Raw genomic sequence first — 115,343 nt, 5'->3', positions numbered from 1 at the left:
CATTCTGGGCCTGGTCGAGCGGCCACGCGTGCGGGCGCTGGTGCGCGCCGACCAGTTCGACCGTTTCGTGTCGATCCTCGTCTTCGTGCCGCGCGACCGTTACGACAGCGTCGTGCGCGAGAAGATTGGCTCCTATCTGAAAACCGTATTCGAAGGCCGGCTGTCGGCCTACTACCCGGCCTTTCCCGAGGGCGGGCTGGCGCGCGTGCACTTCATCATCGGCCGCTCCGGCGGCAAGACGCCGAAGGTCGAGCAAGCGACGATAGAGGCGGCGATCCGCGACATCGTGCGTACCTGGGAGGACGCCCTTTCCGATGCGGCCGAGGCCAGTGGCGGCGACCAGGCTTTGAAGGCGATCGCCGCGCGGCTGCCGGAAAGCTACCGCGATTCGTTCAGCGCGGCGGTGGCGCTGGCCGATGCCGGGCGCATTGCCAAGATCAGCGCCGGCAATCCGATCGCCATCGACTATTATCGCCATGCCGAGCAGAAGCCGCACCAGGCATCGCTGAAAATCTATCACCATGGCAGCCCGGTGGCGCTGTCGCGCCGCGTGCCGGTGCTGGAAAACATCGGCTTCCGCGTCATCAGCGAGCGCACTTTCGAGGTCGGCGACGACCAGGTCGGCACGATCAATAGTGATCGGCCCGGCTTAGTCTTTATTCATGACATGGAGCTTGAGAACAGCTACGGCCAGCCGATCGACCTGACCGATGGCGGCGCGCTGTTCGAAGATGCGTTCCTCTCCGTCTGGCGCGGCGACGTCGATAATGACGGCTATAACGGCCTCGCCCAGACCGCCGGCCTGTGGTCTGGCGAGATCACCATCCTGCGCGCCTATGGCCGTTATCTGCAGCAGGTCGGCATTCCGCAAAGCCAGGATTTCATCGCCGCCGCGCTCAACCGCTATCCCGACATAGCGCGTGGCCTGCATGCGCTGTTCATCGCCCGGCTTGGTCCGACAGCCGAGAACGAAGGCGTGGTGGCCGCAAAGCATCTCAAGGCCAAGATCAAGGATGCGTTGGAGGATGTGCCGAACATCGACGACGACACCATCATCCGGCGCTACCTCAATCTGATCGAAGCCACGCTGCGCACCAATCATTTCGTTGCCGATACGAAAGAAAAGGGCCAGTCGCTGGCGATCAAGCTGGACTCGCACGCGGTCGAGGGCTTGCCGGCGCCGCGGCCGTGGCGGGAGATCTTCGTCTACGGCTCCGAGGTCGAAGGTCTGCATCTGCGCTTCGGTCCGGTGGCGCGCGGCGGCCTGCGCTGGTCCGACCGCGCCCAGGACTACCGCACCGAGGTGCTCGGCCTGGTCAAGGCACAGCAGGTCAAGAATGCCGTCATCGTGCCGGTGGGCGCCAAGGGGGGCTTCTATCCGAAGAAGCTGCCGATGAGCGCCGGCCGCGACGCGATCTTCGAGGCCGGTACTTCGGCCTACAAGAACTTCGTCTCCAGCCTGCTGTCGATCACCGACAATATCGGCCTCGACGGCGTCATCCCGCCGGCCGGCGTTATCAGACGCGACCCGGACGATCCGTATTTCGTCGTTGCCGCCGACAAGGGCACGGCGACCTTCTCCGATACCGCTAACGCGATCTCGGAGAAGCACGGCTTCTGGCTCGACGACGCCTTCGCCAGCGGCGGCTCGGCCGGCTATGACCACAAGAAGATGGGCATCACCGCCAAGGGCGCCTGGGAAGCGGTCAAGCGGCATTTCCGCGAGATCAACCGCGACATCCAGACCTCGTCCTTCACCGTCGTTGGGGTCGGCGACATGTCAGGCGACGTGTTCGGCAACGGCATGCTTTTGTCGCCGAAAACCCGGCTGATCGCGGCCTTCGACCATCGCGACATCTTCATCGATCCCGATCCCGACATGGCAGCCTCGATGGCCGAGCGCGAGCGCATGTTCGCGCTGCCGCGTTCGAGCTGGCAGGACTACGACAAGACGAAACTGTCGGAAGGCGGCATCATCGTCTCGCGCAACCAGAAATCGATCACCTTGCCGGCGGCGGCGGCGGCGGCGATCGGCCTGGCCAAGACCACCGCCACGCCGGTCGAGATCATGACCGCCATCCTCAAGGCGCCGGTCGATCTCCTCTGGTTCGGCGGCATCGGCACGTATCTCAGGGCATCGACCGAGACCAATGCCGAGGTCGGCGACCGCGCCAACGATGCCATTCGCATCACCGCGCTCGACGTCCGGGCGAAAGTGATCGGCGAGGGCGCCAATCTCGGCGTCACGCAGCGGGCGCGCATCGAGTTCGGCATGAATGGCGGCCGCTGCAACTCCGACGCCATCGACAATTCGGGCGGCGTCAACTGCTCCGACGTCGAGGTCAACATCAAGATCGCGCTGGCTTCCGCCATGCGCAAGGGGTCGTTGACACGCCCGGCACGCAACAAGCTGCTGGCCGAGATGACCGAGGAGGTCGGCTCGCTGGTGCTGTCCAACAACTACCAGCAGACGCTGGCGCTTTCGATCGCCCGCAAGCGCGGCCTTGCCGACATCGCGCATCAGAGCCGTTTCATGACGGCGCTGGAGGCGCGCGGCCTGCTCGACCGTGCCGTCGAGACGCTGCCGTCGCCGGCAGCGCTGGCCGAGCGCGAAGCGCGTGGCGAACCGCTGACCAGAGCGGAACTCGGCGTGCTGCTCGCCTATGCCAAGATTGTGCTGTTTTCCGACATCGTCGCCAGCGACGTGCCTGATGACGCGCATTTCGACCGCGACCTGATGGGCTATTTCCCCGACCGGATGGCGAAGAAATACGCCGCCGAGATCCATGGCCACAGGCTGCGCCGCGAGATCATCACACGGGTCGTCGCCAACGATCTGGTCAATCGCGGCGGCCCATCCTTCGTCAACCGGCTGCAGGAGGCCACCGGGCGCACCGCCGGCGACGTGGTGCGGACCTTCGCGGTGGTGCGTGACGGTTTTGCCTTGCCGGCGCTCTATCGCGAGATCGACGCGCTCGACAACCAGATCGACGGCCAGGTGCAGCTCGATCTCTATCAGATGGTCAGCCGGCTGATGTATGTGACCAGCGGCTGGTATCTGAAGAACGATGCCGGCACGGCACCCCTCAGCCAGCGCATTGCCGAGTTGCAGGAAGCCCGCAAGGCGCTGGAGCCCAAGCTCGTTTCGCTGCTGCCGGCCTTTTCACGCGAGCGCATCGAGGAGAAGCGGCATGGGCTGTTCAAGGCCGGCGCGCCGGAAAGCTTGGCCGGGCAGCTGGCACTGAGCGAGGTGGCGGAACTCATCCCCGACATCGCGCTGACGGCGCGCACCGCCGGCGCCGATATCGTCGCCGCGGCCAAGGCGTTCTTCGCCGTCAGCGATGCCTTCCGCATTCCGCGTGTCGAGGATGCCGCACGCTCGATCACGCCATCGGACTACTACGATCAGCTGGCGCTTTCGCGCGCCACCGACACGATCGATGCGGCACGGCGCGGCATCGCGGTGGCGGCGCTCACCGGCCACGCCAAGACGGCCGATCTGGTGGCTGCCTGGCTGGACGCCGGCGGCGAGCGGGTGGCGCGCATCCGCGAGCGGCTGCAGGCGTTGACCGAGGGCGGCGACATCACCGTGTCGCGGCTGTCGGTGGCGTCGGGGCTGATGAGCGATCTGACGGGGATGTGAACCGTCGATGATTGCCACACGCATTGTCGGGTGCGTGTGGCGCCTTTTCCAATGTTATCGGCGCTTGGCGTTCAGCAAGCTCACCAGGAATGTTTGAGGGTGCCGACGATTTTCAGCCGGTCGCCGTAGAATTCGGTCCCGTAATAGCTGGTTGTCAGATACTTCCGGTCGAACAGGTTCGTTGCGTTCAAGGCCAACGTCACGTCCTTGGTCATCTTGTAGCTAATCGCCGCATCCACCAGTGCGTAGCCGCCAATCGAAATGGTGTTCGCGTCATCCCCGTAGGTTTGTCCGATATAGCGCACGCCACCGCCGATGGTCAGGTCGCCACGCGGTCCTTCCTCGGGAAGCGTATAGTCAACCCAGGCTGACGCCAGGTGGCGAGGAACGCGCTGCGGCCGATTGCCGGCATTCCCGCCAATGCCGTCTTCCAGGATCTCGGCATCCCAGTAGGAATAGGCAAGCGTCAGGTTCAGGTTTTCCGCGATGGCGGCCTTACCCTCGAGTTCGATGCCGCGGACGCCAACCTTGCCGATCTGCTGCTGGACAACAGGCGTGACATAGGTCGGAACATTGGTTTGGGTAAGGTCGAAGACCGCGGCTGTGAACAGGCCGTCGAAGCCGTCGGGCTTGTACTTGATGCCTGCCTCATACTGTTTGCCCTCCTGAGGCTTCAACGAGCCCGAGACCGCATACCCGTTGGCGCTTGGCGACACGAGCGGCTGGAAGCTTTCCGAATAGTTGGCGTAGACCGCGAGGTTCGGCGTGAATTTGTAGGTCAGGCCGGCGCGCTTGGTGAAGGCCGATGCGGTGTCGTCGTCCTGCGTTCCCAGATCGAGATAGTCCGCCGTCGTATGGACACGGTCCCAGCGCCCGCCCAGGGTGACGATCCAGCGGTCGTCAAACGTCAATTGCTCCTGGGCATAGACACCGACCGCCTGCTGCTTGACCCGCCAGTTCACATAGGGACCGAGGTTGATGCAGGACAGACCGCAATAGGTCGGGTTGTCGATGTCGATGGGGCCGGCGGTGCCGAAGAGGATGTTTTCGCGGGTCTTGTCGTTGGCGTAGTCGACGCCGACAAGCGTCTTGCTGGCGACCCGGTCCCAGCCCGTATCGTATTGCAACTGATTGTCGAAGGCATAGCGGTTGGACAGGCCGCCGACGGAAAATGCCGTGCGGTCCGCCGTGGGGTCAAGCGACGCGCCGTAGACCTCGGCGTAGTCGAGGCTCAAATGCGTGTAGCGGGCATTGGAGCGGAAGGTGAGATTCTCGTTGAATTCATGTTCGAACTGGTAGCCGATATCGACCTGCTCGGTGTTGAAGCGGTTGAAATCCGGCTCGCCCAGGAAGGTGCCGATGTCGATATTGGCGCCGGCGGGGGTGCCGCGTGCGCCTGTGCCATCTCGCTTGTAATAGTCAGTCAGGATGGTGAGCGAGGTTCCTTCCTCGGGCTTGATGGTCAACGCGGGTGCGATGTAAAGCCGGTCGTCGTTGGAATAATCCCATCCTTGATCGCCATCCTTGGCCAGCCCGGTAAGCCGATAGGTCCACACGCCATCGGCGTCGATCGGCCGCCAAAATCAACGCCAATCTCCTTGGTGCCGTCGCCATAGGACGTGTAAATCTCCCCCTGCTTCTGGTCCAGCGGCCGCTTGGTGATGGCGTTCACCAGTCCGCCAGGACCGTTGAGACCAAATAGCGTCGATGTCGATCCCTTCAGGACCTCCACGCGCTGGAGTCCGTAAGGTTCGAGACGGCTGGCCGTGAACCAAGCGGGGATGCGCGCCGTCAGGCCGTCGCGATAGGTACCGAGCGATGTCTGGTCGAAACCGCGGATGCGAATATAGTCGTATCGGTCATCGTTGCCGAACTCGTCGGTGAGGACGCTGGATGTGTAGGCCACGGCCTGCTGGAGGCTTTCGACATGGCGCGCCTCCAGTTCCTTTTGGGTTACAACTGAAACCGAGGCGGGAACGTCGACGATCGGCATATCGGTCTTGGTGGCGGTCGCCGTATCCTTGGCGACGATCGTTTGATCGGGCCCGCCAACGCGGTCCGACTTGCCGGTGACGACGATCGTTTCCAGTTGAGTTGCATCGTCCGGCGAAACGTCCTGGGCCCGGCCGGTCCCCACCATTCCAAAAGATGCCGCTATCAAGGCACTGCTCGCAATCAATCGCCTTGCCTGAATGCGCAGCAATGCCTGTCGACCAATCGTCATCTCTTATTCCCTGTCAGACCAATTTCGAGCAATTCGGCCGGTCACCGTTCCGGCCCTGCGCGAGCGCAATTAGTCAAAGCGGACAAAAAGAGTCAATTTAATAATCAAGAAATCCACGCCGGCGACAATCGTTGCGAAGCAGGGGGTGGAGGACGGCGCCGGACCTACGGTCCGACTTCCCCCACGAGAAAAATACGGGCTTGGTTCGCGAAGCGGACGAAAGCGAGTTGCATGGCTTTCGAACAGTGAACGCCCGGCAGCGTCAAGGGTACGGCACCGAGCTTCGTTCATTGCATGAGCGCATGAAACATGCAGACATGGCGCCCGACACGGAACCGGTGCCGAGGGATCATGATGACGGTAGAGACAGTGCAGCGTGCGTCCGGGCGCGGCATCTGGGGATGGATGCTGTTCGACTGGGCGGCGCAGCCGTTCTTCACGGTCGTGACGACCTTCATCTTCGGACCTTACTTCGTCTCGCGCATGGCGAGCGATCCGGAGACCGGCCAGGCGGCCTGGGGCTACGGCATTGCCGCGGCCGGTCTTGTCATCGCCGTGCTGTCGCCTATCCTCGGCTCGATTGCCGACCAGACCGGCCCGCGCAAGCCCTGGATCGCATTCTTTGCCGCGGTCAAGGTCACCTGCCTTTGCATGCTTTGGTTCGCGGCCCCCGGTTCGAACCTTTTCCTGGTCGTGCTGTTCTTTTCGCTGGCGTCGGTCGCGGCCGAGTTTTCGACCGTGTTCAACGATTCGATGATGCCGCGCCTGGTGCCGAAGAGCGAGATCGGCCGAATCTCCAACATGGCCTGGGGCCTTGGTTATCTCGGCGGCATGATCGCGCTGATCTTCGTCGTCGCTTGCTTGGCCGGTTCGCCGGAGACCGGCAAGACGATCATCGGCACCGACCCGCTCTTTGGGCTCGACCCGAAGCTCGGCGAGGACGCGCGCGCAACCGGGCCTTTGTCAGCCGGCTGGTACTTCCTGTTCATCCTGCCGATGTTCTTTTTCACCCCCGATGCCATCAAGGGCCTGCCGATCGGCCCTGCGGTGCGAGAGGGGTTGGCGGAGCTGAAAGTGACGCTGGGCGAGGTGCGCAAGCGCAGCGGCATCTTCCGCTTCCTTGTCGCCCGCATGATCTATCAGGACGGTGTCAATGCGGTGCTGGCGCTGGGGGGCACTTTCGCAGCAGCGATGTTCCACTGGTCGATCACCGAAATCGGTATTTTCGGCATCATTCTCAATGTCGTCGCCATCTTCGGCTGCCTGGTTGCGGCCCGTCTCGACACGGCGCTTGGCTCAAAAACCATCGTCATGATCTCGCTGGTCCTGCTCAGCATCGCCACGATCGGCATCGTCTCGACCGGACCGGGCTATACTTTGTTCGGCCTCTGGATGATGCCTGGACCGGACAGTGGCGGCCTGTTCGGCACCGCAGCGGAAAAGGCCTACATCTTCTTCGGCCTGTTGATCGGTGTGGCTTTCGGGCCGGTGCAGGCGTCGTCGCGATCCTACATGGCGCGCAGCGTCACGGCGGCAGAATCCGGCCGCTATTTCGGCATTTATGCGCTGGCCGGACGGGCGACCAGTTTCCTGGCGCCGTTCATGGTCGCGTCCGTCACCCTGGCCAGCGGCTCGGCACGGCTCGGCATGGCGGTGATCGTGCTGTTCCTCGGGATCGGCATGGCGATCCTGGTCAAGACGCCCTATCCGGCGGACCGGCCGGCGGATTGAGTTCTTTCTTCCTTCTCCCCTGTGGGGTGAGCGGCCGGTTCGCGAAGCGAATTCATCGTGCCAGTGGCACGATGAAAGGCTGGCGAACGCCGGGACGCTGCGGAGCAGCGGGGACCCGGCAGGGCGGATCGTCTACCGCCCGGCCCTTCGCAGGCTCAGGGCGTTCGAAGCTCGAAAAGCCAGGCAATTGGCTTTTTCGTTCGCTGCGCGAACCGCTTCTCACCCCGCAAGGGGAGAAGGAAGAAGTGCGTCAATGCCTGAAATGCCGGACGCCCGTAAACACCATGGCGATGCCGTGCTCGTCGGCGGCGGCGATGACGTCCTTGTCGTTCATCGAGCCACCCGGCTGGATAACGGCAGTGGCGCCGGCGGCGATCGCCGACAGCAATCCGTCGGCGAAGGGGAAGAAGGCGTCGGAGGCGACGACCGAGCCCTTGGTCAGCGGTTCGGCAAGGCCGGCGGCCTCGGCGGCGTCGAGTGCCTTGCGGGCAGCGATGCGTGAGGAGTCGACCCGGCTCATCTGGCCGGCGCCGATACCGACGGTGGCGCCGTCCCTGACGTAGACGATGGCGTTGGACTTGACGTGCTTGGCGATGCGGAAGGCGAATTTCAGGTCGGCCATTTCGACCGGCGTCGGCGCCCTCTTGGTCACCACTTTCAGTTCGAGGTCGTCGACGACAGCGTTGTCCCGGCCCTGGATGAGCAGACCGCCGGCGACGGATTTGACCGTCGTGCCCGGCGTGCGCGGATCCGGCAGCCCACCGGTGACCAGCAGGCGCAAATTCTTCTTCGCCGCGACGATGGCCGCTGCCTCGTCAGTGGCGCCGGGCGCTATGATGACTTCGGTGAAGGTTTTTACGATCTCTTCCGCCGCCTCGGCGTCGAGGGTGCGGTTGACCGCGATGATGCCGCCGAAGGCCGAAACCGGGTCGCAGGCGAGCGCCTTGGCGTAGGCGGCTTTTAGCGAGGTGCCTTCGGCAACGCCGCACGGGTTGGCGTGCTTGATGATGGCGACGGCGGCGGAACGCGCCGGATCGAACTCGCCGACCAGCTCGAAGGCGGCGTCGGTGTCGTTGATGTTGTTGTAGGACAGCTGCTTGCCCTGCAACTGACGCGCCGTGGCGACGCCCGGCCGCTTGTCGCCATCGATATAGAAGCCGGCGCTCTGATGCGGGTTCTCGCCATAGCGCATCACCTCGACCAGCCTGCCGCCAAAGGCACGCCACGTCGGGTGTTCGATCTCGAGCGCTTCGGCGAACCAGCCGGAGATCGCCGCGTCATAGCTGGCGGTGCGGGCGAAGGCCTTGGCGGCCAGCTTCTTGCGGAAATCCAGCGACAGCGAGCCGATGTTCATCTCCAGCGCGTTCAGCACCGAGGCATAGTCGCCGGGATCGGTGACGATGGCGACATAGGCGTGGTTCTTGGCCGAGGCGCGGATCATGGCCGGGCCGCCAATGTCGATGTTCTCGACGATCGATGCGTAGTCGGCGCCGGAGCGGCGGACCTCCTCGAACGGATAGAGATTGGAGACGACGAGATCGATCGGCTCGATGCCGTATTTGCGCATTGCCGCTGAATGCTCCGGATCGTCGCGCACGCCAAGCAGCGCGCCATGCACGCCGGGATGCAAGGTCTTGACGCGGCCATCCATGATCTCGGGAAAGCCGGTGAGCTCGGAGACGTCGCGCACCGGAAGGCCCGCGTCAGAGATCGCCTTTGCCGTGCCGCCGGTCGAGACCAGCTCGACGCCTGCGGCTGCCAGCGCCTTGGCGAAATCGATGAGGCCGGTTCTGTCGAAAACGGAGAGCAGGGCGCGGCGCACGGGAACCAGGTCTGGTGCGGGAATGTTCTTGGCGGCGACGGCCATGGGCTGGCGGCCTTTCACGACTGGTGTGGTGGATGCCCGCGCCCGTAGCACATGCCGCCCGGAAATCAAACCGGCGGTCAGGTAGGTCAGTTGTTTTCCGGATAACCGGCGATGCTGGTGCGGGTCAGCTGCCAGTGGACTTCGGCGATTTCCGAGGCCTTGAAGGCAAGCACGATCTGGCGGCTGCGGCGCGGGCCGCCAAGACCGGCGAAATAGATCGATTCCTCGACCTCCGGCACCACTTCGGCCGATGTGAACACCCAGGTGTCGGCCTGATCGGCGGCCAGCACCAGGCGGTCATGCTCGTCCTGCAAAAGGTTGACATCGGGATGAACGTGGAAGCGGACGGTGACGAAGTCGCGGCCATTGTTGCGGATCGCGGCACTGCCGGGGCGCTGGAAGCGGTCCCGGCCGGCCAGCACATTGCCGTTCGACGACAGCTTCAGCTCGCGCTCATGCAGGAAACCAAAGCGCGCGACATAGCCGTCATGGCGGGCGATGAAACCCTGAACGCCTTTCTGATCGGTGCGCTTGCACTGCACATGCTGCGGGCCGCCGATCAACGGCGAACCGAGCAGGTCGTTGACGCGCAACGAGTGGCTGAAGCGCGCCGACGAGGTGTCGTTGATGGTGGCGGTCGAGTGCGCGGCGGTGGCGCGCGCCAGCGGCCGGAATTCAGCCGCGCCGTAGGTGTCGATGCCGGCATTGACGATGTAGTGCTGGCGCCCGGACGACAGTTCGAAGGCAAGGCAGCTGGCATGTGCGGCATTGGACACGTCGACCGGCGGCGGCGGGCCGGTGTCGGCGATGACCGTGGTGCCGCCCATAGACAGGCGCTCATAGCCGGAATGCGGCGCATGCAGCAGCGGCGCGCCAGCGGTGTCGTCGTGGCGCAGGATGGTGGCGATGCGGTCGTGGATGGTGGCGCCCATGCCGTTGAAGCGGGCGAGGCTGCCATCCTGATGGCGGAAGAAGCGCAGCGCCGGCAGCATGCGGTCGATGGCGCCGATCAGCGCCTGCGGCGGCGTTTCCGCCTGGTTGGCATAGGTCTGGCGCAGTGGCAGAAGGTCGGCGAGGATTTCCAGGACGACCATCGGATTGCGCGAAATGTGCCCGCCATCGGCGAGGATCTGGCGGTCGAGTTCCTCGGCAAGATTGCGGGTCGCGCCACGCAGCGCCGATGCCGGCGCCGGCAGGGACAAGGCAGCGAAGGCGAGCGCGATGCGGGCCCGCAGCCTGTCCTTGCCGTCGGGCATTTCGCGCGCCATCGACCTGAGGTAGCGGATCTGCATGGCAACCGATTTCAGGAAGGCGCGGTAAAATGGGAACTCGGCGCCCTGCAATACGACCGAGGAGTGCTGCAACCAGGCGATGATGCGCTTGGCCGTCGTGCCGGGCTCCCAGGCGATGCCGGAAATATGGCTGCCATGCATGGTGATCCAATCGGAGACCAGGGCGCGGGCATTGGCAGCGGCAAGCTCGGTGCCGGCGGCGCGCATATGGCGCAGCCAGCGAAAGCCGTGCAGCGTCTTCTGCCACCCGTGATTGGGCACGTTGATCTGGAAAGGCGACTTGCCGCCGGTCTCGACCAGATGCCCCGACAGGGGATAGCGGCCGTAATAGATCTCGAGTGCGATCTGCGGGTCGGCGAGGCGCAGGTCCGGCGGTGCGATCAGCACACGTTCCGGCGTGCGGCCGGAATAGCGCCAGCGATAGACAGGCCCGGCGCGCAGGCGCCGGCGCGTTTTGCGCCAGAACTCCTTCGCGACAAGCGTCCACAGACGCGTCGTGCTGCTGGCAGCCAGTGCCAAAACCCCTCCTGATGTCCTCTACCCCGGCGCCGAGTCTACATGATTGCACGATTCGTGCGAAGGCGAATTCCACGAGCCCGGGCCGGTTCACCTGCTTCTGCCCCCGGTCCTGCCTAAAAAAGGCAGCAAATCCGGCAGTTCAAGCCCTAGCCGGCTCGCCGCATGCGAGCGGCGAAGAAGCCGTCGAGGCCTGAGCGTTCCGGCGCGCCGAGGTCCAGGTCGGCGGGCGTGGTGCGCAGCGTGCCTTGCGGCGTCAGGAATGGATCGATGCCGGCGATCTCGCCTTGCAGCAGCGGATCATTGGTGATTTCAGGCGTGCCGGCGAGAAAGGCGCGACAGAGATCCTCGCCTTCGAGCGGATCGAGCGAACAGTTGGAAAAGACGATCCTGCCGCCGGGCTTCACCAGCGTCACAGTGCGGGCGAGCAGCCTGCGCTGCAGGTCGGCCAGTTTTTCGACATCGGCAGAAGTCTTGGTCCATGGCACGTCGGGGTGCCGCCGCACCGTGCCGGTCGACGAGCAGGGCGCGTCGAGGAGAACGGCGTCGAACAATTCCTTCGGCTCGAATTTGAGCAGGTCGGCCTGGACGATCTCGGCGGACAGGCCGAGGCGCTCGAGATTCTGCGTCAGCCGCGCAAGCCGGTTTTTTGACGTGTCGACGGCGGTGACCTTCGCGCCGGCAACGATCAGCTGCGCGGTCTTGCCGCCGGGCGCGGCGCAGAGATCGGCAACCCGCAATCCCGTGACATCGCCGAACAGTCGGGCGGGCAGGCTGGCCGCGGCGTCCTGGACCCACCAGGCGCCCTCGGCAAAGCCAGGCAATTCGGTGACAGGACCGACAAGATTCTCGACCCGCACCGTGCCGGTCGGCAGGACGATGCCGCCGAGTTTTTCGGCCCAGAGTCCGGGATCGGCCTTGACCGAGAAGTCGACCGGCGCCTCAACGCGGTGCGCTTCGAGGATCTGTCTGGCCTTTTCGTTGCCGTAGGTAGTCTTCAGCCTGTCGGAAAACCATTCGGGCGCCTCGTCGGTGGCGGCAAGGGCGGCAGGCAATTCCGTTTCCTTGGCCCGTGCCAGTGTGCGCAGCACGCCATTGACGAGGCCGGAGAACCGCACCGTGCGCGGATCGGACTTGGCATGGGTCACCGCAATGTCGACGGCGGCGCTGTCGGGAATATCGAGGAACAGGATCTGTGCGGCCGCCACATGCAATATGTGCGACAGCGCCGTGGCATTGGGCGGCAGCGGCTTTTCCAGGCGCCGCGCCAAGAGCCCCGATATGGTCATGCGATAGCGCAGCGCGGTGACCAGAATGGCGCGGACAAGGCCGCGATCGCGCAAATCGAGCGCCTTGTATTGCGGGTGGCCGTTCTCGTGATCGGTCAGCCCGTCAAGCGGTGTCCTGGCATCGATGACGGCGGCCAGCAGGCGGGCCGCTGCCTTGCGCGCGGCGAGACCGGCGACGAAGTCGCCGCCGTCCCTGTGTTCCTGATCACCTGAAACCGTGCGTCGAGGTCCTCTGTCCGCCACGCTCACGACCACCGGCCCCTGGGCCCGGTCGGATTGCGACCCCATGGGTTGGATTTGGGCTTGGCGGGCTCCGCCGGCTGCTCGGGCCGTGCTGTCTGATCCCACGGGCCGGATGGCCGCAGTTCGTCCGCCTGGCGTGGCGTTGGGGCCTGGCGCGGTGCAGCCCGGGTTTCGCTGCCGGCCATGTCGCGCGCCATCGCCTGCAAGGCTGCAATGCGGTTCTCAGTGGCGGGGTGGGTGGAGAACAGGCTGTCCATGCGCTCGCCGTGAAGGGGATTGATGATGAAGAGATGCGCGGTCGCGGGATTGCGCTCGGCATCGGGGTTGCGGATGCGTTCGGCGCCGCGGGCGATCTTGTCAAGCGCCGATGCCAGCCAGAGCGGGTGTCCACAGATTTCGGCGCCACGTCGGTCGGCCTCGTATTCGCGGGTGCGGCTGACCGCCATCTGCACGACCATCGCGGCAAAGGGCGCTACGATCATCGCCGCCAGCACGCCGACAAAGCCGAACGGATTGTTGTCGCGATTGCCACTGAAAAAGAAGGCGAAATTGCCGAGCATCGAAATGGCACCGGCAAAGGTGGCGACGATCGTCATGGTCAGCGTGTCGCGGTGCTGCACATGGGCGAGTTCGTGCGCCATGACGGCTGCGACCTCTTCAGGCGTCAGCGCCTGCAACAGGCCGGTGGAGGCAGCGACCGCCGCGTTCTGCGGGTTGCGGCCGGTGGCAAAGGCGTTCGGCTGCGGATTGTCGATCAGGTAGGTCTTCGGCATGGGCAGGCCGGCCTGTTTGGCGAGCGACTGGACGATGGCGTAATATTCGGGCGCGTTCTTCTCGTCGACCTCGACGGCACGGTTCATCGACAGCACCATCTTGTCGGCATTCCAGTAGCTGAACAGATTGGTGCCGGCGGCGATCAGCAGCGCGATCATCATGCCGCCGGTTCCGCCGATCAAAAAGCCGACGCCCATGAACAGCGCGGTCATCGCGGCAAGAAGCATGGCGGTGCGAAGTGTGTTCATCGTCTGCTCCTGTCCAGGTGATAGCGAAAAGGGGTCGATCCGCTTCGTCTCATCGCTATATGATGGGAAACACCAGTTCCCGTTTCAATCCGCTGGAAATATCGCATGAACGACGAAGCCAGTAAAACCGATGCCGAGCTTGCCCATGATGTCGAGCCAAAGGCGCTGACGCCGGAAGCCAGACGTGCGCTCGCGGAAGCCGAAGCAAGGCGTGTAAAGTACCTGGAAAAGGAAGCCTCGGCGCCGAAGGAAATCGGCGGCCGCGGCGGCAAGGAGCCCGGCCGCTACGGCGACTGGGAGGTAAAGGGCCTGACCAGCGATTTCTAGACGCGGCCTAGGCGGCGTTGCGCTGCGGCTCGAGCGCGATCCAGCCACGCTCGTCGACGGTGATGCCCACCATGTCGTAGCCCGCGATCGCGGCGTGTTGCGTTGGCAAGGGGTGCTTGTGCGTGGCGCTGATGACCATGACCGCCGCGCCCGCCGCTTCGGCTGCCGCTATGCCGGCCGGGGCATCCTCGAACACGAGGCAGTCGCGCGCGTCGAAGCCGAGCCGTTCCGCGCCAAGCCGGAAGCAATCGGGCGCCGGCTTGCCGCGGGAGACATCTTCCGCTGCGACGATGACGGCCGGGACGGGGATGCCCGCGGCCTTCATGCGCAACAGCGCCAGCTCACGTGGGGCGGAGGTTACGATCGCCCAGCGTTCGGGCGGCAGCGAATCGAGAAATGCCACGGCGCCGGCGATCTGGATAATGCCTTCGAGATCGGCCGCCTCGGCCTTCAGCAGCAGATCAGCCTCGTGTGCCGGGTCGACGCCCGGCAGCGCCAGGCCGGTGATGGTCTCGATCGCGCGTACGCCATGGATCGTCGGCAGGAAGGCAGCGACGTCGAGGCCCTGGCGGCGTGCCCAATCGCTCCACACCCGTTCCGCCGAGGCGATGGAATTGATGAGCGTGCCGTCCATGTCGAAGAGGAAGGCCGCGAATTTTCTGCTTGAATACATGATTTTCCTTGAGTCCGGGGAGCGCTGGTGGGGTTGCCGAACCTAACGTCTCGACCGCGGCAGGGGAAGACACGGGTGGGCTTTTCGATCGGCCCAGGGAACCACGGTATCCTCCGGGCGTTTGGGAAGGACTGCTTCTCACAAGATCGAAGGGGGGACCAACGATGCTGATCCGGCTCGGCTATGAAATCGCCATCGAATGCGTAGCCGCCACGCCGGTGATTTCAGTGCTCGAGATCCATCGGGACAGGCAGGCTGATATCAAGCGGCAGACGCGGGTGCTGACCTCGCCCGCGGTGCCGACAAGGCTGTACCACGATCTGCATGGCAATGCCTGCCGGCGCTTCACAGCGCCCGCCGGTGGTTTTCGCATCCTGTACGACGCGGTCGTCGAGGACAGCGGCGAGACGGACGAGGTAAACACCCTGGCCAGGGAAGTGCCGGTGGCGGACCTGCCGGACGAAGTTCTCGGTTATCTCCTGGGCAGCCGCTATTGCGAGACGGATCATCTGAGCAGCCTGGCCTGGCAGCTCTTCGGCGACATTCCGTCCGGCTGGGCGCGCGTGCAGGCGATCGTCGACTATGTCCACAACCGGCTGTCGTTCGGCTATGGCTATGCGCGCTCGACCCGCACGGCGGCTCAGGCGCATGAGGAACGCGTCGGGGTCTGCCGCGACTTCGCTCATCTGGCGATCACGCTTTGCCGCTGCATGAATATTCCGGCACGCTATGTGAACGGCTATCTCGGTGATATCGGCGTGCCAGCCGATCCGGCACCGATGGACTTTTCGGCGTGGCTGGAAGTGTTCCTCGACGGCAAATGGTACACGTTCGATCCTCGCCACAACACGCCAAGAATCGGCCGCATCGTCATCGCCCGCGGCCGCGACGCCACCGACGTGCCGCTGCTGCATAGTTTCGGCGCCCACCGGCTCAGCCTGTTCAAGGTATGGACCTATGAACAGGAAGGCAATCTGTTCAACCCGCCCTACCACGGTATCGACAGGACCGTCGGCGCACAGATGCTGGCCTAAAGGTATGTCGATTCAGGTGAGGCCGGTCTGCAAATGACGGCTTTCTGAGCTTCCGGTGCTCACGGACCAAATGTCCGCTCCGCTCCGGTTCTCGAAAGCCATCATTTTCGACTTGGCCTTACCTGAATCTCAACACCCTCTTGAGGCGCGGCCAAAAGCGGCCCTGGTTTTCAAACGTGATGGCGCTTTGGTCTTTCGACGGCCGGAGGCGTTGGATCCGATCATTTCGCGCCTTGCAGTCTCGGGACAACTGGCCCGCTTCGGCACACGGACCCTGTCCCGCAACAGGACGTCATCGGGATTCCGTGATTGCTTCGTCTTGAGCATGGTAACCGGCTCGTAAACGCAGCCGCGGCCGCGCTTTTCTGTTTACCAGTCATTCACCTTTGCGGAGCTTGAAGCCGAACAAAAACAATGATTTGGCGGCAAGCGGCCGGCCTTCTGCCAGCCAGCGGCGTCATCCGGCGGGAATCCTGCATTGCCCTGTCCGCGGCGACGAGGCCGAGGCGAATGGAGGCTGTAGGATGCGGAATTACGGGGGTCTTGTTCACGCGGTCGGCGGGTTCGCCAGGGATCGCGGTGGAAATTTCGCAATCCTGTTCGGCCTCAGCGCCTCGGTCTTGGCGCTGGCTGTTGGCTTCTCGGTCAACGTATCGCAGCTCTACAATGCCAGATCGAGCCTCCAAGGCGTCGTCGACGCCGCGGTCACATCGACGGCACGCGACCTAACGACCGGCGCCATCAAGGAAGCCGATGCCAACAAATCGGTGCAGGCCTTTCTCGACGCCAACAGCCAGGCAGGCATTCTGCAGGCCGACCAGATCGTACTCGACAGGCTGATCGTCAACAGGACCGCCAAGACGGTCCAGGCTGACGCCCATGTCGATGTCGGGCTGTATTTCCCGATTTTTGGCACGGGCGACATGAAACGCGTCGCCGCCTCCACGACGGCGCTCTATTCGGACAAGACCGTCGAAGTGGCGATGATGCTCGACATAACGGGGTCGATGGCCAAGCGCGGCAAGGTCGACAAAATCGGCGATCTGAAAACAGCTGCAAAAAACGCCGTCCAGACGATGCTGCAGAAACAGGATCCGCAGAACCCCCGCATCCGCGTCGCGATTGTGCCTTACGCATCTGGCGTCAACGCCGGCAAGCTGGCGGAAAACGTCTATGCCGAAAAACAAGCCAGCACTGAGCTCCCACCCGTCGCCGGCAGTCCGCTTCTCGTCGCCAAGACGGGCAAAAATCTGCTGCCGTCGTTCAGCGACTACATCTCCATTGTCGGCGCGGCGATGCCACGCCCCGACAATTGCGCCACCGAGCGCAAAGACAAGAACGGCAACGCGGATATGAGCGCCGACGGCCCGGATACTGTTCGCACCGACGGGAACGGCAAGAAATTCTATGCCCTGGTCAACCGGGACGATCATCTCGGTGACGGGGACATGAACAGGTGTCCTGATGCGAAAGTGATCCCGCTGACCGCCGATTCCGATGCCTTGCTTGAATCGATCGAGGACTTCCGGGCCAATGGGTTTACGGCCGGCGCGATCGCCATTCAGTGGACCTATTATATGCTGTCGCCGCAATGGCGCACTGCGATCAGGAATGCCGGTCTTGGCAAGGGTGCCTCGGATGCCGATCCGAAGAAGATCGCCAAGGTCGCGATCCTGATGACCGATGGCCAGTTCAATACGGCCTTCGCCGGTGCTGGGGACAGCTACAACAGGCAGGGCAATCTTGCGCGCGGCAACGCCGAAACGCTGTGCGACAACATGAAAAACGACGGCATCGAGATTTTCACCATCGGCTTCGATCTGGACGACAAGGATATGTCGACAACCGAGCGGGACCAGGCAAAGGCGGTGCTGAAGGATTGTTCGTCGAAGGATACCTCCGGCGCCAAGAGGCATTTCTTCGACGTGTCCACCGGAGCCGAATTGGACGACGCCTTTCAGGAAATCATTCGCAACACCGAAAAGGTCGCATTGACTCAGTAGTCTGGTCCGCAAACGGAAAAGGCCGCCGCTTCTTTCGAAGCCGGCGGCCTTCCGTGTTTCCGTCCGTGGCGCGGCCCATGGCGATGACCTATCAGGTCAGCCGCCGCGCATTTCGCGCCTTAACGGGAAGACTGCTTCCCGAAAGTGCAATCCGCTGAGGCCACGTTCTGGAAAACGAAATCACTCGACATCGGATCACCTCCTTTCGATTTGTTGAACACATACTCATGATGGGGTGCATTGCAGCAAAAGACAAGGTGCAGGTCTGAAATTAACCAACGGGCGGGCCTGGTGCGGGCCGGCTTGCGATTGCCAGGCCGACCGGGCAAACTTCTGCCCCGGAGCCAGCATTCGGAGGAATCGCATGGAGGCAGCCGAAAAGGCCGCTCGCATCGTTCGGACGGTGATCGAAACATTGAAGCCGGGTTTTGCGGTCAGGCTGTGGACCGGGGAGCGGATCGGCCCCGCCACTGGTCCGGTGCTCACCATCAACGACCAGGACATCGTCTGGCAGATCGTGAAGCGACCGTCCCTGTCGACGCTGATCGAGATGTGGATTTCTAAGACGATCGACATCGAAGACGGGACGATCTTCGATTTTTATGCCCTGCCGTCGCAAGGCAAGCTCAGAACCAACCTCAAGTCGCTGCCGAAAATGGCGATCCTGCGCGACCTGCCTTCCGTGCTTTTGGCACGCAAGCAGATGGGCGCGCGGACCGATCTGTCGGGGCGCAATCCCTATGTCAGCGGTTCGAGCCAGGAGGCGATCCAGCATCACTATGACATCTCGAACGCCTTCTACCGGCTCTTTCTCGACGAGCGCATGGTCTATAGCTGCGGCTACTTCAAGGATTTCGCCAATGGCATCGACGAGGCCCAGGTCGACAAGCTCGACCACATCTGCCGCAAGCTCCGGCTGAAACCGGGCGAACGACTGCTCGACATCGGTTGCGGCTGGGGCGCCATGCTGATCCATGCGGCGAAGAACTACGGCGTCGTCGGCCACGGTGTGTCGCTGTCGCCGGCGCAGACCGAGCTGGCCCGCGAACGCATTCGCGCCGAGGGGCTGGAGGACCGCATCACCATCGAGATCAAATCCTATGCGGAACTCACCGGCAGCTTCGACAAGATCTCGTCGATCGGCATGTTCGAACATCTCGGGCTCGCCAACCATGCGACTTATTTCAAGACCATTCATCGCCTGCTGAAGCCGGGCGGCATCTATCTGCACCACGCCATCACCCGGCGCAGCAAGGGCGACATCAAGAAGACCTTGCGCAAGGGGCCGGAGTTCAAGGCGCTGCTCAAATATATCTTTCCCGGCGGCGAACTCGACACCATCGGCATGACAACAGGCAATCTCGAGGCGCATGGTTTTCTCGTCTACGATGTCGAGAACCTGCGCGAGCACTATGCCCGCACCTGCAGGCTGTGGGCGGAGCGACTCAACGAAAGGTTCGACGAGGCTATCGCCGAGGTGGGCGAGGCCAGGGCGCGGCTATGGCTGCTTTACCTGACGGGCTGTTCGATCACCTTCGAGCGCGCCTCGGCACAGATTTTCCAGACCGTCGTGACCAAGCGCGCGCGCGGTCCAAGCGGCCTGCCGCCGACACGGGCGGATCTGTATCGATAGCTTACAGGAAGCGCATCGCGTCGCCGACTTCGACGCGCGCCGGCCTGTCGACCGTGCAATAGACGCCGAGATTGTGGGCGTTGTGGCGGACCAGGTTGCGCAGGATCGCCGGATCATGGTCGAAGCCATCCTGGGCGACGATGGTGAAACCGCAGCGGCGGCAGGGTTCCGAGATGGTCAGCAGGAGATCGCCGACGGCAAGCTTGCGGCCGATCCATTCCGTTTCGGGAAACGAGCCTTCGATCGCCGCCATGTCGACAACGATGTTGGGGCGGAAGCGGCGCGGGTCGGCGACCCCTTCCGGGTGCAATGCTTTCAGGCGTGCCAGCGAAGCCGTGGTCAACAGATGAATCGGCGCCTTGCGGTAGCGCTCCGCGGTCAGCGGGCCGGCATAGTCAGGCCCGGTATTCTCGCGGCGAAACGGACGGAGCGAGGCCTCGAAGCCGAGATAGGCCGACACCGCGCGGTCGCTCTCGATGCTTGGCGCGGCCAGCCAGTCGCCCTCGGGAACGGCAATCTCGAGTTCCAGGGTCGGCGACAGCCGGGTGCGGATGCGCGGCACCTTGTGCCATTTCGCGTCGCGGTCCGGTCGTGCGATCTCGTTGTCGGACACGTCGACAAGGCCGAACAGGCGGTCGCCGTCGATGCTCTCGACGTCGACCGAGATTGTTTTCAGGCGCTCGCCGGCAAGCGAACTCGCCGGATAGCGCCAGAGTTCGCTGACAGTGCCCAGCGCGGCCTGCATCAGCTCTTCTTGTTCTGCCGGTTGGCGACCAGATCATCGACGACGGCCGGGTCGGCCAGCGTCGAGGTGTCACCCAGGGCAGAAAAATCGTCCTCGGCGATCTTGCGCAGGATGCGACGCATGATCTTGCCGGAACGCGTCTTCGGCAGGCCCGGCGCGAACTGGATCTTGTCGGGCGAAGCGATGGCGCCGATCTCCTTGCGGACATGGGCAACAAGCTCCTTGCGCAGCTCTTCGGTCGGTTCGGCACCCTTCATCAAGGTGACGTAGCTGTAGATGCCCTGGCCCTTGATGTCGTGCGGATAGCCCACGACCGCGGCCTCGGAAACCTTCTCATGGCTGACCAGCGCCGATTCGACTTCGGCCGTGCCCATGCGGTGGCCGGAAACGTTGATGACGTCGTCGACGCGGCCGGTGATCCAGTAATAGCCGTCGGCGTCGCGGCGGCAGCCGTCACCGGTGAAGTACTTGCCCTTGTAGGTCGAAAAATAGGTCTGCACGAAGCGGTCGTGATCGCCATAGACGGTGCGCATCTGGCCCGGCCAGGAATCGGTGATGCACAGATTGCCGTCGGCCGCACCTTCCAGCACCTTGCCCTCGCCGTCGACCAGCTGCGGCTTGATGCCGAAGAAAGGCCGCGTCGCCGAACCCGCCTTGAGGTCGGTCGCACCTGGCAGCGGCGTGATCAGGATGCCGCCGGTCTCGGTCTGCCACCAGGTGTCGACGATCGGCACCTTGCCGTTGCCGACGACGTTGAAATACCACTCCCAGGCTTCCGGGTTGATCGGCTCGCCGACCGAACCCAGCACGCGCAGCGACTTGCGCGACGTCTTCTTCACGTGCGCATCGCCGGCGCCCATCAGCGCGCGCAACGCCGTCGGCGCGGTGTAGAAGATATTGACCTTGTGCTTGTCGATGACTTCCCAGAAGCGCGACTGCGACGGATAGTTCGGCACGCCTTCGAACATCAGCGTGGTGGCGCCGTTGGCGAGCGGGCCGTAGACGATGTAGCTGTGGCCGGTGACCCAGCCGACATCGGCGGTGCACCAGTAGATGTCGCCGTCATGGTAGTCGAAGACATATTGGTGGGTCATCGAGACGTAGACGAGATAGCCGGCGGTGGTGTGCAGCACGCCCTTCGGCTTGCCGGTCGAACCCGACGTGTAGAGAATGAACAGCGGGTCCTCGGCCTTCATCTTCTCGGGCTTGCATTCGGCTTTCACCGTCGCGATCTCGTCGTGATACCAGACGTCGCGGCCTGAAACCCAGCCGGTCTTGCCGCCGGTGCGTCGCACGACCACCACCTTTTCGACTTTCGTTCCGGCTTTCGCGGCGATCTCGATCGCCCTGTCGGTGTTTTCCTTCAAAGGGATCGGCTTGCCGCCGCGCAGGCCTTCGTCAGCCGTGATAACGAAGGTCGACTTGCAGTCGTCGATGCGGCCGGCCAGCGCATCCGGCGAGAAACCGCCGAAGACGATCGAATGGACGGCGCCGATGCGCGTGCAGGCCAGCATCGCATAGGCGGCTTCCGGGATCATCGGCATGTAGATGGTGACACGATCGCCTTTCTTGACGCCGTGTTTCTTCATCACATTGGCGAGCCGGCAGACATGCTCGTAGAGCTCGTTATAGGTGACCTTCTTGTCGTCGTAGGGATTGTCGCCTTCCCAGATGATGGCGGTCTGGTTGCCGCGCTTCTTCAGATGCCGGTCGATGCAGTTGTAGGAAACGTTGGTCAGTCCGTCCTCGAACCATTTGATCGAGACCTTGCCGTCGAAGGAGGTGTTCTTGACCTTGCTGAACGGCTTGAACCAGTCGATGCGCTTGCCGTGCTTGCCCCAGAATTTGTCCGGGTTCTTGACGCTGTCGGCATACCATTTCAGGTAGGTGTCATTGTCGATCAGCGCGTTTTTCTTCCACGCCGGCTGGACGCGATGGACATGAACCTCGGACATTCCTGACTTTCCTCCCGAACCAATCGCCGGCTTGAAATGCCGGCGGGATCGCGGCGACACGGCCGCGAATTCGGCGGCATTATTACCAGTTCCGCCGTTACGGCAACATTAGACGTTGGATTCGCGCGGCGGGATGCCGCAGGGAGCTTCTCCAGGGCTGTCAGCACTCGAAGAGGTGCGCTGCTAACTGCATGTTTTCGCAAGCTAAAGCCGGTTCAGATGAAGAAAAAATCAATAGACGGTTAATCAGCGGCGCGCACAATCAGCCGTGGGAGGACAGGCGAATCAACCTGGGGACCGTCATGCGCGACCATGCCGAAATGGACCTGATGCTCAAAGGCTATGGCTTGACCACTGCCAAGATTCTTTATCACTTTCCCGATCACCCGCATCTGCTGCAGAGCTTCATCTGGCAGGACTACGATCTCGCGCCGAAGTTTCCGGTGCTGATCAAGTTCATCGAATTCTGGAAGGCCAAGCTGGACGGGCCGCTGCATTCGATCAGCTACACCCACCAGAAGCTGATCGCGCCGAATGAATGGCGCAAGGTGGATGGGGAGTTTGTGCTGCACTAGGGGCAAGTTTCGCAGCAACGGCTTCTTGAGGTCGGCGTTCTACGACGCCCCCCTCTGTCCTGCGGACATCTCCCCCTCAAGTGGGCAGATTGGCAGCTCCACCGACAACGCCGCCCCTTGTTACGCCTGCGATTGGCGAAAGTCGCCGCGACATCCGATCTCCCCCCTTGAGGGGGAGATGTCCGGCAGGCCAGAGGGGGGCGCTGGCCGCGAACCTTGCGCCATGACGGCCCGATGCGCTCAAACCACCGGCGGGTTCAACCGGGCAAAGCCTTCCTGCCGCCGATACGGGAAGTACGGGTAGGGCGCGGTGACTTCGCTTGCCGCGTCGAGCTGCCTTATCTGCTCCGGCGTCAAGGTCCAGCCGACGGCACCGAGGTTCTGGCGCAACTGCTCCTCGTTGCGGGCGCCGATGATGACCGACGATACGGTCGGGCGCTGCAGCAGCCAGTTGATGGCGATCTGCGGCACGGTCTTGCCGGTTTCCTCGGCCACGACATCGAGGGCATCCATCACTCGATAGAGATGCTCGTCCTCGACCGGCGGACCGAAGCTTGCCGTGTCGTGCAGCCGGCTCTGTTCCGGCAGGAGCTGGCCACGGCGGATCTTGCCGGTCAGGCGGCCCCAGCCAAGCGGGCTCCACACCAATGCACCGACACCCTGGTCGAGGCCGAGCGGCATCAGCTCCCACTCATAGTCGCGGCCGACCAGCGAATAGTAGACCTGATGGGCGACATAGCGCGGATAGCCTTGGCTGTCGGCTTGCGCCAACGACTTCATCACTTGCCATCCGGAGAAGTTGGAGACGCCGACATAGCGCAGCTTGCCGGCACGGATCAGGTTGTCCAGCGTCGACAGCACCTCCTCGATCGGCGTGCCGGCATCGAAGGCGTGTAGCTGCAAAAGGTCGATGTAGTCGGTGCCGAGGCGCCTCAGCGCATCATCCACGGATCTGATCAGCCGCGAACGTGACGAGCCGTAATCGCCCGGCCCATCGCCCATCGGCAGCGCGGTCTTGGTCGAAATCAGCACGGCATCGCGGCGGCCTTTTATCGCGTCGCCAAGCACCTGTTCAGAAGCGCCGTTCGAATAGACGTCGGCCGTGTCGAACAAATTGACACCAGCCTCCAGGCAGATGTCGATCAGCCGCCGCGCTTCCCTGGCGTCGCTGTTGCCCCAGGCGCCGAACAGCGGGCCGGAACCGCCAAAGGTTCCCGCGCCGAATGAGAGTGCGGGCACTTTCAAGCCCGATGCACCGAGACGTCGATAATCCATCTTTTTACTCCTGGTGGTATGAAGGGTGTCGGAAGGGTTTGCCGAGGGTAGTCACGAGCGGATGGAGGCAGGTGCGCCGAGCGCCGGGGTACGATCGAGACGCAGCGCCAGTCCGGCCACGCCGAGCGCCGTGAGCGGCAGCAAGGCGGCGACCCAGGTCAGGGCACCCAGGCCAAGCCCTTGGGCAATCACCGCGCCGCCAAGCCAGGCGCCTGCGGCGTTGCCGAGATTGAAAGCGGCGATGTTGAAGGACGAGGCGAGGCTCTGGCCGGCACCTTGCGCCTTGTCCAGCACCCACATCTGCAGCGGCGCCACGGTGGCAAAGGCGGCGGCACCGAGCAGGCCGACATAGATGACGGCCATCACCTGGCTGTGGATGGCGAAGGTCATCGTTGCGAGCACCAGGGCCAGCACCACCAGACTGCCCAGCACGGCCGGCACAAGCCAGCGGTCGGCGACCTTGCCGCCAAGCAAATTGCCGGCGATGAGACCGCCGCCGAAGACGAGCAGGATCGGCGACACGGCTGCTTCCTTGAAGCCGCTGATCTCGGTCAGCAACGGAGCGATATAAGTGAAGACGGCGAAGACGCCGGCATAGCCGAGCACGGTGGTGGCGAGGCCGAGCAGGACGGGGGTGCGGCGCAAAACGGCGAGATCGGCGCGCAGGTCGCTCTTTTCGGGCGCCGTCCGGCTGCGTGGCACCAGAGCCAGGATGACGGCGAAGGCGGCCACACCGACCACTGTCACGGCCCAGAAGGTCGCGCGCCAGCCGAAGGCCTGGCCGAGCCATGTGCCGAAGGGCACGCCGAGGATGTTGGCGATGGTCAGGCCGGTGAACATCAGCGCGATCGCCGAGGCTTGTCTGTTGGGCGCGACCAAGCCGGTGGCGACCACCGAGCCGACGCCGAAGAAAGTGCCGTGGGCAAAGGCGGTGATGATGCGGGCGCCCATCAGCGTCCAGTAGTCGGGCGCCAACGCGCAGGCGAGATTGCCGAGCGTGAAGATCGCCATCAGCGCCAGAAGCACGGTCTTGCGCGGCCAGTTGCCGGTGGCGATGGTCAGCAACGGCGCGCCGATGACGACGCCAAGCGCATAGCCCGAAATGAGCTGGCCGGCAGCCGAGATCGAAACGCCGAGATCCTTGCTGACATCGAGCAGCAAACCCATAATGACGAATTCGGTGACGCCGATGCCGAAGGCACCGGCGGCGAGGGCGTAGAGAGCAAGAGGCATGGCGGTTTTCCACTTCGATGCGAAGAGCGCCGTCCCGCGCCCCGACCCCTGAGATCGTGCTTCCCTGCATTGTGAACCAGACTTGCCTTGGGCATATTTTCTGTGAAATAGATTCATAAATGGCCAGGCCCGACATCAATCGCTCCGGCGAGATCGAAGTGTTCGTGCGCGTCGTCGAGGAAGGCAGTTTCTCCTCCGCGGCACGCGCGTTGCGCATGACGCCGTCGGCGGTGAGCAAGCTGATCGCGCGGCTGGAGGCCCGGCTTGGCGCGCGGCTGGTCAGCCGCTCGACGCGAAAGCTGCAACTGACGCCGGAAGGCACAGCATTCTACGAGAGCGGCCTGCGCATCCTCGCCGACATGGCGGCAGCCGAGCAGGAGGCAGCGGCGGGTGCTTCACCGCGCGGACGTGTGCGCATTAACAGCTACGTGCCCTTCGGGGTGCATCGGCTGGTCCCGCTTCTGCCTCGGTTCCTGGAACGCTACCCCGAGATTTCGGTCGATCTGGTGCTGACCGACAGCGTCGTCGACCTGATGGCGGAGCGCGCCGATGTTGCCATCCGTGCCGGGCCATTGAGTGGGTCACGGCTGGTGGCGCGCAAGCTCGGGCAAAGCCCGGTGGTCGTTGTTGCAGCACCTTCTTACCTCGATACGCACGGCATACCGCTGACGCCAGCCGATCTCGACAGGCACAACCGCATGGGCTTCGGCTTCGTCAGGCACCTCGATGGCTGGCCGTTCCTCGACGCGGAAGGCCGCGCCATCATGATTCCGATCACCGGCAACACGCTGGTCAGCGATGGTGAGGCGATGCGGCTCATGGCACTGGCGGGCGCGGGCATCGCCCGGCTGGCGCGCTGGCATGTGGCGGAAGACATAGCGGCCGGCAGACTGGTGCCGCTGTTGGAGGCATTCAATCCGGGTGACGAGGAGCCGACCCACGCCGTCTATGTCGGCCAGGGCCGGCATCTGCCGGCGCGGGTGCGCGCCTTTCTCGATTTTCTGGTCGAGAGCGTCCGGCTGACCTGACATCTCCGGAGCCACGGCTCCCGAGATGTCAGCGTGGGCTGTATTTATGCTTTCGGCGTGAACGCCGCCGGACGGCGGCCCACTGCCTGGCGCTCCAGCATCCAGCCTGGATATTCGGACGGCAGGGCGCTGACCTCGTCGAGGCGGGCGAGATCGACGGTGTCGAGCTTCACTTCAGTCGCTGCGAGGTTCTGTTCAAGCTGGTCCATGCGGCTGGCGCCGATGATGACGCTCATCACAAAGGGCTTGGCCAGGACATAGCCGAGCGCCACCGTGGCGACGCTCACATCATGTTTTTTTGCGATGTCGCGCATGACGGCAACGGCCGCCCAGGCACGGTCCTCATTGACCGGCGGGAAGTTGAAGGACGCGCGGCGGCCTTCGCCATTGCCGGGTGCGCCGGGGCCATATTTGCCGGAGAGCAGGCCACCGGCCATCGGCGACCACACCATCAGGCCGAGCTTCTCCTCATTGAGCAGCGGCACGATTTCGCGCTCGAGATCGCGGCCGGCGATCGAATAATAGGACTGCACGGTCTCGAAACGGGCGAAACCCTTGCGCTCGGCGATGCCGAGCGCCTTGGCGATGCGCCATGCCGCCCAGTTGGAGACGCCGACATAGCGGACCTTACCGCTGGCAACCAGATCGTCGAGCGCTCGCAGCGTCTCGTCGATCGGCGTCACCGTGTCGGTGCCGTGCAATTGATAGAGATCGATATGGTCGAGCTGCAGCCGCTCCAAGCTGGCATCGACCGAATCCATGATGTGGCCGCGTGACGAGCCGCGCTGGTTGGGGCCTTCACCCATGGCGCCATGCGCCTTGGTGGCGATGACCACATTCTGCCTGTTGACCTTGAGATCCCTGAGCGACTGGCCGAGCAACCGTTCGGATTCGCCAAAGGAGTAGACGTCGGCCGTATCGAAGAAATTGACGCCGGCGGCAAGCGAATGGGCAACGATCTCGTTGACGTCCTTCTGGTCGAGGCTGGCGATCAGGCCCCATTGGGCATTCTGACCGGCGGCGCCGAAGGTCATGGTGCCGAGGCACAGTTCGGAGACGAACATCCCCGTATTTCCAAGCTGGTTGTAGCGCATGGTGGCGGCTCCAGAGAGTTTGTGATGACGCAAAGCAAATAGGAACGGTACGTTTCGTTTCCAGTCCTGGAGCAACGAGCCTGTCGGATTGGCCCAAAGGCCGTTGCGTCTCAGCGAGTGCCGAAGATCGCCGAACCGACGCGGACGCTGGTGGCGCCGAAGGCGATTGCTGTTTCGTAGTCGCCGGACATGCCCATTGAGAGTTTGGCGACGTCGGCTTCCTTGCTAAGCTTCTCCAACAGCGCAAAATGCGGACCGGGGTTCTCATCGGCCGGCGGGATGCACATCAGGCCTTCGATGGCGAGGCCGTGCACGTCGCGGCAGCGGGCGACGAAGGCCACGGCGTCGCGGGGCTCGATGCCGGCCTTCTGCGGCTCGGAGCCGGTGTTGACCTGGACATAGAGTTTTGGCGCGCGGCCCTGTTTGGCGATCTCCTTGGCGAGTTCGGCGGCGATCTTCTCGCGATCGACCGTCTCGATGACGTCGAACAGTGCTACCGCTTCCCTAGCCTTGTTGGATTGCAGCGGGCCGATCAGATGCAGTTCGATGTCGGGAAATGCGTCCTTCAGATCAGGCCATTTGGCTTGCGCCTCCTGCACCCGGTTCTCGCCGAAGACGCGCTGGCCGGCTTCGATGACCGGGCCGATGTCGGCGGCGTCAAAGGTCTTTGAGACCGCGACCAGGGTCACGGCGCCGGCTTCGCGGCCGGCCTCGCGTTCGGCGGCGGCGATCTTCGCCTTGACCGCGAAAAATTGCTGAACGGCGTCACCCATATGCAAATCCTGCTGTTTTGACCGGCGTTTTTGTCAGACGCGGTACCCATATGGTTGACGGGTTTGCCAAACCATGGTGAACACCCGGACCACATTCCCTGAACTGCCGAGCCATCGCCCGCAGTTCGCGCATGCTTTTAAGTGAAAAACGTCCTATGGCAACCGAACGATACAATCCGCGCGCGTCAGAGCCCAAATGGCAGAAGGCCTGGGACGCCAAGAAGCTGTTCGAAGCGCACAATGACGATCCGCGCCCGAAATACTACGTGCTGGAGATGTTCCCCTATCCGTCGGGGCGCATCCATATCGGTCATACCCGCAATTACACGATGGGCGACGTGGTGGCGCGCTACAAGCGGGCCAAGGGCTTCAACGTGCTGCACCCGATGGGCTGGGACGCCTTCGGCATGCCGGCCGAAAACGCGGCGATGCAGAATAAGGTCCACCCCAAGGAGTGGACCTACCAGAACATCGCCACCATGCGCGAGCAGCTCAAGGTCATGGGGCTGTCGCTGGACTGGGCGCGCGAATTCGCCACCTGCGACGTCGATTACTACCACCGCCAGCAGATGCTGTTCCTCGACTTTGTCGAGAAGGGGCTGGTGACGCGCAAATCCTCCAAGGTCAACTGGGATCCGGAGGACATGACGGTGCTTGCCAACGAGCAGGTCATCGACGGGCGCGGCTGGCGCTCGGGCGCGCTGGTCGAACAGCGCGAACTGACGCAGTGGTTCTTCAGGATCACCGACTTCGCCCAGGATCTGCTGGATTCGCTCGAAGGCCTCGACGAATGGCCGGAAAAAGTGAAGCTGATGCAGCAGAACTGGATCGGCCGCTCGGAAGGCCTGCTGATCCGTTGGCCTCTGGCCGACGCCTCCGATGGCGAGCATGAGCTGGAAGTCTATACAACAAGGCCCGACACCATCTTCGGCGCTTCCTTCATGGCTGTCGCCGCCGATCATCCGTTGGCCAAGAAGGCCGCTGCGCACAATCCGGCGCTGGCGAAGTTCATCGAGGATATCAGCCACATGGGCACCTCGGTCGCGGCGCTGGAGACGGCTGAGAAGAAGGGTTTTGACACCGGCCTCCGCGTCGTCCATCCGTTTGACGACAACTGGACGCTGCCTGTCTATGTCGCCAATTTCGTGCTGATGGAATACGGCACCGGCGCCATTTTCGGCTGCCCGTCCGGCGACCAGCGCGACCTCGACTTCGCCAACAAATACGGCCTGCCGGTGATTCCGGTGGTGATGCCGGAAGGCGAGAATCCGGCGACGTTCCAGATCATCGATGAAGCCTATGTCGATGACGGCGTGATGATCAATTCGCGCTTTCTCAACGGCATGAAGCCGGATCAGGCTTTCGACGAAGTCGCCAAACTGCTGGAGCAGAAGACGATCGGCAACCGGCCGATGGCCGAGCGCAAGGTGAATTTCCGTCTGCGCGATTGGGGCATTTCGCGCCAGCGCTACTGGGGCTGCCCTATCCCGATGATCCATTGCGAGGCTTGCGGCGTGGTGCCGGTGCCGAAGGCGGACCTGCCGGTGAAGCTGCCCGACGATGTCGATTTCGACCGCCCGGGCAATCCGCTCGACCGTCATCCGACATGGCGGCATGTGAAATGTCCGCAATGCGGCAGGGATGCGCGGCGCGAAACCGACACGATGGACACGTTCGTCGATTCGTCGTGGTATTTTGCCCGCTTCACCGCGCCGTGGGCACATGAACCGACCGATCCCAAGGCGGCCAACGAATGGCTGCCGGTCGACCAGTATATTGGCGGGATCGAGCACGCGATCCTGCATCTGCTCTATTCGCGCTTCTTCACCCGCGCCATGCGCGAGGCCGGCCATGTCGATCTGGCCGAGCCGTTCAAGGGCCTGTTCACGCAAGGCATGGTGGTGCACGAAACCTATCGCGTTGGCTCGGCATCGAACGGCCGCTGGCTGGCGCCCACCGAAGTTCGGCTGGACGACGTCGACGGCAAGCGCAGCGCCATCGAGATCGCCACCGGCGAGACCGTCTCCATCGGCCCGCTGGAAAAGATGTCGAAGTCGAAGAAGAACACGGTGAGCCCGGAAGACATCACCGATGGCTACGGCGCCGATACGGCGCGCTGGTTCATGCTGTCGGATTCGCCTCCCGAGCGCGATGTCGAGTGGACCGACGATGGCGCCGCCGGTGCGCATCGCTTCATCCAGCGCATCTGGCGCCTGGTGTCGACGGCGGCCGAAACACTGGCCGGCATCAAGCCCGTGGCGGCCAGCAGCGGCGAGGCCGCGGTGGTTTCCAAGGCCGCGCACAAGATACTCAAGGCGGTCGGAGAGGATATCGAGAAGCTCGCTTTCAACCGCGCCATCGCCCGCATCTACGAACTGGCCAACGCGCTGACCACGCCGCTTAACGAGGTGGCAGAAGGCAAGGCCGATGCAGCGCTGAAAGGCGCCTGCCGGCAGGCGGTGGAGATTCTCGTGCATCTGATCGCGCCGGTCATGCCGCATCTGGCCGAGGAGTGCTGGGCAACGCTCGGCGGCACCGATCTCGTTGCCGAACGGCCTTGGCCGGTCTTCGATCCGGCGCTGGTCGTCGACAACGAAGTCACCTATCCGGTACAGGTCAACGGCAAGAAGCGGGGGGATTTGACAATTGCCCGCGACGCGGACCAAGGTGCGGTCGAAAAAGCGGTATTGGCTCTCGACTTCGTGCAGAAAGCACTCGAAGGGAAGGCTCCGCGCAAGGTGATCATCGTGCCGCAGAGGATCGTCAATGTCGTTGCCTGATCGGGAAAAGACAGAGTTGAGCCATTTGCTGCGCCGCATGGCGCTTGCCGGCCTGATAGGTTCGCTCGCGCTTGTCTCGGCCTGCACGGTGCGGCCGCTCTATTCGAGCGCGCCACTGTCGGGTTCGCAGGCCAGTGCCAGTGCCGAACTGGCGTTGATCGGCATCAAGCCGGTCAATACGCGTTACGGCCAACAGGTGCGCAACAATCTCATTTTCGGGTTTGGACGAGGCGCCGGCGAGCCGGCCTCGCCGGCCTATTCGCTCAATCTCGGCGTGACCGAAGCGGTCGAGTCCGCGGCACTTGTGCAGGTCGGAACCGACGAAGACGAGCCGACCGCCGGTTCCGTGACGCTGACCGGCAGCTATACGCTGGCCGATGCGAAGACCGGCGTGGTGATCGCATCCGGCAAGCGTTCGATCACCTCGTCCTTCGACAGGCCGCGTCAGGAATTCGCCGCATACCGGGCGCAGATCGACGCCGAGAATCGCGCGGCGCGAGAGTTGGCGGAAGCGCTGCAGCTGTCCATTGCCCAGGACCTTGTCCGGCACGACAAGACCGGCTAGCGCACCTCATCTGCTTCACGAAAACGGTCTGGCGCCCCAGTCATGACGGGATGATCGTGGGATCATGACCAGATTCCCGAACAGAGCCAGATTCTGAACAGAGATTGGCCGAAGAGACCCATCGGCCTGCTACGGCACAGCGAGTAGATCGCGCCACCGGCGAGGCGACGATCGTGCCACGTCGCTCGCAGACTGCCACGAAGATTTTGGCGCTCAGGATCGTCGGCGACCCATCCGGGAAGCAACTGTTAACCACTCGCTCCCTATTGCTCGGCAGACATTTCACAGTGAGTCTTGAGAATGGAAGCCAAGCGTTTTTCCCGGGTCAATTTGTCGACGGCCGCACCGCCTGATGATCCCGAGGGGAAGCGCTTCGAGAGCATCGGCGACAGGGGTGATCAGCGAAGTTCTTCCGCCGCAGGCGCCCTTGATCGTATGGCTCGCAAGGAGCCGGACGGTCGGCAGCCCGCCACACGCCAGGCCGGCTATTCCGCGCCTATGGTCGATCTCGGCGGCAACAAGCGGCCCTATATGGAGCCGCGGAGTGGCTCGGACGACACGCCTTCGAAAATCGGCGATATCGAGAGCCCTGCCTGGCAGGAATATTTCTTCCTTGCACCCAACGTGCGTTTTACACGCACGCCGGATTATGAGGCCAGGAAGCATCATCCGCAGCACGAGCGTGTCGTCGAACACGGCGCGACGCGCCCGGCACAGCAAGCCGTTGCGCAACCCATGGTCGGCAGGGCGTCCTCCGCGCCCTCGCTCCTGGCATTGCCGGCGTCGGTGAAAAGCCCTGCCTCCCAGCCGCAGACCGGGCACGCCACGCAAGGGCCACTGCCGCCGGCTGCTGCTTTTGTCCCGTCCGTGCGCGCCAGGGAGAGGGTGCCAGCCGTTGCGCCGGTGCCGCCGAGGACGGTCGCAACGGGACGGGCATCCGCGCGTGCGTCCGTTGCTCCGGGCGCCCCGATCAAAACCGAAAGGCTGCGCTGGCCATATCTTTCGGATCATGCCTTCTTCGAGGCTATGGCACCCTATCTGGTCGACGTTTCGCCGCCGGCCCGGCAAACCGGTTCAGCGTCGCCTGCGCCGCTCGCCGCAGCGCCAGTCACCACTATGCCGATCGACATCCGTCCGACGACAGGGACCGATGCCACCGCCTTGTTTCGTGTCATCGACTGCCTGCCGGGCCAGGCCTTGAAGCCGTTGCCGGATGTTTGGCCGGCCAATTCGAACCAGGCCGTCGCCGAACCTGACGTGCCGGCGAGCAATGCGCCGTCGCCGGTCCAGCCTGTCGCAATTCCAGCCGCCAAAAGCGTCGCCGTTTCCGCGCCGGCCGCGCCAAGTGCGAACGTCCCTGCCAAGGCCGTTGGCGCCCGCTCTGCACGCTTGCCTGGGGCTGGAAAGGTCGTGCTGTCAACCGCGGGCGATCCCTATGAGCTTCCCTCGGAAGAGCTGTTGCAGCAGCCACCGGAGGGACAAGGCTTCTACATGTCGCAGGAGCGGCTCGAGCAGAACGCGGATCTCCTGGAAAGCGTGCTCGAAGACTTCGGCGTGCGTGGCGAGATCATTCATGTTCGTCCCGGCCCGGTCGTCACGCTCTATGAATTCGAGCCGGCGCCGGGCGTCAAATCTTCTCGCGTCATCGGGCTTGCCGACGATATCGCCCGCTCCATGTCGGCGATTTCGGCGCGCGTCGCCGTCGTGCCCGGCCGCAACGTCATCGGCATCGAGCTTCCGAACGAGATGCGCGAAACCGTCTATTTCCGGGAACTGATCGAATCCGAGGGCTTCCGCAAGACAAGCTGCAAGCTGGCGCTGTGTCTCGGCAAGACGATCGGGGGTGAGCCGGTCATCGCCGAGCTGGCGAAGATGCCGCATCTGCTCGTGGCCGGAACCACCGGCTCCGGCAAGTCGGTTGCCATCAACACCATGATCCTGTCGTTGCTCTATCGGCTGAAGCCGGAAGAATGCCGGCTGATCATGGTCGATCCCAAAATGCTCGAACTCTCTGTCTATGACGGCATCCCGCATCTTCTGACGCCCGTCGTCACCGATCCAAAAAAAGCCGTCACGGCGCTCAAATGGGCGGTGCGCGAAATGGAGGACCGGTATCGCAAGATGGCGCGGCTCGGTGTGCGCAACATCGACGGCTACAACGAGCGCGCCGCCCAAGCCCGCGACAAGGGCGAAACCGTCGTCATGACGGTGCAGACCGGCTTCGAAAAGGGCACCGGCGAACCGCTTTTCGAACAGCAGGAAGTAGACCTGGCGCCGATGCCCTACATCGTCGTCATCGTCGACGAGATGGCCGACCTGATGATGGTCGCCGGCAAGGAGATCGAAGGCGCCATCCAGCGTTTGGCGCAGATGGCGCGTGCTGCCGGCATCCACCTGATCATGGCAACGCAGCGTCCCTCGGTCGACGTCATCACGGGCACGATCAAGGCCAATTTCCCGACCCGGATTTCCTTCCAGGTGACGTCGAAGATCGACAGCCGCACCATCCTGGGCGAGCAGGGCGCCGAGCAGCTGCTCGGCCAGGGCGACATGCTGCACATGATGGGTGGCGGGCGCATTTCGCGCGTGCATGGGCCGTTTGTCTCCGACGCGGAGGTCGAGCACGTCGTGGCGCATCTCAAGGCGCAGGGCCGGCCTGAATATCTGGAAACCGTGACCGCCGACGAGGATGAGGAAGAAATCGACGAGGACCAGGGCGCGGTCTTCGACAAGGGATCGGTTGCAGCCGAAGACAGCGATGCGATCTACGACGAGGCGGTCAAGGTGGTGGTGCGCGACAAGAAGTGTTCGACCTCCTACATCCAGCGCCGCCTCGGCATCGGCTACAACCGCGCCGCATCCCTGGTCGAGCGTATGGAAAAGGAAGGATTGGTCGGCGCACCCAACCATGTTGGCAAACGCGAAATCATCATGGGCCGGCGCCAGCCGGCGACCGTGCCTGAGGATGACGGCGCGGACTGAGCGACCCCGGCCGTTATGGGATCATGCTTCAGGGGATGCTTCAGCTGCGGGTCAAGCTCGTGAATTCCATCACCTATCCCAGCCTAAACCTTAAGCATCTACACTAGCGGTTAGTGACGGCCTTTCCAATGCTGACGACCACATAGGATAACCAGCCAATGACATGCCCGAAGAAATAGATGCACAGTCCCAAATATGTAAGCAACGCAATCACAAATAGCTTCTCACCTAACGCAACATTCGTCACGAAGCCTTGAGGCAACAGGGCAAGAATCCAACCGAAGTGAAGGCCCCAGCTACACCCCCATTGACCACACGTCCGGTTGGCACTCAGCACCGTTGCGCCAAGCCACACGACCGAAATCACTATGAAACTCACCCACGAATAACGTTTGTCCCGAATGAGGCCGTAGATTGAAAATGCCTTTGCGAAAGCGAGTCCTATTGATGCAAGAACAGAAAAGGCGATTGAGATTAGAAGGCTCATGTTCGACCCAGTAGCTAAAACATCGAAGCTACAGCCAGCACCTTTACAAAGGGTTCGACCAAGTCATCGTTTTTTAAGTTCGTCGAAGGGCATCTCTCTAGCGTGATATCCAGGGTATGCTTCAGCAGCGTGTCGATCTGGTGAACTCGATCAAATATCCTGTTTTGAACTTGTCGCTCTCGATTTCAGCTGGATGCAATGCTGCGATGCAGTAAAGCCAAAAGAGCTAGTGCAAGGCACGCAAAAACAAAGACATGGAAAGTCACCCCACCCGCAGCACATAAAAAAGACCGGTTGCCCGGTCTTTTTTCACTGCAAGCGCATTGGCTTCAGCCGATCGCCATCTCAGCCAATCGATTGGCCGGTCTTGGCCCAGTCGGCGAGGAAGGCGGCGAGGCCCTTGTCGGTCAGCGGATGGTTGACCAGCGCCTTCAGGGTCGCCGGCGGCGCGGTCACGACGTCGGCGCCGATCAGTGCCGCCTGCTTGACGTGGTTCACGGTGCGCACCGAGGCGACGAGGATCTCGGTCTGGAAATCGTAATTATCATAGATCTGCCGGATTTCCTGGATCAGCTCCATGCCGTCGATGCCGATGTCGTCGATGCGGCCGACGAAGGGCGAGATGAACGAGGCGCCGGCCTTGGCCGCAAGCAGCGCCTGGTTGGCCGAAAAGCACAGCGTGACATTGACCAGGCGGTTCATCTCGGTACGGATCGTCTTGCAGGCCTTGAGGCCGTCCAGCGTCAGCGGCACCTTGATGCAGACATTGTCGGCGATCTTGGCCAGAACCTTGGCCTGCTGCATCATCTCGGAATATTCGGTGGCGGTGACTTCAGCCGAGACCGGACCCTTGACGATGTCGCAAATCTGTTTGGTGACCTCGGCGATCTTGCCGCCGGATTTGAGGATCAGCGACGGATTGGTGGTGACGCCGTCGAGCAGCCCCAGATCGTTCAGCTCACGGATATCCTTGACGTCGGCGGTGTCGACAAAAAATTTCATGGCGGGTCTCCTGAAGATTTTCATGTGCATGCCATGCACATTTGGGGTCGGCCTTTGATCTAGACCAAAGTCAGGGCAAGGTCACGCCTCATGATCGAAGATTCGCCCTTTGTCGCAGCCGCACCGGTGCTGGTGCCGATGCCCGCCGAACGCCCCTACACCTACGCCGTGCCGGCCGGCATGCGCGTGATGCCGGGCTCGATCGTGCGTGTGCCGCTCGGGCCGCGCCAGGTCGCCGGCATCGTCTGGGATGGCGCGGTCGAGAAGGTCGACGCGAAAAAGCTGCGTCCTATCGAACAGGTCTTCGACTGCCCGCCGATCGACCGCGCGATGCGCCGTTTCGTCGACTGGGTGGCGCAGTACACGCTGTCGCCGCCGGGCATGGTGGCGCGCATGCTGCTTCGGGCGCCGGAGGCTTTCGACCCCGAACCGTGGATCGAGGGGTTGCAGCGCACGCTTCTCGCACCCGACCGGATGACGGGCGCCAGGCAGCGCGTGCTGGAGACGGCCGCAGGCGGCCTTGCCTGGACGCGCTCCGGCCTCGCTCACGCCGCCGGCGTGTCCTCGACGGTGATCGACGGCCTGAGGGCGCAAGGCGTGTTCGAGACCGTGATGATCCCGCCGCGCCCGGTGGTGGCCGCGCCCGATCCCGGCTACGCTATTCCGGAACTGATGCCGGACCAGGGCGCCGCGGCGCAGATGCTGCGCGCCAATGTCGCAGCCGGCGTGTTCAACGTCGCGCTGCTCGACGGCGTCACCGGTTCGGGTAAGACCGAGGTCTATTTCGAGGCGGTGGCGGCTGCGCTCGACCAGGGCAGGCAGGTTCTGATCCTGCTGCCGGAAATCGCGCTGACGCATGCCTTTCTCGAGCGCTTCCAGCAGCGCTTCGGCGCCAAGCCGGGCGAATGGCATTCCGACCTGCCGCCGCGGATGCGCGAGCGGGTTTGGCGGCAAGTGGCGGAGGGCGGCGTGCGGGTCGTCGCCGGCGCGCGCTCGGCGCTGTTCCTGCCGTTCAAGGAGCTCGGCCTTATCGTCGTCGACGAGGAGCACGACCCTGCCTACAAGCAGGAGGACCGCGTCTTCTACAATGCGCGCGACATGGCGGTGGTGCGCGGCCATATCGGCAGCTTCCCCGTGGTGCTGGCGTCGGCGACGCCGTCGGTCGAAAGCCGGGTCAATGCCAGCCAAGGTAAATATAACAGGGCGGTGCTTTCCGCTCGCTTCGCCGAGGCAGCACTTCCGCATCTGAAGGCGGTCGACATGCGGCGTGCGCCGCCGGCGCGTGGCGGCTTTCTGTCGCCGGTGCTGCTCGACCAGATGCGCCAGACGCTGGAGAGGCAGGAGCAGTCGTTACTGTTCCTCAATCGGCGCGGCTATGCGCCCTTGACGCTGTGCCGGGTCTGCGGTCATCGCTTCGGCTGCCCGGTCTGCTCGGCCTGGCTGGTCGAGCATCGCTTTCGCGGTCAGCTGGTTTGTCATCATTGCGGACACAATGAGCGCCGCCCCGAAGCCTGCCCGGAATGCGGCACGCTCGATCATCTGGTCGCCTGCGGACCGGGCGTCGAGCGGATCGCCGAAGAGGTCGTTACGCATTTTCCCGACGCGCGCACCATCGTCTTGTCGTCAGACCTGATGGGCGGCGTGCGGCGGCTGCGGCTGGAGCTGGAGGCGATCGCCGATGGCGAAGCCGACATCGTCATCGGCACGCAGCTCGTCGCCAAGGGACACAATTTTCCCAACATGACTTTGGTCGGCGTCGTCGATGCCGATCTCGGACTTGCCAATGGCGATCCGCGCGCCGCCGAGCGCACGTTCCAGCTGCTCAGCCAGGTCACCGGCCGCGCCGGCCGCACCGGCAAGAAGAGCCTTGGCCTTTTGCAGACCTTTCAGCCCGACCACCCGGTGATGCGGGCGATCGTCTCGGGCGACGCCGAGGCATTTTACGAACGTGAGATCGCCGAGCGCGAACGGGCTGCCCTGCCGCCCTTCGGCCGGCTCGCGGGTGTCATCGTCAGTGCGGTGACACGAGCGGAAGCCGAGGGCCACGCACGTGGCCTGCGCCGCGCCGCACCCGAGGCGTCAGATCTGTTCGTGCTGGGGCCAGCCGAGGCGCCACTGTCACTGCTCGGCGGCCGCCACCGCTTCCGGCTGCTGATCCAGGGCGAACGGCGCGCCGACATGCAAGGTTTTATCAGGGCCATGCTGGCCAACGGGCCGAAGCAACGCGGCTCGGTTCGGGTGCAGGTCGACGTCGACCCGCAGAGTTTTTTGTAAGGTTGCGCTTTCAGCGATAGGTTGCCCGCAAGCCAGCGAGATGTGGAAACTCATATGAAGACCCTTGGCCTGCTCGGCGGCATGAGCTGGGAATCGACCGCCATCTACTATCGCCTGCTCAACGAGATCGTGCGCGAACGGCTGGGTGGGCTGCATTCCGCGAAACTGCTTCTGTGGTCGTTCGACTTTGCCGAAATCGCCGAGCGGCAGCATCACGGCGATTGGGACGGTGCCGGCGTGCTCCTCGTAGAAGCGGCGCGCAAGCTTGAGGCCGGCGGCGCGGAAGGTCTGCTTTTGTGCACCAACACCATGCACAAACTGGCCGATCAGGTGCAGGCGTCGGTGTCGATCCCGCTGATCCACATCGCCGATGCCACCGCAGTGGCGGTCAAGCGTGCCGGAATGCAGCGTCCGGCGCTGCTGGCGACGCGCTTCACCATGGAGCAGGATTTCTACAAGGGCCGGCTCGCTGACAGATTTGGCTTGGACCCCGTGGTGCCGGATGCGGCCGGGCGCGACATGGTCCATCGCGTCATCTACGACGAGTTGTGCCAGGGCATGGTCAAGGAGACTTCAAAGGCGGCCTATATCGCCGAGACCGAACGCCTGCGCCGCGAAGAGGCGGCCGACAGCGTCATCATGGGCTGCACCGAGATCACCATGCTCATCGGCCAGCAGGATTTCGACATCCCGGTCTTCGACACGACGCGCATCCATGCCGAGGCGGCTGTGGAATTCGCGCTCGGTTGATGCGCGCTGCCTAAAGTACCTGGACCCATCTGGCGCGGGGGCTTTCCTCCGTTAGAATGCCCGGAATTTCAAAACAGGCATTTCGAGGGGACAAGATGGATTTTGCGCTTCCATGGCCGACGAGCCAGGGCGAATGGCTGGCGTGGTCGAGCGCCGTCTTCACGGTGCTGCTCGGGCTTTTGTTCTTCCTGGCGCCGGGTCTCGCCTTTCGTGCCCTGCGCCTGCAGGTCAAGCCAGAGAAGGCTGCGGCGATCGCCGAGGGGCGCGGCAGGATGTCGGGCTTTTATCTCGGTGTCGGCCTGTGCTGTATCCTGCTGGCGCAGCCGCTGATCTACATGGCGCTTGGCTTCTCCTGGCTGTTCACTGCCTTCGGCCGGCTGCTGTCGATGATGTCTGATGGCGCCAACACGCCTTTCAATTGGGTTTCCATTGTGCTGGAATTGGTCCTGGCGGCGTTGCCGCTCGCCTTCGCCTTCGGCTTTCTGCCTTGAATCATTGGGTATTCCGCGATGGAAGACGGGCGACTTTCGCCGGATGCGACAATAGTGCCTGAAAACCATGCGGAACGACGCATTGCGGTCTTAAAATGCCTGTGCTAGACGGCAATCGACTTTCGGCCGGGGATAGCGGAAGCCGCGCCTCCGTGCTCGAAAAAATGCAGTAAGGTCAAAGATTTAGCCAGAGTTTTTGCTCGCGCCAACAATCTACGGCCTGTCAGACAAGAGAAAAGACGGTCCGTGGCTCAATCGTCATCGCCAATCTCAGGTGTCGCAGAACGCTATGCGGGTTCGCTGTTCGAACTCGCCCTGCAGGCAAATTCCGTGGCCAAGGTCGAAGCCGACCTCAACAGTTTCGAAATCATGCTCGCGGGCAGCGCTGATCTCACCCGGCTGATCAACAGCCCGGTGTTCTCCAGCGAGGACCAGGCGAAGGCCATCGCGGCGATCGCCGACAAGGCCGGGATCACCGGCCTCACCGGAAATTTCCTGCGCGTCGTCGCCCGCAACCGCCGGCTGTTCGCCATTCCCGGCATGATCAGGGCGTTCCGCCAGATATCAGCCGAACACCGTGGCGAGACCGCTGCTGAAGTGACGTCGGCTCACGCGCTGACGGCTGTCCAGCAGACCGAACTCAAGGCGGCGCTGAAGAGCGTTGCCGGCAAGGACGTGGCTATCTCCGTCACCGTCGATCCGTCGCTGCTCGGCGGGCTGGTGGTCAAGATGGGCTCGCGCCAGATCGATACGTCGCTCAAAACCAAACTCAATTCGCTCAAGCTTGCACTGAAAGAGGTCGGCTGATGGACATCCGCGCCGCGGAAATTTCCGCAATTCTGAAAGACCAGATCAAGAATTTCGGCAAGGAGGCCGAGGTCTCCGAAGTTGGACAGGTGCTGTCCGTCGGTGACGGTATCGCTCGTGTCTACGGCCTCGACAATGTCCAGGCCGGCGAGATGGTCGAATTCCCCGGCGGCATCCGCGGCATGGCGCTCAACCTCGAAGCCGACAATGTCGGCGTCGTCATCTTCGGCGCCGACCGCGACATCAAGGAAGGCGACATCGTCAAGCGCACCGGCGCCATCGTCGACGTTCCCGTCGGCCCAGGCCTGCTCGGCCGCGTCGTCGATGCGCTCGGCAATCCGATCGATGGCAAGGGTCCGATCAAGGCAGTCGAGCGCAAGCGCGTCGACGTCAAGGCGCCCGGCATCATCCCGCGCAAATCGGTGAACGAGCCGATGTCGACCGGTCTCAAGGCCATCGATGCGCTGATCCCGGTCGGCCGCGGCCAGCGCGAGCTGGTCATCGGCGATCGCCAGACCGGCAAGACCGCCATCATCCTCGACACGATGCTCAACCAGAAGTCGGTGCACGACAACGGCCCCGAGAAGGAAAAGCTCTACTGCGTCTACGTCGCCGTCGGCCAGAAGCGCTCGACCGTCGCGCAGTTCGTCAAGGTGCTGGAAGAGCGCGGCGCGCTCGAATACTCGATCATCATCGCCGCCACCGCTTCCGACCCGGCGCCGATGCAGTTCCTGGCGCCGTTCGCCGGCTGCACCATGGGTGAATATTTCCGCGACAACGGCATGCACGCGCTGATCAGCTATGACGATCTGTCGAAGCAGGCCGTCGCCTATCGCCAGATGTCGCTGCTGCTGCGCCGCCCGCCGGGCCGCGAAGCCTATCCGGGCGACGTGTTCTACCTGCACTCGCGCCTGCTCGAGCGCGCCGCCAAGCTCAACGACGATCTGGGCGGCGGGTCGCTGACCGCTCTGCCGATCATCGAGACGCAGGCCAACGACGTGTCGGCCTACATCCCGACCAACGTGATCTCGATCACCGACGGCCAGATCTTCCTCGAAACCAACCTGTTCTTCCAGGGCATCCGTCCTGCGGTGAACGTCGGTCTGTCGGTGTCGCGCGTCGGCTCGGCCGCGCAGATCAAGGCGATGAAGCAGGTTGCCGGCTCGATCAAGGGCGAGCTCGCGCAGTACCGCGAAATGGCGGCCTTCGCGCAGTTCGGCTCGGATCTCGACGCCGCCACGCAGCGCCTGCTCAACCGCGGATCGCGCCTGACCGAACTCCTGAAGCAGCCGCAGTTCTCGCCGCTGAAGACGGAAGAGCAGGTCGCGGTGATCTTCGCCGGCGTCAACGGTTATCTCGACAAGCTGCCGGTCAACCAGGTCGGCAAGTTCGAGCATGGCCTGCTCAGCCACATGCGTGCGGCCGGCAAGGACGTTCTCGACGCCATCCGCAAGGAAAAGGCACTGTCGGACGATCTGCGCGCCAAGCTGAAGGCCGAGATCGACGCTTTCGCCAAGACCTTCGCCTGAGCGAAGCGACAAGACGGGATCAGGTTTGAAGCATGCCTTCATTAAAAGACCTTCGTAACCGTATCGCCTCGGTCAAGGCGACGCAGAAGATCACCAAGGCGATGCAGATGGTCGCTGCGGCGAAGCTGCGCCGTGCGCAAGAGGCTGCGGAAGCGGCGCGCCCCTATTCGGAGCGCATGGGTTCCGTGCTGGCGAACATCACCCAGGCGATCGGCGGCGGTGGCGATGCCCCGGCGCTGATGACCGGCACCGGCAAGGATGATGTGCATCTGCTCGTCGTCTGCACCGCCGAGCGCGGCCTGTGCGGCGGCTTCAATTCGCAGATCGCCCGTCTTGCCCGCGACCACGTCCGCAAGCTTTTGGCCGACGGCAAGCAGGTCAAGATCATCTGCGTCGGCAAGAAGGGTTTCGACATCCTGCGCCGCGACTACGCGTCGCTGATCATCGATCGCGTCGATCTGCGCGAGGTCAAGACACTCGGTTTCGTCAATGCCGATGCCATCGCCAAGAAGGTCATCCATCTCTTCAACGAGGGCGGCTTCGACATCTGCACGCTGTTCTATTCGCAGTTCAAGTCGGTGATCAGCCAGATCCCGACCGCGCAGCAGATCATTCCGGCGGGCGTTGCTTCGGCTCAGGCGGAAGTGACGGATGGCGGCAACGCTGTCTATGAATACGAACCGGAGCCGGGCGAAATCCTCTCCGATCTCATTCCGCGCAACATTTCCGTGCAGGTTTTCCGGGCACTGCTCGAAAACGCGGCCGGCGAGATGGGCGCCAAGATGAGCGCCATGGACAATGCGACGCGCAACGCTGGCGAGATGATCAACAAACTGTCGATCACCTATAACCGCCAGCGGCAGGCGCAGATCACCAAGGAACTGATCGAAATCATTTCGGGCGCCGAGGCGCTCTAGGCGCGGTCCGCGGGTTTTTTGCCCGCGACCGGACCGCGTGAGAAACAAAGGACGAAAAAGGGTAAAGACGATGGCGAAAGCAGCGACCCCCCAGAAGGCAGCCCCCAAGGCCGCAGCCGCGAAGGCAGCAGCCCCCGCGAAGGCGGCAAAGGCTCCAGCAGCAGCCGCGAAGGCGGCCCCGGCCAAGGCAGCAGCACCGGCGAAGACCGCAGCTGCCAAGACATCGGCAGTGGCCAGCAAGGCAACCGGCGTTGTCGGCAAGGTCCGCCAGGTCATCGGCGCCGTCGTCGACGTGCAGTTCGGCGATCACCTGCCGGCGATCCTGAACGCGCTCGAGACGACCAATGTCGGCAACCGTCTGGTGCTCGAAGTCGCCCAGCACCTGGGTGAAAACACCGTGCGCTGCATCGCCATGGACTCGACCGAAGGTCTGGTTCGCGGCCAGGAAGTGCGTGACACCGGCGCGCCGATCACCGTGCCGGTCGGCCCGGGCATGCTCGGCCGCATCATCAACGTCATCGGCGAGCCGGTCGACGAAGAAGGCCCGGTCGACGCTATCGAAATGCGCTCCATCCACCAGCCGGCTCCGACCTATGTCGAGCAGTCGACGGAAGCCCAGATCCTGATCACCGGCATCAAGGTGCTCGACCTCCTGGCTCCCTACGCCAAGGGCGGCAAGATCGGCCTGTTCGGCGGCGCCGGCGTCGGCAAGACCGTGCTGATCCAGGAACTGATCAACAACATCGCCAAGGCGCATGGCGGCTATTCGGTGTTCGCCGGCGTCGGCGAGCGCACCCGCGAAGGCAACGATCTCTATCACGAGTTCATCGAATCCGGCGTCAACAAGAAGGGCGGCGGCGAAGGCTCCAAGGCCGCACTCGTCTACGGCCAGATGAACGAGCCGCCGGGCGCGCGCGCCCGCGTCGGCCTGACCGGCCTGACGGTTGCGGAGTATTTCCGCGACCAGGGCCAGGACGTGCTGTTCTTCGTCGACAACATCTTCCGCTTCACGCAGGCTGGTTCGGAAGTGTCGGCTCTGCTCGGCCGTATTCCTTCAGCCGTGGGCTATCAGCCGACGCTCGCCACCGACATGGGCGCGCTGCAGGAACGCATCACCACCACCACCAAGGGCTCGATCACGTCCGTGCAGGCGATCTACGTGCCCGCCGACGACTTGACCGATCCGGCGCCGGCGACCTCGTTCGCCCACCTTGACGCGACCACGACGCTGAACCGCGCCATCGCCGAAAAGGGCATCTATCCGGCGGTCGATCCGCTGGATTCGACCTCGCGCATGCTCGACCCGCTGGTCGTCGGCGACGAGCATTACGGCGTCGCGCGCCAGGTGCAGTCGATCCTCCAGCGCTACAAGTCGCTGCAGGACATCATCGCCATCCTGGGCATGGACGAGCTGTCGGAAGAGGACAAGCAGACCGTGGCCCGCGCCCGCAAGATCGAGCGCTTCCTGTCGCAGCCCTTCTTCGTCGCCGAAGTGTTCACCGGCGCGCCGGGCAAGCTGGTCGACCTCGCCGACACCATCAAGGGCTTCAAGGGCCTCTGCAACGGCGACTACGATCACCTTCCGGAAGCTGCCTTCTACATGGTCGGCGGCATCGAGGAAGCGGTCGAGAAAGCACAGCGCCTCGCGGCTGAAGCGGCGTAATCAAGCGAATAGCGAATAGGGAGTAGCGAATAGGGAATATGGGCCGGCGAATTCTTCTTCTGACTACTCGCTGCTCGCTATTCGCTATTCGCTAAATTGATCATGGCTGAAGCTTTCAAGTTCGAACTGGTCTCGCCGGAGCGCCTGCTTGTTTCCGAGCAGGTTGAATCCGTCGTCATTCCGGGCGCCGAAGGCGAGATGACCGTGATGGCGCATCACGCGCCGGTGATGACCACGATCAAGCCGGGCGTCGTCACCGTGAAGACCGCAGCGGGCGGCGAAGAGCGCTATGTGGTGTTCGGCGGCTTCGCCGACATCGTTCCGGCCGGCTGCACGCTGCTGGCGGAATCGGCTGTCGCGGTGAAGGATGTCGACCGCGCCGATCTCGCGCGCCGCATCCAGGAAGCCAAAGAAGACGCCACTGATGCCAAGGACGACGAGGCGCGCAGCAAGGCGGAACAGTTCCTTAGCCAGCTCACCACGCTGGAAGGCGCCATCCTGCCGGCTTGAAATTCGGTTCGATGAAAGAGTAAAAAGCGGGGCCTTGCCTCGCTTTTTTGTTTAAATGCCCAAGGCTGCGAAAGCCAATGTCGGGCCGTCTCGTCGCAGGTGGACGAGATGCACGGCCACGAGCTCGATCAAGGTCTGGCGCTCGGCATGGTCCCTGGCGAAGCCGGCGAGGTCGAACACCGCGGTCACGGTTTCGTTCGCCGGCAGTTGCTCGCCCAAAAGTGCCGTCAACGCCGCGTCGAGCGGATCGGTGAAATGGCCCTCCGGCAAGGTTTTTCCTCGTGCGGCGCAAGCAGCGATCCAGGCAGCCACCACCAACGTGAGATGGACCAGCTCGGTACCGGCTTCTAGACATTCGATGGCGGAAGCGACGATGCGCTGCGGCAATTTCTGGCTGCCGTCATTGGCGATCTGAGCCGTACGGTGGGCAAGTGCAGTGTTGGAAAAACGCTCAGCGAGCTCCGCGGTATAAGCGCTCGTGTCGAGTCCGGCATCCTCGGGCAGGGTCGGGATGGCTTCGGCCCACAATGCATCGACGAATTGCCGGATCGCCGGGTCGGCGAAGGCGCGGTCGACGGTGGCATGACCGCTGAGCAGGCCAAGGTAGGCGATGGCCGAATGCGAGCCGTTGAGCAGCCTGAGCTTCATGTCCTCGAACGGGCCGACGTCGCGAACCATGGTGACGCCGAACTGTTCCCAGTCCGGGCGGCCCGCTGGGAAATTGTCTTCGACCACCCATTGGCAGAACGGCTCGGTCATGACAGGCCAAGCGTCCTCGGCACCGAGTTCTTCAGCGATCCGCGCCCGATCGGCATCGGTGGTTGCCGGCACGATGCGGTCGACCATGCTTGAAGGAAAGGCGACCTGATGGGCGATGTGGTCGGCGATTCTAACGTCGCTCTTCACGCCATGCTTGGCATCGCGCAATTCGGCGAATTCGGTCAGCAGCCGATGCAGCGTGGCGCCGTTGGCCGGCAGATTGTCGCAACAGAGCACGGTAAAGGGCGGCGTGCCGGCGGCGCGTCGCCGGGCAAGCGCCTCGGTTAGGAAACCATGCGCTGTCTTCGGCATCTGCGGATTGGCCAGATCATGGGCGATATCGGGATGAGCAGCGTCCAATCCGCCGCCAGCCGCCCTCAGATAGGCCTTTTCGGTGATCGTAAGTGTGACGATGCGGGTGCGCGGATCGGTCAGCGCGGCCAGTACCGCGCCCGGATCCTCCGGCGCCACCAGCATCGCGGTAATCGAGCCGATGACCTGAAGTTTTTCGGTTCCACTGCTTCTGATCGCCAGCGTGTAGAGCCCATCCTGCGGCGTGAGTGCGTCGCGCGTGTCGGCGCTGCGCAGCGAAACGCCTGTTATGCCCCAATCCGTCTCGCCGGCCGCCAGGCAATCGTCGACATAGGCGGCCTGGTGGGCGCGATGGAAGGCGCCGACGCCAAGATGCACGATGCCCGGGACGATGCGGCTGCGGTCGTACGAAGGCGTCGCGATCGAAGCCGGCAGTGCGCGCACCGTCTTCGTGGAAAGGCGTTCGGTGGTCGTGGTGCGACTGGTCTGGTCGGATGACATGAGTGGCCTCGGCAGGGATCGGCAAAGCGGCGTAACATTCGATTTCCCGCCACACAATGGGCCGAAAAGTCATCATACAACAATCTAATTTTTGTATGTTGACATTATTCCTTGCCGCCCCTACCGATTGCGGCCCTGGGAGGATTGCCGTGCCACTGACCGATGCGGATCTGCTGTTTCCCGCCGATGCGCATTCGCGCTCGGTTGCCCGCGATCTCTATGCCGGGATCAAGGACCTGCCCCTGGTCAGCCCGCATGGCCACACGGATCCGCGTTGGTATGCGCTGAACGAGCCTTTTACGGATCCGGCGCAACTGCTCATCGTTCCGGATCACTACATTTTCCGCATGCTGTTCAGCCAAGGCATCCGCCTTGAGGATCTCGGCGTGGCGACGCTGGACGGCGCGCCTGTCGAGACAGACGGCCGGACGATCTGGCGTCGTTTTGCCGAGCACTATTATCTGTTTCGGGGCACACCGACCCGGCTGTGGTTCGATCATGTGCTTGCCGATCTGTTCGGCATCGACGAGCCGCTGACCGCAGCGACCGCCGACCGCCACTACGACGCCATCGCGACGCTGCTGCAGTGGGAGAATTTCCGCCCGCGCGCCCTGTTCGAGCGCTTCAACATCGAGGTCATCGCGACCACGGAAGGCGCGCTCGACGATCTCAAATGGCACCAGATGATCCGCGACAGCGGCTGGCAGGGCCGTGTGGTCACCGCTTATCGGCCGGATGCCGTCGTCGATCCCGACTTCGAGGGGTTTTCAACCAATCTCGACCGGCTCGGCGAGATCACCGGCTGCGACACCGGCAGCTGGGCAGGCTATCTCGATGCGCATCGCCAGCGGCGCGCCTTCTTCAAAAGCTTCGGCGCGACCTCGTCCGACCATGGCCATCCGACGGCCGAGACCGCCAATCTTTCGGATGCTGCAGCGCGGGAGCTGTTCAATCGCGTTCGCCGTGGCTCCGACGACGAGCGCGAACGGAAACTGTTCCGCGCCCAGATGCTGACCGAGATGGCCAAGATGAGCCTCGACGACGGGCTGGTGCTGCAGATCCATCCCGGCTCCTGGCGCAATCATTCGTCGGCTTTTTTCCAAAAATTCGGCCGCGACAAGGGTTTCGATATCCCGACCCGGACCGACTATGTCACGGCGCTGAAGCCACTGCTCGACTGCGTCGGACTTGAGCGCGACCTCACAATCGTTCTCTTCACGCTCGACGAAACAAGCTATGCGCGCGAACTGGCGCCACTCGCCGGTGTCTACCCGGCGCTGAAGCTCGGGCCGGCCTGGTGGTTCCACGACAGCCCGGAAGGCATGCGGCGCTTCCGCGAGATGACCACCGAGACCGCCGGCTTCTACAACACCGTCGGCTTCAACGATGACACCCGTGCCTTTCCCTCGATCCCGGCGCGCCACGATGTGGCACGGCGGGTCGACTGCGCGTTCCTGGCGCGTCTCGTCGCCGAGCATCGGCTGCGCGAGGACGAGGCGCATGAGCTGGCGCGGGAGCTTGCCTATACACTTGCGAAAAAGGCCTACCGGCTCTGAGCCGGGCGTTTTGGTTTCATAGGGAGGAAGTCATGTTGCATCTTTCGAAATTGACGGCAGTAACATTCGTTTTCGGCTCGTTGCTGGTCGGCATCGCCAACGCCGAAACCGTGCTGCGGTCGTCCGATACCCATCCCGACGGCTATCCAACCGTCGAAGCGGTCAAATATATGGGCGAGCTGATCAAGCAGCGCACCAATGGCCGCTATTCGGTCGAGGTCTATCATTCGGCGCAGCTCGGCGAGGAGAAGGACACGATCGAGCAGACGCAAACCGGCGTCATCGATCTCAACCGCGTCTCGATGGGGCCGTTCAACGGCATCGTTCCGCAAACCGCGGTGCCGTCGCTGCCCTACATGTTCCGCTCCGTCGAGCATATGCGCCATGTCATGGACGGGCCGATCGGGGACGAGATCCTGAAAGCCTTTGAGACTCACGACCTTGTCGGTCTCGCCTTCTACGATTCCGGGGCACGCTCCTTCTACAACACCAAGAAGGACATCACCTCGATGGCCGACATGAAGGGCATGAAGTTCCGCGTCATCCAGTCCGACGTGTTCGTCGACATGGTCAATGCGTTGGGCGCCAACGCCACGCCGATGGCCTATGGCGAGGTCTATTCGGCTTTGCAGACAGGCGTCATCGACGGCGCCGAGAACAACTGGCCGAGCTTCGAATCCGCCAAGCATTTCGAGGTCGCCAAGCATTACACGCTCGACCAGCACCAGATCGTGCCAGAGGTTCTGGTGATGTCGAAGGCGAGCTGGGACAAGCTCGCCCCGGAAGACCAGGCGATCGTGCGGCAGGCGGCCAAGGACAGCGTCGTCAAGATGCGTGAATTGTGGGACGCGCAGGAGAAGAAGTCGCGCGACATCGTCGAGAAAGCCGGCGTCAAGGTCAGTGAGATCGACAAGCAGCCGCTGATCGATGCGATGAAGCCGGTCTACGAGAAATATCTCTCGACCCCCGAGTTGAAAGATCTCGCCGCGCGCATCCAGGCGACCAAATAATCCGTTCGCGGCAATGGTGGCGCGAGCTTGCGCGCCACCGTCCAGGGGGAAGCGCGCATATGAAACCATTCTGGCTGGCAATAGAACGGCTGCTGTCACGGCTGGCGAGGCTTGCGCTGTGGGTCAGCGGCATCGGACTGACGCTGATGACCGTGATCATCTTCTGGCAGGTGTTCTCACGCTATGTGCTCAACAGTTCGCCAAGCTGGACGGAACCCTTCTCGGTGATTTTGATGGGGTGGTTCATCTTTTTGGGCGCGGCCGTCGGTGTCCGCGAACGCACGCATCTGGGCTTCGATGTGCTGCTCTATTTCCTGCCGCCCGCCGCAAAGGCGGTACTGCGCAGCATTTCGGATGTCGTCGTGCTCGCCTTCGGTCTCGGCATGATCGTCTACGGCGCCCAGCTCACCCGGCTGACATGGAACACGGTGATGCCGTCTCTCGCTTTCCCGGGCGGCGTCAGTTTCCTGCCGGTCATCCTGGGCGGCGCGCTTGTCTGCCTGTTTTCGCTCGAGCGGCTTGCCGGGCGGTTTGCCGGACTGCCGGTCGATGCCGATCAATACGCCACGGGCGAGGAGGGTCTCTAGATGGCATTGACGGTTCTGTTCGGCACCTTCGTCTTTCTTCTGATCATCGGCACACCGATCGCCTTCTGCCTCGGTGTCGCCAGCTTCGCCACGGTTCTGGTGCTGGGGCTGCCGCCGCTGGTGGTGTTCCAGCGCCTCAACTCCGGTGTCAGCGTGTTTTCGCTGATGGCCATCCCGTTCTTCATCTTCGCCGGTGACCTGATGGTGCGCGGCGGCATTGCCGCTCGCCTTGTTGCGCTCGCCGGGGCGTTGGTCGGCCACCTGAGAGGCGGGCTCGGCCAGGTCAACATCGCCGCCTCGACCATGTTCGGCGGCATTTCCGGCTCGGCGGTGGCCGATGCCTCGGCGGTCGGCGGGCTGATGATCCCGCAGATGAAGGCGCGCGGCTACGGCGTCGATTATGCTGTCAACATCACTTCAGTCGGCGCCATCATTGCGCTGCTGATACCGCCTTCGCACAACATGATCATTTATTCGATTTCGGCCGGCGGCCGGATCTCGATCGCCGATCTGTTCACCGCCGGCATCATACCGGGCCTGCTGCTGGCGCTATCTCTGATGGTCACGGCCTATTGGGTCGCCAGCCGCCGCGCCTATCCGACCGAGCCGTTCGCCGGCTTCGGCAGGGCGCTGCAATTGCTCGTTGCCGCAATTCCCGGGCTGATCCTGATCGGCATCATCTTCGGCGGCGTTCGCTCCGGCGTCTTCACCGCCACCGAAAGCTCCTGCATCGCCATCGTCTATGCTTTCCTGGTGACCCTGCTGATCTATCGCTCAATGAGCTGGAACGACTTCGTCACCGCGACCACCGCTGCCGTGCGCACAACCGCGATGGTGCTGATGATCATCGGCTGCGCCGCCGCCTTTGGCTGGCTGCTGGCCTATCTCAGGGTGCCGGCCGCTCTGGTCGCCTTCCTGCAGTCGGTATCCGACAACAAGCTGGTCATCCTGCTGTTGATCAACGTCGTGCTTCTCATCCTCGGCACGTTCATGGACATGTCGCCGCTGATCATCATCACCACGCCGATCTTCCTGCCGGTGGTCATGGCCTACGGCGTCGATCCGGTGCATTTCGGCGTGATCCTCATTCTCAATCTCGGCATCGGCTTGTGCACACCGCCGGTGGGGGCCGTGCTGTTCGTCAGCTGCGCGATCGGTCGGATCCCGATCTGGACGGCGATGCGTTCGATCTGGCCATTCTATGGGGCGGCTTTCGCTGTGTTGATGCTTGTCACCTACGTGCCGGAAATTTCGTTGTGGTTGCCGCACCTGTTCCACTAGAGCAGTTCACGGGAACGGCGAACTGCTCTAACCCTTTGTTTTGACGCAATTCCGGACGGAAACCGTTTCACATTTTTCCTGGAATTGCTTTAGGAGACCATCACGTGTCCGCTGCATCCGCCGATCTCAAGGTCGAGAGAAAACCCAAGCTGTCGGAGACCGTCGTTGCGGCGATCCGCAAGCAACTGCAGGCGGGCGAAATCCTGCCTGGCCACAAATTGCCGACCGAGGGCCAGCTGACCGAGACCTTCGGCGTCAGCCGCACCGTCATCCGCGAGGCGCTGGCCAAGCTTGCCGCCGACGGCCTGGTCGAGCCGCGTCAAGGCGCCGGCGTCTTCGTCACCGAGCATCTCTCGACGATGTTCGGAGCGCTTGCCGCCGACATGGGAGCCAAGGATTCGATCGCGCTCAACGTGCTCGAGGTACGCCTGGCAATCGAGATCGAGTCGGCCGGGATCGCCGCTATTCGCCGCAACGCCGCGCAGGAGGCGGCGATCCAGGAAGCCTTCTTCGAATTCGAGCGGCTGCTGCTTGCCAGCGAGCCGACCGGCCCGGCCGACCTCGCCTTCCACCGCGCCATCGCCAGCGCGACCAACAACCCATTCTATGTCGAGATGCTCGACGTGCTCGGCCGGCGCGCCATTCCGTGCGACGTGACCTCGCCCTGGTCGACCGAACTGGCGCAATCCGACAGCTACCAGCGCGGGCTGCAGCGCGAACATCTGGTGATCCTCAATGCGATCACATCGGGCGATGCCGAAGCGGCGCGCGAGGCAATGCGCGCGCACCTCACAGCCAGCCAGCAGCGCTACCGCGAGCGCCTGCATGCGCGTCAGGCTTTCTATGCCAGTTCGGTCAGGGCCGCCGCCGGCGAATGACCCATTTCAAGTCAGGACGAAAATGAGCCAGAGCCATACCGATTACACATCCCGCTTTGCCATAGACCCGGTTGCCGCCGCGGCGATGGGAACCGATGAACTCCGTCACAATTTCCACATTGACGGCCTGTTCCAGTCCGGCCGCATCAGCCTGACCTACACCCACTACGACCGCATGATCGTCGGCGGCGCCGTGCCGATAGGCTCGCCGCTCCAACTGGAGGCGATCAAGCCGACCGGCACCAAAGGTTTCCTCGACCGGCGCGAGTTGATCGCCGTCAACATCGGTGGCGTGGGCGTCATCACGACCGGCGGCCAGTCCTTCGAATTGCAGGCGCGCGACATGCTCTATCTCGGCATGGGCACACAGGATGTGTCCTTCGCCTCAGCGGACGAGGGGGCGCCGGCGAAGTTCTATCTGCTCAGCGCGCCGGCGCATCTGGCTCATCCCAGCCGGCTGATCCGCATCGGCGATGCAAAGCGCCTCGATCTTGGCAGCAAGGATGCCTGCAACGAGCGTTCGATCTTCCAGTTCATCCATGCCGATGGCGCAAAGACCTGCCAGCTGGTGGTCGGTATGACCCAGCTGGCGCCGGGCTCTATCTGGAACACCATGCCTTGCCATGTGCATGACCGGCGCATGGAGGCCTATCTCTATTTCGACCTGGCCGAGACGGCGCGCGTCTTCCACTTCATGGGCGAGCCGGACGAAACGCGCCATATCGTCATGGGCAACGAAGAGGCCGTGCTGTCGCCGGGCTGGTCGATCCACTCCGGCGCCGGCACTTCCAATTATGCGTTCATCTGGGCGATGGCCGGCGACAATGTCGACTACACCGATGTCGACCCGGTGGCGTTAGGCGATCTGCGGTGAGCGACCCCTTCAGCCTTGCCGGAAAACGTATCCTGGTCACCGGCGCCAACACCGGCATCGGCCAGGGCATCGCCGTATCGATCGCACGCGCCGGCGGCACGGTGATCGGCGTCGGCCGCTCGTCGATGGACGATACGGCAAGAAAAATCGCAACGATGGGCGGGCAATTCGAGGCGGTGAGCGCCGATCTTGCCGACACGTCAGCCGCCGGCCCCTTGCTCGACCGCGTCTGGGACAAAAGCGGCCCGCTCGACGGGCTGGTCAACAATGCCGGCATCATCCGGCGCGCCGATGCCGTCGATCTCAGCGAGGCCGATTGGGACGACGTCATGGATGTCAATCTGAAGGCGGTTTTTTTGCTCTGCCAAAGCTTTGCCAGGCGTGCCTTGGCCGCTGAGCGGAAAGGCAAGATCGTCAACATTGCCTCGGTGCTGAGCTTCCAGGGCGGCATTCGCGTGGCGTCCTACACCGCCTCGAAGCATGGCGTGCTGGGCATCACCCGGCTGCTTGCCTGCGAATGGGCGCAAAAAGGCATCAACGTCAACGCTATCGCGCCAGGCTATATCGAAACCAACAACACGCAGGCGCTGCGCGCCGATCCCGACCGCAGCGCCGCTATCCTGGCGCGCATCCCGGCCGGCCGCTGGGGCGAGGCGGGCGACATTGGCGATGCCGCCGTCTTCCTGCTGGCGCCGGCGTCCAACTACATGCATGGCGCGGTGGTGCCGGTGGATGGTGGCTGGCTGGCACGCTAGGTTTTGACGCAATTCCGAACGGAAACCGTTTCACACTTGTCCTGGAATTGCTCTGAGGAGACGACGATGACCGCAAAGATCTTCGCGCATGCCGGCGAGGGCGCCTGGACGGCGACACCGGACGGCAACAGGCGCCGCATTCTCCTGCACACTGACGAGTTGATGCTGGTCGAATTCGGCTTCGACAAGGGTGGCGTCGGCGCCCTGCATTCGCACCCGCACGTCCAGGCAAGCTATGTCGCCGAAGGCCGCTTCGAGGTGACCATCGACGGTCGGACCGAGATCGTTGGGACGGGCGGAAGTTTCATCGTGCCGTCGGGCCTGGTGCACGGCGTCAAGGCGCTGGAAGCGGGGCGGCTGGTCGACAGCTTTACGCCGCACCGGGCCGATTTCCTCGGCTAGAGCATTTCACCGTTTCACGGAAACGGCGAGCTGCTCTAACTCTTTGTTTTGACGCAATTCTAGACGGAAAACCGCTTCACACTTTTCCTGGAATTGCTCTAACGAGGGGTAAGAGATCGAGCGGGAATGACCCGCACCCCAGAAAGAGGCGCGGGTCTGTTGCCTGGGCGCTTGTGGCGCCGCGGTACTCAAGACATCACCGCAGGATGAGGACCCTGCCGCACCGTGGTGAAGATAGTCTTAATGCACCGGGGCTGCGTAGCTCGGTCGGTCAGGTGATGTGCCGCAGGAGGCTGAAAAGCCGTTCGAACGTCTTGCCGTAGGGCGGGCGCAGCAGGCTTCCCGCGCTCAGCCGCGACTGCATGAAAACCGGTTTCTCCTTGCTGAAGGTGCGAAATCCCCATTCGCCGTGATAGGCGCCCATGCCGCTGGCGCCGACGCCGCCGAAGGGCTGGTTTTCCTGTACCAGATGCAGCATGCAGTCGTTGACGGTGACGCCGCCGGCGACCGTCTCATGCAGGATGCGTTGACGGTTGCCGCTGTCGCGGCCGAACCAGTAGAGTGCCAGCGGGCGGTCGGCCCCGTTCACATGGGCGATCGCCTCGTCGATCCCGGTGTATTCTACGATGGGCAGCACCGGCCCAAAGATCTCTTCGCGCATCAGCCGCAGGCTTGCGCCGGCATTGCGGACCAGGGTCGGCGGTAGTTTCCGGCTGGTGGCGCCGAGTTCCTCGCGGGCCGGGTTGATTTCGGTGATGTCGGCGCCGGCATCACGCGCCTCAGTGATCATGTCGCGCAGGCGTTGGTGATGCCGGTCGCTGATGATGGCGGTATAGTCGGGGTTGTCGCGTAGAGTCGGGTAGAGCTTAGCGATCGCCGTTGCGAGCCTGGCAGCGACCGTGCCTGCTTGCCCCTTCGGCACCAGAAGATAATCCGGCGCGATACAGGTCTGCCCGGCATTCAACAGCTTACCGTAGGCAATGCTCGATACTGCCGCGTCGAGGTCGCATGACGGATCGAAGATTGCCGGCGACTTGCCGCCCAGTTCGAGCGTGACCGGGGTCAGATTGGCGGCCGCGGCGATCGCGACCTGGCGTCCGCCCGCGGTCGAGCCGGTGAACAGCAAATGATCGAAAGGCATCGACACGAAGGCCTTTCCCATCTCCGCATCGCCGCTGATGACGCTGAGCTCATCGGCTGCGAAATGCTCGGCAACGAGTTTGGCCAGCAGCGCGGAAAATGCCGGCGTCAATTCGGAAGGTTTGATGAGCACGCGGTTGCCGGCCGCGAGTGCCGCGATGACCGGCGCGACGGCGAGCTGGAAAGGATAATTCCAGGGCGACACGATGCCGATGACACCGAGCGGCTGCGGGATGAGGCGATTTCTGCCGGGCAGGAACGGCATGGTGGTGGCAACGCGGCGTTCGCGCATCCAGCCCCTGAGGTGCGACAGCGCGTGGCGGATGCCGGCACGTACGACGAACAGTTCCGCAAGACGCGTCTCATGCGCGGAACGGCCGCCAAAGTCGGTGTCGATGGCGGTGCAGATGTCGGCTTCATGCCGCTCGGTCAGCGCGAGCAGGCGTTTGAGGCGATCCTTGCGAACGTCAAAGTTGGGGAAAGACTGCGCCTCGAAGGCGGCGCGCTGCAGGTGGAACCGCTCGCCGAGAACATTCTGTCTGGTCTGCAGCATCGCGCCCTCCCTGGCTTGCCGGACGGAGCTTACATCGTGGTGCGTGGCGGAATCCAGCGGGGTGCAGGTGTCCTAGGGGAAGCTGCTTTCGGATGTGCACGGCATCCGGCTGGCAAGCGCCGATGGCCTCATCAACGGCAGGTTCCTGCAAAGGGGGCGTTGTGGTTGGATGACGGCTGCGCTACTCCAAAGCGTCACGCCAGAGAGTCGTCTTGACCGGTTTCCACATCCTCTCCAGTCTACGAAATTCCAGCCCGGTGTCCGCCTGATGCTGATGTCGGCGACGAGCATCTTGGCCATGGACCCCAAGCGGCGCGTTCCGCGCCGCGCGGCCCAGCGGAATTGCGGATGAAGGGCGCTCACAGGCTTGAGGCTGCGTTTGGAGCGGCTGCGCGAAGGGTTGTGCGGGAGTTTCTGCGGTTCGTGCCGCTGTCTCTGAGACAGCGCATGCAAAGACGCACATATGCACGCGCGACGCCCGCCAACAGAATTTTCATTTCGGGCTGCGCACGCAGCGGGACGACGCTGACACAGCGGCTGATGAGGTGTTTCGAGGACATTTTCGTCCATCCGCCCGAAGCGCGATACGCAATGCTGGACATGTTGGACCGGCCGGAATCGAACCTCGTCGTCAAGCGCGATGCGCGCGGTTTTGCGCATCTGGCGAAGCTACCGACCTCCATCGGCTTGATCTATTGCGTGCGCCATCCATTCGACACGCTGACAAGTTCGCATCCGCAAACACGCAACCAGCGTCGGTTCCACGTCACGCCGCAACGCTGGCTGACCGAATACGACGCGCTGATCCGGCTGAAGAAGGCACAACCGCACCGGCAGATCCTTTTCGTCCGCTACGAAGACATGATCGGCGCGCCCGATGCGCAGCAGGACAGAATCGCGCAGTCATTCGGACTGACACCGCGCATTCGTTTCAGCGAGGACCCGGACAATCCGATCCGGGTGGCTTCGTTGAGAAAATGGGAACGGAATGAAGAATTCAGGACCTATCTCGGCGGCCTGCCCCCGGCATTTCTCGCCCGCGTCCAACGTTTCTGCGCCGAGTTCGGCTATGACATGCCAATAAGCACGCCGACCGTGGACGCGCGGTGATGCAGGCACCGGCGGCCCTCGCGACAGAAGAGCTGGATCCCAAGCGGCGCGTGCTGAAGGACGTGTTCGGCTTCGATGATTTTCGCCCCGGGCAGGCCGATGTCATGGACGCGTTGCTGGCCGGGCGTCATGTGCTGGCTGTCATGCCGACTGGTGCCGGCAAATCGCTCTGCTACCAGGTGCCGGCGCTTGTCCTGGGCGGGCTCACCATTGTCGTTTCGCCGCTGGTGGCGCTGATGCAGGATCAGGTCGCCGCCTTGCGGCTTGCCGGCGTGGCCGCCGATACGATCAATTCCTCGATCGACCGCGATGCCAATATTGCCGCATGGCGTCGCGTCGCCTCGGGCCAGACGCGCCTGCTCTATCTCGCGCCGGAGCGGTTGATGACCGAACGGATGCTCGAGGCGCTGGCCAGGCTCGATATCAGCCTGATCGCCGTCGACGAGGCGCATTGTATCTCGCAATGGGGGCCGGCGTTCCGGCGCGAATACGAGGACCTGTCGCGTCTGCGCGGCATCTTTCCCAGCGTGCCGATCATCGCGCTGACGGCAACGTCGGACGAAGGCACGCGCACCGACATCGAATCCCGGCTGTTTGCCGAGCGCGTCGAGACCCTGGTGCTGGGCTTCGACCGGCCGAACATCAAGCTTGCCATCGAGGCCAAGCAGGACAGCAAGCGCCAATTGCTGCGCTTCGTCGAGCGCCATCCCGGCCGCAGCGGCATCGTCTATTGCCTGTCGCGCAAGAAGACGGAGGAGATGGCGGCCTTCCTCGAGAAGAACGGCGTCACCGCGCTCGCTTATCACGCCGGCATGAGCAAGGAGGCGCGTGACGCCAACCAGAACAGCTTCATGACCTTGTCCGGCGTCGTCATGGTGGCGACCATCGCCTTCGGCATGGGCATCGACAAGCCTGACGTCGCCTATGTCTTCCACACCGACATGCCGGGCAGCCTGGAGGCCTACTACCAGGAGATAGGCCGCGCCGGCCGCGATGGGCGGGACGCCGAGGCGCATATGCTGTTCGGCCTGGGCGATATCCGCATGCGCAGGTTGTTCATCGACGACGAGGATGCGCCGCCCGAGCACAAGAGGCGCTCGCATGGCCGGCTCGACACGCTGATAGGCTATTGCGAGACGGCGCAGTGCCGCCGCCAGGTGCTGCTCGGCTATTTCGGCGAGGAAGCGCAGCCCTGCGGCAATTGCGACACCTGCCTCGACCAGGCCCCGCGCGCCGATGGCGGAGCCGAGGCTCGGATCATCCTGACGGCGATCGCCCAGAGCGGTGAGCGTTTCGGTGCCGGTCATGTCATCGACATCCTGCTCGGCCATGAAACCGAGAAGGTGCTTGCCAGGAACCACCAGAGGCTCACGAGTTTCGGCAGTGGTCTGGCGCACAAGAAGGATTTCTGGCTATCGCTGATCCGGCAACTCGTCGCCGGCGGGTTCCTGATGCCGGATCCGGCCGGTCATGGCGGCCTCGCCATCGCCGAAAAGGGTCATGCGCTTGGCCGTGGCGAGGTGCCGTTCCATTATCGTGTCGAGGTACGCAGCCGCGCCTTGCGCGGCAAGATGCGCTCCGGGCAGGATCTCGGGCAGTCGGCTGTGGACACCGGGCTACTGGCCGCGCTCAAATCCTTGCGCCTGCGGCTCGCCAAGGAGCGCCAGGTGCCGGCCTATGTGGTGTTCTCGGATCGCACGCTGATCGACATGGCCGAGCGCCGCCCGCACGATCTCGACGCCTTCGCCGAAGTGAATGGGGTTGGGGCGGCAAAGCTCAAGGAATTCGGCCAGGTTTTTCTGAGTGCGATTGCCGAGCACCGGTCGGGTGAGGCGGCCTGAGGTCAGATCAGCGACTGGTCACGCGCCGTGAAGCAGAGGGATCTTCGGAGAAGGCATCCGTTCCGAAACCTCCTGTGCCGCCGCCGCCCATTCCTCCACCGCCCATGCCCCCCAGGGACCGATTAGTTCAACGTTTTCTGGCCGGCCGGTCGACAGATCAGGCCCAGACTGAGGCGTGCATCGACTTCATGGCCGAGCATTTGCAACCGCAATAGATGCCGCTGTCCGCTTGCAGGCACCTATCCACTGCAAGCGTCGCGGGCGACCCGCCGGGCGTCAGTCGCGCGATGTGGACAGTCCCGCGAGAAGCGGAGCGTAGGCGGCGAGCCTGCGGGATACGAACTCAGTGAAGAGCCGAACGCGCTTCGTCTTGCGTGTCTCCCCATGTGTGAGAAGCCAGAGCGTTCCGTACAGGTGCAGGTCGGTGCCCGGCACCCTCACCAGCAGGGGGTCGGCATCTCCGACGAAGCACGGCAGTGTCGTGATCCCGAGACCTTGCCGTACGGCAACGATCTGCGCCTCGGCGTCCGTGATCCTGAATGGAACTCCCGTGGTGCCAACCTCACCCGCGCTGGCCCACTCTGGAATTCCATGAACGCTTATGACGATCCACCGGATGGCATCAGGTGCGCCCGCACGCCACGCGGCCAGGCGGTCGCGGGACATGTAGACGCCGCCAAACACCTCCGCTCCCTTCAGGCCGTGAAGATTGAGCGGCAGGGTTTTGCGGTCGTAGACGACGCGGATCGCCACGTCGGCCTCTCGGTTGGTCAGATTTGCCAGCTCGCCGGACGACAAGATTTCCATCTCGATGTCTGGATGCAGGTGCGCGAAATCGGCGAAGTCCGGCATGAGCAGGTGCGTCGCGAGGGGCGGTGCCAGCGTCACCCGCAGAAGTCCGCGTACGCCCTGGTCGCGCCCGAAGACGCGCGTCTCCAGCTGGTGCGACGACGCTTCCATCTGGTTCGCGAGCTCGAGGACCTCCTCGCCCGCAGCGGTCAGGCGGTAGCCTGAAGGCAGCTTTTCGAACATTTGCGCCCCGAGGCGTTCCTCAAGCTGTGCGATGCGTCGCAGCACGGTCGAGTGATTCACCCCGAGCTGCGCGCCGGCAGCCCGCACCGAGCCTCCGCGTGCGACGGCTAGAAAGTAGCGAACGTCATCCCAGTCGATCATGGTGCAATCCGGCACCGCGCGGTGCGCCTTCCAAAGCCCGTATCTAACACATCCTACAGCAGTAGGGGCGGGATATCGTGGCTTGTGTCGACAAGGGCGACGCTATTCCGAACGGCGGACACGGATCGTCGCGGGCTGGCGTCAATCCTGAAAGCGGATCGATTCTGCACCACCGATGTGCGCGCTTCCGCACTCACCGCGCGACCCCGGCGGGCCCATCTAGAGGTTCTCGGGGCGTCCCCGAACGACCAAAGACAGAGCCTGGAAGGATTAAGTCATGGGAAAACTGGATGGTAAGGTTGCGGTTATAACGGGTGGTGCCACCGGCATCGGCCTCGCCGCTGCAAAGCGCTTCATCGAGGAGGGCGCCTTCGTCTTCATCTTCGGCCGCCGGCAGGAAGCGCTAGACGCCGCTGTGGCCGAGCTCGGGCCCAATGCCCGCGCGGTGAAGGGCTCGGTCTCGGATGAGGCCGACCTCGATCGGCTCTACGCGGCGGTGAAGGCCGAGCGCGGAACCCTCGACATCATCTTCGCCAACGCCGGGGTGGGAAGCCTGCTTCCGCTCGGCAAGCTCACCGCCGGGCACATTGACGAGACCTTCAACACCAATGTGAAGGGTACGATCTTCACGGTCCAGAAGGCGCTGCCGCTGATGGGCGAGGGCGGTTCGATTATCCTGACCGGATCGAGCGCCGGCACCACGGGCGCGCCCGCATTCAGCGTCTATAGCGCGAGCAAGGCGGCCGTGCGCAACCTCGCGCGGACCTGGGCGGAAGACTTGAAAGGCACCGGCATCCGGGTAAACGTGCTGTCGCCCGGGCCGACGGCGACCGAACTCGCGAAGGCAGCGATAGGCGAGGAGGGCTTGATGGTCTTCGCCTCGATGAATCCGCTTCAGCGTATGGCCGATCCAGCGGAGATCGGGGCGGCGGCTGCGTTTCTCGCGTCGCCCGACAGCAGCTTCATGACTGCCAGCGAGGTCGCCGTCGACGGGGGCTTGGCGCAAATCTGACCCGCTACGCCCCGCCGTTCATTCCATTCGATATCCCGAGCCCGCAGGGCCTGGTAAACTGAAGGAGAGTATACATGAGCTACGCAATTATCGGCTTCGGCAAGATCGGCCAGGCTCTTGCCAAGGCATTTGCCCGCAAGGGCCTCGAAGTGTCCGTGGCAACCACGCGCGACCCGGAAAGCTTTGCATCCGACGCGGCCGCGATCGGACCCACGATCATCCCGAAAACACTGGCGGACGCCGTCAAGGCGGACATCATCTTTTTGGCTGTCCGCTTTGAATCGTACCCGGATGTCGCGAAGGCGCTGCCAAGCTGGGAAGGCAAGACGATCATCGACGCGACGAACGTGTTTCCAGTCCCCGAAGAGCTGGACGGTCTGCCGTCCTCCGCCTTCGTCGCGAAGGCGTTCACCGGCGCCAAGCTCGTCAAAGGCTTCAATCACCTGATTGCGGCCACCCTGGCTGCCGATCCGATCGTCGAGGGCGGGCACCGGGTCGTCTTTCTGTCGAGCGACGACGAGGACGCGATCGCTCCCGTGGCGGCATTGGCCAAACAACTCGGGTTCGCACCGGTCAAGCTGGGGAAGCTCAACGAGGGCGGCACGCTGGTGCACGCACGCGGCCGCACTTGGGGCCAGCTGATCTTCCAGGACCTGCTCAAGAAGGAGCAGTAACGGATTTATCGTGCGCCGACAGAGTGGCAGGCGTACGATGCCGGCCACATCGTCGGCAACGAGCCAAGCGCGCGAAGTGACGTGCTTGAAAGCTTACATCTGCCTGGGATCCTTCGGCCGACATGTGCCGGCCCCCCCATGCTTCATAGTTGCAAAAGCTGATGTCCCAGCCGGCATCGCGTCTTTTGGAAGTTGCCTCACGACCGCCCGCGCGGATGGGGCCGAAGCCACCCCAACTGCCATCCGAGCCTTTGTAATTTCCCATGACGCGATAATTGCAGTTGTTCACGACGACGTTGCCGTCCATCGACACGCATGCCGATACGACAGTGGAAAGGCTGAAGAAAGCTGCGATGGCGAGAGAGGCTTTGCGCATCGTGGTCTCCTAACTGGGTTCGGCGAACCAACCGTTACGAGATCGTGGGCCGGGCCTCTTCCCCATTTGGGCTAAAGCGGCTGGTAAATTCACAGCGGCATGGCTGCGCTTGCGGACAGAAGCGATGTGCGGAGATGCCGGATGGGCCTGCCCATCGCCGAAGCTTTACGGCCTCCGCGAAGGCCAGAGTGTCCCGGCTCGAGCGGCTTTGTCCTATTGGCTGCGCGATATGCGGCAGGCGGCCCAGGAAATGTCCGGTTTTCTCGGGATCGATGGCGGAGAGGGAGGGATTCGGTTTCACGCCTATCCTGCTGAAAATGCTAATCTTTTCGCGCTTTTTGTTACGCAGTTTGTTACACTGCTACAACTGCGATTTACAATCGCTCTTTTGAGCTCGCCTGCCCAATCCATCTTATCTGTCGAAACCGACGCAATGGCGCGGCGGTGGATTGGGTCACTCTGTCATAGTATCCGCGCTTCATTAAGTTGACGATGCCGTTTAGACTCGGAGCTGATCCTTTCCGGTCGATCACCAGGATTTGGCGCGCGACCCGGCACCGGCGGTTCGTCTTTGTACGTTTGTGTCATCCAGGCCGGATCAACTCGGCCATCAGGCTTCTCACGACTTATGCATGCGTTTCCCACTTTTATTAGCATTCGGTGCGAACCCGCACCCTGCACCAAACCTGCGACGCCTAAGCTATCGTCCTCGACTTGAGCGTTCCCTGCTTCTCGTGGAAGACGCTAAATTCGCTCGTGCGTTATTGCCGGCCAGCAAAGGCTGCGGGTCGGCGGTGAGGGTGTCGAGGAGCGGCGGCCGTTCCCTTTCACTCAATAGTGCCGCCGGCGCCTGGATGGTTTCCACGACGCCGCCCCCGCAATCGTAGCCGTTGTGATGATCATCGTGCATGCGCTGAGCTGTTGGGGACATGCTGGTGGCGGTGCCGGAAGCACCGGAGACATGTGATATCTCGGCAGCGGGCAGAGCGGCTTCTCTGTCGCTGCACAGGAAAGCGTAGAGTTCCTTCACGCAAATGCGGGCGTCCTTCTTGTCTTTTTGAAAGGGCGGGACGAGGGGCAACCTGATATCGGCCTTTTGGTAGAACGGACTGCGCTCTTCGTACAGCTGGTCAACCTTCTGCTCGATGTCGGCGCCTTGCAGCAGCGGCCGGCTGGTGTCCCTCTCGAGGCGCCTGCGGAGCTCTTTCAGCTCGGGTGTCGAGCCAGATCGACCTCGCCTTATTAAGAATCAGGGCTTGATTGGACTCCTTGCCAAAGCAGCCGCCGCCGGTTGCGATGACGATGGGGCCTCTCTCCAGCTGCTTGGCGAGCTCTTTGGTCTCCAGGTCCCTGAAGTGCGCCTCGCCACGGCCAGGGTCGGCGAACATCTCCATCAGATTGCCGTGATCGGCGACGATATGCTTATCGATGTCGACAAACTCCACCCCCAACTCCTTGGCAAGCTGGGCGCCGATGGTCGACTTGCCGCTCGCCGGCATGCCGACGAGCACGACCGGCCGCGTACCGAGGGCCGCGAGGATCTCGCCGGCTTGCGGCGAGCGAGCGACCGCAATCTGTTGTCTTGCGACGATGGGCGACCTGGAGGTCCCTGCCGCCCTCGACCTGCTTTCTCCTGACGAGTCCCAGTGTAATATCTCCCAGCACCACGGGGAATGGGGACTAGCTCGCATTCGCTCTGCGCGCGGTGCGCGAGCTCGGCCCGATAACTGGCCGGCGTAGGGAACTCGACCTCGAAGCGATAGTTCTGCGCGGTTCTGAACGCCGTGTGAACGCCGCGTAACCGCGGCCTGTCCATCCTGATGACCCAGTTGGTGGTCTCGACCTCGCTGCAGTCCCGCTCCTCGAAGGCCAGTGCCGCCTTCCTGAAGGCGCGCGTAAAAGCCTCGTCCGGGATCTCGAAGACATGGCGCACGGCATTGGTGACCAGTTGGGCCTCCGGCGCCGTGCTCACGCTCTGGCCGGTCAACTCGTCGGCTATCCAGACCTGCCCGCCCGACCGTTGGTCAAGATGCGGCACCTTCACCTCGATGCCGTCCTGCCGCAAAAGCTCGGCAACCGCATGCACAATTTTTGGTAATCGCGCTTTCTTGCGCTTCGGCGGGGGCGGCTTCGAGCCTGGCCCGCTCAAGGGCCTGTTCGCTGCTCAGCGTTATCGTGCTGGCGCGGTCGTCTTCGGCCGAGATTGCTAAGGCGCTGAGCAGAATGCGCTTTTCGACGGCGAGTCTGATCGAGGCCTCCATGACCGATGCCGCCAGCGTGGGGTTGTCCTTCAGATCCGCCAGGCTGCCATCGACGTCGAACCGGCCCTGGTGGAGCTTTGCCGCCTGCGCCTTGACATATGGCGCCGACTTGAAGCCCGGCCTCTGCTCCAAGAGCCGCTGCAATTCGGTGGTTTTTTGCATGAACACCCGCGCACCGGTATCGGACTTGTAGGCGTCAGTGCCGACCTTGATGCCGACGCTCAACAGATTGATGGCGCTTTCATGCAGCTTGACTTCCGACTGCTCATGAGCCGGCTCGCTATTGAGCTGCAGGTTCCAGTCCTGGAGCTCGGCCACTAACAACGCGGCCAGTTCGCAGGCCACCGGATGCCTGGCGGCCTTGCTGTCTTCCCTCGCCCTGGCGATGAGCTCATGGAGGGCCTGGCCATCCGGCCGATCTTCCTGCAACAGTGCGCGGATGTCGGCCTTGAGCTCATTATGAATGCCCTCGTAGGTGCCGAAGATGGCACGCTCGGCAAACCAGCGTTGCGCCTCCAGCGGCTGCGCCAGCACGTTGCGCTGCAGGCAGCTGTAGGTCTCCAGCACCAGCCCGGTGGCCGACAGGATCTGCTTGGACCGGGTGAACTGGTAGCCGCTTTTCTCAATGGCCGGCGTGTGCGACTTCGGCGGCTTCATCGAGGCGATGCCGCGCGCCTGCAGCTGCGCGTCGAACTGGCGCACATGCTCGTAAAGGCGAGGCTGGTCGCCAATGATGACGACGGTGTCGCCATCAAAATCGCCGTCGAGCATTTTTTGTTCGACGCTCGGAACCGCAACCAAAGAGCCGGGCGCGAACACCTCCGTCGCCTGCAGGATGCCGACGCACTCGAGCGCGGTGTCGGCCTTGACCCGGTCCTTTTCCTCCAGCCAGTACGAATGGCACTTTACGTCCTCGGCAGACATCACGACCCCGCGCTCGGCGAAGTCCGCCGGCCACATTTCGTCGGGCACAACGATCAAGATGCCTTTGGCAAAGAAGGTCGGATCGTCGGCGGCAAGCCCAGCCCCCGACCTGTGCGCGACGTTGAAGCTATATTGGAAGGCCACGCACCGATCCAGGAACGCCGCGGTCCGGTCGCCATCGCGCGCCGACCTGACCCGGTCGGCGGCGAACGGGCGCAGGTTGGGCTTGTCATAGGGGGAGCGTCCGACAAGCACGCCAGCGTCACGGGTCAAGGTCTTGCTCTTGCCCGTCGGCACATGCAGGCATTCGTCGCTGGACGGCACGGCGATAGCGCTCGAACCCTCGATATGCCCGCCCGTGACCGTCCGGAACAGCTCCTCGGCGGTGAGGCTTTGATGGGTTTCGAGCCAAGCCTGAGCCTTCTCGCGGGTCTCCTGTGCTACCTCGACGCTACGCGGATAATGTTGCAGCGCCGAGGGCGGTACCGCCGATTGCCTTTTATCGGCATAGGCAGGCATCCGCTCGGGAGCGTCGTGGCGAGCCCGGGCAATGGACGGCATGCGCTCGGCCAGTGAGGCCCTAATGAAGCCGCAGCCGTCATGCGGCCGCAAGGCGATCTCGCCGTCTCGCCCCTCGAACCGGAAGGGATGCACTGCGCCTGCGGGATGGTCGGGCAGAAGGGACAGCTTGAAGCACCCTTCCAGCGCATAATCATGGGGGCCAATGTCGGGGATGCCCGGCGGCGCGGCAAATCCGCGGCGCTGGGTATAGTAATAGGCTTCCTTGAACGGCGCCCAGGCCCGCGACAGCTGCTCAAAGGCCGTACCCGGAGCCGTCTCGGCATAGGGGATCGCCAAAAGCTTGCCGCTTGGGGCCTCTGCGGCCGTGAAAGGCAGGTGAGAGGCAAGCTGGTTCAGGCTCTTTTGCGGCGGCTTCAGTTTGCTGCCGCCGAACAGGTCCATGCGGTAGGGCACGCCCTCCACGGTGAACGTGCGTGTCAGCATGGCTCCAGTCGGAGTTCCCTTTAGCTGCACCGCCACCACCTTCACCGCGCCCGAGGTCAAGCGGTGGAAAATGGAATAGCGCAACTCGGCTTCGCTGGCCAGCGGCCGGCCTTGCATGTCGACCACCGGCAGCCGCATCAGTCCGGCATCGCCTTGCGGCGGTCTCGGCTCGTGGTCCATGGCCTGAAGGACCCGATGGACATCGAAGCTGGAGGCTGCATGCTGGGCCTGGATCATCGATGCGTTCTGCGCCATGAAGGTGTCGAGCGCTTCGAGCGGCTCCTTCGCCTCGATCTCGGCGATCACGCTCGAGTTCGCGCACCGCCTCGGCGCGCGCCGCGGCGCTCCTTCCTCGGCTGATGAACACTGCCGATCATAGATTCGACTGCCAGCCTCAAAGCCCCATCGTCGTGCATAATATGGGCTGGCCTCGCTACATTCGAAGGGGATCGAAGGCCGATCCCACGGTGCGGTGAGAGAAGCTGCAAGCGGCTTCCAAGACTAGGTGCGAGCACCTCGATCTTTTTGTAGGCCCGTCATCGGATCATATGGAAATCGGTGAGCTTCATCCGCCGGCCTTTTACAACGTGGTTTGGTCGATCCTCTAGGGGATTACGCAGTCTTAAGCCAGCATTAATACCTTAGACGCGACACTAGGAATACTTTTACTATTCGCTAAAGCTCGATGCTATTTGACGAGGACTGGTCTTGCGTTTGCAGTTTTCTAGATGAGAGGGCTAAAGGACATTAGCGTCGGGACCAAGCTCTCGTTGGGCTTTGGGCTGGCGCTGCTGTGCGTCGTGGCCGTGGGAGTATTTGGGGTCGCGCAACTGCGATCACTCAACAAGGTCACGAGCGAGATCACCAGCGTTTGGTTGCCCCAGGTCCAGATCGTCGGCGAGATGAAGCGCAACCTCGCGGAACACCAGCTCTATGCGACGTTGCGCGTGCGCACTGCCGAGGCTGCGCAGATAGCCGGCATTGAGAAGGAGATGGCGAGGGAAAGCGACGAAATACTGCAAGGTCGGCGCGCCTATCGCCGGAGTGCCGGATCGCTGGCCGAGCAGCAGCTGTTCGACCAGTTCGTCAACCTATGGACGGCCTACGAAGATTCCCTGACATCGATTTTCCCGCTCCTCGAAACAGGAGGGCGAACAATGGCTGTCAAGGAGTTCGAGACGGTATCGCTCCCGACCGTTGCCGCCGCCTCGCAGCGATTGGACGATCTGCTGGCCCTCACCAATGAGCGCAGCACGGCCGCCGCGACGATGGCGGATAGCACCTATACCGTCGCGCAAAGATTGACTTGGCTGGCAGTTCTCTTTGCCGCCGGGTGTCTTGGTGGGCTTGTCGCCTGGATACGCCACAATGTCAGCAAGCCGATCCTCGCCGTGACCGAGGCGATGCGTTGCTTGGCGCAGGGCGAGCGCCGCTCGAGCCTCATTGCGCTGAAAAGAGATCGTCGGGACGAGGTAGGAGTGCTGTTCTCGGCCTTTGCCGGCTACCGAGCCAGTCTGGAGCGCAGCGATGCCCTGGCCCGCGAAGCCGAGCTGGAGCGTCAGCAACTGGCTGCGGCTGCCGCCAATATGCCCGTGGGGCTTTGCATGTTCGATGCGGAGAGGCGGCTGGTTCTGTGCAACCAAAGCTACGCCGATCTCTACCATGTGCCAGAGGTTCTGACTCGTCCCGGCACGCCATGGGTCGATTTGATGCGGTTCCGGATCGCGGCGGGCCTCTATGTCGGCCAAGACCCGGAAAAGTATCTGCAGCAGCTGACGGCGACTATCGATCGTGCCGAGCGCGTGGTGAGCCTAGTGGAACTCAGGGACGGGCGCACTATCGACCTCATTCATCAGCCGCTGCCGGGCGGCGGGTGGCTTGCCACGCACCATGACGTGACCGACTTGCGGCGCAGCGAGGCCAAAATTTCCCACATGGCGCGCCACGACGGACTTACCGAGCTTCCAAACCGCATATTGTTTCGCGAACGCGCCGAGGAGGCTTTGGTCGAGATGCGGCGTGATGGTAGCAAGATTGCTTTCCTCTGCCTCGATCTCGATCACTTCAAAGCGGTCAACGACACGCTGGGGCACCCGGCTGGCGACGCCTTGCTGAGGGAGGTTGCCGCTAGACTGAAACAGGTCGTCCGTGAAGGCGACACCGTGGCCAGGCTCGGTGGCGATGAATTCGTGATCATTCAAACCGCGGTTGATCAGCCGGTCGAATCTACAGCCCTTGCCCAACGAGTCATTGATGGGCTGAGCGCACTTTATGTTGTCGATGGCCATGGCGTGATGATCAGCGCCAGCGTCGGCATCTCGATTGCGCCGAACGATGGCTGGGACGCCGACCAACTTCTCAAGACCGGCGACATGGCGCTCTACCGGGCAAAGGCGGAAGGACGCAGAACCTATAGGTTCTTCGAACCGGAAATGGATGCGCGCATGCAAGCGCGGCGGTTTCTCGAACTCGACCTGCGCGAAGCGGTGGTGCGGCAGCAGTTCGAAATCTACTACCAACCGCTCCTCAATCTCGACCGCGGCGAGGTCAGCTGCTTCGAGGCGCTGCTGCGCTGGCATCACCCGACGCGCGGCATCGTATCCCCGGGAGAATTCATCCCGCTGGCCGAGGACATCGGCCTCATCGTCCCGATCGGTGAATGGGTTATCAAGCAAGCCTGTCTCGACGCGGCAAGCTGGCCCGGTAGCATCAAGGTCGCCGTCAATCTGTCGCCGGCGCAATTTCGCAACGCGCGCTTGCTCTCCACCATCGTCGAGGCATTGGATATCTCGGGACTGCCCCCCAGCCGGCTTGAGCTTGAGATCACCGAGACAGTGCTGCTGGCCAACAGCCAGGCGACTCTCTCGATGCTGCAACATATCCACATGCTCGGCGTTCATATCGCGATGGACGACTTCGGAACCGGATATTCGAGCTTGAGCTATCTGCGCTCGTTCCCATTCGACAAGATCAAGATCGATCAATCCTTCATCACGGACGCCGGAGATATCGACAGTTCCGTCGCCATCATTCGAGCGGTCACGAGCCTCGGCAACAGCCTCGGGATGCAGACCACCGCCGAGGGCGTCGAGACCGTGGAGCAGCTGGAACGGGTCCGAAGAGAAGGCTGCACCGAGGCGCAGGGCTTCCTGCTCAGCCGCCCGCTGCCCGCGCGGGACATCCCCGCGATGCTGGAGCGGACCCGCGCCGTGGTGGCGGGCGAGATCATTGAGACCGAACCCGAAACGTCAGGCGAGCGAGACACGGACAAGCCGGGCAGGCGTCGCAGTAGGGCGTCTGTCCCCGCCTAACCGGGATGCAAGCGAAAAACAGTGCCAACGAACATGAGTTTGCCGGCCTAGTTCAGGCCGCCACTCGGATCATGTCGATAGCGGGTGTGTAGGTCGGCGCGGCTCGAAATTAGGTGTGCTGAGCGCCGGTCAAAGTGGGATTAGCTTGTCATATCGATTATGGGATCCAGGTTGAACCCGACTTGCAGGACTCTGCTCGTAACCGAGCAGATCAACCTCACATTCGGTCGCTGCTCTTCACGGCTGCACCAACATCCCGCCTACGGCCGCTGGGCTCGGGCGACGAGACCATTCTGAGTGAGCGGCGTTTTATATACCCGTTCGGTCGTCAGTACCTTGCGTTCACGACAGATACGCCGGCGATCCTCCTGCTCCGGTGTTGGCTCTTTGACCATTGCACATATGCGCGGTTCGCCTCGCTTGAAGGCAAGGAGAGACGAGCGTTTCACCATCGATCTTATCGGTTTTGGCTCGGCGACTGCGACGAGACACTGCGATAGAAGCGGGATCAACGACGTAGCTCTCGATCCCCGCCTTGCTCAGAACCCGATGGATCCAGGAGCCATCGAGCCCGGCTTCCTGGATAGCGACGACGGGGAAGTCTGGCCCCATGCGTGCTCTTGCCTTCTCTCGCACGCTATCGAAGCGACGGAACAAGGCGGATAAATCACCACTGGGGACACTGTGTTTCGACAACTTCTCGCCGCCACCTGGCGACAACGACGAGATCAGCCAGGTTGAACGGCTGAGCTCCAGCGATACGAAGATTGCGCCCAGACCAGTCCGGATAGCAGTCAGAGTTTCGGATCGGTCGGCCACTACATGCATGGTGTTCCTCCGCGGGGTGTTTGTTAGCAGCGTCACTCTGCCAGAGCACGCGCCGCTATCCATCCGTCGCCATGGGATCTGGTGATTGTTCATGTCGCCGATTCCCGCGAAGGAACGCCACCATGACCAAGGTTGAAAGTAAGACCGCCAGCGCTGCCGTCAAAGACATTCTGCTTTCAGACCCGGACGGACTTCACGAAATGATCCGTGCGGTGATGCAGGAGGTGCTCGAGGCCGAGATGGACGACGGTGGAGGAGACCATCGAGCGCACGCTGACCTTCTTTTGCCTGCCGCGCCAGCATCACAAGCATCTCAAGAGCACCAACATGCTTGAACGGCTCAATGAGGAAATCCGCCGGCGCACCTATGTCGTGCGCATCTTCCCCAACGCCGAAAGCTGCCTGCGCCTCGTCAGGGCGCCGGCTGTCGAAACCAACGAAAACTGGATGGAGGCCCTACATCAACATTGACGACCTGCGCGAGCACAAGAAGCTCGCTCTACGCCAAGCCGCATGACCAGCATCGTGGCCGCCCCATTTTGCAGAACTTGACGCACACAACCGCCACTTCGAGTTTACCGACCGCACCGAGTCATCCACGCAAAGACCTGCGCAGCGTCAGCTTCAGAGCTTGGTCCCACCGGCTGAACGCCAAAAAAGCGGATCTTGGCCATCGGAAGCGCCCTCAACCGACTGAGAGGTTTCGGCTTATGCGATGCGACTGGCAGTCCTGCGCTCCGGGGACAAGGCCGTGGCGGCAGAAGATCCCCTGGACATCAGGCGATGTCCGGAAGGCAGCATCGTAGTAACGGTTTTTACGCCGCTCGCGGCACGCGCGAGGTGAACGTCGCCCGGGTGACCGACACGCTGGTGCCGTCAATATCGCTGATAATCTCCACCCTGGCCTCCAGTTGTTTCACCAGTGCTTCGACGATGGCTGTTCCAAGTCCGGTAGCCGGTACGTCGTTGGCGATCTTGCCGACGCCATTGTCCGAAACCGTCAGTTTCCAGTCACTGCCCGCGGTCTCGTAGCTCACCTGGATGCGAGCGCCGGTTCTCTTCTTGGGGAAAGCATATTTGATGGCGTTGAGCACGAGTTCGGTGACAATTAGTCCCAGACTGACTGCCCTTTGCGAATCTATCCTGCCGCCTTCGGCCATCACGGTGACCGTGATCGGCTGGGCTTCGCCGACCATCGACGAGGCGAGGCTGCTGCACAATTTCGGTAGGTAAGAGCCGACATCGATCTCGTCGACGCCGGCGGAGGTGTGGAGATGGCGTTGCACCTCGGCCACGGACAGAACGCGCTGATGGGCGTCCTTGAGATGCTGGCGCGTCTCTTCCGACGTCACCGAGCGTGCCTTCAGCAACAGGATCGAGGCAATGATCTGCAGGCTGTTGGCAACCCGATGCTCCATCTCGCGCAGCAGGACGTCTTTCTGCCGAAGCAGGTCTTCGGTGCGACCGAGCAGTTCTTCCTTCTCCCGCTCGATGATACGACGGGCCGTTATGTCATTGAAGGCGAGAAGGATGGTGATGGCCGAACTATGGTCGTAAAGCACCTTGCGGGCATTGAGCAGCATGGTGCGACGGCCGATCCGCGGGAAATCATGTTCGACCTCGAAATCGTCCATGGCGGTCTTCTCGGGAATGATCGTCTCCAGCAGCAGGCGAAGTGCCGGAATATCCCACTGACCGTCGCCGAGCGCGTAAAGCAGCGAGCCTTGGGTCTGCCCTGGGTCGACTTCGAATGTGTAGTAGAAGGAGCGGCTGGCCGCCAGCACGCGAAACTGCTCGTCGAGCACGAGAAACGGCTCGGTGATCGTATTGACGATCGCCTGCGCCAGCGTCTGCGCGTCTTCGATATTCACGACGGGTTGAAACATGGGCAAAAAGCCGGACGAGCGGCGTTTTGCCTCTCCAAGCATGGACCTTATACCCTTGCCCGACCATTGTCGCGAATTGAATTCGCCGGCCACGGTAGCTTCGTGCCCTCTCGTCGCTGTTTTTGACCGCAAAGTTTGCTGTTTTTCTGTGTCATGGCGACCTAGCTTTTATTGGTGGCATCTCGCGGTAAGCTCTTTGGGTGCGTCCAGACCATCGTCCATCAAGCTGCGTGCCGCACTCCCGTCCGAACGGGGGGAACTCCGGAGGACTTTTACAAGCAAGCCTGAATCGAGCGCTTTCCGGTGGCAGGGAGGCGCCGCATTTCAGCATCACCAAGCCGTTTATCTCCTCCACTGCGACCACCACCAGGCAACGCACGTCGTCTTTGATCTGGCGGCAACGATGGTGACGGATCCCGAGGCACAGTTTGCGGTGCTGGAGCCGTGTCTGGCGCGACTGCACCGCGTCGGCCACGAGGCCGGATCGCTGTCGCCCTGGCTGCAATCCAGAACTCGAGAAACTTGGATTGCCACGGACGCGGGGTTTTCAAGCAGGGGCTGTGGCGGACAATCTGCTGTCAACCGAACTGATGGATGCAACGCTGTCGGCGCGCGCGGCACTGTGGAGACAGTATTGCCGGCTGCACGATTGCGTCGTCAAAACGGTGGCGCGCAGCGAACCATGCCGGCGCTTCATGGCCATCCCGGCGTCGGCTCGGTAACGGCGGTTTTCGTTCATGACGCGATCGACGATCCCACGCGCTTCCGCCGCTCGCGAGACGTCGCGGCCTACTTCGGGCTACCCTCGCGGCGCTGGCAGTCCGGCACTTAGATCGATGTTCAGGGCGCATCTCGGACATTCGCACTCGGCGACGCGGAGCGGCTCTAGCGGCTCTTCGCCGAGATCGGCTTTCGGGACATTCAGACTGGCACTGAAGAGCACAGCTTCGTGCTGCCGTCCTTCGACGCCTACTATGGCCCCTTTGAACGTGGCGGCGGTTCGACCGGTCAGGCGTTAGCCTCGTTACCGGGGGCTGCTCGGCGCGCTTTTCGGCAGGAGATACGCCGACGCGCATTTTTACGAAAGCAGATGGAGAGGCAATAGAGCCGCTCAAGGTTTTGATCGTCGAGGATGAGATAGTTCTCGCGATGGATCTGGAGTCACACCTGACCACGCTCGGTGACGAAGTGGTCGGGACAGCTTCTGACGCCAAGCAGACTCTTGCTCTGGGCAGGCCGCCATTCCCGATCTCGCGCTCGTCGATCTCAACCTGCATAACGGCCTCACCGGACCGCAAATTGCATCGGCATTGGCCCATGAATTTGCCGCTCTGGTTGTTTTCGTGACCGGCACTCCTGAGCAGATCCCAGGCGCGCTGGGTGCGATCACCAAACCGTGGGATCCAACGACCCTTGAGCAACTCATCACCTTTGTGCGCGCCTGTATGAGCACTCCGCGAACTCCGGCAGGTGCACCTCCAAAGATGATGATTGCGCCGTCGCTGCGCGATAACGTGATGTGGTGTTGGCAGCCTCGTTTTTGATGATATTCAGCGGGCAAAGTGACGGCGTTTCGCTTGAAGTTTAATGGCTGGCAAAGCCCTGGCTGAGGAGGAGATCGCACTTTACGACGCCATCGAACGCGCGATCGCCAATGTTCGCGCGGCTCTGGCCGAAATCGACCGCGCATGGGCTCGCGTCAACATCGAGTGCCCCAGTCCGACCGCGAGAGCCTTGGCCGCGCTGGATACGGCGGACGAGATGCTGCTCGTTGCGCGAGAAGATTTGGCGCGCGCCCGAACCGCGCTCACTGTATATACGCGGCATAAATTGGCGCAGTAACATGAGACGCGGCGGTAAATTGTCCGCCGCGTCTGATGATATTCGTGTGGCGTTTTTAGTTCGCTTTCACTTCGATCTTCTTCACCCGTGACAGTGCTTCCTGGGTCTTTGGCAGCGTCACGGTAAGGATGCCGTGCCTGAATTCGGCGTTGACCTTTTCCGTGTCGACGCCGAACGGCAGAGGGATCGACCGATAGAACGAACCACGCGCACGCTCCGACAGGTGATAGCCCTTCGACTTCTCTTCTCGTTCGCTCTTCTTCTCACCCTTGATGGTGATCGCATTGTCCGTCACAGAGACGTCAACATCCTTCCGATCGATGCCGGGAAGCTCGACCGATACCTCGAGCGCGCTGTCGGTTTCAGCGATATCAACTGGAGGTCCGCTGACATCCAGGCGTCCGAATGCGCCGAACGGTTGATCGAACCGTTTCCAGAAATCCTCGAAGATCGGTTCACGTCACGCTGCAGCGAAAGGACGGGGTTATCCTCCTCGCGTTTCGCGACTTCGTTTCCCCTGTTATTGCCCCAGGGGATCAGGTCTCTGATCTGCATCGTCAACCTCCTCATATCTCCAAGGCTAAGCCATCTTGAGTGGAATCTTGCGGGCCTTAGCCGGCGCCGCCTTTGGCAACACAAGACGCAGGACGCCGTCCTTCTGCGACGCCTCGATGCCGTCGCGATCTATGTCCTCGGACAAGGTGAAGACACGCTCGTAGTCGCCCGCGTCATATTCCGCGTAGACTTGGCGATAGTTCTGGTGCTGCTGATTGGCCGCGTAGCCACGGATCGCCAGCGTTCGCTTCTCGAGCGTGATATCGACCCCGTCGGAAGCGACGCCGGGCATATCAACGAGAAGGACGACATTGTCCTGAGTCTCGTAGATATCGGCGCGCGGCACGAACACCGGACGCGAACGGGTACGCTCGCTACCGTCGAGCGTACTTGGCACCTGGCGCTCGGTTGTCTTCAGTTCCTGAGCCATGCTTGCCTCCCTCTATCCCTTGATCTGGATCTTCTTCGGCCGATCCGCCTCCGGCCGGTGCAACTCGACTTCGAGCAGCCCGTTGGCGAAACGCGCCTCGACCCGTTCCGGGTCGACGCGGAATGGCAATTGCACTGTCCGGGAGAAGGTCCCATAGGCGCGCTCACGGCGGTGCCAGACGGATTTCTCGTCCTCCGTTCGAGGCTCGCGCGTTCCCTTCAATGTCAGAATGTTCTCGCGCACCGTGAGGCCGATTTCGTCAGGTGATATCCCCGGCAGTTCCGCGGCCACCGCCACGCTGTCCTCGCCAGTCCAAAGATTGATCGGCGGAAACTCCTGAGCGGCGCTGGCGGTCAGCCCGGCCAAACGCTGGTTTACTTCCTGTTGCATGCGCCGCATTTCCACAAACGGATCGAACCCGATGCGGCCGAAATCCGACAAAAGCATGTACATCCTCCTATGATTCACGACCTTGCATGATTGCCACGCGCGACACGTGCGTGCGCACCGGAAGCGGAATCGATCGATGGCAACAGGAGGGGCGATCAGCACAGAGACCGAGCGGCCCGATCGCGCAACCTCGCAGAATGCGAGAAAGAGGGGTTCGGGCAGACGCCGGAACACATCCTCCTTGCGAAGCGACATGAACCGAACTCGATCCACCGTAGGGCCGGACCGTCATTCCCGTGCCAGGACCCGATAGCGGCATCCGGCTTTATCGAATTAGGTGGCCCCAAATGGCCTTTCAAGAGGTGATCTTTGACATTCCACCAGTCACCTCTTCGGCAACAGCGGGGTCCCTTCGAATCCGTAGCCACGTTGCCTCTAGTCGCTGATTTGGCTTCCCTTTGCGCAACTGTCGGGATCGACGAAGCGTCCCGAATTGCACCGCGGTTCGATCAACTGATCGCAGGCGACGCGCCGCATCGTCATGGTAGCTGACGAATGAATCGGCATGACACGTCGCAGTGACCGAGACATCAAGCCAGCACCTATGTCGGCTTGCCGCAAGTCAAAAGAATCCAGCCCTGCGTGCCGCGTTCGCTGACCTTCGCCAGTGACGCCATTTGCATTTCGGCCGGACAGATGGGCACAGACATGTGCAATTCCCGCATCGCCCATTATTGGAACTCACAAGGCGGCGTTCTTTCCGTCTTGGCGAGCAGCGGGCCAACGCGTTACCGGCGGTGATCTTCCTGCAGCTTTAAATCAGTCGCCACCAACGACGAAATCAGATTTGGCCAGCACGCCCGGCAATCCTGGCAAATCCCACAATGCTTGCCGCGCCTGCTCGGGTGTCATCTGTCCGGCGATCGCTGCGTTGCTGCTTCTCACCGCGCAACTGAATACCGGTCCCCGACGCGCTTTTGGCCACTGATTCAGGAATACGAGCGCTTCGCGCACTGTGTTGATGTCGTGACGACGTCGTTGGTCTTAACCTGGACCGGCGATAGGAAAGCCAGACCGGTTATTCTTACCTCCCTGCGATCGCACGCTGGATCTTTCATTCGGTGGTTGGTTGCGTGACAGGTTTCGAACGTTAGGTCTTGTTTTCTCTGGAAGATCGGGCTGTACGACATAATCCAAATGTTGCGACGCAGCGAAGGCTTCTGCTGGTTCCCGAGTTGAAAAAGCCAGTTGCACCTGGATGAGTGTGTCGCCGCCACCCAATAGCCCATCAGATGTTCAATGGCAGGCGGCGTCCGACGCTCGAACAGCAAGCGCCACGGCCGGCGGGTAGCCGATGCCACAGCTTTGGAGCTGCCCCGGATACTATTATAAGACCGATTGACGCGGGGCTCGACGCGTTTGCGGCAAATAAGCTCGAGTGTGGACAGAGATGTGACGTTCTATTGAGTCGCTGACCCAATCGGTAGCGACCTGGTGATCCACGCAACCAATTCCGGTCGTTTCTGTCACTAAGAACTCGATATTCGCTATTTGCACCTCGAAAGTCGCATAATTGGCAGTGAGAAACTCAACGCGTTGTGAGGATGGCATAGAGAAGCAGTAGCCCCTTCTCTAGTCTCGCTACGGGAAAAATTCTGGAAAATGGGTCTGCTTGGCTGGACGCAGAACGCTGTGGTTATTCAGCCGGCATTTCTGAAGCCTCTCCAAGACAAACAGCTTGCCTTCGCGCACGCTGTCTTCGAGCGGCTTCGGCTTCGCCAGATGCGCCGCAATCGCGCTGGCCAGCATGCAACCTGTCCCGCGCATCGATGTGGCAAGGCGCGGTGCATCGAAGCGGATGGGTTCGTGCCCGGAGCGTAACAGAATATCGGTCGACCGGGTTCCCGACGCATGCCCACCCTTGATCAGCAGGGCTTGAGGGCCGGCGGCCAGCAGTCTTTTTCCTTGTTGGAGCGCTCCGTCCTCATCCACTGCCAGTTCGGAGCCACTAAGGAGCGCCAGTTCAGGGAGGTTGGGCGTGACAATGCAGCAAAGCGGCATAAGATCGCGCTTCATGGCAGCGATAGCGCCTGCTTGCAGAAGTGCGCGGCCTGAGGTGGAGGCCAGCACAGGGTCGAGTACTGCGGGGACATGCGGAAATTTGCGCAGCACTGCGGCAACGGCAACAATGATCTTGGCAGTCGCCAGCATGCCGATCTTGATTGTGGCCACGTCGTTGGCCTGCAGCGCGGCGCACATCTGATTGGCCACCAGGCTAGGTGGCGAATAATAGATTTCGATCACGGCGTCATGCGTTTGCACCGTTAGCGCTGTGACGGCGAGACAGGTGCGCACGCCAATGGCAGAGATCGTCTCGATATCGCGTGCAATTCCAGCACCGCCACTGGAGTCCGATCCACCGACGACAAGCACATGTGGTTCTCGCCTCAGCGCCATTGGTCCGTCTTCTCGATCCATTCTCGCGTGCGCGCCTCGGGGTCGTCGTTGAGCGTGATGTCGGTCACCACCGCCGCGCTGTCCGCGCCAGCCGCAAAGACACCGTCGAGCCGCTCAGGGTTGAGGCCACCAATGGCGACCAATTGAAACGGCGCGACCTGGCGCTTCCATTCGCTGATCCGTTCGACCCCTTGCGGCGCCCATTTCATCTTCTTCAGGATGGTCGGATAGATGGGTCCAAGCGCTATGTAGTCAGGCTCGGCGGCCATCGCCGTTTCCAGCTCCTGATGATCATGTGTGCTCAGTCCGAGCCTTACGCCGGCTGCCCGTATCGCCAAGAGGTCAGCGGTCTGCAAATCCTCCTGGCCGAGATGTATGAAGTCGCAGCCTTCCTCGATTGCCAGGCGCCAGTGGTCGTTGACGATGAGTTGGCACTGGTATCGAGCACACAAGGCCTTCGCGGTGCGGATCTCCGCGCGCAACCCAGCCTCATCCACGGTCTTGATGCGCAGTTGCAGAAGCCGGACTCCGAGTGGGACCAGCCGTTCGATCCAGGCAGCGCTGTCGACGATCAGGTAGAAGGGATCGAGCTTCATGAAAAAACTGCCCTGCCGATCATCGGTGTCGATGGCACGGCGACTTCGCGCGGTTCGAGCATTCCCGAGCTGAACGCCTCACGACCGGCGTCGACCGCCTTACCGAAAGCACGCGCCATGCCGACCGGATATGCCGCCTTGGCGACCGCTGTGTTCAGGAGCACGGCGTCAAAGCCGAGTTCCATGACGGTGGCCGCGTGCGACGGCCGTCCGAGCCCCGCATCCACAATCAGCGGGACGCCAGGGAAATATCCGCGCATCGAGCGCAGCGCCGTCATGTTGACCGGTCCCAAGGCGGAACCGATCGGTGCGCACCACGGCATCAGGACCTTGCAGCCCGTTTCCAGCAGCCGCTCGGCGACAACGAGATCGTCGGTGGTATAGGGGAATACCGCAAAGCCGTCCTCGCACAGGATGCGGGCGGCTTCAACCAGACCGAACACATCCGGCTGTAGCGTGTCGTGATTGCCGATCACTTCGAGCTTGATCCAGTTGGTGCCGAAGACCTCGCGCGCCATTTTCGCGGTGGTGACGGCTTCCTTGACGGAGAGGCAGCCGGCGGTATTGGGCAGGATTCTGGCGCCCAGCGAGCGGATCAACGACCAGAATTGTTCGCCGGCCCTACCGCCCGCCATCTCACGCCGCAACGAGACGGTCACCACCGACGTGCCCGACGCCTTGACCGCGTCGGCAAGGATGGCCGGCGAAGGATACTGAGCCGTGCCGAGAAGCAGGCGCGACGAAAGCTCGGTTCCATAAAGCTCCAACATGCTAGCCGCCCTGCATGGGCGAGAGGATTTCGATCCGGTCGCCGTCGCTCAACTGGAACTCCGCGCGGTTGGCTTTGTGCACGAGGTCGCCGTTGACGGCGGTGGCGAGCCAATCGCCCTCATAGTCGAGCGCGGCAAGCAACTCGGCCAGCATGGTGGCGGCAATCTCACGCGCCTCGCCGTTGACCATCAGTTTCATGAGCATGCTCCTTGGTTCTGTCTTGACTGAAAACCAGGTCGGCAGCCTGGCGCGCCATGGCGGGGGCGAGGAGAAAACCGTGACGATAAAGACCGTTGATCGCGATGATCTCACCGTCTGTTTCGACGCGTGGCAAATTGTCGGGAAATGCCGGACGGACACCCACACCGGTTTCAACGATCTCGGCCTCACCAAAGGCCGGATGGAGGGCATGGGCGGCGCCCAGCAGCTCCATCATGGAACGCGCCGTCACCGGTCCGGCGCTCTGGCTTTCAATCATCGTCGCTCCGATCATGAAACGGTGATCGGTGCGCGGCACGGCATAAAGCGGAAAGCGTGGATGAAGCAAACGGACCGGCCGCGACAGCGAGACATCAGGCGTGCGAAGGATCAGCATTTCGCCGCGAACACCGCGCAGCCTGTCATCGGCCGCTGCCATTCCCATGCAGTCTATCTGACGGGCGAAACCCGAAACAGGCCGGGCGTCGCAGCCGAAGTGGAATTTGACACCCATGGTCGCAAGCTTGTCATGAAGTGCCGCCATCGCCTGGCGTGGGTCGAGGTGAGCCTCGTCGGGGAAGAGCAATCCACGCCGGAAGCGGCCGGCGAGGTCGGGTTCCAGGAGCGCAATTTCGTTTTCATCGACGCGCCGATGCCCTGACGTGCGACTGGCGAACCGGTCAAGCTCACCGGCATCACGCGGCGCGGCCACGACCAATGTCCCGGCCCGTGTCACCTGACCCGACAGCACCGCATCCCACCAGTCGGCAGCGTCGCGTCCGAGATCCAGCACCGGCTGCTCCGCGCTTTCGCGCTCGCTCCATGGCGCCAGCATGCCGCCGGCGAACCACGACGCGTTGCCGCCAAGGCCATGCCGCATCTCGGCGACTGTAACCGTCGCGCCGCGGGCGGCGAGTTCGAAAGCGACGGTGAGGCCGGCAACGCCGGCCCCTTTGACGAGCACCCTCATGATGGTTTGGGAGCCTCTGGCACGACCGGTACGCCAGTCTCGTCAGCTGGCATGTAGAGATCGCCGCCCTCGCGGTATTTCGCCGCCATTGCCGCCATGCCCTCTTTCTGTGCCTCGGCACGAATGTCGTGGGAGATGCGCATCGAGCAGAATTTCGGCCCGCACATCGAGCAGAAATGTGCCAGCTTGTGCGCCTCCTTGGGCAAGGTCTGGTCGTGGAAGGAGCGCGCGGTTTCGGGGTCGAGCGACAGGTTGAACTGGTCTTCCCAGCGGAACTCGAAGCGAGCGCGGGAAAGGGCATCATCCCTGAGTTTAGCAGCCGGATGACCCTTCGCCAGGTCGGCGGCATGGGCGGCTATCTTGTAGGTGATCACGCCAATCTTGACATCGTTGCGATCGGGAAGGCCGAGATGTTCCTTCGGCGTGACGTAGCAGAGCATGGCGGTGCCGAACCAGCCGATCATCGCCGCCCCAATGCCTGAGGTGATATGGTCGTAACCCGGCGCGATGTCGGTCGTCAGCGGTCCAAGCGTATAGAACGGTGCCTCGCCGCAGACAGCGAGCTGCTTGTCCATGTTCTCCTTGATCTTATGCATAGGCACGTGACCGGGGCCTTCGATCATCACCTGGCAATCCTTGGCCCAGGCGATTTTCGTCAGCTCGCCCAGCGTTTCCAGCTCGGCGAATTGCGCCGCGTCATTGGCGTCGGCGATCGAGCCGGGACGAAGGCCGTCGCCGAGCGAGAAGGAGACATCATAGGCGCGGCAGATGTCGCATATCTCCGCGAAATGCTCGTAGAGGAAGCTCTCCCGGTGATGGTGCAGGCACCATTTGGCCATGATCGAGCCGCCGCGCGAGACGATGCCCGTGACCCGGTCGACGGTCAGCGGTATGTAGTGCAGCCGCACGCCGGCGTGGATGGTGAAATAGTCGACGCCTTGCTCGGCCTGCTCGATCAGCGTGTCGCGGTAGACCTCCCAGTTCAGATCCTCGGCGATGCCGTTGACCTTTTCCAGCGCCTGATAGAGCGGCACCGTACCGATCGGCACCGGCGCATTGCGCACGATCCAGTCGCGGATGTTGTGGATGTTGCGGCCGGTCGACAGGTCCATCACCGTGTCCGCGCCCCAGCGGATCGCCCAGACCATTTTTTCGACCTCTTCGGCCATCGATGATGTGACAGCCGAGTTGCCGATGTTGGCGTTGATCTTGACCAGAAAATTGCGACCGATGATCATCGGCTCGCTCTCGGGATGATTGATGTTGGCGGGAATGATTGCGCGTCCGCGCGCCACCTCGTCGCGCACGAATTCGGGTGTGACGAAATCTGGGATCGCCGCGCCGAAGGCTTCGCCGTCGCGTTGCAGCTTGCCGCGCATCACCTCGCGGCCGAGATTCTCGCGGATGGCTACGAACTCCATTTCTGGCGTGATGATGCCGGCGCGCGCATAGGCAAGTTGGGTCACCGCCTTGCCCTGCTTGGCCTTGAGCGGCCGATTGCGTATCGGAAATTCCGGTGTCAGGCGCTCGCCGGTGGCGAATCCATTGTCTTCCGGCCGGACGTGGCGGCCGTCATAGGCTTCGACATCGCAACGCGCCGTGACCCATTCGTGGCGAAGCCGGGCAAGGCCTTTTTCGATGCTGGTTTGGACTGATGGATCGGTGTAGGGGCCGGACGGATCGTAGACGGTGACGGGCGGTTCGCCGGCCGTCGGATGGACGGAAATCTCGCGCATCGGCACCCTGATCTGCGGGTAGAGGACGCCGGGCTTGTGGATTTTCCGCGAGGCGGGCAGTGGTCCCGTCGACACGGCGGGGGTGAGGGCATTCATCGTGAGGCTCCTTTGCTCATGCATTGGAGACCCAGTTCTGTGCCGGAAGGATGAAAAGACGCTTCTGTAGACCTGCTGCAGCAGGACCTCGGGCGTAAACTCCCGCAAAGCGCTTGCACCGTCCCTACGCCAGTATGAACTGGATCAGGTTCAACGGGTCACTGCGCCGCGAAAGCCAGCAGTATCTCAGCCCCTTACCGGGACTCCCCTGGTGAATGCCTCAAGTTGAATGGGCCGGTGCTGCTTTGTCAAGCGCCTTCGGGCGCCTTCGGGCGCCTTCGGCCGGTGGCGACGTCCGGCGGCCGGCCGAGCGGAGAGCTCGCGCATGCATCGGGGACAAGTCACGCCCCGTAGACCAGGGCTGGAATGGCCAAAGTCTCATTCGCTTCGTGAAGGATGGAAAAACTGTATCGGCCATGTGCGTCGAGATCGACCGAGTAGCTCAGGCGGTCACGGATGTGGTTATCCTGGTCGAAGGCGACGATTTGCGGCTTCAGCGAGGTGATTTGCACCACGTCCAGGTAGATGGAGTTGCAGATATGATCTGGTCGTCGGGCTGGCAGGTGCAAGCGGCCGCTCTATTCAGGATGCGGCATCGGCGGCGTTCCCGATACCAATGATATCTTGCGGGCAACTTATGCAATCACCGGCTTCGTAAAACCCGACGGCGGCGGCCGTGTCCTGGCGCTGAGGATGTGCCGCTGTTCCAGCAGAGAAATCGCGTGGGCGCGGAGTTTTCGCTCTGCGAGGAAGAGTTGACGCAATCGTTTAGCTTGCTTGCAGTTCGTAGAGACCCGCCTTTGAAAGCAACTAAGCTATTGCATTGATATGTTGGTGCGCGATCGATCGCTACATAGCCGGCCGCCATTATCCGAGTATTGATCCGCCGGTGTTCGTGTTGCCGTATATGGCAATCCCTGCGAGATCGTCGCGGCCGGATCGGCCGCACCCTCTAGTCATAAAAGGGGAAGCGACCGAGAATTCCGCTGCCGAAAACTTCTCTGGCTTGGCTATGCATGCGGTAGATGAGATCGCCGCCTACCGCGACCTGGTCGAGGAAGGCATCGACGCCCAGTTCGGACAGCCTGGTTATCGCAATGCGTTAGCGGCTCAGACTTGCGGTCTCGAGAGCGGCCTTTGGGGGTCACCTCTTTTTTGTTTCAGAGGTTGGAAGACGGCTGCTCGTTACCCAATAGAAATGGCGACTACGGAACGCGATCGATCGCGGCCATCAGGAAACACCTGTCTTCGGCTCAACCTCGACATGGCGTCCGATCGACCGCAGATATACAGCTATCTCGTCCATGAGATGATCGCGTTCGCCGTAGATCTCAGCAATCCTGCGCAGCTGTGGCTCGACGGACCTCCGTTGCGCCGGCGTCAAATCAGCATCGCCAAAGACATATCCCAAGTTGCCAATCGCGCAAATGTTGCAGCCGGCCTCCACAACTGCTTGCACGAATGCCGGAATGTCTTTTTCTTGCATAGTCTTCATGTCGAACCTCTCGTGAATGGCGTGCTTGCGCGCCCATGCTGCCTTTTCAGCGTGTCCTCTGGGCGGCGCAAGCCTTGAGCGTAATTGTGCCGGGCAACCTCGACTATCCCGTCTGCCACGCTCTTTAGAGTCGGTGGGGTCTGGTGATTGCAGGCTGGGCCACTCAAAAGCCTGCAAGAAGAAAGTCATGGCGACCATTGCTCAAGATCGCGAGGGTGCGTGCAAGACCTTCCGTTGGCAGTCATGCACGCTCACCCAGCAACTGGGTATTGAGCAACTGGGTCTCACGTCGCGGGTCTCGTGTGCTTCACAGCCGAAAATAAGGTACCACCGTGGCTATTCTCAAGTGCAGGCTACCTCTTCAGGACACGGCGGAGTGCCTTCCGACGCACCCCTGGTGCAACGTGCGACCTAACGAGACACATCTCGTTCGCGTTCCCTCGACCTTTCTTCGTATTGCTGCTTGCCCTGCGATTTCAGGCCCTCTGCTAGCTTCTCGGCCGCTCTTTGGCCTGCAATGTCACTATTCAAGATCATATCCGACATCCCTGGATGGTCATAACCGTAATGCGCATGCAGTTTCCCTCACGAGCAGCGCCTATCCGTCGATTAGTTCGTCTTCCGGAACCCGAAGCCCTTTTTATCCGGCGTACCTATCCACCATTCAACCGGTATACCTTTCCCAACTTTGGCGGACCATTTACCTCAGGCATGATCATCTCGCGTGACATTTTTTTTTGGCGCCATCATCGCACGTGGCATTTTCTAAAAACCAAGACGTGTCAATTTGTAAAATCAAGGATGCGGCCGCGCCCGTTGCGAGGATTTGCAGGTAGCTCTTCAGCCCCAACACGATGTGTGAGGCGGCGGTGGAAAAGGCAACCGACGGCGTCGACGCGTCCTTTGATGATCGCAAGCGATATGCTTCGTCGCGAGCCCAGATTGCGGTCTCGGGCACAAGGCGAGATCACAGTTCTGCGATCTGTGGTAACGCGAGCCCGCAAAGCGCCGCTGCGGCCACCGCTTTTGGAATCTGGACGAGATTCGTCGTCGTCTGAGATCAGTTGATCGAGCAGTTCGCGCGCGCGGGACGCGCTTGCGGTGCAGTCTCTCCCGCGAGCTCGCCCGTGACCTTCTCATCGACGACATCCGAGAGCTGCGCGGACGGCCCTATGACCTCGTCGCTGTCGCCGGCGGCTGGAAGCACCTGACACGGCCGGCCTATGCCGATGCCATCCGCGCCTGCGGAAGCAGCGGGCGTGCCGTGGACCTGACGTGGTCGGACGTGCTGATGCTGATGTGCATCGGCACTTCCAGCCGATTACCCGCGCCGAATTGTCGTCGGTTTTCGGGAAGTAATCAGTCGCGACCTGATCGGCCATCTGCGGCACCGGCCTGATCGCGTCGAACCCGCGCAGTCCGACGCCCGGCGCTCCCTACACCTATGTGACGACAAAAGCGTCCTGCTCGAGTTCGGCCTCGACACGCTTCGCGATCTCCCGGACTGCGAGGCGCTCGAGGATGCCGGGCTGCTGAGCAGAGATGAGCTGCTTGCTGGTGAAATTATGCCAGAGTTGGCTAGTGGCCATGAGGATGCGGGTTTGGATACGGAGGAATAGCTTGGCGCTGCAGACGCTGTGGCCACCGGGCTTGCGAGTGCTTCCAGCTTTCCATAGCGAATCTAGCGCGCCCAAGGGCGTCCGAAATTTGTAGGCAAATTTCGGACATGGACACGGTCAGCGACGTCAAGCAGGCAGCGGTATGCGGCCTCTGCACCGCTGTCGCCCAAAAATTCGTGGCCATGGGCAAGCCCCACTTGAGACCCCCAGAGAGAACGCTCGTGAGCGATGGAAACGGTTTTGGTCCAAAGCTTGATACAGATGGCCTGCAGATGGGTGTAGGGTTTCAAAGCGCTCGAAGACGCGCCTTCGCAGAGTTAAAAGTCCGCGACGAACTCGTGTGTCGTTTGTCGCCAACTGCAAATTCGATAGTTAGCGCAATTATACTGCGCCGAGTCTGCCATCTCGAGCCCCAAGGGTTTGTGAGGCCTCTCGGCTCACCACCGCCTTTGCTAACCGCCGTGATTCCAAAGACGCGTGCCTTTACGGAGGGGGTCAAACGGCCTATATTATTCTTTATAAGGAGAAGAATAATGGGCACACTTGCTCGCATCTACACCCCCGCAGAGGCAGCCGCCGTCAGCGGGATAGGAATCAAGGCCGTGCACAATGCGATCGACAAACGCATTGTCGATACTGTGCCAAGCACTGCTCGGCGCATCGGTGGGGTCGTCCGACGGGCATTGACCGGCGAGGATTTGCTGCGGCTCAAGCTTTGGTATGGCGTGGGTGCGACATTGCCCGCTGATCGTCGCTACCGCCTGTTCGAGGAAATCAAAGCTGCCCCAAGGGCCAAGACCGTAAGGGCCGACGACCTGCTGATCGTCGACGTCGCCGAGGCACGTAAACAGCTCAAAGCGCGCATCGTGGATCTTGATGAAGCGGAGGCCGCCATCGGCCGCGTTAAAGGGGTGATGGGCGGAGAGCCTGTCTTCAAAGGAACCCGCATCCCTGTTCGTATGATCACGACGATGCTAGCGCAGGGCGCAGATGAAGCGGAGGTTCTGGAGGGATATCCGAAGCTAACGCCGCGCGTGATTGAGCTCGCCAGAATGTGGGTCGCCGCGCACCCGGTTCGTGGGCGGCCTAAGAAGCTGGTCGAGCAGGGCGTGAAAATAAAGTCGTCGAAGCGCGTGGTTTTGAAGGGCGACCCAGGTCCGTCGGCCAGGTCGAGACGCGTGTGACCTCGTGAGGTTTCTGATCGATGAGTGCCTGCACACGTCTCTGGTTGCGGTAGCCCAAGAACGCGGACATGAAGCAAACCACGTCAACTGGCTTGGGCTAAGCGGCGAAACCGACTGGGACCTCATGCCGCTCATTATCGATGAGGATTTCACCTTCGTCACCAACAATGCTAAGGACTTCAGGAAGCTCTATGCCAAAGAACCGGTTCACGCCGGCCTGATTATCGTCGTCCCTCAGGTCGGGCCTGAAAAACAGAGAGAGCTCTTCGATGCTCTCCTCGAGGATCTTGGCCCAGAGGAATTCCTGATTAATGAAGTTATCGAAATCGAGATCGAAAACGGCATTGCAATCGTAACACGATACGATCTGCCGTCGCCCTAGCTGAGGCTGCGCGATCTCCGCTTATGACCGACCCGGTTGCCAGTCGCTCATCTGCAAAATGTTACCGCCGAGTTTTGCAAACGCGCGTTGGCGGCAGGAGAAAACGAGAATCTGCTGATCGTGTGATTGACGATGCAAAGCGTCGAACATGCGCTCGATGCGGTCGTCATCGGAATAAACCAAAGCGTCATCCAGGATAACCGGTGTGGGTCGGCCGTCGCGGGCAAGCAAACGGGCGAAGGCCAGACGTGTCAGAACCGAAAGCTGTTCTCGCATGCCGCCACTCAACCTATCGACATCCTCATCCTGACCATTGCGGCGAACGGTCTGTGGCAACAGTGTGTTCTCGTCGAACACTATGGAGATGTCATCGAATAGCAATCCAAGCAGCGGTCGCAGCTCGGACATGACCGGCTTCAGATAAAGATCGCGTGCCGTCGAGCGCGCAGCGACCAGCGTCGTGCGCAGCCGGTCGAGGACGGCTTTTTCGAATTCGAAGCGTCTCGCTCGCTCTCCAGCGATTTCCAATTTTTCTGTGGCCTCGCGCAAAGCTTCTTCCACCGCGTCGTCGGACCGAGTGCGAATATGGCCATTGAGATCGGCCAGGGTTACACGCAACTGACTTGCTTCCTGTGTGGCGGCATCCTGAACCGAACGGGCGCGGCGCAGAACGGCTTCAGCGCTGGTGAGATCGCGAGCGCCGTCGCGCAGGGGAGCAGCGCGCATTTCGGCCGCTTCGCGCAGCTTTTGTCGTGCGGTGGCCTCGGTGAGCAGCAAGCGCCCCTTTTCCTCGCGCGCTGCATCGGGTCCCAATATGACCTCGAGGCTGGTCAGTTCCGCCTGGATGGTGACATAAGCCGTCTCCGCAGCCATGACAGCCTCGTCGGCATGGCTGCGCAAAGGCAAGGCCTCGCGCACGCTGTTGCGTGTTGTCGCCACACGCTGCTCGGCTGCGGCATGATGTTGCCGGATCTGTTCTGGATCGACTTTGAGTTCGAGGTCCCCGGCCCCGAGGGCACTCAGACGAGCAAGCTCCTCGTGTAATTGCTGTATCCCCTTGGGCGCGAGATCGGCAAGTCGCTGACGCGCCAAGCCCAGTTCGGTAGCTTTGTCGCGCGCTTCCACTAGGCGCTGGCGTGCCGTCCTGAGGCTATCGACACCGAGGGACGCAAGCAGGCTGCGGTGCTTCGCTTCGGCGTCTTCGATGGTCCGGTCGGCCTGCTGCGGCCGATTCGATCGCAGGGTCAAGGCTCCGATGCCGGCAATATCCAGGCGTACGGTGCCAGCAAAGCTTTGGTCTTCTGCATGGGGCAAGGGCTTGGCATCGATGGTCACCAAATCGGCGGCGCCGTCCCGGTATTCCATGCATAGCGTCGGCAAGGTTGCCAGGTGAGCTGCACGAAGGCTGGCGATCTCGATTTCGAGCGCCTGGAGTTGCTCGACAGCTTGTTCCGGCACCGCCAGCATCGCCAGTGCTGCCTCTCCATCTTCGATCTGGGTTCTGGCGACTTCGGCTTGTTTCAACCGGTTGTCCGAGCCGGCCAGTTGTTCGGCAGCGTCACGCGCCAAAAGAGTCGCATCCAGCCGCGCGAGCAATTCGCGTGCTTCGCGCTCTTCCAGTTCGGCTGCTTGAACTTCGCCCATCGCTTGTTCGTTTTCGGCAATGGCAGAAGCGCGCCGATCGAGAACCTCACTGCGGCGAAGCTGCGCAATCGTCGACTGCTGGCGCAAATCCGTGGCTCGTTTGAGCGCGGTCCGAAAACTATCGAGGGCCTGCTGCGCCGCGTCGTGGTGAATTGCGGCAAGGGCAGCTTCCGCCTCGGCGGCTTTCAAGGCTTCGCTGTGCGATTTGGCGGCCTCGACTGCGGCTTCCGCGGCCGAGATGGCTTCCCGCCGAGTGGCGCCTTCTTCGGGGTTTTCAAGCTCAGACAGACGCGCCAACGCCATGCGCCGCTTGTCGAGCGAATCGCGCAGACCGGTGACTTCGGCGCTGAGACGCTGCTCGTCTTTCACCAGCTTGTCACGCTCGTCGAGCGCTGCCGCATAGAGACCGCCGCTCTTGGGACGCAGCGTTGACGTAACCAGGCTATAGAGTTCTTCTTCACATGCCGCGGCGATTTCGGCCATGCGTCGCCCGCCGGTCAGGGCTTCAACTTCCCCCTGAACCGAGGACAGTAGGCTTTCGCGCACGCGTTTTTCGCCGTCCTCCTCGCTTTTGCTGCGCCTTTCGATGCCGGTGACCCCTTGGCGAACCCAGAGCAATCCTGCCGGTCCTGCGCTTCCGCCATGGATTAGTTTGCCGATAAAGGCTTCGGCCTCATCGGCTTGAGCCAACAGTCGCCCGCCGTCGAGGTCAATAACGCTGGCCAGCCTGCCGCCATAAAACTGCTTGGCAAGTCGATAGCGTCCTTCTGAAGTGGTGATGTCGGCCTCCACCACCGGATTGCCCCCACTATAAGGCCGCAACAGTCGCACGCCTTCGGGTGTGCCCGTGTGAGGCTGGAAAAAGAGTGCGTGCAGCGCTTCGAAGAAGGTTGATTTGCCGAACTCATTGACCGCGCAAAGCACGTTGACGCCGTCGCCGATGTTTTCGATGGCGACGCCTTGCCCGGCGAACCGTTTGACGTTGTGGAGCCGAAGGGCCGTAAGTTTCATGATCCCATCGCCTCGCAATAGCTGAACAACCGAACCAGTGCTTCTCGCGATATGTCGCGTTCGACAGCCGACCGGGTTTCGTCGCTGCTTTCATCCAACAGTGCCTGCGCTGCCTCGCGAAGGGCACCAGAGCGGTCGATCCGATCCAAATCGCCACTTTCGCAGTCGGTCGCGAGCCCGTCCCCGTCCAGTTCCAGATAGGCGAAGTCGGGCGCGGCTACCGCGATCGCCGCTTGAAGGATCGTTCGCCCACTTAACCGCACCCGGCCAGACGCGGCAATTCGCAGCAAAGTCTGACGCCGCAGATGAGCCGGTGGAAGCAACGCTTCAAATGCCGCGGCGCTGTCGTCGCCAGACAGCAGATGCAGGGGAGCGGTTTTCCAGGAAAAGCTAGCTGTTTCAACGGCCACGATCTCGGGCACGGCGCCAGGCCCGGCAATGGAAACGACAAGGGCCTGACCGGGTGTATCATGCTTGAAACGGTCAGGTTCGGGCGCACCGCTATAACGGCTGCGCTCATTGATGGTGACGGGTCCGTGCCAGTCGCCAAGTGCCAGATAATCGAGGCCGGCCTTGGTCGCGCGATCTGGTGCAATGACATCGGACGCTGCTGAATCTTCGGAAAAGTTCTGAATAGCGCCATGAGCAAGGCCGAGCCGGATGGCGCCTTGCGGCGTCGCGGCGCTGTTCATCCACTCGGTAAGGTCGCGACCGGGTCTGCGGGTGGTGCAAGGTGCAGGCAGCAGCGCCACGTCCGCGCCAATGGTCAGGGTTTCGGGCCGCGTCGCCAGCAGGACATTGTCCGGCACAACGCTGTCCGCTGCACTCCACAATTGATCAGCCAACAGGGAATCATGGTTGCCAGGCAGCAATATCCAGCGCAGAGGCGCGCTCTGGCTCATCTCGGCCATGGCCTGCCGCAACATCGCTGGAGTGGGCGTTTCGGTATCGAACGTATCGCCGGCCAGAAGTATGGTGGATGCACCATGGACGCGTGCCTGCTCTGCCAGCCGGCTGATCGCGCCATGGCGCGCTTCACGGAGCCGCCCGCGCAGATCCTCTGGCATGTTGCCGAACCGCTTGCCGATATGAAGATCGGAGCTGTGGATGAATCGAAACATGGAGTCTCCGAGACTATGTCGATGCCAGGTTGCGCTGGGCGCGATCGATGGCTTCATCCAGCCGGGAGCGTGAAATCGCCGCAAGTCGCTCGACACCGAGCAGACGTGCAAGGTCGAGAGCGGGGTCGGACTGTTCCAGAATGTCCTCGTTCGCAACGACGACAGCGGCCAGCTCGGCGATTGGAATGTCGGCAATGGACCGGCGGGCATCGGCATCGAACGGCATGCGATAATCAAGCAGGTCGACCACCGTCCCTCTCTTCCATAGGAAGCTGCCGCTGGATTCTTCAGTTCTATCGAACTCGCGCAGATGCAGGTCGATCCGCTCCCGAATCTTGTTGCCCGTTCTGAGCCAGCCATGCGCCCGTGCGATGCGCTGCGCAAGGACGTCTTCTCGCAGAGGTCCTTCCTGCTCGATCACCGCGTCGACCATGGACCGCAGCGTGCCTCGGTAGACGAAGTCATAAAACTGATCCGGGCTGGTGGAAAATCCGGTTAGATCAGTCAGGCGATAACGGCCGCCCGTCGGTACGGTATCATGCGTCGAATGCGCGGCCGCAGGCAAAATTCCTGCAGATGCCGATGGGCGCTCTCCCGTCGCGAGGGGAGCGGCGACAAGTTCTGGCTCTGATTTTATCGACGGATGTTCCGGTTCGCCGGCCGATGCTAGGTCTTCGGCTGGCAATGGGTCCATGGGGTCGACCTTATGTCCCATGTCCCAATGGATCGCGGCTTCACTTTCCTGTTGTTCAGCCTGTTTGCGACGGCTTTCCTCGAGCAGCGCGGCCAGGCTGGCATGAAGCCTCTCGGTGCAACCTTCGAGATCAAACCACCAATCGGTTGACCATACCCGGACAATGTTCCACCCGAGGCCGCGCAGGACCTGCTCGCGGACCTTGTCTCGATCTCGCGCCGTGGCAGAACTGTGATAGGTCGCGCCGTCGCATTCGACCCCAGCCAGATAGGCGCCGGCGAGATCGGGATGCCGGATCCCTATATCCACTCGAAAGCCCGAAATGCCGACTTGAGGAACGATGGTCCATCCGCGCTTCTCAAGCTCGGCAGCGACGGCCTCCTCGAAAGGGGATTCCAGGGCTCCGACCGATCCGCGTTCCTGCGCTGGCAATGCCACAGCGCCGCGTTCGGCAAAATCGAGAAAGGCTTTGAGATGCTGTACGCCGATCGCTTTGGTTCGGTTGGGGTCGATCTGGTCGGCGGCAAAACCTGAAAATACGATCAGTTCCTGCCGCGCACGCGTCACCGCGACATTCAGCCGGCGTTCGCCGCCGTCCCGATTCAGCGCGCCGAAATCCATGCTGCGCTTGCCGGCATTATCTTGCGAAAAGGTGATCGAAAACAGGATTATGTCACGCTCGTCCCCTTGGACATTTTCCAGATTCTTGACGATGGCGGGCTCAATACGCTCGTCGGCAAAGAACCATTCAAGCTCCGGCTCTGTCTGGCGTGCCTTGTCGAAAAGGTCGAGGATGAGCGACTGCTGTTGCGCGTTGAAAGTGATGACTCCGAGCGTGGGTCGGTCCTTTTCCGGTAGGGCCAGCCAACGCAGCATCCTGCTGACCGCCTCGTCGGTTACCGCTTGGGCTTCGATTCGATTGGTGCGGCTTTTGCCACGGTCATAGATGCCGGTCGTGATTTTTCGCAGCTGAACTGCCCGATCTTCCACCGTTGGCGAAGGGAATGTGATGAGCCGGTTCTGATAGTAGTGATGGTTGGAAAAGGCGATCAGCGACTCATTGCGGCTACGATAATGCCAGCGCAGGTCACGTACCGGGATGCCGGCCGCTTTGGCTTCGTCGAGAATGCTCTCAAGATCCTTTTCGTGTTCGACGACTTCCTCGTCCTCCTCGTTGCGGCCAAAGAAATTGGTGGGCGGCAACTGCTTGGGATCGCCTACGATTATGGTTTGATGGGCTCGCGCGATGGCACCGACGGCGTCCCAGGTGGTGATCTGCGATGCTTCGTCGAAAATCACCACGTCGAACAGGGCTTGGTCGGGCGGTAGATATTGAGCGATTGAAAGAGGGGACATCAGCATGCACGGCGCGAGCTTGGCAAAGCTCGTCGGCATCGCGCCAATCATCTCGCGGATTGACCGGCTGGGCCGCTGCAATTCCATCTGATGGCGCAACAGGCCCAACTCGGAATTGCGCGGGACGCCTTGCACAGCCGGCAAACCATGAGCGATGGCACTGATGACGCGAAGGCTTGCTTGAGCGCGGACAAGATCGTCGATTTCCCGGAAATCTTCGATGGCGTGCTCGTGCTGGAAGCGACGGAAATTCCGCAGCACCGGATCGGCATCCAGCGTGGCCGGCAGCCACCAGCGTACATAGGCCAGGCGGAACGCGGATTGAGCTTCAGCTGGTCGCACTAGACCCGCCTCGATATCGTCGACCAACGCTCCCAGATTGTGACTGACAGCCCTGCGACGAATGCCGCACCACGAAGTCCAGTCCCGGAGAAGATGACGGGCGTCGAGCAAGTCTCCCATCGCAGTCGTCAATTCGGTCAGCGGGTTATCATGTTCTGCCCAAGAAGGCGTCTTTCCAGCAGGGATCGCAAATTGGGTCTTGGCAGCCTCGAATGCTGCAGAAGCCGCAAGGAAGCGGGCTGCCCCATAGCGCATCGTGCTATCTGCTGCACCGCTTCGCAGGCTCGGGGCGGTTGCTTGCAGGAGCGCTTTGAAATCCTCCGTGCCGAGGCCGGGCAGGCGTAGCGTCTGTCGAAGCCTTTCGGCCATCGAGAGTATCTGATCGATACGGTGGGTGTCGGTATCAAGTGCGGCAAATCCGATCGGCTTCCCAGATAGGATGTTGGCTTCGACAGTGGCCCGGCGGTCCTGCATCAGGCGCAACAGCAGCAAGTCGTGCTGAGGATCGGCTACCCCCTCTGTGACATAGCCTTGAAGCAGCTTCTGGACTTTGCGTTTGCCCAACTGACTGTTTGGCCAGAATGCAGAAGCGGCCTGCTGCCATTGCTGCTCTATGTCCTCCACCCGTATGCGCGCAACGGCAGCCTCGTCATAGCGGGCCGACAGGTCCTTGCGAGACTTGCGATAGTCTCCGATTGCCTCATTGAGAGTGGCGAGGGCTCCCCGCAACTGGGCGAAATCTCGATCAAAGACAATGCTGACGTCATAGCCGGCACTGTCCTGGAGTGCCGCTGCTAGTTTTCGCAGCGCTTCGAGCTCCGCTTTTGACGCGTCGCCTTTGGCGCGCAGGCCGATGCTCACCAGGAAGGCGTCGAGTGCGGTCGCTAGAACCTCGGACGCATTCTTGAGGGTCTTTGCCCCTTCGAGCAAATTGTCCTGCCAGCCTGACGTCCACTCGGTGACATCTATAAGACGCAAGACCGACCGCATCTCCACCGACTGAAATGCGAGACCTGTTTCGGCGGCAATATGCTCCAGCGCCAGCCGGTTTGCCTCGTCATGGGAATCGCGCGATGGCCAGGACAATCTCGGAGCGTGCTGCCGCTTGTTCTTGAGAGCGATGCCGAGCGCCAGATAAGGCGTCAGACCATTGACATGGTGCCGATGCAGCGCTTCGACATAGGCATTCAGTTCGTCGCGACGGACGCGAAGCCGCTCGTTGATCGCAATCCACTCCGCTGCGTCCACGCGCACGCCGCTTTCCCAGCTGATCCTGAGCTGGGTGAGAAAGTTGCGTCGGTCCGCCTTGCTGGAATGGAGTTCGAGACAATGCGCGCCCAGGCCATGTTCGCGCAGGCGGCGATACACCACATCGAGCGCCGCCGTCTTCTCGGCCACAAACAGCACGGTTTTGCCAACTGAAAGACAGTTGGCAATCATGTTGGCAATGGTCTGGCTCTTGCCAGTGCCGGGAGGACCGATGATGACAAAATCGCGACCCTCAGCGGCGGCAAGACTTGCGGCGGTCTGTGAGGAGTCGGCCGGCAGCAGCAAAACCATGTCGGACGGGGCATAGTGCCGGTCGAGTTCGCGCTCGTCGCGGAATGATGCGCCATTGCCCTCGAAAGCTATCTCCGGCGTGTCGATCAGATGGCGCACGACACGGTTTTCGCGCAGCGCATCGGTACGCTCGACCAGATCCTTCCACATGAGAAACTTGGCGAAGGAAAAGGTCGACAGCGCCGTCTCGTCCACCACCTCCATGCCGGGGACGTCGCGCACTGCCTGGCGCATAAGACCGAGCAGCCTCGGCACATCAACGCCGCTTTCGTCCTCGGGCAGCTCACCGGAAAACTGTGGCAGTTTGAGCTCGAAGTCGCGTTCGAGAAACTGCAACAAGGTTGCGTTGAATCGCGGTTCATCTTCATGGAAGCGCAAGGTAAAATGCGATGTTGCGCTGCGGCGCTCGATTTTGACCGGTACGAGCAGCAATGGCGCGCGATAGCTGCGCTCGTCCTCGGCCTTCTTCTTCCAGCGCAGGAAGCCGACCGCCAGGAAGAGCGTATTCGCGCCGCCCTCGGCAAAATCGTTGCGCACTTGCCGGTAAAGATCGATCAGCCGGGATTCCAATTGACGCCCATCGAGCGTCGACGGGAGCTCGTCGCGCAGAAGCGCTTCCGCGGCAAAGCCACGCTGGAGGTCACGTCCGTGCACCTCGCGATAGAGGACAGCATCCCGCTCGCCCAGTGGATTCTGTTCGGGGAGCGAAATCAGCCGGATCGAAGCGCCTGCCATCAGACGGTCCTCGAGGTAGCCGACGTCAGTACAAAGAAACGGAATTGTCTTCTTGGAGTCCGGAAAATTGAGCAGGCGGTTCCGCAGTGTCAAATCGAGGAGCTTTTTCTGCCAGCGGTCGATCCGTCCGGCCGCTGTCGTCGGCTTTACCTCGACGATCTCGACCGGCAGGGCTACCACGGCCGGTGCGGCTGGCAACGGCAACGCGATTTCGGTTGCCACCTCTGCATCCACGCTGCGGCGCGTCGGTTCGTGCGAAGCAAGCGGTGTGATGCCGCCGCTGCGCGAGCGGCGTATATCGATGGCTGCGACAAAGGTGGCTACCTGCGTTTCGTCGAGCCGCTGTTCGATTGCGTGTTGGGCAGCCTCCAACGTCATCGCCGGCCGATGCGTCACGCCTGTCGTCTCAAACACGATGAGTTCGCGCGATGCCAGCGCCTTGCGGACCTCCATGGCATCGGGTTCAATGGCGTTGGCGAGCGTCCTTTGTGTCATCCAGACGCCGACGGCCGCGTGTCCCTGAAACATCAAAACGACGGGATGCAAGCCCGTCGCCTCCAGGGCGGACGCGAATAACAGACTGGTATCGAGACAGGTTGCCAGCTTTTCTGCCGTAATAATTGAGGGACGTCGAATTTTTTGGCCGCGGCTTTCGAAGCTCGCAGGTGGCTCTGCATAATGCAGCGATAGGCCAGCAATGGCCGAATAAATTGCGGCCGCCAGCATGAATGCGCGTTGCGGATTGCCGCTTTGATAGCCATCGAGGCTGGAAGGATGACCATGCGCTGCGAGCAGCTCCGCTGCGGAACGCAGCAGTCCTGCGATCGCCGGGTCGTTCGGCATGACGAATGCGGCGAGCAATTGCGCCATATCGACGACGCCACCCCATTCGTCGCGGGCAAGCAGGCGCACCGCAACGCGCTGCTCGGCCAGCACTGCGCCTCCTGAGGTTAGGCGCAACGTTATCTCCCCGCGCTCAGCCTCGTTGAGACCGGCCAGATAGCCGGCGTCGAGATCGATTTTTCGATCGCTTAAGGGAAGCCGGTCGCCAGCAACGATCCGATCAATTGTCCAGCTTTTGGCGCGCAAAAAAGGGGGGTTCGATGTCAGCTCGAGAGTGCATTTTTCGAAACCCTGCTGGGTCGGGTTGTTGAGCGCGATAGACCGGATCACCGGAATAGCATTTTGGAAGGACGCATATGTAAAGCTGGCGGCGATGTCCGCCACGACTTCTATTACGGGCGCGGCTGATATACCGGCAGCATCGCCAGTCTCCGAACTCGTTTCCATACGCCATCCCCTATTTTCATTTACGATAGAACTTTGCCGCCAGAATTTGAAAGTAAATTCTCGGTATGGTCGCCGCTTATGTCCAGCAGCATAGATTTCTAAAAGTGTTACCGCCCAGATAACGGTCGAAATGGAGACAGGCGATAATCGGTCGTCACGATTGGAGGGGATCCAAAAGTCGCGGAAATCGGAGCGCCGGCGCACGCTGCTGAAACCCAAGACGGGCAGGACGTCATCCGCAAATGTGTGGCGGTCCGGGCGCCATGGACCAAGCGTTGCGCGCCTATCGCGAGCGCTGTCGTGGCGCCTATCGCGGACTCGGACCCAGCCCGACAGTGACGGCGAACCTCGATCGGCCTATCGGTGAGGCGGTCGAATTCCGCCCATAGACTATCGAAAGGCACGCACTTCCAGCTCTATCTCCTCGTACGCGTTGCCGGCTACCTAAATTCGTGCGCGCGGTCCAATGCCTTTGATTGCTGATGTCGTTGTGGAGACGTTTGATCGCTGAAGCATTTGTTTGCTGACCTAGCGGCGCGGGGGGAGGTCATTTATTTGGTACATCTCCAGCACTCTATGTGCGATCGCGAGGAAAATTTGTCCAGACAAGCGAATTCATCGAATCTGGACAGATCAATAAGTATAATGATGGTAAGATTCGGGGGGCAGGAATGGCCGAGGTTGGACTTTTGGAATGGGCGGATAAGCAGCCCGACTGGATTAGGGATGCCTTAAGAAGACACGCCGCGCGGCCGGGCTTCAACCTCGAGCAGGAGGATAAGGCCGGTGTAACAGCTCGGGTCCGCCACGTCGGTGGATTTACCGCTGATCTGCCCGAATGCTCTCCGCTCTCGGCGGAGCATTTGAGGGCCAACAGTTCGAACGAGCCGCGCGCGGTGCTTTGCTCACTCGGCCCCGTCAAGCATTTGAACCGCCTCGCCGAAGAGCAGCAACTGCGTTTCGCCACCGATGGCATCACCATTATCTACGGCGACAATGGAAGCGGAAAGAGCGGCTATTGCCGGATCGCGAAGAAGCTTTGCCGTAGTCTGACGGCGGATGATCTTCTTGGCAACGTGTTCGAGATCGGCACCAAACCGCCAGCCGAAGTGCTTGTCCGGTTTCTCGAAGAGGGTGCTACGGAACCGACCCCCATAACCTGGAAGGACGGAACGCTGCCCCCCGCGTCAATTGCACGGATCTCCGTTTTCGACTCCGCGAACGCTCGCCTCTACGTCGATAAGCAAAACCGTATCGGTTTTCTGCCCGCAGCCATCGCGCTTCTCGAAAGCCATGGACGTCACCGCACCGAGCTCGAAGCCGACTTCCGGGAAGAAATCAAAGCGATCGAAAAGAACCTAAAGACACCATTGCCGAGTGGGTACACAGCTGCCGGCGCGGTCGTAAAGCTGCTGGCTCGTCTCGAAATCAAGTCAAAGGACGTGATGCCTTCCGCAGCCGAAATCAAAAACCTCGCTGCCCTCTCAGAGCAGGACATGGCTGATCTCGCTGGCCTCGAACAGGCTCTGGCAAGCGACCCTTCAACGATGGCGACAAAGCGTCGGCGTGCCAAGGCGGCCTTGGAAAAACTGCTGACTGCATCTGAACAGATCGACGCGGCTCTCTCAGCGGCGGCCCTCGAGATTTATCGCAATCTATATGCAACAGCCGATTCTACAGCGCAGGCTGCACAACTTGCCGCCTCAGGAGCGTTCGCGACTATGCCGTTGAGCGGCGTTGGGCTTTCTCCCTGGCGGTATATGTTCGACCATGCACGAGCCTATTTAGCGAGCGTCACTGGCATCGATCATCAGCACTTGCCAGATCAGGAAGGCGATCGTTGCATGCTCTGCCAGGAGCCGATGACGGCGGACGCCGCGGGGCGGATCCAATCCTTCAATGACTTCGTAACGGGCGCCGCAAATAAGGCGGCGCAAGTCGCATCTATTGCCCATGAAGAGGCCCTGCGCCAAATCAAAGGACTCACCATTGCGACCGGGGAGGCGGTTGAGGCGGCTCTCGGAGAGTTTGGCGATCTGTCCGCCGCACGCAAGGCGATGGTGGCCCTGATCTCGGCATATTATGTCGAGGCAGGTAAAAGGCGTGATGCAATTGTCGTTGCGGCTGCGCTGTCCGAGTACGCTGCGTTCCCGCAACTTGCGGCGCCAGTTGCATCGAAACTCCGAACGGAGGCGGAGGCGCTAGAGGCCGAAGCGCTGACGGACGACAAGGCAGCGGCCGACGACGGGAACCGCGCTACCGATCGAGCTCGTCGCGATACACTCAAGGATCGGAAAAAACTGGGCGACGATCTCACCATCGTTCTCGCGCGCTTGGCGAATCTCGAAGAGCGGCGCAAGCTTCTCTCATGCTGCGATGCTGTCGAAACAGGCTCGGTGTCACGGCAGATGACGTCGCTTCGACGAAGCCTCGTCATGCAGGATCTCGAAAAGCGCGTCGTCGCCGAGATTGAGACTCTGGCGTTAACGCACATCCCGTTCGCAGTTAATGATCGTAGTCAAGATGGGCAGAGCTATTTCGAGGTCGGGCTCAACGCGGCAAAAGCGATCTCAAACAGCAAGGTCTTAAGCGAAGGAGAGCAGCGGGCGCTTGCCCTGGCCTGTTTCTTAGCCGAGGTCGGAGGAGACACATCGCGTCAAGGCATGATCATCGACGACCCCGTGTCATCTCTCGACCATGTTCGGATCAGGCGGGTCGCGGCAAGGCTCGTAAAAGAAGCGGCCACAGGACGTCAGATTATTATTTTCACCCATAATCTTCTGTTCTTCAACGAGGTGGTTGACGCAGCTGCGCAGGCCAATCCGCCGATTCCCCTTGTTCGAAACTACATCAACAAGTCCGAATCTGCCGGTTTTGGCTTGATTAGCGAAACTGACGAGCCGTGGATCGCACAGTCTGTCACGAAGCGCATCGAGACTCTCAAGACGCGCCTGAAGAGCTTCGACGGCGCCACTGATTTCACCACCGATGCTTGGCGAAGGTCAGCGAAGGATTTCTACAGCGATCTTCGGGAAACCTGGGAGAGGCTCGTTGAAGAAATCCTGCTCGGTAAAGTCGTCGAGCGATTTAACAGCGATGTCAAGACACAGAGCCTGAAGGGTGTGGTGGTCGAGGACGAAGACCACAAGCGAATCTATTGGGCCATGAAGCGAGTTTCGGAGCGTTCTGGACATGACATGGCGTCCGCCAAGGCCATTCCAGTTCCAACACCAAACGATATGAAGAGCGATCTTGATGGAATTGACCAATATCGTATCGACACCACCAAACGAAAAAAGGATGCCGAAAAGCGCCGGATTGAATTCGAACAGCCTCCCAAGGCGACTGTACTCTAGCCTAATGACTATTGTCGTGTATTACTGGCCCTCACTGGCTTCATCCTGCTGCGCATGCCGGTGTCCGCCTGCCGCGGGCGAAGCCGACGTGACGAGGAAGTATCGCGAGGGCGCCAAGCCATCAATGGCTGTGCGCTCGCTCTTCATCTTGGATTTCAGCGCCGAGAAGCCTGACCGCTGGTAGTGCTTCGCCTGCACAATGTCGCCGCCGGCAAGGGCATGTCGACCATCCATCGCGTCGTCCGGTCCCTCGGGAAAGGCCTCGAAACGCTTGTCGATCTCGCGACCTACGAGGTCGCGGGCCAAATCCTCAAACTCGTTATGGGACAAACTCGAGAAATCATAAGCCATGCGCCCAGAATGAGTGCCCATTTGGTGGGCAGACAAGCAACCGGGGGCACAATTGCGTCGTGCCTCTCCATTACCAACAAAAAGATAAACGCGCTTTCCAGGCGATGCGGTCGGATGATCGTTTCGCGCTTGGCAAAAGCGAACGGATTAGTCTATGGCTCTCGGCGGGGGGGCGAGTTATGCGACGGGTGCGAATCCTTCAAGTAGGCGATATTCACTATCCGGATTGGCATCCTTCCTCTAGCAACATCGATGCCAAGGATAGCAAGTTCGCTCCGAAAATAACGCAGAAGCTACGCGCGTCTTCGCTGCGTGCCGTCTTGACGAAGCTTCGGCGGCTGACGACTTCGAAGCCCTTGGATTCGATCGCCTTCATGGGGGATTTCACGAGCCGTGGCGACAAGACTTTCATTGCTTCGGCATTCCAGCATTTCACGTTGCTCTGCCGCGCACAGGGGCGCAGTTCAAAGGCGCTTCCGTTGATATTCGTACCGGGAAATCACGATGTGAACCGTGATGACGCGCGCGAACTTGGACCGACTGAGAAATTCAGCGAAATGGCGAGTTTAGCCGCCCGCTTGGGTTGGCAGACCGTTCCCGTGGACCAACCCGTGCACTTCAGACTTCCGACAGGATCCGCAGGCGCAAACTTCATCCTCGTCAACACAGCGATAGGCAGTTGGGAGCTTCAGAACCTTCCCGCGTTCCTTCGTGATCGTCTCGAGGCACTCGGTCCTTCTACAGAACCTGTAGATCTCGGCTCGCCGGACACCTCGGGACATTCGCCCGCGACACCTCCCAGCGATCCAGACAAGGAGGCGTCCGACGACGAGTATTACGGTCAGATGGACACGCCATACATCTCGCGTGAGATGCTTGCAGGCCTACAGGAATTGCTCCAGCAGCCCGACATGCGTTACGGCATCATGATCGGCCATCACAATCTGCTGCCACAAAAGACTCCGCGCATTACGCCATACGCGGAGATGCTCAACAGCGGATTTGTCAGAACTCAGCTGCTGCAGGGCAACAAGCCTATCGTCTACCTGCATGGACACATACATGCCGATCCGGTCGAGATCGTCAACGATCCAAGGTTTCCGGACGGCAAATTGATCTGCATCTCAGCACCAGGGAGAGCTCGTCGGCATCCGACTTATACCCTACCGCACCAATGTCGCCGACGGGACGGTCATGGAAGGCGAACATTGCTTCATCTCGACTATGTCCAACGGCAAGGCCTTTCTGAACAACGACACGTTTGACCTGATGCGCCGACTGCGCGACCATGCCACCAGGCGCGGGAATGGGTTACTCTTCTGGGACGAGATCACTGAGATTGCCGCCTCCGCCGAGCTCGGGCTAGATTTGGAAGACTCTCTTCTGATGCTCCAAGCGGCGCGCTTCGTCGAGATAGACGGCCTCACGAAGGCAAACTCGGCTTGGCGCATTAAGGTAAGGGACGAATAGAGATGGAGAATCCGTTCGGCCCCAACAGGATCGAGTACGAAAGTCGCCCGATACTGTGGTTCAGTCAGAAGTCGGCCTTGATTTCTGCCGCCGCCAAGCCGGTCTTCGTCGCAGGGACGAGAGGCAGCGGCAAGACCAGTATTCTTCGCTCGCTTTCCACAGTTCATATCCTCGAAGACAAAAGTCTCGCGGACCAAGTCGGCAAGCTCGGCTGGTATGGCGTCTTCTTCCAGCTCAATGAGACATTTTCGCCCCTAATCGACAACGCGGTTCTGAACCTCATTCCGGAGCGGATACGCTTCGACACGGCCGCCGTGATCCCGCGGCAATTCGTAATCTTCTCTCACTATCTGGAGCTGAAGATAGTCGAACGCCTGCTCGAGAGCATCAGCCAGCTCAGACGCGACAGCCACTTGAAATACCGGGCCTCTGAAGATAGGGACGTCGCCTTGGCACTGCATCGCGAAGTGCTGCACTTCATACCCCAACCTGCCCGTCTCGACTTCTTCAGCATAGATGAGCTGCGGGGTGGGATAACCCGGTACGTCGACGAATGCTTCAACGCGTTCTTCTTTGCCGCCGATGAGGGAGCGACCGGCTTCAGAGCGACAGACCCTGGCGCGATCATTAACAAGGTCGCGACCGCGATCACCCCACTTTTAAATGGCCCATCTTTCGCCGGTGACAGGGCGCCCTTCTTCAAGATCCTGATTGACGACTGTGAGGCACTGACACCGCTCCAACAGCAGTTCCTGAACACCTTGGTGAGGAAGACGCGCGGCAATGTGAAATGGGTCCTCGCCTACATCGGCGGCCTTTACGACACGATCCGGACGATCATACCCGGCCAGTCGCTCTCGAATGCTGACCGGGACGTCGAGAATCTTGATTCAGTCGATCCGAGGGAGTTCGCCACGCTGTGCGAGAACGTGTCGTCGCTTCGGCTCTACTATGCGCTTCCTGACCATCTGCGGAGTGATCTCAAGCGCAACGATGCGCTCAGCGCGTTTTCGCTCAAAAACCGGCTGGGGCGGCTTTCCGTCAATGACATCATCGAGCGGGTTATCATATCGGGTCATTCCGAGGGCAGAGAAGAGCTTGTGGCACTCGCTGATGCAGCACGTGAATTCCTCTCCGTGAATTTGAGGACGGCGGATCAGCAGCAATTCCTTCTTGATCGAAAAGCGCGCCCTTATGCCGAAGGGCTGGCGCTCGCGCTCATGAACCCGGAAATCAAGCGCCGGCCCATGAGCAAGGCGGATGCTTCAAATCTGAAGAGGTCGATCGCCCGGAAACAGGGATGGGCTTTTCTGAAAGCGTGCCAGATGCTGCGTCTGCATGACTACCCGTACGTAGGGCACCAGATCATCACATCATTGAGCGACGTCTGTATACGCGATTTCCTTGATATAATGGGAGAGATCTTCCGCCGCAGTGTTCCGAGTTCCAGTGATCCACGAAAACTGGTGGAATTCATCAACTCGGATTTACAGATTCATCTCGAACAGCAGAGACAGGCTGTGAACGCCGCCTCTCAACGGAAGCTTGATGGACTTCAGGCGCTTTCACATCCGTACGAAGAAGAGAGCGTGCGCATGGTGCGGGCGTTGGGTTACCTGACCGCTCGCCTCCAGACAGAGTTTGCCGAAGAAAATGCTCTAGGAACGACAGAGAGAGGCATTTTCAGGGTTGATCTAAAGGAAATGCGCTCGCTGGTGAACCGACTGGAGCAACCCAGCGGAAAACTGGACGAGGTCCTGCGTCGGGCGGAAAGGGATGGGTTTATCCGGGAGGTCTCCGCCGCCGGCAACTTTGAGGTGGACCGCGCCGACCCCGCATCGAAGGAGATGCTGATCAGATTGCATCGGCGATTTGCACCTTACTTCGGGTTCTCCTATCGCGGCCCGTACGAAATCAACACAATCCCTGCGGCGCAGATGGTCGACCTGCTTTTTACCAGGCATCGGCTCCCAGAAGACTGGGCCGACTCGGTGTTTAAGGAGCTCGTCGCGCGGCCCGCACTCAAGACCGAATTCCAGCACTCGCTTTTCGAGAGCGATCTCGAATGACCGCTTCAACTGTCGAGTATCGAGTCTTCGGCCATCTGGCCGTCACTGAGAAGGCGAGAGATGCAGGTACCTGCGAAACGATGGAGGCAGATATCGCGATCGTCGCGCTTGGATGGGAAACGCGTTTCGCCGCGTTCGAAAACCATCTTGACCTGAAGGTCGGCAAAATCGTGGTTCTGGACTTTGCTCTGAAGGAAGCGAACGTCCCAGCCGTCGAAGAAAACCGGCGAAAGCTCATCGCTATGGGTACCCGATGGGGCGTCGAAGTGACTGCGATCACCCTCGAGCCTTCCATCGAGTATCAGAAGAACATCAATCTCCTCGATCACCTGCTCACTCAGATGGCCGCTTCATGTGGCTCATACGAAGGAAGCCTGCGGAAGGTTTTCGTCGAGTGCTCGACGATGCCGCGAATCTACATCCAATGGCTGATTGCGGTGGCATTCAAGAAAATGTCGATTCAGTCTCTCGAATTCGGGTACGCCGAAGGTATCTACGGGAACGCGATCGGCAAAGAGGATTTTTCCAGCGGCTTGGACCGATACGTCACCGTCCCTCATCTTCAAGGCAGCGGAGGAATGGGCGAAGAGAAAGTCCTGCTCGTGGGGATCGGAGGAGATGCCGACGTATTCTACGGATTGATCGATATCGTCAGTCCGGAACGGATCTCGCTCCTCGTCCCAAGAAGCGAGAAGAATGCGCATATCGATGCTTTGCTCGATCAACAGGTGGCCAAGGTACGTGAAACCCACCGGCTCGAAGATGGCGAAGTTCGCGACATCCAGGCTTTCGGGCTGATGGCCCACCTCGATGCTTTCGAGACGTATCTCGACGGGTTCGGCTCGCGTGCGGTGGTGAACGTTTTTGTCAGCGGCCCGAAGGTTCAGGCCATCGCTGCTGCCGTGCTCGCCTGCTCCGACAGCCGCGTCCATCTCAAGGCACGAATTCCCACCTCCTATGCCCATCGTGAAGTCTCAGCGAATGGGCGGTATCATATCTATAGGCTGATTGACCTGACATCCCCTGCCTGCAGCCTTCCCGGGACGTTCTGACACGATCTTGCATTCGAGTAGCATCATGGTCCCAGTAGCCGTTCCGCCAAGCCTTCAGCGCATGTTCGTGTCGCCCGATCCGGTCGATGGGGGACTAATTCCCACTTAGAAGCTGCTCTACATCAGATCAGGGGAAATGCAGACTGGCAGAATTCCATAATTAGCGACTCAAAACATATACTCAGGCGAGACTGTTTAGCATAGAAATAGTGAGCGCTCTCCAATATGTTAGGCTCTGTCGCAGTAGCGCAACAAGCTCAGTCTTTGGATGGGTGGTATGAGGATGAGACGACTGAATGTGTACAGGCTCAGTCATTTTATCGAGGCTCTCGTTTTTGTCGTAAGCGCGTTCGGTGCGACGTGGCTTACCAGCTTTGTGAACGCGCCATGGTGGGCATATGTGATTATAGCGGCCATCACTATGGGCATGTTCGTAGCCGTGCGTCGGGTCCTTTCTGAGCCGCAACGTATGGGACTCTTGGCACACAACTCGGCAGCGACCTCTGCGTGAACCCAGGCGCCTTGAAAATGTCCCCGATGCGTCCGGATTTTTGGCGGTGATCTTCAATCAAATGCGATGAGCTGCAATTTCTGGCGACGGCCACGCTAAGGGCGGGCCTCCAGCACCATGTTGAACGGTGTCTCCGCGGCGCGACGCAATCGCTTGAAGCCGCCGCCGGTCACAACCTTGCGCAGCCTCGCCTCACCGGCCTGGGCTCCAAGCGCGAGCCCGACTTCCTGCGACACGGATGCGGGCGTGCACACGAAAGTGGAAGCGGCATAGTAAACGCGGCCGACGGGATTGAGGTTCGCCGCCAGATGATCATGCGCGAACGGCTCGACGATCATCCACGTGCCGTCCGGCTTGAGCGATCCGTGGACATGGGTGGCGGCGCCCGTCGGGTCGCCCATGTCGTGAAGGCAATCGAAGAATGTGACGAGGTCATACGTTCCGGGATAGCTCTTGGCGGCCGCCACGTCGAACCGCGTGTTAACGCCGACGCCGGCTACCTCGGCCGCCTTGCGGGCGCGCTCAATCGAGGGGGCATGATAGTCGAAGCCGACGAAGCGCGAATTGGGGAAGGCCTGTGCCATGAGCACGGTCGATGCACCATGACCGCATCCAACATCCGCGACGTCCACGCCGCGTTCGAGCTTCTCGACGACGCCCTCCAAGGCCGGCAGCCAGGAGTCGATCAGATTGGCATTGTAGCCTGGACGGAAGAACCGTTCCGTACCGCGAAACAGACACGCGCTATGATCGTGCCACCCGACGCCCTTGCCGGACTGGAATGCCTGCCTCACCTTTTCTTCATCGAGCCACAGCGCGGACAGGAACTCGAATGCGCCTGCCATGAAGGCCGGGCTGTCTTCATCAGCGAACACCAGCTCTTGCTCGGCGTTGAGATAGAATTTGTCGCTCGCTTCATCGTAGTCGACGTAACCCGCCGCCGCCTGCCCGGAAAGCCATTCCCTTACGAGGCGTTCCTGGGTGCCGGTGCGTGTCGAAAGTTCGGCGGCCGTCATCTTGCCGCCTTCGCGCAATGCCTTGAACAGGCCGAGTCTGTCCCCCAGCAGGACTCCCGCGCCCGTTGCGATCGCACCGAGATCGCCGACCATTTTCCCCAAGAATGCGTCCAACTTTTCCTGATTCGCTTCAGACATCTGAATCTCCCTTTGGGTTCAATCTCTCCAGGCGACGGAGCCGTGCTCGTCATGAGGCGCCTTGAGCATCAGATGCTCGAAGACATGCAGATATCCCCGGCGGCTCATCCGCGCTGCCGATCCTGCACCAGACCATATCGGTGACGAGCGGCGCGGTGGTCGGGAATGACAGCCACCTCCATGCCGTTGAAAAGCAGGAAATCCGTCACTTTGCCCTCGTCGGTAACCGGCGGAGCCGGAGTGGTCGTCACCAGGGCAAGCCCTGTTGCAGCAGGTATCCTTGGGCAGCCTGTCAGAACATCGATGACTCCGGTTGTGGTGCCGGGGCGGGCGATCAGGGGCCAAGTGATTGTTCCGCGGCGGCTGTATGTTGTGGTAAGGTGATCATGCGAACTCTTGTTGGTCGGTCACGTGTTTTGCGGATGACCCGCATGTACTGTGCCAAATGAGAAAACCATTCAAACGCAATCCAGTAGATCTGACTGTATCCGACATTGTCGGAATTTGGACATCGCCGAACGCGAAGCGCTCGGGGCTTGTGACGATACTTGAGCGTGCTGCTTCGGAGGAGGGATGCGCCTCGAACCGGCCGCGAGGCCTTTTTCTGGCAACGGATATTCCGGCCGGGTTAGGCCGCGAGGAAAGCGACGGTGAATAAGAGGTAGAGGACCAACCGTTTTGAGCGGGTAGTTGCCGTGTTGCGCCCCCAGGCAAAGGCCAGCACCACGGAGCAGTATTTCTGGTGGCGATACTACATCGCCTTTAAGTGCCGGTTACCCGTTTTTACCCAGTTGGCCTGGTGCATTCAGAGCGAGGTCGTTGGAAACCGCTTATTGTGGCTATGAGCAAACTCGGGATGGAGGAGTGGACCCAAAAATTGGCAAAATGCCCCAGGGAGGATTACATGGGTCGCTCATTCCCCGTACTCGTTACAGGTGCGCGTCGCTACGCAAACAGCTTGCTTTTGACTTGGCGTTTCTTGCCGTTTCGGCATCGCTCACTAATTCGGCCGCTGCCGACACCGTGAACTGGCGTCAATTCGAAGGGACCAGCATAACTTGGGCCTACGACATCCACCCCTATGCGGATGCTCTCGCTGCGCAACTTTCCGGAGTTCGAGAAGCTGACCCGGCATCAAGGTCACGCCGGAACTCTACCCAGACGATTCTTACTGGAACAAGATGACGATCCAACTGACGACGAAGTCGCCAGCATGGGATGTGTTCGGCACTGGCATTCAGCCCGCGTAGGACCTCGCTCCGAGTGGCGCCTGCTGGACAAATACCTGAGTGATCCGAAGCTTACCGATGCTGGATACGACTACATTCGGACATGATCAAGAAGTGCGCGGCTCCTTCCTTCGCCAATGATAACTGGAACCAGGTCGTGGACGGCATCTCGTCCGGCCGCACCGCGATGACGATCGACTCAAAAATGTTCGGCTTCTGGAACGATGTTGCGGGGAAGCCGGCATCCGGCAAGATCGCCTTCGCTCCGCCGCTGCACGCACCGAGCGCCACGAGCTTGGATTCTGACATCTGGATCTGGGCTCTCGCCATGAACGCGGCTTCCGAAAAGAAGGGCACGGCCTGGCTGTTCATCCCGTGGGCCACCTCCAAGCAGGTGGCGCTCAAGGGTGCCCTTGCTGGCCAGCTCGTCAATCCGCCGCGCACGTCGACCTGGCAGGACGATACCTAGACTAAGTACGCTTCGCAGCCCGAGTTCAACAACTTCGTTGACAGCTTCAAAAAGATACAGGATCAAGCCGCGCTGGCTTTCACACCGCGTGTCGGCTTCGGCGAAGCCATGAACGCATGGGCCGTGGCGATGCAGAAGATGGCAAACGGCGATGACGTCGAGACGACGTTGAGGGCGCTTGCCGAAGAAATCCGCACTGGCCTCTGATCAAAAGGAACAGGGCAGTACTATTGCACTGCCCTGTTCCCGCCAACGGCGGAGATCACGCCGTGTCACCCCAAGCACTTAAACCCAGCGTGCCGATGGCAGGCGAAGGCCCTGGCGCGCGCGCCTCGTCCGGTTCGGCTTCGCTGGAGGGGCGTTCCATCGACTGTTTCAGCCTTGCAATCATCCAGGCGCTGGCCAAAAGCCAGATGGAGCGCCGGCTCAGGAACCGGCGCAAAAAACTCGAGCCTGCCGGCGCTGATCGAGCTGGTGCTGGCGCGGCCGCTGGTGTCGGCAGGCCTGGTCGCGGCCGAGCTGAAAATTAGCCAGCGCGCTGCGCTCGGGCTGGTGCCGAACTCGGCATCCGTGAGGTGACCGGCAGGGGGCGCTACCGGGCGTGGGACCCCGTTTAGCTGCGGCGGGCTTTGGCGAAAGCGACAGCACTGATGATTTTTGCTGTACGCTCATTCTCCCTCATCTGCGCGTTGACAGAAAACCAGCAGGCGAGGGTCACAGCACGCTGTGCTACCCGCGATTTCCGGAAAACCAATGAAAAACGACTTTGATCGATCGCGCGGGACGTATCATTCAACCATGTCGAGAACGGGCGTGACGGCACGTACACTATGGACCGAGAGAACTTTGTCTGGCGACTTTGCGCACGCCTGCAGAACTCTTCGGAAAACTTCCTTCTGTTGATCCAACGATCGTAATGAGCTGGAGTGGCATCGCCGCTCTCCTCGGTTCTTGCTCTCTCAGTTGAACTTGATGCTAGCCTGCACGAAAACGCCGTAGCGCTTTGCCTTCCAATCGTCGGCCTGCGGGGAACCACGACCGCCCATTGCCTCTTCGAAATGAGCGGTGCCGTTATTCGCCACGGCCGCAACATCGCCTCGAGCTGGACGCCATGCCCATCGCCGTCTTCGGGAATTAGCTTGATCTTGGGGCGCATGTGGTGCTGATCTTTGCCGTCGAGCCGCGTGAAGAGGAACGCCACGTCACCAGAAAGGCTGAGTCGCTCGGTGAGTTGCGTCTGCCCGGCCAAGCCGAGTCGCAGCGAATGCCAATCGTTGTCCTGGCTGATGAGGTTGAAGTAGGTGGGACGGTTGGCACACAGGTTCCCCAGTTGGTCGCCTGCTGCGTGCAACCGAAAGCGTCGTAGCTCTCGTGCCAGAAATTGTTGCCAACAAAAGCACCGATGCGGTAGCGCGGTGAATTCAAGAAATTATATCCAAGATCGGCGGTGAAATAGCTGACGCCGCCCCCGCGCTGATCACTGAATGTGTTTGAGTAGCCCCCCATTTCCGTAAGAAGTCCTCGTCATGAGAAAACCCTCCCTGATGCCGCCCGCACCGAGGAGGCCTTTACGAAAATGCCAGTCGGATTGTGGATCGCGTTGAAGAAGACTTCACTCGAATGCGCGTCTAGATCGTCATAGGTGAGCCGCGAGACCAGTGACGTACCTTTATGATTGTAAAGTTCCTTCGATGCTTTGCCGGTACTGGGCCAGTAGCGTAGTCCACCCTCGAAGGAAAAGACTGAGGCCGCCGACCCGGCTACCGACGCCGACTCGCAATCACCGGCATTCGACGGCGGTTCGGAACTTCTCGGTGCCGCAGCGCCGGCCAAGCCGGACGGGTCCGGTGAAAAATTCGTCGTCGAGGGCAAGGCGCCCGCTGCTTCGCCCGGCCGCGCCGACGATTTTTCTTGGCCGCCAAGGCGGCAGCCTGCGGCCGGGGCCACAACCGAAACGACCACGGCGATCAGTCCGTAAGCTGCCCGGGGCAGCGGAAGGGCGGAAAGCGCCTTCAGGTGGCCGCACAAGTAGGGTCTCGAGACGGACTCAGCGCGGCAGCACGCTCGATCCCATCAGCGCCTCATCGATGGCGCGCGCCGCCTGGCGGCCCTCGCGGATCGCCCAGACGACCAGCGACTGGCCGCGCCGCACGTCGCCCGCCGCATAGAGCTTTTCGACGCTGGTCCTGTAGTCCCGGTCATTGGCCTCGACATTCTTCGAGCGGCGGCTGTCAATGGCGATCTTCATCTGGCCGGCCAGTTCCGACACCGGCCCGCGAGCGGCTGGCCCGGCAAAGCCGATGGCGATGAACGCGAGATCGGCACGAATGACGAATTCGCTGCCGGCGATCGGCTTGCGCTTTTCGTCGACCTCGCAGCATTTGACCCCGGTCAGCTGGCCGTCTTCGCCGATGAACTCGAGCGTCGCCACCTGAAACTCGCGCTCGGCGCCTTCGGCCTGCGAGGACGAGGTGCGCATCTTGGTCGCCCAGTAGGGCCAGACCGAAAGCTTGTCTTCCTTTTCCGGCGGCTGCGGACGGATGTCGAGCTGGGTGACGCGGACCGCGCCCTGGCGGAAGGCGGTGCCGACGCAGTCGGACGCGGTATCGCCGCCGCCGACGACGACGACATGCTGACCGCCGGCGAGGATCGGATGCGACGGCCACGCCACCGACTGGATCGGTTCGCCGCCGACACGCCTGTTCTGCTGCACCAGATAGGGCATCGCGTCATGCACGCCGCCGAGATCGTCGCCGGGAATGCCGGCCGCGCGCGGCGTTTCGGAACCGCCGCAATAAAGTACGGCGTCATGTTCGGCGAGCAGCTCGGCAACAGGCTTGTCGACGCCGACATTGACGCCGCAATGGAAGGTGACGCCCTCGCCCTGCATCTGCTCGATGCGCCGGTCGATATAGTGCTTCTCGATCTTGAAGTCGGGAATACCGTAACGCATCAGCCCGCCGGGCCGGCTCTCGCGCTCATAGACATGGACGTCGTGGCCGGCGCGGCCGAGCTGCTGGGCAGCCGACATGCCGGCCGGGCCGGAGCCGATGACGGCGACGCGCTTGCCGGTCTTCTTCTCCGGCGGATAGGGCCTGATATGGCCGGTCTCGTAAGCCTTGTCGGCGATCGCCTGCTCGACCGTCTTGATGGCGACGGGAATGTCCTCGAGGTTCAGCGTGCAGGCTTCCTCGCAAGGTGCGGGGCAGATGCGGCCGGTGAATTCCGGGAAATTGTTGGTCGAATGCAGGTTGCGGATCGCATTGTCCCAGTCGCCATTGTAGACGAGGTCGTTCCAGTCCGGGATCTGGTTGTGGATGGGACAGCCCGTTGGCCCGTGGCAGAACGGAATGCCGCAATCCATGCAGCGCGCGGCCTGTTTCTCGACCTCCTTGTCCGACATCGGCAGCGTGAATTCACGGAAATGCCGGATGCGGTCGGAGGCCGGCTGGTACTTGTGCACCTGCCGGTCGATTTCGAGAAAGCCTGTTACCTTGCCCATAGTCCAGCTCCTGCTGTCCAGATGGCGCGCCTGGCGACGCCCTGCAGCTGGATCAGATGGGGCATCCCGTCCCACATGGGCCGCACCAAGTTGCCCAAAATTCGACTATGTACACTTGCCGGGCTCAAAGCTCGTGAGGGGCTCGCCATGCAGCCAGTTCTCGACTCTAATCGAAGGAGCCGGGGACTCCATCTGCAATACCACGTTGCGGTCCAAAGCTATTTCCAAAGGTTTCTGCACGAGCTGGTTTCCTCTCAGAGACGGCACACGGGTTCAGGGAGGAGCGCATCGCTCGTCTTGCCCCATTAAGTGCAGTCACAGTCACTCAGTCTCAAAAGCCATGCCAACGCGCTCAGCGCGCAGTTAGCGCCCATTGCTTCGAAAAACCTCGTCAGTGCCCAGATGTTGGTTGTAATGAACCTGACATTTGTCTGACGCTGTCAGCTTTTGGACACGCGATCACGCGCTTCGTGCCGCCAGGCCAGGCCGAGCCCTGTGTTGCCAGCGGTCGCTTCGATGATTGTACCGCCCGGCGCGAGCTGGCCACGCTGTTCGGCATTAACGATCATCGACAACGCAATGCGATCCTTGATCGATCCGCCGGGATTTTGGCTTTCGAGCTTGACGAAGAGAATTCCTGACTCCGACGTTGTACCGCTGACCAGCCGTGTTGGAGCTGAAATCAGAGGCGTTCGCCTTGGTGGAGACCTTTCGGACGCAGCGATAGCAGCCATCAACCAGCTTCTTCTAAAACACAAGGTGATCTTCTTCCGCGGCCAGGAGCATCTCGACGATGCGGAGCAGGAATTGTTCGCGCGGCGTCTGGGTAACCTTGTACCTCATCCCACGCAGGGGCCGGCAGCCGGCACGGCCTCAATCCTCAATCTCGATTCCGGCCGTGGCGGTGGCAGGCCAGACCAGTGGCATACCGATGTGACTTTCGTCGATGCCTATCCGAAATTCTCGGTCCTACGTGGCGTCGTCATTCCGGCGGCGGGGGGCGACACGATCTGGTCCAACACGCACGCCGCGTACGAGAATCTGCCGGCGCCGCTCAAAATATTGGCGGACAATCTGTGGGCTATTCATAGCAATGCCTACGACTACGCAGCCGTGCGCCCGCGCGCCACAGCCGAAGAGAAGAAGCACTTCGAGGAAGTTTTCACATCGACGATCTACGAGACCGAGCATCCGGTCGTGCGCGTCCATCCGGAAACCGGGGAGAAGTCGCTGCTGCTCGGCAATTTCGTGCAGCGCCTCGTCGGCCTTTCCAAGAGCGATTCCGCCAAACTCTACGAGGTGTTCCAGTCCTACGTCACTGCCCCGGAAAATACCGTGCGGTGGCGCTGGCAAGTAGGCGACGTCGCTATCTGGGACAACCGTGCTAACCAGCATTATGCGGTCAACGACTATGGCGACCAGCACCGGGTTGTGCGTCGCGCTACGGTTGACGGTGACGTTCCGATCGGCGTCGACGGTCGCCGCAGTATAACCCATGTCAAGGCAGCCAAGCCGGCGGCGAAGGCAGCCTGACCGTCTGAACAGGGTAAAGATGAAAACTTCGTATCGCCGCGGCCATATCGCGCTGCTTAACCGCCCCACAAAGCCTTATGATTTCCGAGAAGCAAGGCGAGTTGCGGGCTCGAGGCTTGGCCCGAAATCGAGGTCCTGCAGCGTGGCGCATGGCTCGAGTCGCTGCTCGTGGCCCCGCTGCAGCGGTACAGGTCCCCCACCGCCCCACCATCTCGCCCGCCCTGCACCTCGGATAGCGATCATTCACCGTTTGTTCATTATGATAGCGCACGATCATAACTGGACATGCTGGTAGCTCGTACATGCCTGAAGGCCCTGCGCGCCGACCCAGCGCCGGGGCCTTTTTACTTCCGCAAAATCGATTCCAGCAACGCGGGCACTTCGCAGGATGTCGGAATCCCGCGCTTGCGATGATACGCCGTACAGCGAATTGCGCGAGTCAAACGAATTTGGGTTTCTCAAATATAGAATCGTCGATACCGATCCTGATGGATCGAGCCTCGACGACGAAGTCAACCATCTTCAAACGGAATTATTCAACATTGCCGAGAGCTCCCGGTGTGCCGTCGAAGCCGACATTGGGGAGGTCAGCGGTCACCAACGATCATGGTGATCGCCAGCATCTTTCGTATTCACATAACCGTCGGCCTTGTACTTTCCCGAGGCCATGACATGAGTGGGTCTTCCAAGCACCGATTTGGCCCGGTAGGATTTGCAGGGGGCGCGGACAAGCGGATGAACAAACGGAATGATGCCGGAAAACTGCGCGCGCCTGCTGGGATTTAGCCGACCGTCGATAGGAACATAGCCCTGGTCGACGGCTTTCTGAAGGGCAAGAGTTTCGCCGACCTGGCTCAGGAACATGGCTTGTCGACAACGAGGGTGCGCCAAATCATCGAGAAGGCCGATCGGCTCGTGGGCGGCGCATTCAGACCAAGACTGAAACGTCCAACGCCTCGCCTCGGTCCGATTTCATGGTCGACTATCCCTATGTGTGCAAATGGCCGAGAAGCACCGGCTGGGTAGCGTCACGCCGCATCATTCTTTGCGGAGCTGGAGCGCGCGGGATCGCTGGAGCGGCTGGTGAAAGCGGTTGCCGGGGCGCACAACACGTGAGCTGGCGCCTCGTGTGGCAAAAGGAGAGGGCGAGAGCCCATGGCCTGCAATGAAGCGATCAAGCATTGCGATCGTGGAACCAAGCTAGTCGACCATCCGGACCGCGGCCTTCAATGCCAGCTCGCCTTGGAATCGGCCTTCCAGGAATTGGCTGAGCGCGCAGCGGAATCCGGCTGGACCGAGGAGATAGCCACGCGCTCCTCGAACTCGCCGGCGCGCGCCTCAGGAGCGACTCCGCCAATGACAGACTGAGAGGACGATTAATCGTGCCAGGGCAACGAGAGAGCGGCAGGTTCAAGAAGCTTCGCCTGAACCGATAGGAACGTCGCTGCGCCAATAAAATTGGCGGTGAAGGCTGACCGCGGCCGAGTCGGGCAAGCGAGCGAAGTGCTGAAATAAGGGCGTGAGAATCCAAGACATCGTTTGTAGAGAGCATCGAGCTTCGCGAGATTGTGGTACAGGATCGACCGCAGGTGTTCTCGCAGCGCTCGCAGAACCCGGGATTCTTCCGCGGCACCCGCCAAGGCGAAGAACGGTCAGAGTTGCACGATAACGTTTAAAAGCGAGCCTTCCTCCGAAAGTCTGCGCGCGCAGTTCCACGGTCCGATGCGCTTTCATAGCTATTCCAATCGCCGCGCCCATCCTCTCCCGGATCAGGTCCAGCGGGTCTGCAGTGCATGCGCCCCCAAAGTGGACGCCATTGGGCCGGGTGAACCGGGCTCGATTGCGCGCCGAAGGCCCGTTCCAGGCCCGGAAATCCGGGTCCGTCAGGGCGAGCGCGTGCGGGTCGAGGTAGAGAACGGCCTTGCCGAGAAAACGACCGTGCACTGGCATCGCGTGCGTGTGCCACATGCCATGGATGGCGTGCCTCACCTCACGCAGAAGCCCGCGAAAAGGCAACGGAAGATCTAGCATTTATGGGGGAAATGTTTTTTCGGAGTGCTTGACCCGCAGGAAGGGCAGGGCATGACTGCCTATCGCCCGACCCGGCCGGCCGCACTCATGACCGGCTGGGCTCGGTTAATCCTGCATGCCGCGCCCATGAGGTTGCGCTCTGTCGGGAGTGCGTCGAGCACAACGACGAGATGTAGTTCACGATCTTTGAAACGCGTGGTC

84 protein-coding genes, 12 pseudogenes and 1 riboswitch (1 of these 97 running past the window's edge) are annotated in these 115,343 nt (G+C 61.7%); of the genes and pseudogenes, 49 read left to right on the top strand and 47 right to left on the bottom strand.

The features are described from left to right. A protein-coding gene (locus P3C39_RS09425; protein ID WP_275953497.1) for an NAD-glutamate dehydrogenase crosses the window boundary here: on the top strand, positions 1 to 3,643 show its 3' portion. The gene continues 1,172 nt to the left of window position 1, outside the view; only the last 3,643 of its 4,815 coding nucleotides appear in the window; the start codon falls outside the window, past its left edge; its stop codon occupies positions 3,641 to 3,643. Between the two features lie 80 nt (positions 3,644 to 3,723). On the opposite strand, the pseudogene P3C39_RS09420 reads toward P3C39_RS09425, so the two are convergent. After that, positions 3,724 to 5,867 (bottom strand): annotated as a pseudogene (locus tag P3C39_RS09420) (TonB-dependent siderophore receptor). A gap of 354 nt (positions 5,868 to 6,221) precedes the next feature. Between P3C39_RS09420 and P3C39_RS09415 the strand changes: the two are divergent. Then, positions 6,222 to 7,598, top strand: a complete 1,377-nt coding sequence (locus tag P3C39_RS09415; RefSeq protein ID WP_013529010.1) for an MFS transporter — start codon at positions 6,222 to 6,224, stop codon at positions 7,596 to 7,598. A 250-nt stretch (positions 7,599 to 7,848) separates the two neighbouring features. Here the strand turns inward: P3C39_RS09415 and purH are convergent, their stop codons facing one another. From purH to htpX, 4 genes are all read right to left on the bottom strand, one after another. Continuing rightward, a complete protein-coding gene (gene purH, locus P3C39_RS09410; RefSeq protein WP_275953498.1) occupies positions 7,849 to 9,465 on the bottom strand; it encodes a bifunctional phosphoribosylaminoimidazolecarboxamide formyltransferase/IMP cyclohydrolase in 1,617 nt (538 codons plus the stop codon). Positions 9,466 to 9,551: 86 nt separating this feature from the next. Further along, the gene (locus P3C39_RS09405) at positions 9,552 to 11,276 is read right to left on the bottom strand and encodes a heparinase II/III family protein (RefSeq protein WP_013529012.1); all 1,725 of its coding nucleotides are present in this window, start codon (positions 11,274 to 11,276) and stop codon (positions 9,552 to 9,554) included. A gap of 146 nt (positions 11,277 to 11,422) precedes the next feature. Next, on the bottom strand, positions 11,423 to 12,850 hold the full coding sequence (locus P3C39_RS09400) for an RsmB/NOP family class I SAM-dependent RNA methyltransferase (protein ID WP_224618842.1): 1,428 nt from the start codon (positions 12,848 to 12,850) through the stop codon (positions 11,423 to 11,425). Further along, the gene (gene htpX, locus P3C39_RS09395; RefSeq protein WP_024504208.1) at positions 12,808 to 13,827 is read right to left on the bottom strand and encodes a zinc metalloprotease HtpX; all 1,020 of its coding nucleotides are present in this window, start codon (positions 13,825 to 13,827) and stop codon (positions 12,808 to 12,810) included. Before htpX ends, P3C39_RS09400 begins: the two co-directional genes overlap by 43 nt. A 105-nt stretch (positions 13,828 to 13,932) precedes the next feature. On the opposite strand from htpX, the gene P3C39_RS09390 reads away from it, so the two are divergent. Next, complete coding sequence (locus tag P3C39_RS09390) at positions 13,933 to 14,154, top strand: DUF1674 domain-containing protein (protein WP_024504209.1); 222 nt, start codon at positions 13,933 to 13,935, stop codon at positions 14,152 to 14,154. A 7-nt stretch (positions 14,155 to 14,161) separates the two neighbouring features. Here P3C39_RS09390 and P3C39_RS09385 read toward each other — a convergent pair whose 3' ends face one another. Then, a complete protein-coding gene (locus P3C39_RS09385) occupies positions 14,162 to 14,827 on the bottom strand; it encodes an HAD-IA family hydrolase (RefSeq protein ID WP_063169463.1) in 666 nt (221 codons plus the stop codon). 164 nt (positions 14,828 to 14,991) lie between these two features. On the opposite strand from P3C39_RS09385, the gene P3C39_RS09380 reads away from it, so the two are divergent. The 3 genes from P3C39_RS09380 (at position 14,992) to P3C39_RS09370 (ending at position 19,497) form a co-directional block, all read left to right on the top strand. Next, the gene (locus tag P3C39_RS09380) at positions 14,992 to 15,861 is read left to right on the top strand and encodes a transglutaminase family protein (protein WP_013529017.1); all 870 of its coding nucleotides are present in this window, start codon (positions 14,992 to 14,994) and stop codon (positions 15,859 to 15,861) included. A 524-nt stretch (positions 15,862 to 16,385) separates the two neighbouring features. After that, positions 16,386 to 17,864 (top strand): pilus assembly protein, encoded by a 1,479-nt coding sequence (locus P3C39_RS09375; protein ID WP_275953499.1) that lies wholly within the window; start codon positions 16,386 to 16,388, stop codon positions 17,862 to 17,864. 364 nt (positions 17,865 to 18,228) lie between these two features. Next, positions 18,229 to 19,497 (top strand): cyclopropane-fatty-acyl-phospholipid synthase family protein, encoded by a 1,269-nt coding sequence (locus P3C39_RS09370; protein WP_275953500.1) that lies wholly within the window; start codon positions 18,229 to 18,231, stop codon positions 19,495 to 19,497. A gap of 1 nt (position 19,498) precedes the next feature. Here P3C39_RS09370 and P3C39_RS09365 read toward each other — a convergent pair whose 3' ends face one another. Next, positions 19,499 to 20,242 (bottom strand): MOSC domain-containing protein, encoded by a 744-nt coding sequence (locus P3C39_RS09365; RefSeq protein ID WP_024504213.1) that lies wholly within the window; start codon positions 20,240 to 20,242, stop codon positions 19,499 to 19,501. Continuing rightward, the gene (acs, locus tag P3C39_RS09360; protein ID WP_013529021.1) at positions 20,242 to 22,197 is read right to left on the bottom strand and encodes an acetate--CoA ligase; all 1,956 of its coding nucleotides are present in this window, start codon (positions 22,195 to 22,197) and stop codon (positions 20,242 to 20,244) included. Before acs ends, P3C39_RS09365 begins: the two co-directional genes overlap by 1 nt. Positions 22,198 to 22,499: 302 nt before the next feature. Between acs and P3C39_RS09355 the strand changes: the two genes are divergently transcribed. After that, positions 22,500 to 22,772, top strand: a complete 273-nt coding sequence (locus tag P3C39_RS09355) for an usg protein (protein ID WP_013529022.1) — start codon at positions 22,500 to 22,502, stop codon at positions 22,770 to 22,772. A 240-nt stretch (positions 22,773 to 23,012) separates the two neighbouring features. Here P3C39_RS09355 and P3C39_RS09350 read toward each other — a convergent pair whose 3' ends face one another. Both P3C39_RS09350 and P3C39_RS09345 read right to left on the bottom strand, forming a co-directional pair. Then, positions 23,013 to 24,047 (bottom strand): aldo/keto reductase, encoded by a 1,035-nt coding sequence (locus P3C39_RS09350; protein WP_024504215.1) that lies wholly within the window; start codon positions 24,045 to 24,047, stop codon positions 23,013 to 23,015. Between the two features lie 51 nt (positions 24,048 to 24,098). Next, positions 24,099 to 25,280: an MFS transporter gene (locus P3C39_RS09345; protein WP_024504216.1), complete on the bottom strand. Its 1,182-nt coding sequence runs from the start codon at positions 25,278 to 25,280 to the stop codon at positions 24,099 to 24,101. A 119-nt stretch (positions 25,281 to 25,399) separates the two neighbouring features. On the opposite strand from P3C39_RS09345, the gene P3C39_RS09340 reads away from it, so the two are divergent. Then, on the top strand, positions 25,400 to 26,308 hold the full coding sequence (locus tag P3C39_RS09340) for a LysR substrate-binding domain-containing protein (protein WP_224674628.1): 909 nt from the start codon (positions 25,400 to 25,402) through the stop codon (positions 26,306 to 26,308). Positions 26,309 to 26,352: 44 nt separating this feature from the next. On the opposite strand, the gene P3C39_RS09335 is transcribed toward P3C39_RS09340, so the two are convergent. Next, the gene (locus P3C39_RS09335; protein ID WP_275953501.1) at positions 26,353 to 27,402 is read right to left on the bottom strand and encodes an aldo/keto reductase; all 1,050 of its coding nucleotides are present in this window, start codon (positions 27,400 to 27,402) and stop codon (positions 26,353 to 26,355) included. A 110-nt stretch (positions 27,403 to 27,512) separates the two neighbouring features. Then, positions 27,513 to 28,175 carry a YggS family pyridoxal phosphate-dependent enzyme gene (locus P3C39_RS09330; protein ID WP_024504219.1) on the bottom strand — a complete coding sequence of 221 codons (663 nt, stop codon included), beginning with the start codon at positions 28,173 to 28,175 and terminating at the stop codon, positions 27,513 to 27,515. Positions 28,176 to 28,330: 155 nt separating this feature from the next. Here P3C39_RS09330 and leuS point away from each other — a divergent pair, with 155 nt between their 5' ends. From leuS to P3C39_RS09315, 3 genes are all read left to right on the top strand, one after another. Next, positions 28,331 to 30,955, top strand: coding sequence for a leucine--tRNA ligase (gene leuS, locus P3C39_RS09325; protein WP_027163465.1), 2,625 nt, complete (start codon positions 28,331 to 28,333; stop codon positions 30,953 to 30,955). Further along, positions 30,942 to 31,520 (top strand): LPS assembly lipoprotein LptE, encoded by a 579-nt coding sequence (gene lptE / locus P3C39_RS09320; protein WP_275953502.1) that lies wholly within the window; start codon positions 30,942 to 30,944, stop codon positions 31,518 to 31,520. The genes leuS and lptE overlap by 14 nt, the downstream gene beginning before the upstream one ends. 300 nt (positions 31,521 to 31,820) lie before the next feature. Next, a complete protein-coding gene (locus P3C39_RS09315) occupies positions 31,821 to 34,502 on the top strand; it encodes a DNA translocase FtsK (protein ID WP_275953503.1) in 2,682 nt (893 codons plus the stop codon). A gap of 103 nt (positions 34,503 to 34,605) precedes the next feature. Here the strand turns inward: P3C39_RS09315 and P3C39_RS09310 are convergent, their stop codons facing one another. After that, positions 34,606 to 34,989, bottom strand: a complete 384-nt coding sequence (locus P3C39_RS09310; protein WP_127218570.1) for a hypothetical protein — start codon at positions 34,987 to 34,989, stop codon at positions 34,606 to 34,608. A 345-nt stretch (positions 34,990 to 35,334) separates the two neighbouring features. Continuing rightward, on the bottom strand, positions 35,335 to 35,991 hold the full coding sequence (gene fsa, locus P3C39_RS09305; RefSeq protein ID WP_024504222.1) for a fructose-6-phosphate aldolase: 657 nt from the start codon (positions 35,989 to 35,991) through the stop codon (positions 35,335 to 35,337). Between the two features lie 90 nt (positions 35,992 to 36,081). On the opposite strand from fsa, the gene P3C39_RS09300 reads away from it, so the two are divergent. From P3C39_RS09300 to P3C39_RS09265, 8 genes are all read left to right on the top strand, one after another. Continuing rightward, entirely contained in the window at positions 36,082 to 38,265 is a 2,184-nt protein-coding gene (locus P3C39_RS09300; protein WP_275953504.1) for a primosomal protein N', read from the top strand. 54 nt (positions 38,266 to 38,319) lie between these two features. Then, positions 38,320 to 39,015, top strand: coding sequence for an aspartate/glutamate racemase family protein (locus tag P3C39_RS09295; RefSeq protein WP_275953505.1), 696 nt, complete (start codon positions 38,320 to 38,322; stop codon positions 39,013 to 39,015). Between the two features lie 95 nt (positions 39,016 to 39,110). Beyond that, positions 39,111 to 39,506 carry a DUF4345 family protein gene (locus tag P3C39_RS09290; protein WP_013529034.1) on the top strand — a complete coding sequence of 132 codons (396 nt, stop codon included), beginning with the start codon at positions 39,111 to 39,113 and terminating at the stop codon, positions 39,504 to 39,506. Between the two features lie 246 nt (positions 39,507 to 39,752). Beyond that, positions 39,753 to 40,313 carry a F0F1 ATP synthase subunit delta gene (locus tag P3C39_RS09285; RefSeq protein ID WP_013529035.1) on the top strand — a complete coding sequence of 187 codons (561 nt, stop codon included), beginning with the start codon at positions 39,753 to 39,755 and terminating at the stop codon, positions 40,311 to 40,313. Beyond that, positions 40,313 to 41,842, top strand: coding sequence for a F0F1 ATP synthase subunit alpha (gene atpA, locus P3C39_RS09280; protein ID WP_013529036.1), 1,530 nt, complete (start codon positions 40,313 to 40,315; stop codon positions 41,840 to 41,842). The genes P3C39_RS09285 and atpA overlap by 1 nt, the downstream gene beginning before the upstream one ends. 32 nt (positions 41,843 to 41,874) lie before the next feature. Beyond that, positions 41,875 to 42,759, top strand: a complete 885-nt coding sequence (locus P3C39_RS09275) for a F0F1 ATP synthase subunit gamma (protein ID WP_275953507.1) — start codon at positions 41,875 to 41,877, stop codon at positions 42,757 to 42,759. Positions 42,760 to 42,829: 70 nt separating this feature from the next. Next, positions 42,830 to 44,422, top strand: a complete 1,593-nt coding sequence (atpD, locus tag P3C39_RS09270) for a F0F1 ATP synthase subunit beta (protein ID WP_024504228.1) — start codon at positions 42,830 to 42,832, stop codon at positions 44,420 to 44,422. Positions 44,423 to 44,524: 102 nt separating this feature from the next. Further along, entirely contained in the window at positions 44,525 to 44,932 is a 408-nt protein-coding gene (locus P3C39_RS09265; RefSeq protein WP_013529039.1) for a F0F1 ATP synthase subunit epsilon, read from the top strand. Between the two features lie 51 nt (positions 44,933 to 44,983). On the opposite strand, the gene P3C39_RS09260 is transcribed toward P3C39_RS09265, so the two are convergent. Beyond that, complete coding sequence (locus P3C39_RS09260; RefSeq protein WP_275953508.1) at positions 44,984 to 46,504, bottom strand: mannitol dehydrogenase family protein; 1,521 nt, start codon at positions 46,502 to 46,504, stop codon at positions 44,984 to 44,986. Between the two features lie 95 nt (positions 46,505 to 46,599). Here P3C39_RS09260 and uxaC point away from each other — a divergent pair, with 95 nt between their 5' ends. The 8 genes from uxaC to P3C39_RS09220 all read left to right on the top strand — a co-directional run bounded on the left by uxaC (position 46,600) and on the right by P3C39_RS09220 (position 53,847). Further along, positions 46,600 to 48,060: a glucuronate isomerase gene (gene uxaC, locus P3C39_RS09255; protein ID WP_275953509.1), complete on the top strand. Its 1,461-nt coding sequence runs from the start codon at positions 46,600 to 46,602 to the stop codon at positions 48,058 to 48,060. Positions 48,061 to 48,092: 32 nt separating this feature from the next. Then, on the top strand, positions 48,093 to 49,070 hold the full coding sequence (locus P3C39_RS09250; RefSeq protein WP_024504231.1) for a TRAP transporter substrate-binding protein: 978 nt from the start codon (positions 48,093 to 48,095) through the stop codon (positions 49,068 to 49,070). A 59-nt stretch (positions 49,071 to 49,129) separates the two neighbouring features. Further along, a complete protein-coding gene (locus P3C39_RS09245; protein WP_013529043.1) occupies positions 49,130 to 49,657 on the top strand; it encodes a TRAP transporter small permease in 528 nt (175 codons plus the stop codon). Further along, the gene (locus tag P3C39_RS09240; protein ID WP_013529044.1) at positions 49,658 to 50,938 is read left to right on the top strand and encodes a TRAP transporter large permease; all 1,281 of its coding nucleotides are present in this window, start codon (positions 49,658 to 49,660) and stop codon (positions 50,936 to 50,938) included. 104 nt (positions 50,939 to 51,042) lie between these two features. Then, positions 51,043 to 51,816, top strand: a complete 774-nt coding sequence (locus P3C39_RS09235) for a FadR/GntR family transcriptional regulator (RefSeq protein WP_013529045.1) — start codon at positions 51,043 to 51,045, stop codon at positions 51,814 to 51,816. A 22-nt stretch (positions 51,817 to 51,838) separates the two neighbouring features. Beyond that, on the top strand, positions 51,839 to 52,690 hold the full coding sequence (kduI, locus tag P3C39_RS09230) for a 5-dehydro-4-deoxy-D-glucuronate isomerase (protein ID WP_013529046.1): 852 nt from the start codon (positions 51,839 to 51,841) through the stop codon (positions 52,688 to 52,690). After that, positions 52,687 to 53,445 (top strand): 2-dehydro-3-deoxy-D-gluconate 5-dehydrogenase KduD, encoded by a 759-nt coding sequence (kduD, locus tag P3C39_RS09225; protein WP_127367430.1) that lies wholly within the window; start codon positions 52,687 to 52,689, stop codon positions 53,443 to 53,445. The genes kduI and kduD overlap by 4 nt, the downstream gene beginning before the upstream one ends. A 66-nt stretch (positions 53,446 to 53,511) precedes the next feature. Further along, entirely contained in the window at positions 53,512 to 53,847 is a 336-nt protein-coding gene (locus P3C39_RS09220) for a cupin domain-containing protein (protein ID WP_013529048.1), read from the top strand. 271 nt (positions 53,848 to 54,118) lie between these two features. Here P3C39_RS09220 and P3C39_RS09215 read toward each other — a convergent pair whose 3' ends face one another. After that, positions 54,119 to 55,540 (bottom strand): coniferyl aldehyde dehydrogenase, encoded by a 1,422-nt coding sequence (locus P3C39_RS09215; protein WP_275953510.1) that lies wholly within the window; start codon positions 55,538 to 55,540, stop codon positions 54,119 to 54,121. Between the two features lie 447 nt (positions 55,541 to 55,987). On the opposite strand from P3C39_RS09215, the gene P3C39_RS09210 reads away from it, so the two are divergent. Both P3C39_RS09210 and recQ read left to right on the top strand, forming a co-directional pair. Next, positions 55,988 to 56,650 carry a sulfotransferase gene (locus P3C39_RS09210; RefSeq protein ID WP_224674615.1) on the top strand — a complete coding sequence of 221 codons (663 nt, stop codon included), beginning with the start codon at positions 55,988 to 55,990 and terminating at the stop codon, positions 56,648 to 56,650. Further along, complete coding sequence (recQ, locus tag P3C39_RS09205; protein WP_275953511.1) at positions 56,650 to 58,491, top strand: DNA helicase RecQ; 1,842 nt, start codon at positions 56,650 to 56,652, stop codon at positions 58,489 to 58,491. The genes P3C39_RS09210 and recQ overlap by 1 nt, the downstream gene beginning before the upstream one ends. 276 nt (positions 58,492 to 58,767) lie before the next feature. On the opposite strand, the gene P3C39_RS09200 is transcribed toward recQ, so the two are convergent. Further along, the gene (locus P3C39_RS09200; RefSeq protein ID WP_275953512.1) at positions 58,768 to 59,664 is read right to left on the bottom strand and encodes a LysR family transcriptional regulator; all 897 of its coding nucleotides are present in this window, start codon (positions 59,662 to 59,664) and stop codon (positions 58,768 to 58,770) included. Between the two features lie 277 nt (positions 59,665 to 59,941). Here P3C39_RS09200 and P3C39_RS09195 point away from each other — a divergent pair, with 277 nt between their 5' ends. Both P3C39_RS09195 and P3C39_RS09190 read left to right on the top strand, forming a co-directional pair. Further along, complete coding sequence (locus P3C39_RS09195) at positions 59,942 to 60,676, top strand: SDR family oxidoreductase (protein WP_275953513.1); 735 nt, start codon at positions 59,942 to 59,944, stop codon at positions 60,674 to 60,676. Positions 60,677 to 60,750: 74 nt separating this feature from the next. Further along, entirely contained in the window at positions 60,751 to 61,350 is a 600-nt protein-coding gene (locus P3C39_RS09190; protein ID WP_275953514.1) for an NADPH-dependent F420 reductase, read from the top strand. On the opposite strand, the gene P3C39_RS09185 is transcribed toward P3C39_RS09190, so the two are convergent. The 4 genes from P3C39_RS09185 to P3C39_RS09170 all read right to left on the bottom strand — a co-directional run bounded on the left by P3C39_RS09185 (position 61,334) and on the right by P3C39_RS09170 (position 66,222). After that, positions 61,334 to 61,726: a hypothetical protein gene (locus P3C39_RS09185; protein WP_275953515.1), complete on the bottom strand. Its 393-nt coding sequence runs from the start codon at positions 61,724 to 61,726 to the stop codon at positions 61,334 to 61,336. The two genes, P3C39_RS09190 and P3C39_RS09185, sit on opposite strands and share 17 nt — an antisense overlap. A 700-nt stretch (positions 61,727 to 62,426) precedes the next feature. Beyond that, positions 62,427 to 62,888 (bottom strand): hypothetical protein, encoded by a 462-nt coding sequence (locus P3C39_RS09180; protein ID WP_245463530.1) that lies wholly within the window; start codon positions 62,886 to 62,888, stop codon positions 62,427 to 62,429. Further along, on the bottom strand, positions 62,857 to 63,237 hold the full coding sequence (locus P3C39_RS09175) for a shikimate kinase (RefSeq protein ID WP_245463526.1): 381 nt from the start codon (positions 63,235 to 63,237) through the stop codon (positions 62,857 to 62,859). Before P3C39_RS09175 ends, P3C39_RS09180 begins: the two co-directional genes overlap by 32 nt. 513 nt (positions 63,238 to 63,750) lie before the next feature. After that, a complete protein-coding gene (locus P3C39_RS09170; protein ID WP_245463527.1) occupies positions 63,751 to 66,222 on the bottom strand; it encodes a hypothetical protein in 2,472 nt (823 codons plus the stop codon). 422 nt (positions 66,223 to 66,644) lie between these two features. On the opposite strand from P3C39_RS09170, the gene P3C39_RS09165 reads away from it, so the two are divergent. Next, on the top strand, positions 66,645 to 69,227 hold the full coding sequence (locus P3C39_RS09165; RefSeq protein WP_275953516.1) for an EAL domain-containing protein: 2,583 nt from the start codon (positions 66,645 to 66,647) through the stop codon (positions 69,225 to 69,227). A 314-nt stretch (positions 69,228 to 69,541) separates the two neighbouring features. Here the strand turns inward: P3C39_RS09165 and P3C39_RS09160 are convergent. Beyond that, positions 69,542 to 70,055: pseudogene (locus P3C39_RS09160) on the bottom strand (transposase); the annotation flags it as partial. 122 nt (positions 70,056 to 70,177) lie between these two features. Between P3C39_RS09160 and P3C39_RS09155 the strand changes: the two are divergent. Together P3C39_RS09155 and P3C39_RS09150 are read left to right on the top strand one after the other, a co-directional pair. Then, positions 70,178 to 70,390: a hypothetical protein gene (locus P3C39_RS09155; RefSeq protein ID WP_275953517.1), complete on the top strand. Its 213-nt coding sequence runs from the start codon at positions 70,178 to 70,180 to the stop codon at positions 70,388 to 70,390. Next, positions 70,290 to 70,572 (top strand): annotated as a pseudogene (locus P3C39_RS09150) (transposase); the annotation flags it as partial. The gene P3C39_RS09155 and the pseudogene P3C39_RS09150, both read left to right, overlap by 101 nt. Positions 70,573 to 70,870: 298 nt before the next feature. Here P3C39_RS09150 and P3C39_RS09145 read toward each other — a convergent pair. Beyond that, positions 70,871 to 71,941, bottom strand: a complete 1,071-nt coding sequence (locus tag P3C39_RS09145) for a PAS domain-containing sensor histidine kinase (RefSeq protein ID WP_127318696.1) — start codon at positions 71,939 to 71,941, stop codon at positions 70,871 to 70,873. Positions 71,942 to 72,332: 391 nt separating this feature from the next. Between P3C39_RS09145 and P3C39_RS09140 the strand changes: the two are divergent. The 3 genes and pseudogenes from P3C39_RS09140 to P3C39_RS09130 form a co-directional block, all read left to right on the top strand. After that, positions 72,333 to 72,770 (top strand): annotated as a pseudogene (locus P3C39_RS09140) (transposase); the annotation flags it as partial. A gap of 481 nt (positions 72,771 to 73,251) precedes the next feature. After that, the gene (locus tag P3C39_RS09135) at positions 73,252 to 73,485 is read left to right on the top strand and encodes a hypothetical protein (protein WP_127318694.1); all 234 of its coding nucleotides are present in this window, start codon (positions 73,252 to 73,254) and stop codon (positions 73,483 to 73,485) included. Positions 73,486 to 73,528: 43 nt separating this feature from the next. Beyond that, positions 73,529 to 73,783 carry a hypothetical protein gene (locus P3C39_RS09130; protein WP_127318692.1) on the top strand — a complete coding sequence of 85 codons (255 nt, stop codon included), beginning with the start codon at positions 73,529 to 73,531 and terminating at the stop codon, positions 73,781 to 73,783. 55 nt (positions 73,784 to 73,838) lie between these two features. Here P3C39_RS09130 and P3C39_RS09125 read toward each other — a convergent pair whose 3' ends face one another. The 12 genes from P3C39_RS09125 to P3C39_RS32910 all read right to left on the bottom strand — a co-directional run bounded on the left by P3C39_RS09125 (position 73,839) and on the right by P3C39_RS32910 (position 83,675). Then, a complete protein-coding gene (locus tag P3C39_RS09125) occupies positions 73,839 to 74,105 on the bottom strand; it encodes an Hsp20/alpha crystallin family protein (protein WP_245463532.1) in 267 nt (88 codons plus the stop codon). Between the two features lie 258 nt (positions 74,106 to 74,363). After that, a complete protein-coding gene (locus P3C39_RS09120; protein ID WP_127318690.1) occupies positions 74,364 to 74,768 on the bottom strand; it encodes an Hsp20/alpha crystallin family protein in 405 nt (134 codons plus the stop codon). A 12-nt stretch (positions 74,769 to 74,780) separates the two neighbouring features. Next, positions 74,781 to 75,413 (bottom strand): Hsp20/alpha crystallin family protein, encoded by a 633-nt coding sequence (locus tag P3C39_RS09115; RefSeq protein ID WP_126057616.1) that lies wholly within the window; start codon positions 75,411 to 75,413, stop codon positions 74,781 to 74,783. Positions 75,414 to 75,977: 564 nt separating this feature from the next. Beyond that, positions 75,978 to 76,172, bottom strand: coding sequence for a DUF982 domain-containing protein (locus P3C39_RS09110; RefSeq protein WP_245463528.1), 195 nt, complete (start codon positions 76,170 to 76,172; stop codon positions 75,978 to 75,980). A 627-nt stretch (positions 76,173 to 76,799) separates the two neighbouring features. Beyond that, positions 76,800 to 77,615: a hydroxymethylpyrimidine/phosphomethylpyrimidine kinase gene (locus tag P3C39_RS09105; protein ID WP_126057617.1), complete on the bottom strand. Its 816-nt coding sequence runs from the start codon at positions 77,613 to 77,615 to the stop codon at positions 76,800 to 76,802. Continuing rightward, a complete protein-coding gene (locus P3C39_RS09100; RefSeq protein ID WP_126057618.1) occupies positions 77,606 to 78,211 on the bottom strand; it encodes a thiamine phosphate synthase in 606 nt (201 codons plus the stop codon). Before P3C39_RS09100 ends, P3C39_RS09105 begins: the two co-directional genes overlap by 10 nt. Next, on the bottom strand, positions 78,208 to 78,981 hold the full coding sequence (locus P3C39_RS09095) for a thiazole synthase (RefSeq protein WP_127318688.1): 774 nt from the start codon (positions 78,979 to 78,981) through the stop codon (positions 78,208 to 78,210). The genes P3C39_RS09100 and P3C39_RS09095 overlap by 4 nt, the downstream gene beginning before the upstream one ends. 1 nt (position 78,982) lies before the next feature. Continuing rightward, positions 78,983 to 79,180, bottom strand: coding sequence for a sulfur carrier protein ThiS (thiS, locus tag P3C39_RS09090; protein WP_127318686.1), 198 nt, complete (start codon positions 79,178 to 79,180; stop codon positions 78,983 to 78,985). After that, the gene (gene thiO, locus P3C39_RS09085) at positions 79,149 to 80,150 is read right to left on the bottom strand and encodes a glycine oxidase ThiO (protein ID WP_127318684.1); all 1,002 of its coding nucleotides are present in this window, start codon (positions 80,148 to 80,150) and stop codon (positions 79,149 to 79,151) included. The genes thiS and thiO overlap by 32 nt, the downstream gene beginning before the upstream one ends. Then, positions 80,147 to 81,982 (bottom strand): phosphomethylpyrimidine synthase ThiC, encoded by a 1,836-nt coding sequence (thiC, locus tag P3C39_RS09080; RefSeq protein ID WP_127318682.1) that lies wholly within the window; start codon positions 81,980 to 81,982, stop codon positions 80,147 to 80,149. The genes thiO and thiC overlap by 4 nt, the downstream gene beginning before the upstream one ends. A gap of 103 nt (positions 81,983 to 82,085) precedes the next feature. Next, positions 82,086 to 82,202: riboswitch (TPP riboswitch) on the bottom strand. A 121-nt stretch (positions 82,203 to 82,323) separates the two neighbouring features. Beyond that, positions 82,324 to 82,551 carry a hypothetical protein gene (locus P3C39_RS09075; RefSeq protein WP_245454713.1) on the bottom strand — a complete coding sequence of 76 codons (228 nt, stop codon included), beginning with the start codon at positions 82,549 to 82,551 and terminating at the stop codon, positions 82,324 to 82,326. Positions 82,552 to 83,213: 662 nt separating this feature from the next. Further along, entirely contained in the window at positions 83,214 to 83,675 is a 462-nt protein-coding gene (locus P3C39_RS32910; protein WP_306283303.1) for a hypothetical protein, read from the bottom strand. A gap of 898 nt (positions 83,676 to 84,573) precedes the next feature. Here P3C39_RS32910 and P3C39_RS09065 point away from each other — a divergent pair. The 3 genes and pseudogenes from P3C39_RS09065 (at position 84,574) to P3C39_RS09055 (ending at position 86,662) form a co-directional block, all read left to right on the top strand. Next, a pseudogene (locus P3C39_RS09065) lies at positions 84,574 to 85,096 on the top strand (SMC-Scp complex subunit ScpB). A 533-nt stretch (positions 85,097 to 85,629) separates the two neighbouring features. Further along, positions 85,630 to 86,280 (top strand): DUF433 domain-containing protein, encoded by a 651-nt coding sequence (locus P3C39_RS09060; protein WP_126057624.1) that lies wholly within the window; start codon positions 85,630 to 85,632, stop codon positions 86,278 to 86,280. A 4-nt stretch (positions 86,281 to 86,284) separates the two neighbouring features. After that, entirely contained in the window at positions 86,285 to 86,662 is a 378-nt protein-coding gene (locus P3C39_RS09055; RefSeq protein ID WP_126057625.1) for a DUF5615 family PIN-like protein, read from the top strand. A 21-nt stretch (positions 86,663 to 86,683) separates the two neighbouring features. Here the strand turns inward: P3C39_RS09055 and P3C39_RS09050 are convergent, their stop codons facing one another. From P3C39_RS09050 to P3C39_RS09040, 3 genes are read right to left on the bottom strand one after another with little or no spacing between them, the layout of a single operon-like run. Then, a complete protein-coding gene (locus P3C39_RS09050) occupies positions 86,684 to 89,317 on the bottom strand; it encodes an ATP-binding protein (RefSeq protein ID WP_126063810.1) in 2,634 nt (877 codons plus the stop codon). Beyond that, positions 89,314 to 90,438, bottom strand: coding sequence for a DNA repair exonuclease (locus tag P3C39_RS09045; protein WP_126057626.1), 1,125 nt, complete (start codon positions 90,436 to 90,438; stop codon positions 89,314 to 89,316). Before P3C39_RS09045 ends, P3C39_RS09050 begins: the two co-directional genes overlap by 4 nt. Before the next feature lie 13 nt (positions 90,439 to 90,451). Beyond that, on the bottom strand, positions 90,452 to 96,415 hold the full coding sequence (locus tag P3C39_RS09040) for a DUF3320 domain-containing protein (RefSeq protein ID WP_127319047.1): 5,964 nt from the start codon (positions 96,413 to 96,415) through the stop codon (positions 90,452 to 90,454). 671 nt (positions 96,416 to 97,086) lie between these two features. Between P3C39_RS09040 and P3C39_RS09035 the strand changes: the two genes are divergently transcribed. Continuing rightward, positions 97,087 to 99,771 carry an AAA family ATPase gene (locus P3C39_RS09035; protein ID WP_126063811.1) on the top strand — a complete coding sequence of 895 codons (2,685 nt, stop codon included), beginning with the start codon at positions 97,087 to 97,089 and terminating at the stop codon, positions 99,769 to 99,771. 21 nt (positions 99,772 to 99,792) lie between these two features. On the opposite strand, the gene P3C39_RS09030 is transcribed toward P3C39_RS09035, so the two are convergent. Beyond that, on the bottom strand, positions 99,793 to 100,077 hold the full coding sequence (locus tag P3C39_RS09030; RefSeq protein ID WP_185928960.1) for a hypothetical protein: 285 nt from the start codon (positions 100,075 to 100,077) through the stop codon (positions 99,793 to 99,795). 104 nt (positions 100,078 to 100,181) lie between these two features. On the opposite strand from P3C39_RS09030, the gene P3C39_RS09025 reads away from it, so the two are divergent. The 3 genes from P3C39_RS09025 (at position 100,182) to P3C39_RS09015 (ending at position 104,713) form a co-directional block, all read left to right on the top strand. Next, the gene (locus P3C39_RS09025) at positions 100,182 to 101,387 is read left to right on the top strand and encodes a metallophosphoesterase (protein ID WP_127319045.1); all 1,206 of its coding nucleotides are present in this window, start codon (positions 100,182 to 100,184) and stop codon (positions 101,385 to 101,387) included. A 207-nt stretch (positions 101,388 to 101,594) separates the two neighbouring features. After that, positions 101,595 to 103,661: a hypothetical protein gene (locus tag P3C39_RS09020; protein WP_126057629.1), complete on the top strand. Its 2,067-nt coding sequence runs from the start codon at positions 101,595 to 101,597 to the stop codon at positions 103,659 to 103,661. Beyond that, positions 103,658 to 104,713, top strand: coding sequence for a hypothetical protein (locus P3C39_RS09015; protein ID WP_126057630.1), 1,056 nt, complete (start codon positions 103,658 to 103,660; stop codon positions 104,711 to 104,713). Before P3C39_RS09020 ends, P3C39_RS09015 begins: the two co-directional genes overlap by 4 nt. Positions 104,714 to 105,319: 606 nt before the next feature. Here the strand turns inward: P3C39_RS09015 and P3C39_RS09010 are convergent. Both P3C39_RS09010 and P3C39_RS09005 read right to left on the bottom strand, forming a co-directional pair. Next, positions 105,320 to 106,378, bottom strand: coding sequence for a class I SAM-dependent methyltransferase (locus P3C39_RS09010; RefSeq protein WP_024504268.1), 1,059 nt, complete (start codon positions 106,376 to 106,378; stop codon positions 105,320 to 105,322). A gap of 57 nt (positions 106,379 to 106,435) precedes the next feature. Continuing rightward, a pseudogene (locus P3C39_RS09005) lies at positions 106,436 to 106,656 on the bottom strand (insulinase family protein); the annotation flags it as partial. Between the two features lie 1,054 nt (positions 106,657 to 107,710). Here P3C39_RS09005 and P3C39_RS09000 point away from each other — a divergent pair. Together P3C39_RS09000 and P3C39_RS08995 are read left to right on the top strand one after the other, a co-directional pair. Further along, positions 107,711 to 108,076, top strand: a complete 366-nt coding sequence (locus tag P3C39_RS09000; protein ID WP_245454714.1) for an extracellular solute-binding protein — start codon at positions 107,711 to 107,713, stop codon at positions 108,074 to 108,076. A gap of 398 nt (positions 108,077 to 108,474) precedes the next feature. After that, a pseudogene (locus P3C39_RS08995) lies at positions 108,475 to 108,693 on the top strand (helix-turn-helix domain-containing protein); the annotation flags it as partial. Here P3C39_RS08995 and P3C39_RS08990 read toward each other — a convergent pair. Beyond that, positions 108,690 to 109,427 carry a hypothetical protein gene (locus tag P3C39_RS08990; RefSeq protein ID WP_127322442.1) on the bottom strand — a complete coding sequence of 246 codons (738 nt, stop codon included), beginning with the start codon at positions 109,425 to 109,427 and terminating at the stop codon, positions 108,690 to 108,692. The pseudogene P3C39_RS08995 and the gene P3C39_RS08990 sit on opposite strands and share 4 nt — an antisense overlap. A 432-nt stretch (positions 109,428 to 109,859) precedes the next feature. Here P3C39_RS08990 and P3C39_RS08985 point away from each other — a divergent pair. Continuing rightward, positions 109,860 to 110,054: pseudogene (locus tag P3C39_RS08985) on the top strand (DUF459 domain-containing protein); the annotation flags it as partial. Positions 110,055 to 110,123: 69 nt separating this feature from the next. On the opposite strand, the gene P3C39_RS08980 reads toward P3C39_RS08985, so the two are convergent. The 3 genes and pseudogenes from P3C39_RS08980 to P3C39_RS08970 all read right to left on the bottom strand — a co-directional run. After that, positions 110,124 to 111,578 carry a glutamate synthase subunit beta gene (locus P3C39_RS08980; RefSeq protein ID WP_024504270.1) on the bottom strand — a complete coding sequence of 485 codons (1,455 nt, stop codon included), beginning with the start codon at positions 111,576 to 111,578 and terminating at the stop codon, positions 110,124 to 110,126. A gap of 41 nt (positions 111,579 to 111,619) precedes the next feature. Continuing rightward, positions 111,620 to 111,782: pseudogene (locus P3C39_RS08975) on the bottom strand (thioredoxin domain-containing protein); the annotation flags it as partial. A 275-nt stretch (positions 111,783 to 112,057) separates the two neighbouring features. After that, positions 112,058 to 112,243: pseudogene (locus P3C39_RS08970) on the bottom strand (pyridoxal-phosphate dependent enzyme); the annotation flags it as partial. Between P3C39_RS08970 and P3C39_RS08965 the strand changes: the two are divergent. After that, positions 112,158 to 113,111, top strand: a complete 954-nt coding sequence (locus tag P3C39_RS08965; protein WP_127322137.1) for a TauD/TfdA family dioxygenase — start codon at positions 112,158 to 112,160, stop codon at positions 113,109 to 113,111. The pseudogene P3C39_RS08970 and the gene P3C39_RS08965 sit on opposite strands and share 86 nt — an antisense overlap. A gap of 594 nt (positions 113,112 to 113,705) precedes the next feature. Here the strand turns inward: P3C39_RS08965 and P3C39_RS08960 are convergent. Continuing rightward, positions 113,706 to 113,975 carry a hypothetical protein gene (locus tag P3C39_RS08960; RefSeq protein ID WP_024504272.1) on the bottom strand — a complete coding sequence of 90 codons (270 nt, stop codon included), beginning with the start codon at positions 113,973 to 113,975 and terminating at the stop codon, positions 113,706 to 113,708. Positions 113,976 to 114,968: 993 nt separating this feature from the next. On the opposite strand from P3C39_RS08960, the pseudogene P3C39_RS08955 reads away from it, so the two are divergent. After that, positions 114,969 to 115,115 (top strand): annotated as a pseudogene (locus P3C39_RS08955) (multicopper oxidase domain-containing protein); the annotation flags it as partial. A 104-nt stretch (positions 115,116 to 115,219) separates the two neighbouring features. Here P3C39_RS08955 and P3C39_RS08950 read toward each other — a convergent pair. After that, positions 115,220 to 115,343, bottom strand: a pseudogene (locus P3C39_RS08950) (LysR family transcriptional regulator); the annotation flags it as partial.

Source organism: Mesorhizobium sp. XAP4 (assembly GCF_029269325.1).
Lineage (GTDB): Bacteria > Pseudomonadota > Alphaproteobacteria > Rhizobiales > Rhizobiaceae > Mesorhizobium > Mesorhizobium ciceri.
The sequence above is the reverse complement of the archived record's forward strand: the minus strand, read 5'-3'. Positions and strand labels throughout refer to the sequence as shown.

Bases quoted from the DNA above. Each gene is read 5' to 3' on its own strand.
- P3C39_RS09315 (WP_275953503.1), top strand. From the start codon at position 31,821: ATGGAAGCCAAGCGTTTTTCCCGGGTCAATTTGTCGACGGCCGCACCG.
- P3C39_RS09010 (WP_024504268.1), bottom strand. From the start codon at position 106,378: ATGTCTGAAGCGAATCAGGAAAAGTTGGACGCATTCTTGGGGAAAATG.
- P3C39_RS09035 (WP_126063811.1), top strand. From the start codon at position 97,087: ATGGCCGAGGTTGGACTTTTGGAATGGGCGGATAAGCAGCCCGACTGG.
- P3C39_RS09375 (WP_275953499.1), top strand. From the start codon at position 16,386: ATGCGGAATTACGGGGGTCTTGTTCACGCGGTCGGCGGGTTCGCCAGG.
- P3C39_RS09060 (WP_126057624.1), top strand. From the start codon at position 85,630: ATGGGCACACTTGCTCGCATCTACACCCCCGCAGAGGCAGCCGCCGTC.
- atpD (WP_024504228.1), top strand. From the start codon at position 42,830: ATGGCGAAAGCAGCGACCCCCCAGAAGGCAGCCCCCAAGGCCGCAGCC.
- P3C39_RS09165 (WP_275953516.1), top strand. From the start codon at position 66,645: ATGAGAGGGCTAAAGGACATTAGCGTCGGGACCAAGCTCTCGTTGGGC.
- P3C39_RS09050 (WP_126063810.1), bottom strand. From the start codon at position 89,317: ATGAAACTTACGGCCCTTCGGCTCCACAACGTCAAACGGTTCGCCGGG.
- P3C39_RS09275 (WP_275953507.1), top strand. From the start codon at position 41,875: ATGCCTTCATTAAAAGACCTTCGTAACCGTATCGCCTCGGTCAAGGCG.
- P3C39_RS09190 (WP_275953514.1), top strand. From the start codon at position 60,751: ATGAGCTACGCAATTATCGGCTTCGGCAAGATCGGCCAGGCTCTTGCC.
- recQ (WP_275953511.1), top strand. From the start codon at position 56,650: ATGCAGGCACCGGCGGCCCTCGCGACAGAAGAGCTGGATCCCAAGCGG.
- P3C39_RS09340 (WP_224674628.1), top strand. From the start codon at position 25,400: ATGGCCAGGCCCGACATCAATCGCTCCGGCGAGATCGAAGTGTTCGTG.
- P3C39_RS09365 (WP_024504213.1), bottom strand. From the start codon at position 20,242: ATGCAGGCCGCGCTGGGCACTGTCAGCGAACTCTGGCGCTATCCGGCG.
- lptE (WP_275953502.1), top strand. From the start codon at position 30,942: ATGTCGTTGCCTGATCGGGAAAAGACAGAGTTGAGCCATTTGCTGCGC.
- P3C39_RS09105 (WP_126057617.1), bottom strand. From the start codon at position 77,615: ATGGCGCTGAGGCGAGAACCACATGTGCTTGTCGTCGGTGGATCGGAC.
- P3C39_RS09000 (WP_245454714.1), top strand. From the start codon at position 107,711: ATGATCAAGAAGTGCGCGGCTCCTTCCTTCGCCAATGATAACTGGAAC.
- P3C39_RS32910 (WP_306283303.1), bottom strand. From the start codon at position 83,675: ATGGTCGCCATGACTTTCTTCTTGCAGGCTTTTGAGTGGCCCAGCCTG.
- thiO (WP_127318684.1), bottom strand. From the start codon at position 80,150: ATGAGGGTGCTCGTCAAAGGGGCCGGCGTTGCCGGCCTCACCGTCGCT.
- P3C39_RS09095 (WP_127318688.1), bottom strand. From the start codon at position 78,981: ATGTTGGAGCTTTATGGAACCGAGCTTTCGTCGCGCCTGCTTCTCGGC.
- P3C39_RS09215 (WP_275953510.1), bottom strand. From the start codon at position 55,540: ATGCTGCAGACCAGACAGAATGTTCTCGGCGAGCGGTTCCACCTGCAG.
- atpA (WP_013529036.1), top strand. From the start codon at position 40,313: ATGGACATCCGCGCCGCGGAAATTTCCGCAATTCTGAAAGACCAGATC.
- P3C39_RS09015 (WP_126057630.1), top strand. From the start codon at position 103,658: ATGACCGCTTCAACTGTCGAGTATCGAGTCTTCGGCCATCTGGCCGTC.
- P3C39_RS09385 (WP_063169463.1), bottom strand. From the start codon at position 14,827: ATGTATTCAAGCAGAAAATTCGCGGCCTTCCTCTTCGACATGGACGGC.
- P3C39_RS09130 (WP_127318692.1), top strand. From the start codon at position 73,529: ATGGCTGGCAAAGCCCTGGCTGAGGAGGAGATCGCACTTTACGACGCC.
- P3C39_RS09145 (WP_127318696.1), bottom strand. From the start codon at position 71,941: ATGTTTCAACCCGTCGTGAATATCGAAGACGCGCAGACGCTGGCGCAG.
- P3C39_RS09245 (WP_013529043.1), top strand. From the start codon at position 49,130: ATGAAACCATTCTGGCTGGCAATAGAACGGCTGCTGTCACGGCTGGCG.
- P3C39_RS09045 (WP_126057626.1), bottom strand. From the start codon at position 90,438: ATGTTTCGATTCATCCACAGCTCCGATCTTCATATCGGCAAGCGGTTC.
- P3C39_RS09120 (WP_127318690.1), bottom strand. From the start codon at position 74,768: ATGGCTCAGGAACTGAAGACAACCGAGCGCCAGGTGCCAAGTACGCTC.
- P3C39_RS09210 (WP_224674615.1), top strand. From the start codon at position 55,988: ATGCAAAGACGCACATATGCACGCGCGACGCCCGCCAACAGAATTTTC.
- P3C39_RS09330 (WP_024504219.1), bottom strand. From the start codon at position 28,175: ATGGGTGACGCCGTTCAGCAATTTTTCGCGGTCAAGGCGAAGATCGCC.
- P3C39_RS09350 (WP_024504215.1), bottom strand. From the start codon at position 24,047: ATGGATTATCGACGTCTCGGTGCATCGGGCTTGAAAGTGCCCGCACTC.
- P3C39_RS09100 (WP_126057618.1), bottom strand. From the start codon at position 78,211: ATGAAGCTCGATCCCTTCTACCTGATCGTCGACAGCGCTGCCTGGATC.
- leuS (WP_027163465.1), top strand. From the start codon at position 28,331: ATGGCAACCGAACGATACAATCCGCGCGCGTCAGAGCCCAAATGGCAG.
- P3C39_RS09250 (WP_024504231.1), top strand. From the start codon at position 48,093: ATGTTGCATCTTTCGAAATTGACGGCAGTAACATTCGTTTTCGGCTCG.
- htpX (WP_024504208.1), bottom strand. From the start codon at position 13,827: ATGAACACACTTCGCACCGCCATGCTTCTTGCCGCGATGACCGCGCTG.
- P3C39_RS09260 (WP_275953508.1), bottom strand. From the start codon at position 46,504: ATGTCATCCGACCAGACCAGTCGCACCACGACCACCGAACGCCTTTCC.
- P3C39_RS09295 (WP_275953505.1), top strand. From the start codon at position 38,320: ATGAAGACCCTTGGCCTGCTCGGCGGCATGAGCTGGGAATCGACCGCC.
- P3C39_RS09220 (WP_013529048.1), top strand. From the start codon at position 53,512: ATGACCGCAAAGATCTTCGCGCATGCCGGCGAGGGCGCCTGGACGGCG.
- P3C39_RS09390 (WP_024504209.1), top strand. From the start codon at position 13,933: ATGAACGACGAAGCCAGTAAAACCGATGCCGAGCTTGCCCATGATGTC.
- P3C39_RS09310 (WP_127218570.1), bottom strand. From the start codon at position 34,989: ATGAGCCTTCTAATCTCAATCGCCTTTTCTGTTCTTGCATCAATAGGA.
- P3C39_RS09380 (WP_013529017.1), top strand. From the start codon at position 14,992: ATGCTGATCCGGCTCGGCTATGAAATCGCCATCGAATGCGTAGCCGCC.
- P3C39_RS09185 (WP_275953515.1), bottom strand. From the start codon at position 61,726: ATGCGCAAAGCCTCTCTCGCCATCGCAGCTTTCTTCAGCCTTTCCACT.
- P3C39_RS09020 (WP_126057629.1), top strand. From the start codon at position 101,595: ATGGAGAATCCGTTCGGCCCCAACAGGATCGAGTACGAAAGTCGCCCG.
- thiC (WP_127318682.1), bottom strand. From the start codon at position 81,982: ATGAATGCCCTCACCCCCGCCGTGTCGACGGGACCACTGCCCGCCTCG.
- P3C39_RS09240 (WP_013529044.1), top strand. From the start codon at position 49,658: ATGGCATTGACGGTTCTGTTCGGCACCTTCGTCTTTCTTCTGATCATC.
- P3C39_RS09345 (WP_024504216.1), bottom strand. From the start codon at position 25,280: ATGCCTCTTGCTCTCTACGCCCTCGCCGCCGGTGCCTTCGGCATCGGC.
- P3C39_RS09265 (WP_013529039.1), top strand. From the start codon at position 44,525: ATGGCTGAAGCTTTCAAGTTCGAACTGGTCTCGCCGGAGCGCCTGCTT.
- P3C39_RS09370 (WP_275953500.1), top strand. From the start codon at position 18,229: ATGGAGGCAGCCGAAAAGGCCGCTCGCATCGTTCGGACGGTGATCGAA.
- P3C39_RS09335 (WP_275953501.1), bottom strand. From the start codon at position 27,402: ATGCGCTACAACCAGCTTGGAAATACGGGGATGTTCGTCTCCGAACTG.
- purH (WP_275953498.1), bottom strand. From the start codon at position 9,465: ATGGCCGTCGCCGCCAAGAACATTCCCGCACCAGACCTGGTTCCCGTG.
- P3C39_RS08965 (WP_127322137.1), top strand. From the start codon at position 112,158: ATGCGATCCTTGATCGATCCGCCGGGATTTTGGCTTTCGAGCTTGACG.
- P3C39_RS09040 (WP_127319047.1), bottom strand. From the start codon at position 96,415: ATGGAAACGAGTTCGGAGACTGGCGATGCTGCCGGTATATCAGCCGCG.
- P3C39_RS09290 (WP_013529034.1), top strand. From the start codon at position 39,111: ATGGATTTTGCGCTTCCATGGCCGACGAGCCAGGGCGAATGGCTGGCG.
- P3C39_RS09195 (WP_275953513.1), top strand. From the start codon at position 59,942: ATGGGAAAACTGGATGGTAAGGTTGCGGTTATAACGGGTGGTGCCACC.
- P3C39_RS09355 (WP_013529022.1), top strand. From the start codon at position 22,500: ATGCGCGACCATGCCGAAATGGACCTGATGCTCAAAGGCTATGGCTTG.
- P3C39_RS09200 (WP_275953512.1), bottom strand. From the start codon at position 59,664: ATGATCGACTGGGATGACGTTCGCTACTTTCTAGCCGTCGCACGCGGA.
- P3C39_RS09400 (WP_224618842.1), bottom strand. From the start codon at position 12,850: ATGGGGTCGCAATCCGACCGGGCCCAGGGGCCGGTGGTCGTGAGCGTG.
- thiS (WP_127318686.1), bottom strand. From the start codon at position 79,180: ATGAAACTGATGGTCAACGGCGAGGCGCGTGAGATTGCCGCCACCATG.
- P3C39_RS08960 (WP_024504272.1), bottom strand. From the start codon at position 113,975: ATGTTCCTGAGCCAGGTCGGCGAAACTCTTGCCCTTCAGAAAGCCGTC.
- P3C39_RS08980 (WP_024504270.1), bottom strand. From the start codon at position 111,578: ATGGGCAAGGTAACAGGCTTTCTCGAAATCGACCGGCAGGTGCACAAG.
- P3C39_RS09115 (WP_126057616.1), bottom strand. From the start codon at position 75,413: ATGTCGCTTCGCAAGGAGGATGTGTTCCGGCGTCTGCCCGAACCCCTC.
- uxaC (WP_275953509.1), top strand. From the start codon at position 46,600: ATGTTGACATTATTCCTTGCCGCCCCTACCGATTGCGGCCCTGGGAGG.
- P3C39_RS09300 (WP_275953504.1), top strand. From the start codon at position 36,082: ATGATCGAAGATTCGCCCTTTGTCGCAGCCGCACCGGTGCTGGTGCCG.
- acs (WP_013529021.1), bottom strand. From the start codon at position 22,197: ATGTCCGAGGTTCATGTCCATCGCGTCCAGCCGGCGTGGAAGAAAAAC.
- P3C39_RS09415 (WP_013529010.1), top strand. From the start codon at position 6,222: ATGACGGTAGAGACAGTGCAGCGTGCGTCCGGGCGCGGCATCTGGGGA.
- P3C39_RS09155 (WP_275953517.1), top strand. From the start codon at position 70,178: ATGACCAAGGTTGAAAGTAAGACCGCCAGCGCTGCCGTCAAAGACATT.
- fsa (WP_024504222.1), bottom strand. From the start codon at position 35,991: ATGAAATTTTTTGTCGACACCGCCGACGTCAAGGATATCCGTGAGCTG.
- kduI (WP_013529046.1), top strand. From the start codon at position 51,839: ATGAGCCAGAGCCATACCGATTACACATCCCGCTTTGCCATAGACCCG.